Here is an 88,934-nt window from a genome sequence, read left to right as displayed (position 1 = left end):
TAACTAAAGTTAAGCAAAAACAGTATTTTTATCAAGGACTTGTGCAACAGGCACATTGGTCATATAGAAACTCCTTTTTAATGGTAGATTCTCGTTTCTGATTTTCAATGAAACTTGCTATTTGTTTCTCCTTTTGAGAGTAAAATAGATATAGGGTAAGTGCCAATAAAGGAAGATATAGGCCAACTAACATTTTTAAAACTCTTTTCCACATATAAGCTCGATTGGAGTTTATTATTAATAATACGCTACACTGTGGGGGAACAAGTTTTTAACTTACGCTAAAATAAGAGAAATTCTTACAAACTTGATTGATTCATTCAATTATTTTTTGGATATAAATTATTCAATTTCTAAGAAATAATAAAAATTAATTTTTATTATTAAACAATAGTAACCAACTGAAATTAAATGGTTTATGTGAGTTTTTAATGTATTGGTGTTACATTATTCTCAAGCTATAAAACAGCTTAATAAATTAGTAGATTATAATTAATCGAGATTTAGGTTTTTATAGAATATAGGCTTCTTTAAAAACAGCCATTTTGCTTTTACGCCTATTTCGGTAAACTCAAAACCTGCGGCAGTTGCCGATGCTATTTCAAAATTGTTAGTGGCTCCAGAATAGCAAGAATGGGTGCCGATATTACAAAAGAGTATGCGAGTAAAATAATTAACATGAGCCTTATAATTCAAACTACATTAGGAATGTCTTTTAAAGATTCACCGTGTGGTGCAAAAGTTATGGATTGCAAAATTGCTTCTCAAATTTTCAATAAAAAATTCGTTACTAGATGGTTGTTATTGCCATAGTTTATCTTTGTATTTGATTCATTCAGTTTTGAGCAATATTCTACAACTTATCTTAAGAAGTTTTAAGGAACTAAAACAGTTTCTTAAAAGTGGTAATTTCTCAAAATCTATATTAATTGTAATAGCAATCACCATTCCTTTAGCAATAGGTTTGTGGCTAAACCATATTGAAATTGGGTTAGCACTTTGTTTTGGCGCCTTTTGGAGTTCGCCTAGTGATGTTAATGGTAGTCAAAAACATAAAGTTTTCGGTATATTATTTTCTGCGGCATTGGTTATGGTGGTCAGTTTTATTGGTGGGTATTTACATTATGAAACATGGCTTTCTCTTTTTATTTTAGGAATAGCAAGTTTTGCCATTGCTTTTCTTTCTACCTATGGTTTTAGAGCATCCCTAATTAGTTTCTCAGGGCTATTAGCGCTAGTTTTAAGTTTTGCACACAACCCAATTGAATTAGAAATTTATCAATATGCACTTTTAATTGGTGTTGGAGGTCTCTGGTATTTGCTGTTATCTACATTGTGGTACCGATTAAACCCAAAAGGACAGACGGAAGAAACTCTTTTTGCGACTATAGGTTTTACTTCAGAATTAATTGAAATTCGCGGAAAATTAATCGACAAAAAACAAGATAGAAGTAAATTACAATCAGACCTTTTTGTAATGCAAAGCGAATTGACCGAACAGCATGAAACTTTACGTGAAATTTTGATTCAATCTCGTAAGACTTCTGGTAAATCAGATTATAAGGGTAAACGACTACTCGTGTTAGTTCAACTGGTTGAAATGTTAGAAACAGCCATAGCTAACCCTATAAACTATGATAATCTTGATGTGCTTTTCGAAAAACATCCAGAGTTTATTGACGTATATCAAGATCTGACTTTTGAAATGGCACGTCAACTAAAAATTATTTCAGAGATAGGGAACAAACCAAAGAAACTACCTAAGAATAATTCGTTGATTTTGCGTTTTGAAAATGTACAAAACAAACTTTCAGCACTTATGATGGCCAAAGATTATGAGGGTTATATCATGTTTCAGAATCTTTTGGATTATCAAGAAAAACAATTCGAAAAGCTTAAACGAATAAAATGGTTATTGGGTAATCCTATTATAAAATCAGAGGAGTTTATCGATAACGAGGTTTCAAGGCGGTTTGTGATATCTCAAGATTATAATTACCGATTGTTGGTGCGCAACCTAAGTTTACGTTCTAATATTTTTAGGCATTCATTGCGCCTAGCGGTAACCTTAATGATTGGCTTTGCTTTAGGTAATATATTTTCGTTTCAAAACCCATATTGGATTCTATTGACGATTATAGTTATTATGCGGCCTAATTATGGTCTTACTAAAACACGCTCGAAAGATAGAATTATTGGAACCCTGATTGGAGGTGCAATAGCCACCGGATTAGTTTATTTAATTCAAGATGCATACGTATATGGTGCTTTGGCATTATTTTCACTGGTAATTGCCTTGTCTATGGTTCAAAGAAATTACAAGGCGTCAGCGACATTCATCACCTTAAGTATTATTTTTATTTACGCCATTTTACAACCTGATGTTTTATTGGTAATTCAATATCGAGTATTAGATACAGTGATTGGGGCAGGGTTATCGTATTTGGGTATTTTATGGCTGTGGCCTAGTTGGGGTTTTCTTGAAATTAAAAAGGATATTGCAAAAAGTGTAGATGCGAATAGGCACTATTTAAGTCATATCAAAGATTTTTATAATCGAAAAGGCAAAGTTCCGACCAGTTATAAGCTTACTCGTAAAAATGCTTTTGTTGAAACATCTAACTTGAGTACGGCATTTCAACGAATGACACAAGAACCACATTCGAAACAAAAAAACCTTAATAAGATTTATGAGTTGGTTGAATTGAACCATAATTTTCTGTCGTCGTTGGCATCATTAAGTACGTATATACAACATCAGTCAACTACAGATGCTTCAGAGAAGTTTAATGCCGTTATTTCTAAGATAGATGAAAACCTGTCAAGGGTGTTACAATCATTAAATAGTGACAAGTCTATAGATGAAAAACTTGAGCTAGAAGATGTTACTTCTTTTGAAAATCAGTTACCTAAACTTGAATCTAAAAGTATGAATTTGAATGAACATGAAAATACTGAAATGAAGCGCCACCGGCAAGAGGAACAATTAGTACGAGAACAATTACGCTGGTTATTCTCGTTGAGTTCAAACATGCTTAAGGTTACTTCAAATTTAAAATAAATGTGTAATTTTTGAAGGTTTATATTTAGGTAAGGTTGTGTATTCTCATGCGATCGGTTTAAAAATAAAATTTACACATAACAAAAGTATAATCACCTTTAGATTATGCTAAAAACATCATTTGTTATTTAGAATATTTGTGGTAGTGTATTCTTACTTATATTAGAAAACTAGTTCTTCTGTAGTTAAGTTGTAATTCTTGTCTTGGTCATATAGCTTTAAATAAACAACTAATCCAACTTTACGTTCTGGTCCATGTGCTATAATTTTATCAAATTAAGCTTTTATTATTGTACCAGCGCTATAAAAACCTAAATCGCATAAAGGGCCATGTGGGCCTTGATTTATAAGACCATTTTTATATTTATTGATTTGATTTTTAGAACCAACTATTGAAATAATCATAATTCCAATAATATACTTTCGAGTGATTTTATTTCAATATTCTTTTAGCGTTAAGTTTTCAGTTCCTTAGTATTATTCTTACCTGTAAAAAAATAGCAAATTTGTATATTCACCGTTATACACTGCTTGCTTTTAGCTATTGGGGACATATGTGTTGAGTAGCAGTAGTAATGATTATAAATTGTAATCAGTGAATAGAAGATCATGACTTATGTCATATTTAAGTAATATATATAGCCTTAAATTTCATTTCGTTAAAAAAATACTTAAGATGAAAAATATTCTTTATGCCACAGATTGTTCAAAGCATGACACTCATACGCTTCAATATGCATTAATGTTGAGTGATGTTCTAAAAGCGAATCTTACGGTTTTACACATATTTAGTCTTCCTCCAATTGTGGTTAAGACCATACGCCCCAAGAAGTTTCTAAGTGAGCATGCGTACGATGAACAATTACTTGTTTTAAAGAATTACTGCTCTAATAACTTAAAAGATATAGAGACAGATGTGGTTATTAAATATGAAGTAAAAGAAGATGATTCAGTCACTGATGGAATTTTGTCAGAAGCAGCAATTCTTTCTCCAGATTTATTGATTCTTGGAATGAAAGACGAACATACATCACGTGGGTCTTTTACTGGTAGTATAGCGAAAGCACTTATCGAGAAAGCCGCCGCACCACTTTTTATAGTACCAAGTAAAAAAGCATTTCAAAATATTAAGACATTGGTTTATGCTACTGACTTTGAAGAGACCGATTTTTTGGCCATTAAAAAACTGGTGGATATTGCCAAGCCTTTTGATGCTGTTATAAAAGTCGTACATATTACCAACAAAGATGAATATGCAGTAAACGATAAGATGGCATGGTTTAAAGAGATGTTATTTGAAAAAACAAGTTACAGGAATATTACATTTGATATTAATGTTAATAATAACATATATGAAGGCTTACGAGGTTATATTAATGAAGTAGATGCCGATATGATTGCCCTATTAGAACGAGAACAAAATGGTTTTCTGAAAAAGCTGTTCCATAAAGATTTGATTAAGAAAATGGAATCTAAAATAGAAATACCAATGCTCAGTCTAAAAGCAACTGCACTTTAGAAATTACCTTACGATATTCTGTCAAGAAAGAGCTAAAAGAGAAATTAGATTAATCCTTAACATTCTAAAATGTTAAGGATTAATCAATAATCTGTATATTTTAATTCTGAATGATTTGATGGGTTCGCTTTGCGCAATGTGCGTGATGTTAAACATTAATAATACAATATTGGTCTGGCATGTATTTGGATTATTTTTTTAATTTTTCACTTTAGTTAATTGCCATTATTTTTAGATTCTCCTTTTTTGAAATATTAAATTCTTTAAAACCAAGATTTAAAAATGAAAGGCTATCGTCGATTATGTAAGTATTTATTTAAGATTTTTGATTGATTATTTAAAATAGTCATTTGCAAATTTTATATACTGTTGCCAGTCATAAGGAGTCATATTATGCTTTCCGATACGATTGTGAAAGCCCATTGTTGGACGGATGATTTGTTTGTTTACATCAGGTAGCTCTGAAGGTAAATTTGTTTCAATACCATATAAATTGAATACTGGCTGAGCTTCAACCAAAGAAAGATACTGACCTTTTGGATCGGCCCACAAATCTTCGGCTGCACTACCTACATAGACAGCGCGTGGTGCCATTAATGCTAAAAGCATATGTTGGTCAATTGGGAGCTTATCTTCATTATTACCATATTGTTGATAATTAGAGCAAAACCAGTAAGGGAAATTCTGATAAATTATATCTATGGTCTCTCCAAAATTTCTTCTAGAAATTGCAGCACCTGAATTTCCCGAGTCGTTTGAAATAGCAATTGCTACCCTCTTATCTTGGGCGGCACACCACAACGATGATTTTCCTCCTCGTGAATGTCCAACCACTATAATTTTTTTGGCATCCACAAATCTATATGTTTCAAAATAATCAATTGCTCGGCTTGCTCCCCAGCCCCAAGCTCCTAATGCACCCATCCCATTATTCATTTCTAATTGCTCGGGATAAAGTTTCAATACACCTTCGGTAAATTTCTCATTGTTATCAGGAGCTACGTCAATAACATCAAAGCCGGCAATACCATATCCTGCATTTATTACCACTTCTGCTGGCCAAAATCCATCTTTGTTTTCTCTGGTTACATCCATTGTCCGTATTCCTCTGTGGTTAATAACAAGAAAAGTGGGTACGGGCTTTTTAGTCTTATTTGGAGTAAACACAATTAAATTGATTGTAATTGATTTTTTATTTTTAATTACGGTGATTTCAACTTCTCTTAAAGTTGCTTTACCATCCATTGCTTTTTTATCTCTATTTTTCAATTTAAACTTGATCCTTTTGAAATCTTTTGGGACCTGGCCATATATATTGTCCTCAAAAAATTTAAGTATCTCTGGGCGTCGTACTTTTTCCCAATCTTCAATCGTGCTAATTTTTACACTGTCTTGAGATAGCAGAAGTTCTGGTAGTTTGTAGGGTTTAATTTTTGATTCATCGTAATTATAATCGATTTCTTCTTGTGCATTTACATGAATAATACAGAATATTATAACCCAAGAAGTAATTAAGGTCTTTAAAAACTGATGGTAAATTTTTAGTGTTATAACTTTCTCTAAATATGTCATTGTTGTGTTTATGGTAGTTAGGTAGGTCTGGAAGCTTTTCGATTCATTCTGCGTATTACTAGAGCTTTTGTTCTATAAGTATTTCTGTCTTTTTATTGCCAAATCAAAACGATTTAGCGAACGTGTTAAATAATTTCAAGCCATTAAATTTATTACGTTATGCATTATTTTTAATTGCCAATGTTATAAGTAGTTATTATTTAATATCGTTTTTTAATCGTTAAAGGGTATGCACTATAAAATATTCCTCATTATTTTGGCGAGTTTATTAAGTTAAAATATTTTAATTTGATAAAATAATTAAATAGTTTGTACTTTAACTTTGTATAGGATATACAACTATGTGGTTTCGGTATGTGCACCTTGTACTTATGAACAGAATATTGACTCACAAATTGATATTTTTGAAAATAGAATAGATATTTTAAGATGGTTTATTCCAATAAGTGCACAAGTGAATATAAAAAATTACTTAGGTAAGTATCCCTTTTCAATCCAATAAAAAATTAATTAATTAATAAAAACTATTATGGCAAAAAGTCAAGACTCAAAGAAGAATGTGAAAAAAGCACCTGTAAAAACGGCAAAGGAAAAAAAAGAAGAAAAGAGATTGAAAAAGTTAAAATAATAAAGAAGTTATCTTTTTAGGTATGAGCTACCTATTGAAACCAAAGTTTGTTAAAACCAGGCTAATATTTATCCGCTAGAGGTTATTACTTTGATAGTTACTTAGGTAAATAATGGTATTATATCTATGCTAGATGACCAGTCTCAACACTATAATAGGCTAATCTACCTCTCACATCATTATCATGGTTCTTTATCAGTAAATAATGCGATATATAATCTGTCTAAATTACTAAAGATATCTTTTAGTTGAGAGGTTGTTGAGTTCAGAAGTAAATGTTGCATTTTCAATTTCTGCTAAGGAAATTTTTCGATTGAGATATAGTACCTAAGGTTGTAATAGACATAGGCGGTATCAACATGTTTGTGTAAGGTTGGTTAGCCCGTTAAGCAGTTAGTTTTGTAACAGAAGATTGAGTCTTATAATAATCTGAAAGATTTTCTGAGTAACTATGGCTTACGTAATTAAGCATACAAATTGAAAGCTACTGTATTTTATTTTGTTTCTTTTTTTATGATTTTCATCTCAATAAGGCATGATGAATCTTTATATATATCAGATAGAATTATGATACAATACCCCTCTAAATCAATACTTAAATTGCCTTTGATTTCAGAACTATAAAAGCTGAAATCTTTTACAATATTTTTTACTTTGGCTTTTAAGGAATAATGAACATCATCAAAATAGCTCGCATTGCCATCTTCAGAAGGTGGTGCATTAGTTCCCCATTCGTGTTCATAATCTGTTATTTCTATTTCTACTGAATTGTCTTTATTACCTATTTTGGAATTTCCCTTATTTGAAAGGGCAAATGTTTTATCAAATTCCGCTTGTTCTATGATTAGATATCTGTTGCCGTTTTCTATCGCAAAAGTTAGAAAGTAATTCTTATATATTTTAGTATAATATTCTTTTGTTGACTTATCAATATAAAATTCTGCAATTGACTTACCATTATCATCAACTCTAAGATATAAGTCTCCAATAAGGTGAACTGCTGATTTCTCATCATAGACTTGAAATAGTGTACTTATATTTAAATCATCATATTTTATATTACTGACAGACCCTTCTTCTAATTGTATTTTTTTCATGATTTTTTGTGCATGAATAGTATGGGATATAAAAATTATTGTTACTAAAAGTGCTAATTTTCTCATTCTAGACGTATTGAAGCTAAGGTTCAGGCTATGATTATTACGGTAAGTAAATCTGAAGGATATCCTGTCTCTCACCAAGCGAAATCTTTTGATTTTTCCTTCTTTTTATTAAAGTAAAATTCCATCCCTGCAGCTATCGTTTTTGCCACTTTATAAATATACACAGACCTTGGTTTAAAATTAATAAGCCCGCTATAATTAAAAGCATTGTTTTCTTTTGTTATCCAGCAATAATTTTCACAGCGTTGTTATTCTTTTAAAGAATCCGTTCTCTTGAATTCAATACTTTTCATTTTTAGATATTCCCAAACCTCTGTTGTATTCCATGTATTAGATAAATCCTTAAAATCTTTTTGGGATAGGCAATATGTAAGAAACCCATCGATGCTCGTTTCGGAAATGTCTAAATTTTCTGAGATTGTTTTCTTTGAGAACTTAGCAATGATTTCTTTTTCCATTGCCATATTTTCATCACGCGAAAGCCTCTCTTCTAATGACTTTGTTCTTCCAGAAGCACGGTTCATGATTTTATGCGTGTTGATAACTACAGTTAAAGTGGCATAACCAAGAATCTCAACTATTTTCCCATAATCTTCAATAGTTTTGAGTCTTATATATTTTCCTCGATCAGCTTCTAAGAGTAGCCGTTCACTTTGAGTCATTTTTTCGAGATTTGCATTGGGCAAACCCAAAGAGGAAGAGGTGACATCTGGTTTAATAGCTAGTCTCTCAAGGTCAAGGTCTATATTTCCTGTTAGATTGTATGGGGTAACGGTAACTTCATTTAAATCTATAACGTTTTCAATGAGGTTTATAATAAGTAAATTTTCGTTGAAGATTCTGTCAGTTATAATAATTTCTTTTCTAAGGTATTGTACAGCGGTAAATCGAAGTGAATCCCTTAATTTAACTTCAATAGAGAAGAGCCCTAAAGAATCAGTAATGGTTGATTTTTTAGAATTGAGGTTAATAATTAATATATTGGAAACATCATTTTTTAAGCTTTTAACGCTGCCCTTTAGTAACGTTTTATTTTCTTGACTAAATCCTAGAATAGGGGCCAAGGCAATCAATAATAGTAAAAACCTTAAATATTTCTGCAATAGTTGTTTTTTGAATTATGATGAAATGTTTTTAATTTAAATAAGTGATAACGGCTAAGCAAAACCCCATACCTGTAGCTATCATGATTGTTACTTTATAAATATACATACACCTTTACTTAAAAACCAAAGGGTATTAATTATAGTCAATGTCATTAGTACTTTTCCGCCCGAGTTAGTTTTATAGAAAAATAGGTGCGTTTATCAACACAGCAGCTACGTTTGAGTAATGTACACCTGCACAAACTAGCTCAGACATCTGTCTTTTAATTTAAATCTGAATTGAAACCACCAGCTAAGTATTATGAATACAAATGCTCTTAAGGTTGCCTATTTCAAGCTCAAACTTATTTGTTATTGCTTTAAGTTCTATGAAAATTCCAACAAGTTTTAAAATGGTATTCAATATCAAAATTTAATCTATATTATGATAAACCAGATGAAAATTAGCCAAATGATATCGGTTTAAAAATTTGGCTACTTCCCAAAATTAACGAACATTCGTGTTAGCGGTTACCAAATTTGAACTATAATCAGAACAATAAAATACGCTTGTTAACTATTTTTTAGGATAGAAAAATAAAGTTGTTTTTACTGGTAATTCTATCAGGTCAGGAAAGTTATCCAACATTACGATAATTTTGAAATACTCGAAATAATCTGCTATTCCTACAATTATTGGTATGGGACATATATCTGTTATTGGGGAAATCAGTTTGTGTAGTAAATATGCCAAAAGCAAACAGTAAGTCAGTCCAAAAAGTAGCGGATAATTCATACCCACGGGTATCTGGGTAGTTAGATAAGTCTCACGACCAATTTCTTTGAACAAGTTGAATGCTAACACAATAAGTTTCATTGACGGTACGCCATATTCGAGATCCGTACAAACGTCTGAAGTTTGATTCTCAGTAAATATTTAATATAATTAGAAAAATCATTTTTGTTTTCCAATTTTATTACTCCACAATCCTAAGGCAACGGTATAAGCAACAGCAAATATACCGCCCAAATAAATATAGTCTTTTAGCATTGTATCTAATCCGTTTTTATATAAATACAAACCAATGGTAAAACACAAAACCGAAATTCCATAAGCAATATTTGCTTTTTTAGATATTCCAAAAGGACTAATAACCTTTACATTCCAAATGGCCATTGATAAGTGAAATAAACTGCCTAACAGGAAGACCCCAATCATAAAATCTATAAACATAGTTCAACTTTAAATTTACAGTAATTTAAATTTTTTTATTATTTGTACGTTTTCAATCAAGCTATTGTTCCTTAATTTTTGTTATTAATTGGAATGCGAGTAAATTTTATCGACGTTCTTATTTTGTGCTTTTACTTGTTTTGTTTTTCCAAAGATGACTGCCAATTGTCCATGATTTCTATACACACTTTACTGAATTTAAACTTCAATAATGGATGTAGTATTAGGTTGTGAAATTTTTTCATGTATTCAAATTCAAATATCATTGTAATTTCTGATCTTCTAATATCTATTTCATCAACTTTCCAAGTGCCTTTTAAATATTTGAAAGGATATGGATAATCTGGAGCTTTGGTGTCAATTAGAAAGGAATATTGTTTTTCATTCTCCCATATCGTGCAAGTTTCAGACCAACTGTCTTTACCGTGAGAACATGTTCGAACCATTCCTTTTCCTTCCCCTGAAATTATTTTTACATTATCAATGTTCGAGGCAACTTTATGGTAATTTTCGATATCCGAAATAGTGTCCCAAACTTCTTTTTTAGCAGCGTCAACCTCTCTTTTGAATGTCATAAATTTAATATTCGTACTATTTTTTGAATCTATTCTTGCTAAACCAATGGATTGATATATTATAAAAAATAGTATGGGAATTAAAAATAACCCAATAAGCAAGTAACCTGTGTCTGAAATATCAAAAGGTCTTGTTATAAGCACAAATATACTTGCGGATACAAATAATGTGTCTTGAACGATAATCCATAAGATGGATAAAGCTCTTTGTTTTTTTATTTCTAAAAACATAGTTAAAGAGAAAAAGGTAATTACTCCGCCAACTATTAAGAATGGTATATTATTATTTAATTCAAAAATGCTCATCAATTGTTTATGAAAAACTAAAGTTCCTACACCAGATATAAAGGTTGAAATGGCATTTAACTTTGTAGCTCTTTTAGATATACTCATACTGTTTTTTTAATTTCATCATTTAATTTCTCAAAAATAAAGTCATTAATATTTATTTTATTGATATTTTACGCCAAAATTTATTTTAGAGAAATGAAAATTTTAGCACCACATATTGCCAACCTATTTTTTTATGGGGCTTGTCAAGGTATTGATGAGTTGACTTTAAGACAACATTTGTTTGATGACCAATTAAATGTATGTGATTCAAATAATTGGGTTAGTGACAAAGAATATTTAGAGGTATTAGGTGTGCTTGTAAATAAAGTAAATAATCAATATTTCGGATTGTACTATGGCAGTTATCTAAATATAAAGGCATTAGGACTTATCGCAGAAATATCCTTAAATGCTTCAAGTTTAGAACAAGCAATTATACTACTGCAAAAATATCTTGATTCAACTTTTCCTTTTGTATCTCTTATTCTCGAACGAAATTCAGAACACTGTATATTACGTTTGAAATGTACTTTGGAAGATAAGTTATTAAAAAATCACATTTTAGATACTGTCTTTTATTTTATCTATCGAGAACTTAAATTGATGCTGGCTGACGAATATTATCCTACTCTCCAATTACCATATTCCAATGTTGATGAATACACCAAATTGTTAAACGCAACTATAATAAAAGGGAATTCACATTCGATAATATTAAGTAATAAAGTTTTAGATATAGAAATTAACAGAAAGCGAATAAACGAGATAGAATATTTACTCCCTAAATTTCTAATTATGCTTGATAAAAAAAAGGATGGTTACAAAAGTTTTTCTCTACAAGTAAGGAATATGATTTTGAATATGTGCTGTCCTGAATTGCCAGTATTTCAACAGCTTTCAAAACAATTTGCATTAAGCGATAGAACTATTCAAAGGAAACTTACAAAAGAAGGGCAATCATTTAGGGAAATTTCAGATGAAATTAAAAGAGAGCTTTCCAATTATTTAATAAAAGGAAAACGAATTAAAACCCAAGATATCGCATATATTCTAGGGTATTCAGAACCTAGCGCATACTTGCATGCAGTTAAAAGGTGGGATAGTGCATAATGTAATTTAGGTGGTTCTTGTATTGTGCAAAACGTTCTTGTTTATGATTAATTACGTGTTTTAAGCATTGTAGCTAGTAAATAAATTACAGATAGAAAGTCCGCGCCCCGATAGTTATCCGGATTCGTAAGTAGGCTATAACAAGCAATTAATTTCGCAAGGTGTTGTACCTTGTTATTCTTGTTTTATTTCCAATAACACTTTTTTTCCTTATTCATTTTCTGGATTTAATTCAATTGATTTCTCATACATTTCAATTGCTTCTGCTTTCTTATTTGATTTCAATAAAGCTTCGCCATAACTATCATATGCATTCCAACTATCTGGAAATAGCATTGTATTTAATTTAAAAACTTCTAAAGCCTTTTCTAATTCTTCATTTCTCATAAATGTATATCCCCATTCATTCAAATCATTTTCTGAATGCAAATTTTCCATTTCTGTCTTTTTGGCTTCAATAGATAATTCAATGGCATTATCTAACACCTTTTTTAACAGCACATTTTGTTGGTTTTCATCCAGTGTTTCTGAGTACGCTTTAATAATTGTATTAATGATTAGACCAGGATTATCTTTAAATATATAATGACCACTTCCGTCTGCAATAAGTTCAACTCGATTAGATTCGGCATCCACAAAATCTTTATGAACTTTATTTATTAGTGCCCAATACTCGTCAGGATAACCTCTATTAATTGGCGAAATAATATCTATTACAGGAACATTCGACGGAAAATCAATTGTACGTAATACTTTAACAGTTTCAGGATAGTTTTTTACAAGATAATAGATACCTAGTGTTTCAGGAGTTTTAGGAGGGGTTTCTTCATCAGCCATTATTTTCAATACGTCATCAGTATAAACTCCTACTAAATTTGCATCAATACGTACAACATATTTTACTTTGTCAGGATGACGTGATGCATAAAGCGTTGTGTAAAATCCGCCGTAAGAATGGGGCACTAGAATAATTTCATTGTTAAAACCTAGCTTTGAAAGTCCTGTCTCTAGTTCTTTAATACCATTTAATATTCCAAAATCCGATTCATTTTTTAGATTTGGATTTACTTCACTTTTTCCAAATCCAGACCGGTCATAAGTAATTAATGTTGTACCCGTAACTTTATGTATTTTTTCTAATATGTTGTCCCATATAGAACCATCATTACCTGCACCAGCATCAAAAAGAATTGGAATACCTTTTCCTTTCATTATTTTGAAATGCATTTTATAACCCCCAATATCTACAAGAGTATCTAGGGTTTGAGAATGCATTGAGAACGATAAAAAGAAAAGTATTAAAAATTTAAGATAGAAGTGTCTCATTTGGTATGTAGTTTATAGTTTAATTGTACATAGCGATTAGCTATATGCAATGTCGCAAAGGGCATTTTGTATAGGTATTATTCGGCATTGTTTTATTTATCTTTAAATGCGCTCATTATCTCCAAGGTAGATTTATGAGGTCTACCAGCAGCTTTTTCAAAATCAGAGGGAACATTATTTACACCAATTTTAATTCCATTGTAAATACCCGCAATAACGGTTCCTATGAAATCACCCAATGCTGCCTTTCTTTCCTTCTCGTAAGCTTCTACCGATACTGGGTTATATGTCAGATTGGTATTAAACACTTGATTGATAAATTCGGTTAATTCGGTCTGCGTTATTGGAGTGCCTACTAAATTGTATGTCTGCCCGTTATGTATGTCGTTCAATAACATTTTTGCATAAGCAAAACCTAATTCTTCTCTGCTGGTATAACCACATTTTCCATCACCTGCACAGTTTCTAATCTCACCTTCTTTTATATAAGTGTCTATATACTCAAGGTCAGGTTCAATGTAAATTCCATTTCTTCCAATTACCCAATTCAACCCTGATTCTTGCACATCTTTTTCAGTCTGACGATTGCTTCTTACGATTGGGCTAAATGCAGTTTCTTCTTCGTTACCAACAATGCTCGTGTAGACTATTTTCTTTACGCCATTCTGCTTGGCAGCTTCAATTACGTTTCTATGTTGTTGAATTCTATTTTCGGGACTATCCATTCCTGAAATCAATAGAACTGAATCAATTCCATTTAAAGCTGTATTAAAATCTTCGCGGCTATTATTATCTCCTTTTCTAACTTCAATACCTAAATGAGAAGCCTTTTCAGGGGTCCTTACAATCCCAATCACATTCTCTTTACCAATGATACTTTTTAATTCATTTACAATGGAAGAACCCAACTGTCCATTTGCTGCTGTAACTGCAATTTTCATATTCTGGTTTTAATGTTCGTTAAGGTAGATAGTTTACACCATATTTTGACTTAACCTTATTGATACTTGTTTATTTCTGATATTATTTCTATTTAAGAATCCTAAAAATACGTTTCTAAAAAACACCTTCCAAACGCCCTTTTCCATATCCTCAATAGCTACATATTTACCTTTGAGTGCTACAGTTAGATATAACCAATAATCGGTCTACCATTAGACAAATCCGTTTTAGTAAATTTTATTTATCTCTACTTGCTTGGACTAATTTTTTAAGATTTTCTTGAGCGATTATATTATCAGGTTTTAGTTCCAAAGATTTTTCATAATTCAGTTTTGCCTTTTCTAACTGTCCATATGTGCTTTCTGCGATAGCCAGAGAATAATATGCGTGATAGGAGTTTGGATAGTTTGTAACGTTTAATTCAAAATAAGAAATAGCTTTTTCTATCTCGTTAGTGCTCTCTAAAAAGTAATTACCTAAGATATCAATTACTCTTTCCTCGGGTCGCAGTTTCATTCCTAGAGTTTGTGAAATATTATTGAAATGCTTTTGAATTTCATTTGCAGAAGCTCCGAGCATACCATTCATTTTATAATTTTCAAATATGAATTGAAGACCTTTATAAATAGAAGGTAAAGGAATAGTACCGTGATCTTCATTTTCAAAGATTTCATATTTTACTTTGGAAGCAATATTTAGTTTGGATTTAATGGCTTTGTAAAATTTTTCTTGATTAACCCTCATCGCTGTGGTGTCTATAATTGAATTGGAATTATTGGCACCTGAGATGTACATTTTCTTGGTAGAATCTTCTTCTTGATTGAATTCTGAGGATTGAACAAATTTTGTTAGCAGTCCATCATCCCACCATAAACTTGGGTCGATTGCAATATAGCCATCAAATAATGAACCGTCTGAAATATAATCGGAGGCTACAATGAGACCACCAAGTGAGTGTCCTGTCAGGATTTTAAATGGCGCTGTACGGTAGTCTTTACGTATTTTTGGAAGTAATTCGTATTCAACGAAACTTAAAAATTTATTTGAGTTTCCACTAACTTTAAATGCATCTACAAAAACCCCCTCCGGATTAATTGTTGAATTTGTAGGGGTATAGTCTGAAATCCTATTCTCACTTTTAATGCCAACAATAATAAATTCAGGAATTAATTTGCTGTCCAATCGATTACTCATGAAATTTAATATGCCAGTAGCAAGTTCAAAGTGTTCTTGTGCGTCAAGAAGAAATAACAGAGGATAATTTTTAGGAGCGTAAATAGTATCATTGTAAGATTTTGGCAAATGAATTAAAATAGTTCTTTCCTGATTTAGAGTGTCAGAAAACATTGTAACTTCTTTGCCAATTACTATGTCCTTATTCTTTTGGCTAAATCCTGTATTTAAAACCAATAGAAAAAATAGAAATAGACCTATATTTTTAAAATTCAAGTTATCTTAAATTAAGTTTTGTATAATGTTTGCCGACGTGTTTGTGTATGGCAAGTAGGGCAGGAAAGAAAACTTTTCGTTTCGGACTACGCACGAAGCTAAAGCTAATTGCTTAGTTTTATTTTTTTCATTTTAAAACCAATTTTATTTCACATTTCCCTATTGGGTAATCTAAAAAGATTTGGCGGACTTTACAAATAGGTATAAATTTTAGTTGAAGTATCAAAACGCGTACTAATCATAGCTGTTGTTAGGCATTCGTCATTTTAATATTAATCCATTTTAAAACAACTAAAGTCAAAAATATTAAAAAAGATATATAGCACATGGGTATGCCGTTACTGGTTTTAGGGCAATCTGTAATACCAATTAATTGAGATATAGTGCCATAAGTTGCAATTGTTAAAGCGATGCCTGTTCCTGTAAAATATATTTTGTTACTTAAATTAAATATATGCGCTATTAGCGGAATAATTAAACATGCCATTATAATATAACAAGCAGGTATGCCTAAAATTTGTGGGCATACCTGTTGTAGTATGTACTCGTCATATACTAACCCGCCTGCTCCATAGATTCCAAAACTGAAAACAAGCGTAATGAGTAAATTAATTAACTTACTCAACATCTGTGATTGTTTCTTCTACTATAGTTTCAGGTACAAGAGTTGTTGTGTTAATTTTAAAATCTTCTAAATTTTGCGTTTCACCATTTATATATTTTACTTGGATGCTTTTAATTTGCTCTTTTCCTAAGCCAAAATGTACACCTGCTGTTTGATCAGAAACTAATCCTTCTCCTATGATATAATCCTCTGTAAGGGTCTGCCCTGAGTTGGTAGTTAATATAACTTTTGCTCCAATGTTCTTTGCATTTTCTGCAAATCGTAATTTAATATAATTGTTTTCACCACCATTATTCAGAAATATTTTTGTGGGTGACGCTATATTTACCCAAACTAAATCTAGATACCCATCTTGATTAAAATCACTGACTAGCGGTGTAATTCCAAAGTTTTTGTTTACAACACCACTCTTACTTTCTGTAGCTACAAAAGTATGGTCAGCTTTCTGCGTTAGAAAACGACCAGGTAATTTAAATAGTTTATGTGGCGGAAATTCTACGTAATTTTCAGCAACAATGAGTTCTTGCAGACCATCGTTATTCATATCAGCCATTGCTGCTCCCCAAGAAAATTCATAATCGCTTACCTCAATTTTTTTGGCTACATTTTCAAAAATAAAGTTTCCTTTATTTTCAAAGAATATCCAATCAGAATCAAATTCACTTTCATGTACACTACCTCTTGCTAAAAAATGAGGAGCTGTTGAGCCGGTATTAGAGAACATAAAATCAACATTGCCGTCATTATTATAATCCCCTACCGCAATTCCCATAGGATAGCCGTATTTGTCTGTTGTTGGGTTAGGTTTCATAGTAAAAGTGGTGTCACCATTATTCTTGTACGTTCTTACTTCACCAGTATCATGAGCAACAATCAAATCAAGCCAAGAATCATTATCAATATCTACAAAAATCCCCATAAAGGTATTGTGTTGGTATGTTAAGCCAGATTCTTGTGTAATGTCTTTAAACGTGTTGTCTCCATTATTCAATAATAATTGGCTTATTGGGCCATATGTTTTACTGAAGTTATTTTGGCCTACCATTTGTTTTTTACGGATATAGTTCGAGATAAAAATATCAATATTACCATCTTTGTTCACATCTCCTAATGCAAACCCAAGAGGAGAAGCATTATCTGCTAAAGGGTAGTCTACCTTTTTAGGGGTAAATTTTCCGTCATTGTTATAATATATTGTAATACCATCTTCACGAGAAACTATTAAGTCTGAGAAGCCATTATTGTCAAAATCAGCAGAAGCTGAGCCTAAGGTTGTAAGGTTTTCTTTTTCTTGAAGATTAACACTTTTTGAAATGGAAGTAAAAGAACCTTCTTTGAATTTGAAAAGTTCATCATGTTGATTATACCCACCTCCTAAAAACAATTCATCTACTCCGTCATTATCAATATCTATCAAAGCAGAAGCTATTACAGGAAGAGACTCTTCTCCATTATGTTGTTGCGTAAACTCAATAGAGGCTTCACTAAATGTGGGAATTAAATTATTATCAATCTCATTACTATAAGGGTTATTGCCGTCCATTCCAAAACGAAAGAGAACGATTAATACGATTAATAGAACTAGCGCTAAAACACTAAAAAAGATATACTTTAAAATTTTCATATTAATTGATTTGCTTTTTAAGTTGAAATAATAGAATACTGAAGAAAATAAAATGAGTTACGTTCATAGCTATAGGCGCAATATGAATACCTAAAGGCTTGAACCAGACTAAAGAAGAAATTATAATAATCAAGAGTATTATAGGGTTAAAGATAGCCAGCCATTTAGGCAAACCTTGTTTATTTTTCATAATCAGTAACACATATACCACAGATAAAAGAGCAATTATTACTCTTAAAGCCCAGACTAAAATCTGGTAATGATCTTCATAAGATTGAAGGTAAAAGGCATAGTTAGCTGTATCTTGACTTCGCTGTAATACTTCAGCTCCAAAATATCTAGAGGATATCCAAATACCACCAATAAAAAATGCTAAAACACCTAATATCATAAGCATGTTAGCTAAGGTTTCATTAGATTTTTTGAAAAACTCACGAACCCCGTAATAACCAGTAAAATACAATGGAGCTCCAAATACTGCAAAAAAATGCCCTATGCTAGCTCGCTTTAAAGGCACATGCTCTAACATACTTATTTCACCACTTGGACCTTCAGGTAGAAAGTGCAATAAATACTCGCCGATACCAACGAGTACAGAACCTAATAGACCAAGTAAGATTAGAATTCTAATATTTCTTTTGTTATTCATAATTAACTTAATAATGATGTCTAACGGTCTAATATATGCTTTGTTGCATGTTTAAACACCTAATTTTACAAATAGGAAAAAAATAGAAAATCTGATAGGATTTTTGTTAGTAGGCTAGAATTAATAATAAATTAAATACACTGTTGTGATGCGTTATTTTTTTCGTGCAAGCAATAAAAGAGAATCGTTGTCATCAAATTCTTTATATTCTTCGATTGATAAAATTTCAAAATATTTGTGATATGCTTCTGTAAGAGTTGATGCACTATGATAATTAACAAAAAGACCTTTGAAAATTTCAAAACCTTCACCTTTCCAAAAAGAATGACAAATTATTCCGTTTGAATTTAGAATTTTGTTTTGCCTTTTAACAGAATCAACCAATTCGTCATCATTTAAATGATGCAACACTTTGTTTGAATAAATTCCATCAAATTTCATATCAGTTTTTAAAGAAGTCGCATCTAGTTCAATGAACTTTCCATTAGGATTTTTACTTATCAAATGATTCAGAAATTCATTAGAATTATCAGAACCGGTTACATCATAAAACTTATGCAATATTTTCCAATCAGTTCCAGGTCCAGAACCAATTTCAAGTAGTGTTGATTTTGAAGGCAAAATCTGTTTAAGTTTTTCAATTAAAAGTTTTCCATTAACATCTTTTGCCAATTTAATGTATTCTTCAACCGATTCTTTTGTTTTATAATAGTCTCCTTTCATATGTGTGTTTCTAATGTATTACAACGGTGTTGGCAATAGTATTTAATTTTTTGTTTTCTCAATTGAACTGGCGTGGTCTTTAATAATATACCAGTTATTGTTTATTCTTTCTAAAGTATATGTGACAATTAGTCTATTAAAATATGGTTTTCCATTTCTTTCAGGTTCTTTATATAAAAATTCTGTTGTAGCCACACCAATTCTATCGCCAATATCAGTACTTAATATTTTTGTATTAACTGTCCAATTAGGTACGTCAAACCATTCTTGATGAAATTTCATAAATCCATCAACAGAATATACAATTTCAGAACCTGGTTGAATTAATTCCATATTTCCTTTTGGAGACATTGTAGATTTTAAAGTAATAAAATCTTTATTTTTTACAGCACTTAGATGTTTTAAGATTACGGAACTAAATAATTCTTCATTCTTTATTTTTGAAATTTCATATTGTTGATCATCTTTTTGTCTTATGTCACAAGAACTGAATCCTATTATTAACAGGCTTAGAAATATCAATTTATAATTTATATTATTTTTCATTTAAATAATTCTTAAAGTTTCATCATCGTTTCATCATCGTTTTATTGCGAAAGTTCTCGACTATGGCAAGTAGGGCAGGCAAGGAAACTTTTTGTTTCCGTCTGGTATGCGAGTCAGCGCTTTTTCTTTTGTAATTATATTTTCTTTTTTAATTGCCAAATCCAAAAGATTTGGCGGACTCAGTAAGCAAACCCAAGCTATTAAATTAATCATTATCCGTCCTATTAGCTATAGTCCTTGGCGGCTTTAGTTTTTGGCAAAATTCATTAAAGGTTTTATGTTTCCTTTGTCAGCTTCTTGTAATGCCGTAATGTAAACTTTTCTCGTTTCGTTTGCCTTTACCATATTTGATTGATGCCACGAAAATATCTCGTTCCCAAATATCGATTCCATAATTATATCGGCCATCATTCTTGAGTGTCTTCCGTTTCCATTTGGAAAGCAATGAATAGATACTATTCTATGTTTAAATCTAATTGCTATTTCTTCAGGTGAATAAGTTTTGTTATCTAACCAATATTTTGCATCATCTAATAAGTGCCGTAATTCTATACTAATTTGAATCCATGGAATACCAATCGTTTTTTCAGATTTTCTAAATTCACCTGCCCATTTCCATACATCACCATACATTTTTTTGTGTAAGTCTTTTATGAATTTTTCTGTTAGAATTTTTTCAGGTTTAAATTTTGAATGAATAGTCCATTCGACTGCTTTTTCAATGTTTAGTTGTTCAAATTCATCCAGTTCTCTTTGAGTAGTGATAGATTTTATTTTAATACCTTCCTTTTCTTCTGCGTCCAAAGGTGTTTGTCCATCATCATATTTTAATTCTAATCCCATAATGATTTCCTTAACTCTCTTTTTATTTCAATAGCAAGGTCTTTTATGGTTTTACTTATCTTATCATCTCCAATGCCTTGGTCCTCAAGTTTCATATTTTGATTGGTCCTCAATACAATCTTTTGAGCCAGTTTTTCGGCTTTTGTTTCTATTAAATAATCAATAGTCCCATTTTTTGGGACCAATGCATAAACTAATTTTAAGTCCATAGCATTAGCTACATCTTTTAAGGAATTGAGTGTTATCGTCCCATTAGCTTCACTGTCTTCAATTCTTTTTACACCTTGTCTTGTGATATTCAGTTTGCTGCCAAGTTGGGCCATTGTCATATTAAGTGTGGTCCGGATTGTATTTATCCATCCGCGTTCTGGGACCAGAACCATTCTAGTTTGGGAAAATGGTTGAAGCTTTTGGTCCAATTGTTCAATTAAAAGTGTTCTTTTGTTTCTCATTTTTGTAAAGTCTTAAGTTTACAAAATAAAAAATATGTAAACATTTACGTTTACAAATATATAAAAAAGTCAATATATATGTTTACAAAAATAAAAATAAGTAAACAGTTAAATTTACTTATTGTGGTTCTTCCAAAATTACAGCCAAAGTATTGCGTCTATGCTTTATTGTAGTGCATTTTTATTCTTTCCATTCATCAAAAATTTTGTCGGCCGCAATTAATTCCACCAGCTATAATTCACGAATGTTTCCTCAATCTTTAATGTATCGTTCTGTAGGTTTAATAATTCAAACGGATATTCCGCAATCATACTAAATTTCGGATTCTCTTTGTCATAAACAATAATTACCAATTTTTCTTTTGGATAGTTTTCTCCTTGTTTTCCTTGAAATGTAATTCCGTTAACTTGATATTCGTATCTTGAATAATCGTGCTTGTTTTTTCCAGATTCCCATTTCGTTACTATTTTTCCGTAAGTATATCCTGTGTTCTTTTTGAGTCCACTAAAAGTTGAATAATTCTAAGAGACCATTGTTCTTTAATTTCAGATTTGCCTGATTAAAAATATGATTTAAGTTTTTTATATGCGAAGTTATGCTTGCTCTTTAATCTATTAATAGTAGCTATCTCAATAGAATCCGATTATTAATTGTCTCTAACAAATCTCACACTTGTTATCAACCCATCTTCTACTTCATAAATTGATACATATTTTGTATCAATTCCATCTTCCGTCACGATCTCGTGATTTATAACATGGTCTCCATTATTCATTTGACTTATAATCACAACTTGAATGGATTTGTCAGAAAATTTGGGTTTAAAAATGGAGCTTATGTTATCTATTCCTGTTCCTAATAATTTCTCAGGATATGTGTAGATTTTAACCTCATCCCCATAGAGTTTTATAAATTCATCAAAGTCGTGACGATTATAAAAATCCATTCGCTTATTAACAACCTCTAAAGGTGTCAGACTCGAATCATGCTCCCTGTTCTGTTTAATGTCAGTTTTATCTGAATTACATCCGATTAAGAAGGTTAGAATAAAAATGGAAAGGATTAATTTTTTCATGTGCATTTCTGTTCGTTAAGGCTATGGCAAGTAGGGCAGGTGATAAGCACTTTCGTTTCGGTTTATTAATTAGCTAAATATAAATATTTTGCTTTTATCTTTTCATCTATAAATGTCAAATTTTATATTTAGCGGACTTTGTTAATAATCACAGACCTTTCAACTAAGCACAAAGGCCCTATGTTTTTTATACATTGTTACCTACTGGCTATTTCCATCACCTCTCCATCTTGGGGAATAAGAACTTTATTTGTCAAGTTATTTTTAATCAATATTTCTCTTAGTTTTTTTCGGGTTAATGGACAATGATTTATAGATTCCATATGATTAGCGATGACTTTTCCTGATGCATTTTTAACAAACTTTAAAATATCATTTATATCCATAATAAGTTTGTTGAATAAGTCAAATTGAGCAGTTCCACAAGCTAAAACACTAATGTCAGGTTTATAAGCTTTTAGAACTTTATCCACTGACTCTGTGTAAATTGTGTCTGAACTTAAATAAATAGATTTCTGTTTAGGTAATTTTATATAAAAGCCAATTACATTTCCCATTGGTCTAGCAACAAAACCATAACCGTGTTTTGCGGGGATTCCTTCAATTGTTCCTCCTAAAAAGTTCTGTGTTTCCCAATATTTTAAAGTCTGGATAATATTTAATCCTCTTTTTCTGAAAGCTTTTTCATCTTTACTGCTACAAGTAACAGGAATGTTTTTTTTTGTTAAAAATTGAATTCCAGCTTTATCAATATGGTCAGGATGTTGATGCGTAATTAAGCAATGAGTAACTTTATTTAATATAGATTCTAGATTCTTAGGTAAAGGAACGGTTGGGTTTTTTCTTGCTTTATGTCTGAATAAAGTGAAGGAAGGCATAATTCCAATATCTCCTAACATTGGGTCAATTAAAATGACATCTTTTTTTGTTTCCAGAATCATAGTCGCATTTCGTATATGATGAATATTTAACATTTTGTGTTTTTTATGTGTTATACAAAAGTCTAAGAAAGAAGAATCATTTTCATTGATTCAAATCAAGAAGTGCGTTTTCTAATGCGACTTAACGTTTCAGGGGTTATATTTAAATAAGAAGCAATATGATATTGAGGAATAGATTGAAGCCATTCAGGTTTGTAAATGAATAACTCTCTATATAATTCCTCTGGGGTTTTGGTAATGCGATTAAACTCCAACATTTCCTTTTGTTTTAATAGTTTTTGAAATGATGATTCAACAAAGGATTTTCCACATTGATATTTTTCTAATAAATCAAAAAAAGACTTTCGGTCAATGCCTAAAACTTCCACAACAGAAAGACATTCTTGATTTTTATTAGTAGTTGAATTTTGGCTAAAGGTTAATAAATCTGAAATGAACTGTGGCTTTACATAAAAATTAATATTGATTTCTTTTTCTTGATTTGAATAATACTCCCTTACTATTCCTCTGTTAAGAAATCTAAGTTGTTTTTCTTTCGATTGAGCTTGAATTAATAAACTTCCTTTTTTATGCTCTCTAACTTCAAATAAAGAGAATAGCTCCTCTAATCCATCTTGATTTAATGAATATTCAGATTTGAAAAACTTTGATATTTCGGTGAAGCTGTTCATTTTTTTGAGCTTGCAGGTAACACATATATATGTGCAATTTTTGTTATCTAAATGAAAGATACAATTAAACTGTTAAATGCGATGTATACGGGTAATTGGACAGAATTTGATAATTAGGTATTTCATATATAAAGCCGTTTGCAAACGGCTTTATATATTTTTTGACTACTTTTTTAAATGCTAAATCTTAGTTCCGTTTAGTTCAAAGGTGCTGAAGTTACTGAAACCGGAATTTCGTATACCTGTAAGTCAAAATAGGGTAGGGCAGCCAATAAATGGTCGAAGATATCGGCCATCACATATTCATAATTCTCCCAACGTTTATCTGAACTAAATGCATAAATCTCTAAGGGTATACCTTGTGGTGTCGGTGGTAGCTGACGAACCATTAAGGTCATTCGTTTATTAATTGCAGAATGGTTCTGAAGATAATCGTTTACATACTTTCTAAATAACCCAATATTGGTAAGGTTTCGACCGTTTATCGCTAATTCTTTATTGATTTCGTTACTTGTATTGAATGTATTTATCTGTTCGGTACGGGTGATTAGATAAGGTTGTATCAGTTGTATCTTTTGAAACGCTTCTATATCTGTTTCTGACAAAAAACGAATACTTTTTTGGCTTATTATGAGTGCTCTTTTAATACGTCGCCCACCAGAAACTTGCATTCCACGCCAGTTTTTAAAAGAATCTGAAATTAAAGAATACGTTGGTATTGTGGTTATGGTCTTATCAAAATTTTGAACTTTAACGGTAGCAAGGGTAATTTCGATAACATCGCCATCGGCACCGAATTTTTCAAAAGTTATCCAATCACCAATGCGAACCATATCATTGATACTGACTTGTATGCTGGCAACAAGGCCAAGTATAGAATCTTTAAAAATCAATAATATTACAGCAGAACCTGCGCCAAGGGCTGTAAAAAATTTCCAGATCTGTACATCGGTCATAATGGCGAAAATGGTAAAAATGCCAACAACCCAGGCAAAAATCATAAATACCTGAATGTAGCTGCCCATGGGCTTATCTCTAAACCTTTCCTTCGTTTTTAAGTAATCATTTATACTTGTAAAAATGCTTTTAACTAAATAAAGTGTTAATATTACGAAGAGTACATGAATACCTTTTAGAGCCATTCGGCTACCATAGTCAAAACCAACAAATGCAAACGGAATAAATTCAAATAAAATACTAAGAGGAATAATATGTGCTACATATCGCGGAACCCTATTCGCGACTAAAAAATTATCGAAATTAGTTTTTGATTTTCGTGCTAATCTTACCGATATTGACCGCAATACCTTCCAAATTATTAAATCTAGAAAATAGGCCAATAATAAAGCCCCTATCATTAAAATTGAAAGGTTAAGGTAAGAGGCTGAAGTTTCGGTTAATCCTGTTTCTAAGAGGTAATTATATAGTAATCTGTGAATATTATCGTCCATCATGTAAAGTCAATCTGTCTAGTCTTAAAAGTTTTATCTAAGCTAACGCAAGATACGATTCTTGTTTTAGTCGATGCGTTGACCTTGGGTTGTAAATGATAAACCTTGATTGCCATATGTTGAAATCATAATACCTTCAAATACCGGTTCTTTTGACTTGGGTTTTATCTTCCAATCAAAAATAAAACTTGCTCCTGTACTCTTGTCATGATACACTTCATCAATTACAATTTCTAGGGTTTCTAAAGGGGCAACAAATATGGGTTGGTTAAAATACGTATGCAGCGGTTTTGCATTGGTATCTAAATATTTAGCTTTAGTAATGTACATGGTATCTGTTAAACTAATGTTTCTAATACTGGCGGTAATCGTAAAATTATGAGCCTTATGTTCTGAAAGGCTGTAAAGTTGTGAGCTAACCGATAGATATGAAACACCTGATTCTAGGGAATCTAAAGTGCTCATAGCTACGGTTCTTTTTTCAAAATTATCGTGATGCTGATCATCAATATCATTTATTTCTTTACACGCTACTAGAATTAAAGGTAATAGAGGAATGATAAAATATTTTCTCATTAATTGGAATAATCTGAACTGGTTGGTTTTTGTGTTGAGCATTACTTACCGTGAAGTGCTAGTACGGGTACATTCGAATAATAGCCTAGTTTATTCAATGAAAATTTACCGAAACCAAATCTTTCCCATAGCGACGGTTTTTTATCGATGAAGCTAATCATATTCGAATTTCTGATTTCTACAAAACAACTTAAGGCAGTTGCCATTTTTACATTGTGTAGGGTATTGAAATTATGTTCTATTCCCTTAAGGTGTTTGCGTATGCGGACTTTATTCCGTTTTTGCTTAAAAGTTAATTTATCGGTATCGAACTGACTTAAAACCTGAATATTGGCATTGCTGATTTTTGCTATTTCAGTAAGGTATTTTATTTCTGAAGATTTAATTTTAGTATGAAAATTTGTGGATAAAACAATTTCTTGAGGATAATTAAAACTCACATTGGCAGGTACCACCAATACCGGGCATTTTCTAATGCTTTTAATAATTTCAAGGGTGTTTTTACCATACGATTCATCTTCTTTATTATGAATTCCTTTAGCGCCCATAACAATCATATCAAACTGCAATTTTTTGTTTAGTTTTTGAATAGCGTTCAATAATAAAGTCGATTCGGAAATAACATGAAACCGATGATTTAGATTGGTATTTATATTTGATAGTTTCGTTAAAATATCGCCCAAACCTTCTTTTGAACGACCTTCAGAAATTTTATTAAATGCTTGGTCGGGATCCAACAGTGTCATATTATCAAGACCATGAGATTCTTTAGAATAAGAGTTGAGAATATAAAAATTGCAATCCTGTTTTTCATACAATTTTATTGCATACTGTATAGCATTCCACGAAGCTTTTGAAAAATCTGTTGCCAATAGTATATTCTTGTCCATGATGCTTTATTTTAAGATTAACTTGTTTTATAAACTGTTCTCTATCCCTACTACTTTAGCTACTGAATTATCTTTGAGCTTTTAATAATATTTGTGTTAATATTCTGGTTTTTAAGGTTCTATAATTTTTGATATGTGCTAAATAGGTATTACGTTTTTTTTCATGATGATTCAGGTAATAGGTATCACAGTCGGTTGTGTCGCATTCAATGGCATTACCAATTGTGCCCTCATAGCGATATAATACGCCTAAGATTAATGCATTTTCTCTACGCACACCATGTAACTGTTGATATAAATTTGAGTTATTCAACATACGGTCTTCGATATCTAAAAAATATTCAAGTTCTTCATTTAGATACTCAAGTTCCTCGGTCCAATTATTAATTTCTGTTCTATCTTTTTTCATCATAATCTTTTTGTCAGATTCATGAGGATAAAATGGTGTTGATACATTCATAGTACCATGTTTAAATTTATATATTCATTTTCTTGTTCTACTTTTTCTATCGTCAGTTTTTGTTCTCCGGATGGAAACTCCCAAAGCAACGTGTCACCTTCACTGTAGCCCATAACGGCGGCTCCCATTGGTGTAAGAATAGATATTTTATCGTTTTTTATATCACTATCCATCGGCATCACCAATTTGAATTTTTTATGCCAACCGCCATCTGATACAATAGTAACAGTGGTGTTGAATCGAATTACATCATCATACATTTCTGATGCATCACAAATAATAGCAGACTCCATTTCGCCTACTAATTTCTGAACCGACTTACGTAGCGTATCATCTTTGTAGTACCCAGAAAGATTCATGAATCTCTTAAGTAATACATATTCTTTTTTCTCTATAACCAGATTCCCGTACTTCATCTTCTTATTATTTTGGGTGTAATTAGGGTGTCTAAGAAGTAAATTCATTATCATATCGAGCGCAGTCAATAACATTAGCTAGCTGATTTTCAAATAATTTCAACTACACTAAATGTGACAATGATTCAAAAAATATACTTCTTAGACTCCCAACTTATATATTGATTATTACTTTTATTTATGGAAAAATTCCTCGTTGAACATAGGCCTCTTCTAAACGTTCTATCGCAATGATAAAGGCAGCTGTTCGCATATCGACTTTTCTCTTTTTCGAAGTTTCAAGAACATTGGTAAATGATTCTCTCATTTTCTTTTCAAGTTTTTCCATCACTTCTTCAAGCGTCCATATTTCACCGTTACGGTTCTGTAACCACTCGAAATAACTACCGATAACACCACCTGAATTACAAAGAATATCGGGTATGATATCTACACCTTTCTTCAGTAGAATTTCTTCGGCATCAACATCAGTTGGTCCGTTTGCACCTTCAGCAATTAAATAGGCTCTTATTTTACTGGCATTCTTTGCGGTAATTTGATTACCTAATGCTGCTGGTATACATATATCACAGTCTAAAGCAAAAAAGGCTGAGTTATCAATAGTACGCGCATTTGCAAAGCCTAGAATACTACCTTTATTTACTTGAGTGTATTCAAGTAGCTTATCTACATCAAAACCTTCTTCATTTACAATAGTGCCATAAGCATCTTGTACCGCTGTTAAAATAGCGCCTTCGTTAACTAAGAAATAAGCTGCCCAATACCCTACATTACCAAAACCTTGTACTATAAATTTCTTGTCCTTTAATTCAACATTGTGGTTTTCTGCCCAAAATTTAATGGTTAGAAAAACTCCGTAACCTGTGGCTCTATCTCTACCTTTTGAGCCTCCAGCACCAATAGGTTTACCGGTAACTACGTGCATGTTGGTAGAACGTTCTGCAGGTGACTTAGTAGACATATACGTATCTAAAATCCACGCCATTGTCTGCGGATTGGTATTTACATCTGGAGCAGGAATATCAAGCTCAGGACCAATATTATCGCCTAAAGCGTACGTGAACCTCCTTGTAATACGTTCTAATTCTGAATTGGTGTATTTGGTAGGGTCTATTTGAATACCACCTTTAGCACCACCATAGGGTAAGCCAGCTAAAGAGGTTTTCCAAGTCATCCACATTGCTAAAGCCTTAGCAGCATCAATATCAACGGTCGGGTGATATCGAAGTCCGCCTTTATAAGGGCCTAATGCATTATTATGTTGAACACGATAACCCGTGAAAATTTCTACTTCACCGTTATCCATACGTACCGGAAAGTGTACGACAAATTCATTATTTGTAACCTCTAATATTTTTCTAATGTTGGTATTCAAATCAATGATGTCAGCGGCATTATCGAATTGGCGCATGACATTATCAAGCATACCTTGTTTTGGTACTTTTTTTTCTGATTCTAATTTTGCTATCATTATGTTTAGTTTAATACTAATTCACTGTTAAGTTCATCACTACTGGCCATTTCATTCGATATAACTACTATTGGTTCACTAGTAATATCTAAAAAATGGGAATATTCGCTACACGATACAATCGAGCTTTTATCAGTTGTTAATGAACAATAAGGGGCGTGCCTACAAGTTGAGCAGATGCTCCGCATATAATTTTTCATCTTGCTTAGATTATGATGTTTTTAAAATTGTACTTGAATACCCTTGTTATTCAAATACGGGTTGTTTCGTTGTAAATGGAATAAAAATCAAAGCCAACATGGCAATTCCTATTATAATTAAAAAGGCAAGCTCAAGTTTGGCTAAGAGCATATTCATATCTAAAGATTTATTAGATAGCTGGGTCATGTGTTTACTTTCTTTAAGTTGAATATTGGCGAGCTCATCTAGATTTTGCGCTATTTCTTGAAGCGTTTTTATAGAAAAGACACCAACACCACCCTTTAGATTATCGTGAGATGCTAAAATCATATGCTCCGATTTTTCAAGCTTTTCAAATTGTGTTGTTAGTTCATTGAGAAGTTTATATTCTTTAGTAGTCATTTTCGTCATTCCAAAATCAAGCAGTAATTTTTCTACTTTTTTATTTTCCGATGCCACAGCGGTAAAGTCGTCATCATTAATAAAGCGGAGTTCTTTTTTGTGAAAAATATTGTTGAGCTGATAAATGTAATCCTGAACTACTACTCTGTCTTTATGAACGGAATTTACCGAGGTTTGAATAGTAGAAAAATGTCTTTGGTATAATCTATTAGAGCCTAATACCAATAAAAATGCAATGGCTAAAATGAAGCCAGTATGTATTCTTTGTTGTGTTTTAAGCTTTTTAAACATGAGTTCTGCGTTTTGTTTAAACCTAGTAAAGACAGGTAATCATTATGATGGAAACCCACCTGACCTATAATTCTATTGTAAAAAATAAAATTTCTAATAGCCAAGTGGATTACATCAACCAACTAAAAAAAGAGTTATGGGGCCATTAATTCTCCTGATGAAATAGCCTCATGATAGTCTGCTTGAATAACGGTATGGCTTCCAAAAAAACGCCCACCATCTTTTCTCTTAAACTTTATTTGAGTGGTTCCATCTTTTTTTTCTTTTACTGAGGTAACTACAACAGTAGCGCCTTCGGCTCTTTTATAATTAGCTATACCACCTCTTTTTATTATGAAATTTTCACGAGGAAAATCGATGTGTTTATACTTGTTGGTTTCGGGTTTTCCGATTTCAAAAATATCACCAACGTCAACATTTATTTGTTTTGCCGTGTCATTTTGTGCGTTCAACATACTTACTGAAAATAAAAGGGCAATTGCATATTTGATCATACCTTAATTTTTTAATGATTAATAAGTTTTTAATTTTTTTGGTTTTCTTTTATTTATGGTTGGTGTGGTTGTAGCGGCGTTATCAACTTCTTTTGATTGCTTTACTTTTTCGATTATTAGAGATATGACATCGCCAGGTAGACCGTAGGTTATTTTGTCACCTTCGGCACGGCCAATAACTGAGGCACCCAAACTGCTCACTATTGAAATTTTGTTCTCTTGAATGTTAACTTCATTCGGTGCTACTAGTTGAAAAGTTTGGCGTATGCCAGATGTACCTGCTAGTTTAATGAAAGAGTATATTTTTATGATGTCAAAAGGGATGTCTTCCGTTTCAAAAAGCATTGCGGTCGACATATTTTGATGTAGAATCTCTAAAGTATTCTTGTGTGCATAATCTTCAATTGTAACATTCGTTTCTAGATAATCTTTAATCATCAAGAATTCATTTTTTTCTAAAACAAGACTACCATACTTCATCTTTTGCTATGTATTAAATTCAACTTGCTGTTTTAAATTTTAACACTTTTAAGATTCTATTATCGAGGCTCAAAAGAGATTTAAAATTGAGGGTAAAACAGATTTGTTTATTTGTACAGATATATGCAAATGGTGTGCCTATAGTATAGATAAAAGATGTTGTAAATCATAATAAACTGATTTACAGGTGTTTAAATATTAAATTTTAATTTTGGAGATGTATGGTGGTGGGGAGAAATTACCCGCATGAGGAAATAGTACCCAGTACTTATTTTAATTTTTCACGTAAAGTTTTACGGTCTATTTGCAGAATTTCGGCAGCTTTTGTCTTATTGCCTTGGGTATGATTTAGAACGCGTAGAATATATTCTTTCTCCATTTCACGAAGAGGAAGTAACTCACTATTCGGAAAATCTATTTGATATTTTAAAAAATCGGGCAGGTCTTTGACATCAACAATACCATCAGACATGATTACGGCACGCTGTATTATATTTTCGAGTTCTCTAATATTACCAGGCCAATTGTAACGTTCTAAAATTTGTAAAGCTTCCGGAGAAATTTGTAATAACCGATCTTTAAATTCAATACCATATTTACGAATAAATTTTTCTGTTAAAAGGGGAATATCCGATTTTCGTTCGCGAAGTGGAGGAACATTAATTTCTACAACAGTTAAACGATAGTACAGATCCTCTCTAAAAGTATTGTTCTTAATATCTTCGATTAAATCTGCGTTGGTAGCTGCGATAATTCGAATATCAACTTTTTCAACCTGTCTAGATCCTACTCTTGTAATCTCTTTTTCTTGTAAGGCTCTTAATAATTTTGTCTGTACGGCCAATGAGGCAGTGCCGATTTCATCTAAAAATAAAGTACCACCTTTAGCTGCCTGAAAGAATCCGTTTCTGTTTTCGTTAGCTCCTGTAAAAGCACCTTTTAAATACCCGAAGAGCTCAGCTTCTTGTAAATTTTCTGGTATGGCAGCGCAATTGACGGCAATGAATGGCTCACGAGAGAATTTGCCAGAATAATGAATTGCTCGTGCTACCAATTCTTTTCCGGTACCACTTTCTCCTTTTATAATAACCGTGGCTTTATTATCTTTTACTCTATCAATTATATTTGTGACCTTTCGAAAAGCCTCTGACTCGCCGACCATGTCAGAATAGATATTTGGCTTTGAATTTGCTGCTTTGGTTGGGGTCTTTTTTCTTGATTTATTTTGTGAGAGGGCTTTGTCGATAGCCTCTTTAAGTTCTAATTTGGTAAATGGTTTTGTAAGATAATCGGTTGCTCCAGATTTAATAACTTCGAGCGAATCATGCACTGAAGGATAACCGGTAACTACAAGTTTCGGTATTTCTGGATAATGTTCATTGGCGAATTTCAATAATTGTAAACCATCGATTTCGGGCATTTGAATATCGGTAATGAGTAAATCGATAAAGGTATCTTTAAGAATAAATAAAGCCTCTTTTACCGATACCGCCTTATAGGTATGATAATCCATCGACTGTAAATGCCTTTGTAGCAGCTCTAGTATATCGATATCATCATCAACAATAAGAATGTTCTCTTTACGTAAATCCATAATTACAATTTAGGAAAATCGACCGTAAATATAGTCCCTTTTGGTGTATTCGATTTATGAGATATTTTGCCTTTGTGACTGGTAATAATACCATGTACCACACTCAGTCCAAGTCCAGAACCTTCGCCTATAGGTTTGGTCGTGAAAAATGGTTCAAAAACTTTATCGACCAAATCAACATCAATGCCTTTGCCTTGATCCGCAATTTGAATAGAAATGGTATTAATGGTATCTAAAATACTTACATCTATGGTAGCACCTTCTGGCGAATAATAGATAGCATTCATTATTAAATTAAACATTACTTGGGTTAACTGAACAGTGTCTGCCTTGAGTTCCATTATTTCATTGTCGAACGACTTGTTCAACCGAAGCTTTTTACTTCTTAAAGAAGGTTCTAAAAGCTTTAGCACATTTGTAACTACTGGAATTAGTTTAACGGTCTTCATTTCTTGTGGCATCTCACAGGCAAAGAACATTAGCTTTTTTACAATTTCGCGACTGAAAATGGCGCTATCCATGATTTTTTCTAAATCGCGAACAGCATCTTTATCGGTCATTTTTTCTGTAAGTAATTCTGCAAAACCAAGTATATTGGCTAGAGGGGTATTTAATTCGTGTGCAATACCGGCGGTAATCTCGCCAAGAATATGTAAACGATCGGTACGCTCCATCTGTCTTCTTGTATTCGCTTCACTATCTCGAATTTGCTTACGTTCAATTAAGTTGCCGACATCTAAAGCAATATTATTCAGTAATGTTTTCTCTTCCTTTAAAAAGTCTTCCGCTGAATACTTTTCAGATGGATAAGCAACGATGACTTCACCTTCTATTTTATTAAAAACTTTAATGTTGGATACTAGGGTTACCATATCAGTATGATAATCATCTGTTGTAACCTCATATTCACCAACTTTTAAATGTACTTCAGCAACATTTTCGAACTGCCAAGCTCTTTTAAGGCAATATACTATGGCTTCTAATGAGGTCTGTAGTTGGTCATAATCTGAATTAACGATAATAGAAGTAACTTCATAAAGGCACGTAAGCTCTTTAACACGTTCTTTTAGTATTTCTTCAGTTGTTGTCATCCAAAAGCCATTTTAAAGTTGCTATATAAAGGTCTGCAATATTTGTGAAGAATAGAAATGTACTTTATTAAAACTAGGTTACTCTTTTATAAATAGAAGTTTAATTTATTTAAAAGAATCTATTTTGTTTAGTGTATAATGTCATCTTTATCCTGTTTGCTTTGTGCTTATCTCTACTTCGTTTCTTGGTATATTTACATCTATTAAAATAAATCGTTTGGGCTAATAGATGGCGAATTTTTAAATGATTTTTCTATTGAGCCACCCCTTAAATAATGTGACAAATTCATCGGTTTTTATATGAATCCGTTAAAAAAAATGCACGACTTAAAACATTTTTATATGATAATTAGGTGAATTTATATACGCAGGTCTACTTAAGAATTCATGTTAAATTTTAAACATTGCAATATGATAATCTTACCTCAAGGTCAAAATAACCTAGGCATATTGGATATTAACGCATTAGATGCTTTATTTGATTTAGGCTAAACTGCCACAAATGTATTCTTTAATAGATAGTGAAAATCTCAAGTTTAATTATTGAATTTTAAAGTAAAGATTACTGAGTAATGTGAAAAATATGACAATGGTCATATTAATGTAAATACGACCATTATACATTTGTTTAAACCTTATATGGACGTTTTTTTTCAAAATTAATAGACGAAGCATCCTGGCCCAATTATTTGGGTACGGGCTTAAATTGCTTTTTTTTGAGTTTTATCTTGCAAAGGCGTCTTTTCATTAACTTTAATATAGTCTTTACAGAAAGACTTTTAGCCTATATAAAATGATGGAATTTAAAGATAACGAACTCTACAAGGGTATTTTTGAATCTTCAGTCGAAGGTATTTTAGTGGTAAATCATGAGGGGCAAATTATCAAGGCCAATCCGTCGGTTGAAATGATGTTCGGCTATAGCTCAGGAGCACTTTTACATAAAAAAGTAGAAGACCTCATTCCAAATAAATATAAGAAATCTCATAGAAACCATAGAAAGGGTTTTAAAGAAGGTCCTGAAAGAAGGGCTATGGGAAAAGGAGGAGATTTATGGGGACTAAAGAAAGATGGGTTACAATTTCCTGTCGAGATAAGTCTAAGTCCCACAAAAATTAGACACGAAAATGTTGTCATCGCTTTTGTTATAGATATTACCGAACGATTAGTAGCTCAGAAAAAAGCCCTTGTTAATTCCAAGAAAATGGACGAGGCCCAAAGTCTGGCTCATGTGGGTAGTTGGGTGTGGAATCTGCAGACTAATGAAAGAAAGTGGTCTGACGAGTTTTATAGAATATGCGGTCTGCAACCTGGCGATGAGCGACTTACTAGCGAAACTGCCTCTAATTATATTCATATTGATGATCGCCAGAATACCCGAGATTCAGTGGATTATGCCATAAAAAATCATACTGACTATTCCAATAAAAAAAGAATAGTAAGAGCCGATGGAAGGGTGAGGTATATCATGGCTCACGGTAAAGCATCTTATGATACTAACGGCAAGCCTTTAGAATGGTTCGGTACCATACAAGACGTTACAGAACAAAAAGAAATTGAGCAGCAATTAGAGGAAAATTTGGACAAGAACAAGGCGTTATTAGGTGCGCTGCCAGATATGATGATGTTCATCTTGGACTATGATGGTCAATTTATTGAATGCTATGCCCCAGAACCAGAAAGATTATTTGCTCCGCCAGCTAGTTTAATAGGTGGATATATAAGCGAATTGTTACCGAAACATATTTACGAAGTAGTTCGTAAAGGAATGGATAAAACCATTGAGAGTGACGAGATTCAGTTTGTTGAGTATGACTTTGATGGCGAAAATGAAAGGCAGTTTTATGAAGGTCGTATTGTGCCCATGGGCAAAAATCGACTTTTGACCATTATTCGAGATATAACGGAGGAGAGGACAATAGAAAACATATTATATGTTCGTAACCGTGCTTTAGCAGCAGCCGCTAACGGAATTATTATCTGTGATGCCCAACAGCCCGATTTACCTATAATCTATGGTAACGAGGCCTTTACGAAGACAACAGGGTATGAGAGGGTAGAATTTTTGGGTAAGAATTGCCGTTTTTTACAAGGTGATGATAACAATCAAATTGAGATTGAATTAATGTCTGTTGCCATTGAAAAGGGAGAAGCGTGCCGCGTGGTATTGCGTAACTATAGAAAAGATGGTTCTTTATTCTGGAATGACATTAGTATTACACCTATATATAATAATAAAAAAGAAATGACCCATTTTGTTGGGGTTCAGAATGATGTTACGACTCACAAAATAGAAGAGTTTTTTAAAATAGGACAGTCTCATGTTATGGATATGATTATTCAACATGAACCTTTAAAGAGTATAGCCTACAAGATTATTGAAACTATAGAAACGGCAATTCCCAATTGTCAGGGCTCCATACTTTTGTTGGACGAGGAATCTGGAAAATTGGAGAAATTGGCGGCACCGAGTCTTTCAGAAACCTATACAAAGGCTATTGAAAGAATGTTTATCGGTCCTGAAAATGGATCTTGTGGCACAGCGGCATATTTTAAAGATGAAGTAATTGTTTCAGATACCCTTTGTGATCCTCTGTGGAAAGATTTTCAAGAATTAGCGATAAAAGATAATATTAAAGCCTGTTGGTCTTTTCCTATATTTTCATCTAATAAAGAATTACTAGGAACCTTTGCCATTTATTTACCCGTTTCTAGAAATCCTTTGGATACGGAAAAAGAAATTATTTATAATATAACGCAGGCCATAAGCGTGGCTATTGAACAACACAATATTGGTGTAGCGTTAAAAAATAGTAGGGAAGAACTATCGGCCTATGCCGAACTTTTGGAAAACAAAGTCACTTCTCGTACAGTAGAACTTAAAGAAATGGTTCAGAAGTTGGTAGAATCTAATTTAAGTCTTGAAGACCAAATTCTGATTACGAAGACAGCAGAAAATAGTGCGGTCACAAGTCAAGAATTGTTAACCACTATTTTTAAAAAATTTCCAAGGGGCTTTGTGGTCGTTGTTAATTCTGACATTGAAATCGTTTTTATTGAAGGCGAAGATTTAGAAGAATTGGGATTCAGAGACATGGCGGGCAAAGGTTTTAGAGTTAGTGAAGTAATAGGGGTGCAGAATGATATCTTGGAGAAAGTTATACATAATATTAGGAAAACTTTACAAGGAGAACACTGCTCTTTTGAAATAGAAGTTCAACAAAGATCGTATTTGGTTAATACCACGCCCTTGTATAATGAAAATCATAATATTACTCAAGCCTTAATAGTGCATAGTAATATCTCTGACCAAAAAAAGGTAGAAATTGAGATTCGGAATACCTTAGAAAAAGAAAAAGAACTTAATGAACTTAAATCTCGTTTTATTTCAATGGCTTCTCATGAATTTAGAACGCCATTAAGCGCTATTCTTTCTGCTACTAACCTTATTGAAAGGCAGAATGAAGCTGGTTTAGAAGAAAAAAGAATAAAATATATAAGTACAATTAAGGCGAGCGTAAAAAATCTTGTAGCTATTCTGAATGATTTTCTGTCATTGAGTAAGTTAGAAGAAGGGAAAACAATAGCTATGCCTACTTTATTTGACTTTGTTGAATTCTCCAACTCGTTGGTAGAAGAGATTGAAGGGGTTAAAAAACAAGGCCAGGTAATTGAAATATGCTATAGTCAACCTCGTATAGAGGTAGGGCTTGACTTAAAACTAGTAAGGCATATTGTACATAATTTGTTAGCGAACGCTATTAAATATTCCGATGAGAACACAAAAATAACCCTAAAAATAGATACTAAGAATACGAAACTCCTTTTTGAGGTTACGGATCAAGGCATTGGTATCCCTTCCGAGGATCAAGTCTATTTGTTTCAGCGTTTTTATAGAGCAAAAAATGCGACAAATTTTCAAGGTACCGGCTTAGGATTAAATATTGTAAGACATTATATCCTGTTAATGCAGGGTAATATTAGCTTTCAAAGCGAGCTTAACAAAGGCACAACTTTTATTGTAGAACTCCCCTTAAACCTATTCGAAAATGAAAAAAGTACTACTTATTGAAGACAATTTAGATGTACGCGAGATGACCGCGGAAATTCTGGAACTTGAGAATTACGAAGTAACCACTGCAGAAAACGGAAAAATTGGTATTGAAAAAGCAAAATCTTTTGTGCCAGATGTTATCCTCTGCGATATAATGATGCCAGAAGTAGATGGTTATGAAGTTTTTAGAGAATTAAGCGAAGACCACGTTACAGCAAGTATTCCGTTTATTTTCTTAACGGCTAAATCTGAAAAGTCCGATTTTCGTAAAGGAATGACTATGGGGGCAGATGATTATTTAACCAAGCCTTTTGAGGCAGAAGAATTATTTGATGCAATAGAGGCAAGGCTTAAAAAGAGTTCTTTTTTACGTAAAGAATTTTCAAGAAGCGTTCAAGGTATCAACGAATTTATTCAAGAAGCATCAAAATATCAAGAATTAAAAGACCTTTCAGAAGACCGTGAACTGAACCAATACAAAGCAAAAGATGAGATTTTTTTAGAAGGGAGTTTCGCTTATAGCCTATATTTTATTCATAGCGGAGAAGTTAAAACATACAAGCATAACGAAAATGGCAAAGAGTATGTGACCGGTATGTTCAAAGCCGGAGATTTTATAGGTCAACTTTGCATTTTGGGTAACTCCGGATTATATACGGAAACTGCTGTAGCTCTTGGCAATTGTGAAGTTTGCTGTATTCCTAAAAAAGATTTCACCCAACTTTTATTCAATAATAAAGAAGTATCGAACAAATTTATTGGTATGATCTCAAATAATGTACTTCACATGCAAGAGCAGTTGATGGGTATGGCTTTTGATTCGGTTCGTAAAAGAGCAGCCACTGCATTATTAGAATTATATGACAAAGGCCTTGTAAAAGATGATGATTTAGGAATTAGTATTTCAAGAGAAGATTTTGCAGGTTTAATAGGTACGGCTACTGAGACAGCTATACGTGTACTTTCTAGTTTTAAAGATAAAGGTTTGATTCAATTGGGTACATCACGTAGAATTATACTTTCAGATAAAAAACAATTACAACAGGTTGCAGATTTCGGATAGCATACTGAAGATGTTTTAATCTTGGTTTTACGTCGTAACCGATGAATTCAGTTCAATCCATTATTTAGTGAAACATCTATCACTATTTGTATAATGCCAAAGGGAGTAATATTGGTTATTTGTGATGGATTCAGATGATTTTTTGTGGTATTTAAATCAAATTTAAACTTGCATTTGCAATTTTTCATTGAGGTTTTAGAATACTTAATTCCTTGTTTATTTCAGAAAACGTGCTAAACTTCTTCGTGAATGCGTGTCAGAGTAATGTTTAGATAATTTTGTGAGAATGGTCTACAGCGTATACTTGTAAAAATATAACTGAAAAACCAAGTACACTGTATAATGTTCTTTCCATTAAAAATGTTCAATAGACCTTTCCGTTCTTAGATTAAGAACAAGTAAGACTCCCCCCAGCGATACTATAAACAAGGCAAGAAAAGCTATACCTCCAATATATATAGAATAGGATATAGTATTAACCGCTGTCAAAAGTACTTTAAAAATCTTATGATTCTTCTGCACTTTCAAGGTAAGACCTTATATCAATTTCTAAATCAATGCAGCCTTTCTTTAATGCTTTGAATGCATATTATATTATTTCTGCAGTTGAGCATTTTTCTTTTTTAAGTCTTCTAACTTTTGTTCTAATGAAGCCAGAATATCATCTGCTTTGTGATTCATATTTCTAACTGTCTCTTCTAGTTTATGTTCGAATTCTACTTTCTTTTCGTTGGCTATTTTATTCAATTCATTTTTGGAGAAAGATACATGTTCAGTTAGTTCATATTTAGCATCTAAAGCTCTGTCTTTGATTTTGTGTCTTGTTTTAACTCCTTTTTCAGGGGCATATAATATTCCAAAGCCTGCACCAATCGCTGCTCCTGTTAATAATGCCAGAAGTACATTTCCACTATCATTTGCCATGATTTATATTTTTTAATTAGTCTTAAATGTATAGTACAAAGCTAGCGCAGTTTTTTTTTCAACACCCTGACTTAGGTCAGGAACATTGAAAATATGTACTCGTACATTAGCTTAAGAGAATGACCCAGCTTATGACCATGATGTCTCTAAATTTTGATTAATATGAATGTCCCGAAAACAGAACATAAAAAAACTTTTCTAAAGCGCTATAATAAAATTTCAGAGTTAGAACATGCACTTATTACGGTTCGTCAGATGAATTTTAATAGAATAGCCATATCGGTAATCGGTAATCTTGGAGACGACAATATGAATGCCTCTAAAGAACCTGAGTTAAATGAGAATGAACTAAAACTTTTTTTTAGAAAATTATTGGGTGAAAATACTGATTTTGATACCTTTTATAATCCTGAATTGGGTCATTTGTTTGTGGCTGGTTCTTTGGTTGCTACATTTCTAAATCCTATAGGTAAAAGTACTATCGGGGTGCTTTCTGGTGGACCTTATGGAATATTGAGAGGCCTTGGAGTGAGTGAATCAGAAGCCGTAGTTAGTATTAAAAAACTAGGCAACGGTACCTATTTGTTTGTTGTAAGAGGAGATCAATTTGATATTGAAAAATTGGAAAATAAATTAAAAATTGATAAAACAAACTAGCGCTATTATAGCTAAGTTTTGTCGAAACTCATTAAGTAAAGATTTGCTTTGTGAAAATATAAATTCAAACTATTAATATTTTTTGAGACTGACCTACGTCATAGTATTCTATTTCATATATCTGCATTTTTATAGTGCATTTTAATTTAAAGTATATAACATGAACAGTCCTGAGTATTATAAAAGTAAAAATGAATTTAATGTATTCGTTGCGAGTACGTTTGCAGATTTAACACAGTACAAAAAAGATAATAACCCGGCATTGTTCAATAATTTATTATTGGAAGATTTATATCAGGTTAAACGCTATATCGCGAATAGGTTGGTAACTGCTTTGGCTAAAGGAAACCTTCCAAAAGGTAAATACAAGGTAGATGATTTTATTGACCAGCTTTTTATTGTTGTCTATGATAATTTTGAAAAGGTTGAGGATAAAGAAGATTTTCATCCTTGGTTATTTAAAAAAGCCGATGAACTTTTAGAGGATGCTATTGCAGATGAGGATTTTGATGATAATTTTTTAAAGAACATCGATGATTATTCTCGCCCGGAATGGGATGAGATGGAAGAAAAATTCAGTACAGATGGTGACGGTGATTTCGTTATGATCGATGAGCTAGATGATATATCATATCCAAAGAATGATTATGTGTTAAACCATGTTTTTATTGAAGACGACCAAAAAGAAATCATGGATAAGCTCGATAAAGATTTGGGTGAAGAGAACATTAAAAAACATACTGCTATGGTCTTGCATTATTTACCAATGCCTATGCGTACCGTTTTTGAATTGGCCACGGAGTATCAATTTTCGATAAGTCAAATTGCCATGATTCGTAACCAAAACAAAGAAGAGGTGAAAGAGCTTTTAGAGAATGCACGAAAGAGCATAGAAGCTAGCTTTTTTAATAGGTATGAGATAGAGAAATAAATTAATTCATGCAAGCACAGCAAAAGCTGAGTGACTTATAAAAACAATAAAAAATATTTAAATAATACTCTTATGAAAACAAAAACAGTGAATCCAAAAACAGAATTATTATTAGGTGCAGGTTTAGATGTTCTTCATTTTGAAAGTAAGGAATGGTTGAGCGATATCGCCTTTTATAAAGATGAAACTTTATTTTTTATCGATTTAATAGAAAAAAGAAAAACAAAAGATGCGGCTCAAACGGCCTATGGTAAAATACTTGAAGATCTAGATAGCGTACATTTCGAATTGTTCGATTCCCTAGCAAATGAAATTTCTGAACATGAAAGATTGTTATCTCGTTTAGAAATGGGTGAACGTGGTTTGTCTGATTCTGATTATAGAGATAAACATCGTCAACTTAAGGAAAGAATGGAAGGCTTTACGAGCAATTTTCGTCAGTTTAAAATGATGGTGTTCGGTTTTGAGAAAAGTCTCTAATTTTCTACTGAGGTGTACTAGAGCTATGGAGATTTAGTACCTCTAAGTGAATACAACGCTAACGATAAGCGCTACTAATCGGAACAAGTCGAGTCAAATATTGAGAAAATAAATTTTTTAAAAATTAATCTCGACTTTTTATTATCAACTCAATATTCAAAATGTTTAAAACTGGTTCTAATATGCAAATCTCTATTTATAAACTAGAAAACCAATCTGCTGAGAGCATCGATAATTTTATGGATTTCTATTATGGTCTGCGAATGCACTTTTTTGCAAGCGATTTACTGTATAATGGATTATCACCCAAACAAATTAGTGATGCTGTAGCAAAGGCAATGAGTGTCGCCAGGTCATCAAAAATGAATTTGAAGGAACATTTTAAACCAGTTTTTAGCAGTATAAACAATGATATTATTAGTGATTGTAAGCTATCTCGATTAGGTTATGGTCTGGTGTTAATGAATGCTGAAACAAAACTTTCTATCGTTGCTAAATGGCAGAGACGAATATTAGAAAAATATTTGAATACCATGTCTTAACTTAATTCTGAATAGGGTCAACAGTTAGAAGATCTACCTCGTAATGAAAAGGAATTCGAGTTTACCGATAATTATACCCAAAGTGCTGCAGCTGAGCCAGATGAGAATGAAGTGAGAAAAATACCGACTCAATTTTAACCTGGGAGTTTGCTATGCTTTCTAAAACTATAGATTTTTATAGAATGTCTATTGTATTGTAAGCAGGTAGTTTTTAATTCAAATTACATTTAATCTAACTTCTTAAAGCTAACCTTACATAATTAAAAACCCAAATAGAATTGATGCTATTTGGGTTTTTCAATGTCTTTAATTTATAAGTATATAAACTTATGTTACTTTAAATGTGATCGTAACATCCAAGCAGTTTTCTCATGCTGTTCCATTAGACCAGTTACATAATCACTGATGCCCTCAGCTTGCCATTTATCTGAAATCGGCTTTATTTCTTCTCGTAGAAAAATGATAATACTCTCGTGATCTTCTAATAATTCTGCGAATATACTTTGGCTGTCATTACCACCTTTTATTTTTTCGGTAAGATGTGTCAGTTCTGAATACTTTTCTAAGCTTGCAGGCACATAATGACCTATTGCGCGTATTTTTTCAGCTACGGTATCAACAACCTCTTGTTGTTCTTCATATAATGTTTCAAGATAAAGATGTACAGAATGAAAATCGGGGCCTTCAATGTTCCAATGAAAATTCAATGTTTTTGAATAGAGTACAAATTCATCTGCTAAAATTTTTGATAGCTGATCTGCGATAGCCTGTCTGTTTTCTGCTGAAATTCCTATGTTCGGTGTTTTCATTTTATGAGGTTTTACAATTAATAATTATTCAAAGGTATAGCGATTGAAAAACCATTTAACTGATTCAAATCATGTAGCTACTTTTTATAATAATTTTTTATAAGGAAGTGTAGTGATTAGTATAAAAAGAGGACCATTATGAATAGGGAAAATACGTTGATGCACTCATCTATTATAAATTGGCTTAATTCTTTTTGAAGTGGTATTTATAGTAGACATAAAAAATAGAAAAAGCTATAGTTGATCCCAGAAAAGCCATAGCCATATCTTTTTGGGAGTCCCAAACATCGCCTTGCGTACCTAAATAAGAAACACCCTGTTCTACAAAGAAAATATCGGCTACCAACCATTCAATAATTTCATATAGACCACTTACGGAGAGGCTTACCGTGATTGGTAAAAAGAAAGCAATACGCTGGGGATATCGTAGCCATTTTGAAAAGCATTCTTGCATTGGGTAATAGAGTAAAAGACCGAAGTTAAAATGCACTAATCTATCGTATTGGTTTCTTGGAAAGTGAAACATATCTTGTAACCAAAATCCGAAGGTGTTCCCTGCATAGGTATATTTTGAACCATACACATGCAGGCATAAAAAGATACAAATCACGAAATAACTAAAATTGCTGAATCTGTATCTTTTAAAAGTAAGAACTAAAAAAAGTAACGAAATTACCGTTAAGGTATTTTCAATACACCAATTGGCAATATCCGTGGTTCCAACGAAGGAATTTTGCCATACAATGATAAACAGAAGGCTAAAAAGACCAATTAACGTGAACTTTTTAGTGCTGCCAGCCATTTGTTTAAGCATTTTTGTTGGGTAACTATCATATTTAAAATAATAATGTTATACCCTTTTTTTATTAATCTTCAATTTCTTTCCCCATAGCGAATGGTTCCATGTCTTCTGAAATAATGTTTTCGGTAACATGATTGATGTAGTTGCTCATTGCTTTAAGGGATACACCAACAATAACATCCATAACCTGCTCTGGCGTAAAACCTGCATCATAAAAAACTTCTAAATCAGATGCTTCTAGATGCCCTCTGCTTACTGTAATTTTTTCAGTAAGCGTTACCAGCGCATTCAGCCTCTGATTAGATACGGGCAATTGTTTACGTACCTCATTGATGATTTTAGATGGTATTCCATTTTGTTTTGCTCCTCTCGTATGCGCCGCTATGCAGTATTGACATTGGTTTACCACACTTGAAGATAACAAAATTAAATTTTGCTCGCCCGTTGTGAATGAAGTTTTGGCGAAAAAAGATTTGCTTAGATTACTATACCCTTCCAACGCAGCAGGAGAACCTGCCATGTATTTGAATAAATTGGAAATAGCTCCGTTTTGTTCCTTCACTTTGGTGAGTATTTCCTTGGAAGCTTCAGGCGCCGTATCTATAGTATGTTTCGTGAATTGTTTCATGTTTTATTTTTTATGAAAAATCAAATCTTACAAGACCTCTTTCATATGTTTATAATTTGTTTTTACCATGTCTAAAACTTCATCCATTCTTCCGCTCAATATCATTTTGCTCATAGATAAAGCATATCCTTTCATTTGTTCAAATTCCATTTTTGGAGGCATAGCTAATGCTTGCGGGTTGGTAAATACACTTACTAAAACAGGGCCATCGTGTGCAAATGCTTCTTGCAAGGATTGTTTTACATCCTCAGGTTTTGAAACCGAAATTCCTCTGAATCCCATGGCCTGTGCAACCATTTCAAAATCAGGGTTCACCATATCGGTTTCATTATTTGGTAAGCCTTCTACTTGCATTTCCAATTGTACCATTCCTAAAGAGCGGTTGTTAAAAACTATCAGTTTTATTGGAAGGTTATATTGTTTGATGGTTGCCAAATCTCCCAATAGCATAGAAAGACCGCCATCGCCACAAAACGCAACAACTTGTCTTTCTGGATAGGCCAATTGTGCTCCAATAGCCATAGGCATGGCATTAGCCATTGAACCATGATTGAAAGAACCCAACATGATTCGCTTTCCGGTACCGTGAATGTATCTTGCGCCCCACACACAACACATACCTGTATCTACTGTAAAAATTGTATCATCATTAGCCATTTCATTGATGGTAGATGCCACAAATTCAGGGCTAATATGGTCTTCAAAGCCTGAATCTTTTACATAGACATTTAGGTTTTCTTTTACTTTTTCGTAAAATTCTAATTGAGCGTTTAAGAAGCTGTCGTCTTCTTTTTCTTTGATTAATGGTAACAGCGCCGCAATGGTATCTGTTATTTTTCCGGTCAATCCCATTTCTAATTTTGCCCGTCTTCCTAATCGTTCCGGTTTTTCATCAACCTGAATAATTTTGTTTGTTACCGGCATAAAATGCTCGTAAGGAAAATCAGTTCCTAATAATATGACCACATCCGATTCGTGCATGGCATGGAACGCGGATGGAACACCGAGTAATCCCGTCATTCCTACTTCGTAAGGATTGTTGTGCTGCATGCCCATTTTGCCACGGAATGAATATCCGATAGGTGCTTTTAGTAACCCTGCCAATTTAACAATATCATCATGAGCTTCTCTTGCTCCAATACCACAATAAATAGAAACCTTTGGATGCTTATTCACCAAGTCGGCTAATTTTTGCATCTCATTATCCGATGGTCGTAAAATAGTTTCGCTATGATAATTATACATAGACGTTGCACTTTCTTCAGCAGACATGGCAGATACATCACCAGGCAAACCAAATACGGCTACACCTTTTTTATGAACTGCATTTTGAATTGCCGCTTGCAACATGCGTGGTACTTGTTTGGGTGTAGTTGCCACTTCGTTGTACACGCTACAATCATCAAATAATTTATAGGTATTTGTAGCTTGAAAATAATCAACACCAAATTCTGGCGTATTAATAGTAGAGGCAATAGCGATAATTGGAACTCCGGAACGATTGGCATCGTACAAGCCATTTATTAAATGTACATGACCGGGGCCGCTGCTTCCTGCACAACAGGCCAAACCATCCAATTCTGCTTCAGCAGCTGCAGCATAAGCACCTACTTCTTCATGCCTAACGTGAATCCATTTAATTTTTCCGCTTCTTCTAACCGCATCATTCAGTTCGTTTAGACTATCACCAGTTACGGCATAAATCCTTTTTACATTATTATTAACCAGCATCTCTACGATTTGGTCTGCTACTTTTTTCGCCATGATCATTTTTTTGTTGAAAATGTTATGTTACACTCCCCTGAATTAATTCTAATAAATTTGAGGCATCACCATCAAATCTAGTTCCGTTTTTAAAAAAGATGGAGTTTTCGCTTCAATTCATAATGTATTAAAAATTAACTATTTTAACCTTATATATAATGATTAATATAGCGCTATTGTATTAGCCCAAAAACGCTTTCACAGCAGTAATAAGTTACTTCGATTACATGATTATTTTTGAAGACGATAGCATTGCCTTAAAAAGGCTAAACACTATTGGATGAGGTCTCCAATTCGTATTCGACAACCAAAACTTTTTGGGAATTAGTGCTTAAAGCCTTTTGCCCACTCCTTAAGCTTCTCTAACGGCTCATTAAAAAAAGAGTCGTGATGTTCTTCATCCTCTTCGCCTACAGGTAAAATATGTTCAAAATAGGTGTTCTTTAGTATTCGCTTTAAAACACTTTCTCCTGGGAATGGTTTGTAATCGTTTAAGGCCTTCGTAGCTTTTAATAGCTGACGAATATCGTATTGACCAGCAGCAATATCTGGCACCTGCTTGTTAAGGTTCAGTAATTTATAAACAGCTATTCTAGCAGTTCTTACCGAAGTTTCTACGGTAAATACAACATCGTTATGGGTCTCTACAAACTGTCCAACAAGTCCTAAGTTTTTGGAGCCATTCGGTACTATGTCAGGTCTGTCTCCTGCCGCTCGAGGCATAAACTGAGAGGTTATGTAAGGCATGAAGCTTGTTTTAACAATTGTGTTTGCAATAATAGAATCTATTTGATTTTCTAATCCAATATGAAAACATAATTCAGATAAAATTTCATTTCCTGTACTTTGCGGCATTGTTTTTTTATTATAATTACCGTCTTTATCCATATATAAAGCATATACCCAAATAACCAAAACATCTTCTGGTTGATCAGGGAAGTGTGGTTGACGATTAATGGTGAAACTCATTAGCCAGTTAGAATCGGTGATGGAAACTATTCCTCCAGTAGCTGCTTTTCCAGAATAAGGGTCGTTTACACAGTATTCCTTAATTTTTTCAGTTAAAGCCGAAGGGCGACAAGTTAATGTAGCAGATTCCCAAGAAGATTTTTCAATAGAGCTACAGAATTTTTCAGGTTTACCGAATTCAGTAGATTTTGCTGCTAAGTTTTTCCATAGTTGCCATCCTGAACTCTCACCACTTTTCTTATTATCAATGGCTTTAATGGCTGCATTGGTATTATCGCCATATTGGGTGTCTTCTGTCATGGAGGCAGTAGTCACAATTACAAAATCGTTTTCGGTTACCGGAATCGTTACTTCTTTATCCTTTTGTTGGGTAATTACGCCTTTAACAACTTTACCTTCTGTATTGATCTTAATATCTAAATCTTTAACCAAGGTATCAAACTGAATTGTAACGCCTTTAGATTTTAGATGTGCTGTTAAAGGTTTTACGAAAGTATCGTACTGATTGTATTTTGGAAATACCAAGCATGATAAATCTTTAAAGCCATCAATAAGATGTAAAAAGCGGTGCATATATGATTTGCACTCTAGTAAACTGTGCCAGTTTTCAAAAGCGAACATGGTACGGAAGAAAGTCCAAAAGTTGCTATTCAAAAATGAGTTACTGAAATAACTTTCAACGGTTATATCATCTAACTCATCCTTCTTTTTTAGTAAAAGCTTTACAATAGCTAATTGATCTAATTTGTCCAATCCAAATTTGCTAAAATCTTGTATTTCTCCATTATTGTGGATCAATCTAGCTTTTGAATAATTAGGGTCGTTATCATTCAGTAAACGAAATTCATCTAAAACACTATAAGGAGCAGGCATTTCTAAAGCAGGAATATCCTGATATATATCCCATAGGTTCTCGTAGGTCATTTCCATTTCTCTACCGCCTCTAACAAGATAGCCATCTTTAGCATTTCCAGAACCATCAAGAGAGCCACCTTCTACAGATCGTTTTTCAAGAAAAACAATGTTTTCACCTGGGATGTGACCATCTCGTATAAAGTAATATGCAGCAGATAGACCAGCGATACCACTTCCTACAATATAAACTTTACTGTCTTTAAAAGATTTAGAAGGAATACCTTTATTACGTTGGTAATTTCCTGTAAGATCAGCAAAAGGCATTGGTTGATCTTTAGAATTGCATACTACTTCCTTGCTTGCATCTGGTGCGTGTTCTACCTTTCCTGGGAATGGAGATGTGTTTAATACTTTATCGAATTTTGCTGTTATTTTTTTCATGTTTTTTATTTTTCTTAAAAAAATTAAACTGCTCATAAGTAGTTTAATTTGCTGTCCAGTAACTGTATTGTAGTATTATTTAAGGTCAAGATGAATCTTTGGTTCATCTTGAAACTCTTTAATTGATTTCTTAAGTAGTTTCCTTAAAGATTTATTAAAGGGTTTTGTCAATTTTCTTTAGGTTAATTCCTAAAAATATTCGGAAGCACCCCGTAGTTATTAATGCAAAAGCGGTCACGTAAACAATACTTAACCCTGCAAAAAGCGGATTTGCCAATAATAGAAAGGAAAATAAAAGGGTAATAATGCTCCAAAACAATAACATGCCCCAACCAAGTGTACCAGCAGATTTTAGCTGAAAGGAAAGGCCTATGGATAAAATGCTTTGAAACAATAACCAAAAGCCTATATAGAGCGGTAAAATAGCCATGGTCATCAAAGGATGGGTCAAGAGTAATATGCCTATGATTAAATCTAAAATACCTCCAGCCAGATACCAGCCCCAATCTTTCATTTCATCTTTATTGGAAATGGAAAAAGCAATTTGTGATATCCCAGAAATAAGAATGAATATGCTAAAAATAATACTTAAGGATATATAGCTTTCTAATGGCGTACGCATTACCCAGATTCCAACGAATATGTATAGAATCCCTATTAAAATTGATATCCACCAGTTTTTTATGACCCTTTGGGCCGAACCTAAAATTGTTGTTTTCATGACTTCTGTTTTATAATATTTATTTTATATTGTTTTTAAAAATATCTTTAAGAGCTGTACTTAATTCTTCCGTATCGTGTTTAAACTCGCGCTCGAAAGACTTTTCTACCTCTTCAGTATTTGCGTTGAACTCAATTAGGTTTTCTTTGTACCTTCTACTTCGTTCCGCTAACCTTTCTTTTATATTTTTGTTCTTTTGCTCTAATTTATCTAATTCAGCGTTCAATTTTTTATGCTCGTTTTTGGCTGATTTAGCAATCTTTTCCCGAATATTTTTGATTTGTGTTTCAGTGTTTGTGATAACGACTTCCGATTCATTTTCAAACTTTTTCCAATTCGTTTCAACAAGGGCCTTATTTTCCTTCGTTGCATCGTTTGCAGCTTCTTCAATATCCTGGCCTGCTTGGCTCATGTTTTCCTTTGCAGATTTTATATTTTTTTTAGATTTTTCGCCACAACCTGTTACTAACCCACCTGCAATAAGTATAAATAAGGTCAGATATATAATTTTGGTTTTCATTGTTCTTATTATTTTATTCTGAAATCGATGTTTCAGAGTAGAGTTTACTATTTGCTGATTTATTTTTTTACATAAATACCTCAAGGATAGTCTTGTGTATAATTAATGAAATGCTTTCATCACCGTTTCTATTTCCACTTTTAGAGTTTTATCGAATTTTGTGATTGGTGGAATTTCAAGATCGATGTCTAGCAATTCATACACTGCCATTTGCGCAGCGCGAACGGAATATTCAACGGTAAAAACACAATCATCTGGGATTTCAACAAACTGACTGATAAATGCCAAGTTTTTTGAATTTTTAGGAACTGGTAGCGGTCTATCGGTTTTTAAACGTGGCATAAACATACTTGTGATGTATGGCATTCTACAAGGAATACAGACTGCATTTGCAAACACAACATCATAATCAAACTTTAAGTGACCACATAGTTCTCTAAGAATTTCTTCTCCTGAACATTCTGTCATTGGTTTACCAACAAAATTTCCAACACGATCTGGATGCAACCCGTAAGTAAAAAATACTTGAACATTAGATGGTTGGTCTTTATAATGTGGCTGTTTATTTAGCGAAAAGCTCATAAACCAATTAGAATCTTTAAGTGTTACTTGACTACCTGTTCCTGCTTTGTTACCAGATAATTTCTCCATTTGATCAAAGAAAGTGGTGTCTTTTAATGTTACGGTAAAAGATTCCCAGAAAGATTCTGCTATGTTAGAATTAAACACTTCAGGTTTACCAAATGCTGGATATTTTTTAGCTAGTTTTTCCCATAATGTCCAACCTTGACTATCTTCTTTAGTCAAGAATTTTGGAGCACTTGTCATGGAGCCATAACTAGAAGCATCTGTCATTGAACCATTTTGATAGAATACTAGATCACCATCTTTGATTTCAATTGTTTCGATATTTCCTGAATTTTTATAGGTAAGGTTTTTTACTTCTACCTTTTCAGTTCCTGTGTTTTTATCCAGAGTATATGCGGTGTCTAAATCTGTTACAGTGCTACCTTTCATAAAATTAACACCGTGAGATTTTAGCCAAACTTCTAATGGAAGAATCATAGAATCGTACTGGTTATAAACTGTACGTTTAACACCTGTCATTGTTTCTACATTAGGAAACTCTTGCATAAAACGATGTAGATAGCGTTTAAATTCTACTGCACTATGCCAAGGGGAAAACGCAAAACTTGTGCGCCACATAAACCAGAAATTAGTTTCGAAAAATGAAGGTGAAAACCAATCGTAAATTGAACTATTTCCTAGTTTTTCTTCACTTGCTTCACTTAGTTTAAGAAGCTCTGTACGGTTCGCCATAGAAAAACCAAGTTTAGACGAATCTACAATTGCTCGATTTTTATCTATTAGTCGTGCTTTTGAATTTGATTTTACTTTTTCGTTAAATGCAATGGTCTCTTCAGTTACAGATGTGTTAGGGTCGGTAAGCGATGGAATAGATTTAAATAAACTCCAAGTACATTCATAAATGTTTAATGTAAACATACGAGAACCACGTAACGTATAGCCTTGCTCGGCATTTCCGCCGGCATCTAAACTACCACCTAGAATTGGCAAGCTTTCAAAAATTGTAATATTGCTGCCTAGCAGGCCACCATCACGAATTAGAAATGCTGCACCGGCTAGTGATCCTATGCCGCCGCCGATGAAGTATGCTTTTCTGTTCAAGTATGATTTACTGTCTTTATTTTTAATATTCATAATGAATTATTTTAGATTATTATATATAGTATTTCTTAGCTAGCTTGTAGATGTTGTCAACATAATTACCTCTTCATCAAAGCCTTCTATTCTGTCTAAGATTTAATCTGTTTTGGTCGAATTTTTACTTTTAATAAGATTTTAAAAGTTTCAATTTCACTTGTGCAAAACCCTACTAACAAAACTAATACTCAAAGTTATGGTATGGCGTGAGAGTAGAACCTGACCTAGGTCAGGAGCATGAAAAAACATTCAACTTTAGATGTAATTGATGGGGTGATTTGGGAAAACTAAAGGAGTATTCAATTAAGAATAAGAGCCATTAGAAATAATTATTTAGAGTACGGTTTTTTGGTGGTAATTATTAAACGTTGTTGGTAAGAATGTAGATAACGCCTACAAGAATGATGGATCCAAAACTATAGCCTACTAGTTTTCCTGTAGTTTTTGAGCCTTTAAATACGCTGACGCCTAACTTAACGAGCATATTACTTAAAATGGCAGCAATAATCACCAACGAAGCTACTTCTAGTTTTTCTGAATCCAATGAAAATTTTGCCATACTTATAGTAATAGCATCCGTATCTGCTAATCCTGAAATTAAGGCAGAATAATACAATCCACTTTCACCAAAAAATTTATTACTATAGAAAACGGCAAATAGAATTACGACATAAACAGCACCGAAACTAATAGCATTCAATATGTTAAGTGGGTTTCCTAACTTAATGTTGGTGTCTGGTTTTTTAGTATCTCTTTGAATCAGGACTAAGGATACTACGATACATATTATAGTCAAAAGACAAAAGGGTAGTGCCAAATAGGCTAAAAGGGCACTATTGAAGATATACACTAAAAGCGCAAGTCTAGGAAACATAATGGCTGAAGCAATAATTATGCCTGCGGCATATTTTTTGGAGAGCTCAGGAGATTCTTCGCTTCGCGAGGCATAACTCCATGTAACAGCTGTACTTGATATAAGACCACCAAGAATTGCTGTTAACATTATTCCCTTTTTTGAACCTACATATTTGACCAAAAAATAACCTATAAAATTCAAAAAGGATACGATTACGACTATTGATCCAATCTCGAACGGATTCAATAGCTCATTTGGACCATAGACCTTATTGGGTAAGAAAGGCAATATCAAAAGTGATATAATCGAGAACTTAATAAAGGCAAAAAGTTCTTCTGATGTGATATTGCTAATTACCGTGCGAAACCTCGTTTTTAATGAGAGCAAAGTCACAATAATTACTGCTGTAGCAACTGCATCTCTATAATATTCTGCGGATACCATTACGCCTAGAACAAAGGTGGCAATTAAGGCTAAGTTTGTGGTTAGGCCTTTACTATATTCTTCTTGTTTCTGATAAATATGATTAAATGCCAAAAAAAGAATAAAAGCAGCTAAACTCACTATTAGCAACCAAACCGAAAATTTATCGGTCAGATTTTCTAAAGTAAAACCAAGTATGGCAACAATAGGAAAAGTACGAATGCCGGCAAAACCTTGATCTTTTAACTTGTCATATTCTCTTTCCAAGCCAATAATCAAACCAATTCCCATACTTACGAGCACACCTAAAATATAGCTGTCCATAAATTCATTTATACCTTCAAACTTTATCATCTAGTTTTTACATTAGCGATTTGTGCAAATTAAAATTGATCGTTTCTGAATATGGATATTACGATATAAAAACCCAATATAGCCGATAGTAGAAACCCAATGGCTCCTAATAACGGAATGCCATTGATTAAAGGAGGCATTTGAGCCATAACTAAGATAGACGACCCAATGGAAAGAGCGGCTATAATTACAGCAAAGACTAAACGGTTTACAGATTTACTAGTTGCCGTTTGAAATTCTTTTAATCCTTTGTGCTCATGTATAACAACCAGTTTGCCATCTTTTATTTTTTTTAGGATAGTATTAATATCATCGGGTAGTGTATCTACAAGGTCATTAATATCTTGAAAGCGACTTAGATTCTTCTTGAACAGTCGTTTTAAACTAAATCTTCTACGGATAATTTTAGAAGTATAAGGTTTTAAATTATCTGTAATGTTGAATGCTGGGTCTAACTTTCTACCTACACCTTCTATGATAATAATACCCCTTATTAACATATATAGATAATGTGGTAAGATAATTCTATTCTCATACAGCACAGTTTTAAATTGATTAAGAATAGTACTTATTTTAATATTCTGAAGCGTAACATTACTGACTTCTGTAACCAATTCGTATAGATCCTGCTCTAGTTTTTTATAATCAGGTATATCTGTTTTTACAGCAATTTTTTCAAGCAGCATAATAATTTTCTTGACGTTTTGCCTCAAGAAATAGAGCAGAAGATCACCAAGGGCTTCTTTATCGTTTGGCATTACGGTGCCCATCATACCAAAATCTAAAAAGCAGATTTGTTCCGTATCAGGAAGCACAAAAATGTTTCCTGGATGTGGATCGGCATGAAAAAAACCATGATCAAGAATTTGTTCGAGATACAAATCAACCCCCACTTTGGCAACCGCAGCTGGGTCAATATTTGAAGCTTTAAGTTTATCTATTTCAGATACTTTGATGCCGTCTATAAATTCCATACAAATTATGCGATTGGTAGATAACTGGCGATAAACTAATGGGACATGAATCATCTCATTGCCTTCAAAGTTTTTAGCAAATCTTTCGGTATTATCCATCTCCCGCAAAAACTGTAGTTCTTCGCGAATACTTTGTTCAAAAGAGGCTACAATTCGTATTGGTTGAAAAGCTTGTGCTTGAGAACTGTATTTTTCTAGAGCCCCAGCAACTTGTTTCATAATTAACAAATCGCTCTCAATTACTTCTTCTATACCTGGGCGCTGAATTTTAAGAACCACTTCTTCTCCGCTTAACAATTTAGCTCTGTGAACTTGAGCTAAAGATGCTGCTGCAAGGGGCTCTAGATTGACTGATGAGAAATAATCAGTCAAGGTGATATTCAATTCTTCTTCAATGGTTTTCTGAACATTAAAGTTTTTTAAATTAGGAGCATGGTCTTGTAATTTTTCCAGTTCTTTAATGAGCTCAGGTGGAAGCATATCTTCTCGATTGCTGAAGATTTGGCCTAATTTTATGTAGCTAGGTCCTAGTTCTTCAAGCACCATACGAACACGCTCGTAGGTTGAAAAGGAAAGGTTTTTTTCGGTATTTGGATGGCCTTCTAAATAACTTTTTGGAATCGCTTTTGTAATACCGGAGTTTACCAAAACGTCCTCAAAACCATATTTGGCGAGGACGTTGAATAAGGTGGCATACCTTTTAAATTCTTTTTGTTTCGGTATTTTAAATGCGGCCATATTTAATGGGTTAGTTACATGTATTTCGATAGAAACTGGAAGAATTCTTTCTTTAGGTCAGCATAAATTTGTCGCTGGGTTTCCATTTTTTCACGAAGATCTGTATGAGTATTGACCATAGAAATATCCATTGACTCATGACCCTCATCACTATGATGAGAAATATTCATTTCATGTTTTTCAATCGTCTCTTGTAAGTCTGCTATAACATTGCCATGAAGGATAAATTCATTTTGGTAATGTTCAAGTTGCGCGAGTACATCTTTATCTGTCCAACGAGTTACCAGTTCGCTTAATCTATTTTTAAAAGATTTTAATTCATCATTCCAAAATGCGAGTTCAGAGTCCCATTGTTTATGTTCAAAATGTAGGTCTGAATTGTTAATCACTGTTTTTTTCATAATCTGTTTATAAAATTAGTTACTTAGAATTTCATTTGTAATTAATGATATACTCAAAGATGTGATTTTGATTGCATATTTGATATGACGAAAGTCATGCTTTGAAAGTATAATATACTACATTTAAAAAATATAGGTAGTTTGAAGTTATGCCTTGCTTTTGTGTATAATCGATAATTGTTCATCAATCTTTTCAGAGGTAGATTCAATTCTTTTCCCCAAAATAGCTTCTAAATCTTCTTTTTCAGCCACTTCGTGCTTTAGTAGATGTTGAGCTAAATTTTCAAGTTCGTCTCGGTGCTCAACCAATACAGTTTTAGCTTTCGTATAGGCCATGAGTATTAAAGCTTGGGCTTTTTCATCTATTAGCTGGCCCATAGATTCACTATATGGTTTGCCAAGTATACGATCATTTTGTCCTGAGGAGTCATAAAAGCTCATCGGACCTATTTTTTCGTCAAGTCCGTAGTAAGCTACCATGGCATAGGCTTGCTTTGTTACTTTTTCAAGATCATCTAAAGCTCCGGAAGATATTTCGTTAAAGATAATTTCTTCAGCTGCACGGCCGCCCAATGATGCGCACATTTGATCTATGAATTGTGTTTTGGTTACAATTTGTCTTTCTTCAGGTAAATACCATGCAGCACCCAAAGATTTTCCTCGTGGAATAATGGAGACTTTTACTAAAGAATCTACATTTTTTAAATACCAGCTTACTACGGCATGTCCTGCTTCATGGTGAGCAACGATTTCTTTTTCTTTTGGTGAGATAATTTTACTTTTCCGTTCCATTCCCCCCACGATACGGTCTCTTGCTTCCATAAAATCATGAGAATAAACCTCTTTCTCTTTTTTGCGAGCGGCAATTAGTGCAGCTTCATTACAAATATTGGCAATGTCGGCTCCTGAAAATCCAGGGCTTAATTTTGCTAAAGCTACTGGGTCTACATCTTTTGCAAGTTTTAGCGGGCGAAGGTGAACTTTGAATATTTCTTCGCGTTCCTCTCTTGTTGGGAGTTCAAGATAAATATGTCGGTCAAACCTACCAGGTCTCAATAACGCTTTATCAAGTACATCGGGTCGGTTGGTTGCTGCAAGTACCAAAACACCTGTATTGGGTCCAAATCCATCTAATTCTGTAAGTAATTGGTTCAACGTACTTTCACGCTCATCATTGGTCTGAAATGCGCCACCTTTGCCGCGTGAACGACCTATTGCATCAATTTCATCAATGAAAATAATACTTGGTGTTTTTTCTTTTGCTCTTTTAAATAGATCACGCACCCTAGATGCGCCAACTCCAACGAACATTTCAACAAATTCAGAGCCCGACATGGTAAAGAAAGGTACTTGTGCTTCACCAGCTACTGCTTTGGCTATTAATGTTTTTCCTGTGCCAGGAGGACCTACGAGCATAACTCCCTTAGGAATTTTAGCTCCTAATTTAGTGTATGTCTCGGGATTTTTAAGAAAATCAACGACCTCCATAACCTCGATTTTCGCCTCTTTTAACCCTGCTACATCATTAAAGGTTACGGAACTTTTGGTGCCTTTTTCTGCTAATTTAGCAGTAGATTTTCCAATGTTAAACATTGAGCTGCCCATGCCGCCGTTTTTTCCCATTCGCTTAAACATGAATAGCCAGAAAATAATAAGTACGACGATAGGTAAAATCTACGATATGGTTTCACTCCAATTGGTGCGATTTTGATATTGAATATCAATTTTATCTATAGATGAAAGGGTACTTTGTGCTTGTTGTAGTTTATTTTCAAAATTTTCGACCGAACCAATGGTCATTCGATATTTTGGAATTTCAACGGTACTGAACAAACTATTGCTTGTTTCTTTTGATGTCGTAATCCCAGCTGTATCTTTTTTAATATAGATTTCTGCAAACTCTCTATTAACAACAGTTATTTTTGAAATTTCACGTTTCGCTAAAAGGGAATCTTGAAGAAAAGACCAGCCGATTTCTTTTGACTCAGCAGCGGGACTAGGAAAAAATGTATACGCAATTATGAAACCAAAAAAAATCAAATAAATCCAGTTATTACCTAACCCACCTAAAGGTGATTTTTTCTTTTGTTCTTCTGGTTTACTTGTGCCTTTTTTTGGTTTCTGTTTCATATTACTGTAATACTATAAATTGATTTAATGCCTCTAACGCTTCACAACCGTACATCAGCGCAGGACCTCCCCCCATCATTACAGCAACACCTATAGTTTCTATAATTTCTTCTGAACTAGCACCCGATTCTATTGCATCATGTACGTGAAAGGCAATACAACCGTCGCAACGAACTGTAATGGCAATGCCTAGAGCAATAAGCTCTTTGGTTTTTGAAGAAAGTACACCATCTGCAGTACTTGCCTTGTGTAAGCTATTGAAACCGCTAATTGTTTCAGGTATTTTGTTGCCCAATTCTTTTATTAAATGAGTGAGGTCGTTATAATGTTTTGAATGGTCTTTTATCATGACTGAATGTTTTAATATTTAAACTGTTTTTGAAATAATATTTACCTGTGAGAATAAAATGAATTAAAAGCTATTTTAAATCGTCAAGGTTAAATATGATTTAAATCATTAGCCTCAGGAAATTTATAAATACTATTATAGGCTTTGGTTAGGGAAGTATTCAAAATCAATAGTAGGGTTACTGTAAATGCATTTTATTTTGAAATTTTATTATTATTTAATAACAGGAACTGACGTAAGTCATTTCAATTTCAGTAAGGTGCACATAACTTTGGGTGAACGTAAAAAATACTTAGAGATGAAAAATTTATTAATAATTACATTATTACTGTCAATCCCTTTTATAGGTATTTCACAGTCAGTAGAAGATATCAATAAACCTATAGTAGGAGAACTTGATCAAATAGAACCTTTTAGTGAAGGTTTAGCTGCAGTTAAAAAAGGAAACCAATGGGGTTTTATTGATGAAAATGGTCAGCTAGTTATTGAATTTAGAGGAGATGTGGTTTGGAACCAAACTCCAAATACCTCCAACTTTGGAGTGGAGGGTATTGGTTATCCTAAGTTTAAGGATGGACTATGTGCTGTGAAAATAGTTAAAGAAGATGGTATTGCCCGTTATGGATTTATGGACAAAAAGGGTAATGTGGTTGTAGCAACTGAATTTTTAAACGTAAGCCAGTTTAGTGATGGTCTTGCTGTGGGTATTTATGAAAGCAAAGAGCTACGAGGAAAAAATTCTTTTCAATTAAACATATATGATTACTCATTTACTGAGGTAGTAGTGAATAAAAGTGGTGAAATGCTATGGCCAATACAGGTGAGACAAAATATTGTAATGTCAAAAAGACTATACAAATTACCAGAATTACATGCTATGATGATTTCGGAGGATTTGTTAAAAGTAAAAGACAAAACTAATAAGTGGAAGATTGTTAAGCCTACACTTGAAAATTAAATTAATTGGTCGACTAGCTTTATTGTTTGGTGGAAATTTAAAAAACAACGAACTATAATTAGGTCATTTAATCTATAAGAATCAAAAAATAAATTTTAATTATATGGCTGCTAAAAGCTATTTATAAAGACACACGCTATGGATAAAATTTCAACAATATTGGTGCCGTTCGATTTTACGGATGCATCAAAAAGAGCATTAGAATATGCTATAGCTTTCGTAGGTAGGCTAGATCATATAAAAATTGTATTAGCTTATGTTTCAGGAAACTGTAATCTTCAACTGTTACCGGAAAATTTCGAAAAGTTAGAGAAAGAATATCATGGTCTTTTACAGCATAAACTAGAGTGGGAAATTCAAGATGGAACACTTATAAAGACCTTACTTGAAATTAGAAAAAAAGAAAAGGTAAATCTTATTATAATGGGTACGTCAGGGGCAGATGAAAAAGGAAGTAACCAACATACAAATACTGCAAATCTTGTTTCAAAAAGTAAATGTCCAGTGTTAGTGATTCCTCCTAATTATAAAGAGTATAATCTAGCCAAAATTGCTTTAGTTATTGGTAGGGAAGAGATTGATGATACCAAAAAGTTGGAAACACTTTTAATAATAGCTCGCAAGTGCAATGCAAAAGTACATATGTTAACTGTTGAGAATCAGCCAGGCCTATATGGTTATAGTAAAGAGGAAGAGAAAAATGAGAATGCCATTGAATATTACCTTGAGACATTTTATAAAGAGCGTGCATTTATTAAAAATGAAGATGTTATAGATGGTATAAATACTTATGCAATTAAAAATGATATAGATCTTGTGACCATTTTACCTAGAAATCATGCCGATCATAGTAAGTCTACAGAGAACGAGCTTACACAAATGTTAATCTTAAACTCTAAAGTGCCAGTACTTGTTTTAGAGTAGCCTTAAATAAATATTTTTTATAAATAATAGGGGACATGGAAAATTTCAGAAGTAGGCCTAAGGGTAATTTTATTGAGAATGGAAACTGGCAAGAACTATATGTTTTGACAGAACATTGGAAATCTGACCTTTTATTTTATAAAGATGACCTTAAATTCTTGCGCCATTTAGAGGATAAATATTTTTTATGGATAACGGCACAGGTTAATTTGGAGAATATACGAAGAGCAGGCGAAAATATTCTTAAAGATACAAGAGATTGTGATGATTTATTAAAGCGTGTTGATAAGCATTTGTCAGATCTATCAGTAATAATTGATAAGTCTGAAAATCAAGATCAAAAAGCATTTAGGGAAGAACATAAAGAACTAGAAGAAGACATTGCTCAATTTGTCGAGAATACTAGGAAAAATAGAAGACAACTCTTCAAAGTCATTGAATATGATGTTGAAGTCGATAAGTTATAATTTCAGGTAAGTATAATACAAGTATTGATGCTTATTAAAAGACAATAGGTCTTGAATTACTATGATTCAAGACCTATTGTCTTTTTTAATTCAAATAGCTTCGGCTTTAATCAATTAACATTGCAGCATAATAAGCTGCCCCTAATAAGGCTGTGTTATCATTGAGAATAACGTTTACAGGGACCATTTGTAAAAGCGAGTTCAAACGCCCAGACTGCATAAAGTTATCGGTAAATACATCACGGTTCATTCCTTTAATAATTTTTGGCATAATACCACCACCAATATAAATACCCCCGGTTGCCTTAAACTTCAAAGCAAGTTGTGCAGTTTCGATGGCTAAAAACCGAACAAATAAATCTAAAGTTTCTCTACAAACTATATCTGAACCTTCTAATGCAGTTTTGGTAATAACAGCAGCAGGATCTTCTTTGGCCATTTTAGCTTTAAAATCGTCGGTTTCTTTTTCGCCACTAACATTTCTTATTAGTTGATAAGTATCTCGTATCCCTTGTCCTGACAATAAACGTTCCCAACTTACATGGCCATATTTTTGCTGAAAGTATTTCCAGATTTCAAAGTCAAAATCGTTTCTAGGGCTAAAGTCACAATGACCTCCTTCTGTGGCAAACGGGTGATATGCTGAACCATCCCAATACATACCAGCTTCTCCCAAGCCTGTGCCAGGTGAAATAATTACGGCATTACCTTCAATTTTTGAACCATATTTTAAGGGGTCTAAATCTTTTTCATCAATTGCGGCCAAGCCATAGGCATTAGCTTGCATGTCATTTATCAAAAAAATGGATTTAAGATGAAGGGCTTTAATAAGTTCTTCTGTATCAATAACCCAAGGAAAATTAGTACCGTGAACTTTTCCTTTAGTAATGGGGCCAGCCACACCAAAACATATACTATCTATCTTGGTCATTTCTTCTATTTCAAAATCTTTTATGATTTCAAGTAAGGAGGTATAATCTTTTGTTTTGTAGGAGTTTTGTTTGACTAGTAAAAGGTGGCCATTCTTGAATTCGAAAAGCGCAAGATTTGTTTTAGTTCCTCCTACATCACCTGCGAGTACATGCCCATCTTTGTGACCTAATTTTTTTTTGGAACCCACTGCCAAAGGAATTAATGGCTCATGAGCTATAGGGAATGAAAGTCCTGCTGTCATTTTCATAATCTTTTCTTTTAAGCTATTGTAATTGAAGGGTCCAAATAAATATCTTGAATAAGGTTTAATAGTTTAATACCTTCTTTCATAGGTCTTTGGAAAGCCTTTCTACCTGTAATTAATCCCATGCCACCAGCTCTTTTGTTGATTACAGCAGTACGTGCTGCTGCAGAAAAATCATCATCTCCTGAAGCCCCACCTGAATTTATAAGTCCAGCTCTTCCCATATAGCAATTTGCGACTTGGTATCTGGTCAGATCAATAGGATGGTCGGTAGTAAGCTTGCTATAGACAAGATCACTAGTTTTTCCGAAATTTTCTAGGGCAAGAAAACCGCCATTATTACTAGGTTGTTTTTGTTTTATTATATCGGCTTCGATAGTTACCCCAAGGTGATTGGCTTGCCCGGTCAAATCGGCACTAACAGAATAGTCTTTATCCTTTTTAAATGCATCATTACGAAGGTAACACCAAAGAACTGTTGCCATGCCCAATTCATGTGCGCGTTTAAATGCTTTACTTGTCTCCCGTATTTGTCTATCAGATTCTGGAGAGCCAAAGTAAATGGTGGCTCCTACAGCTACCGCACCCATATTCCAAGCCTGTTCTACTTGTGCAAAATAGATTTGATCAAAAGTGTTTGGATACGATAGTAATTCATTATGGTTTAATTTCACCAAAAAAGGAATTTTATGAGCGTATTTTCTAGAAACTGACCCGAGTACCCCTAGTGTTGATGCAACGGCATTACACCCACCTTCGATGGCAAGTTTTACAATATTCTCAGGGTCAAAATATTCGGGGTTTGGTGCAAAACTTGCACCTGCTGAATGTTCTACTCCTTGATCTACGGGTAACAGCGAAAGATGGCCTGTGCCTGAAAGTCTTCCGTGGTTAAATAGTTGTTGTAGACTTCCTAAAACTCGGTTAGATCTATCAGATGAAGCCATAATCCGATCCGTAAAATCAGGACCTGGTAAGTGAATTTTATCTTTGGAAATGGTTCTACATTCATGATCTAGCAAATATGAAGTTTCTTCTTTTAAATATTTTTCAAGTTCCATTGCTTGTTTTTTATTTTGTTTCTAAAATGGACTTTTGTTTTTTTATCCAATCGTAAAGTTTGTCTGCATCTTCTTTAATACAGAGTTGCGTGCCATGGTGCATTGTGGCCGCTGTTCCGCATGCCACGCCGTAACTAACCATGTCACTTAATGATCTTCCCCATATAAGGCTCATGACCATACCGGCTACCATACTATCGCCTGCACCAATCGTGCTTTTTTGGTGTACTACAGGAGCAGGTACTTGCACTATTTCTTTTTTAGTAGCGAGTAAAGCACCTTTTGGCCCCAAAGAGACAACAAGAATTTCGCAATCATGATTCTCTAAAAATTGGGTTGCCAATGATTTCAAGTCTAATTCGGTTATGGAGTTAGTCTCACACAATACACCTAATTCTGCCAAGTTAGGTTTTAGCATATAAATTTTTGATTGAGCGGCTTTCATAAGTGCTTCACCTGAGGTATCAAGTATAAACAGGGCTTCTTTCTTTTCAGCTACTAGGCTTACTTTTACATAAAAATCGTCTGGTATATTGGGAGGTAATTTTCCACTAGCTACCAGATAATCTCCTTTTTGAAGTTGAAGTTCTAATTGTTTAAGTGCGTTTTGCCATTCTGCCTCTTTTACAACTGGCCCTGGCATTCCAAATCGGTATTGTTGATTTGTACTCGTATCAGTTACCGCAAGGTTTTCACGTGTCCATCCCTCAATTGGGGTTACAGATTGGTCTATATGTTGCTCATCTAAAAGTTGTTTTAAATACGTACCCGAAGGACCTCCGGCAAAGTAGCTGCAAAGTGATGAACCACCTAGTTTATGAACGGCTCTAGATACGTTTATTCCACCACCACCGGCATCAAATGTCGGTTCGGTACACCGTAATTTGGTGTCAGCGGCAATCCTATCTACAGTGGTACTCTTATCAACTGCTGGGTTTACGGTAAGTGTTATTATACGAGCCATTTCTAAAGTTTTTAGGTGTTTTCGGCCTATTTTAATTGGTAATGTTCTACAACGTTCAATTTGTCATCAAACTCATACAAATGTGGAATGCCTGTAGCTACTTCTACATTAGCAATGTCGTCAATTGAAATATGTTCTAAGTACTCTATAAGTGCTCGTAATGAATTTCCGTGTGCAGATATTAATACGGTCTTTCCTTTGGCAAGTTCTGGAGCAATAGCTTCAAAAAAGTAATTTACTACTCTTTTTGAAGTATCTTTTAATGATTCTGCCAAAGGTAACACAGAGGTTTCTATAGCTTTATAGTTAGAATCATATTCAGGATTTCGTTTATCATATATTGTTAGACTAGGGGGTGGGGTATCATAACCTCTTCGAACACTTAAAAAATATTCTTCTCCTACCTCTTTTAATACTTCATCTTTATTCTTTCCTTGCCAATCACCATAATGTCTTTCGTTCAACTTCCAGCTATACTTGCAGTCTACGTGCATCATCTCTGCGGTCTCTAATAAAATCCACGCTGTTCTAATGGCTCTTTTTAAATAAGAGGAAAAACAAATATCAATATCAATAAGATTTGATTTGATAAGTTCTCCGGCTTTTTTTGCCTCATCCATTCCTTCCGGTGCCAAATCAATATCCGTCCATCCTGTAAAAACATTTTTTACGTTCCATAGACTTTTACCATGCCTGACCAATATTAATTTCCCCATACTTGACTTATTTTATTTCGTTATCACAAGTATCTCCTTTTTCCATACATTCCAGATTGTTAAAGGTAATTTGTGAAATATTATTTAGGGCGGTATCTGTCAAAAATGCCTGGTGGCTACTGATCAATACATTTCTAAGTGTCATTAAACGCGCCATAGAATCATCTTGAAGGATATCTTCGGAATGGTCTTCAAAATAGAGTCCCTTTTCCTCCTCATAAACATCCATCCCGAAGTAACCTATTTGACCAGATTTAAGCGCATTTATAACATCTGTAGTTTTTACTAATCCACCGCGGCCAGCATTAATCAACATAACTCCTTTTTTCATTTCTGCAATTCTAGCCTCATCAATAAGATGATGTGTCTTTGCATTTAGAGGCGCATGTAAGGTGATGATATCAGATTGCTTACACAAAGTATCTAAATCGGTGTAAGTGGCTTCATATTTTTCTACCAACGATTTGTCTTCAACTATGTCATAAAGCAATAGTTTGCAACCGAACCCGTGTAAAATCTTAGCTACTACACGACCAATTTTACCTATGCCTATGATACCCACCGTTTTGCCATTCATATCAAAACCAACCAGACCGTTCAACGAAAAATTCATTTCCATAATCCGGTAATGGGTCCTGACCAATTTTCGGTTAAGAGCAAGCATGACACCTACTGTAAACTCGGCAATGGCATAGGGCGAATATTCGGGTACCCGCGCCATACGGATACCCAATTTTTTTGCATGCGCCACATCTATATTATTAAAACCGGCCGAACGCAAGGCTACATACTTTACGCCAAGTTCGTGTAACCTATCTAAGATTGGGGCAGATGCATTGTCTTCTGTAAAAATGCATATAGCATCACAGCCTTTGGCCAAGTCTACCGTATCCAAAGTCAGGTAAGTGTCTAACATTTTAAGGGTATGCTTGTCATTATTAGCACTTTGTAAATAATCTTTTTCCCAATTATGAACGTTGAATATTGCTATTTTCATTTTTAATTTCTAAAGTGTTATCAATTAAATTGAAGCTAACAAAATAGCAGTAGCCTTGGTCAATTTTAATATGATTTTGAACGTTTATGTATCGATTCTCTTATTAATTGCTGCTTTCTGCCATACCAAATGTGGCCTTATTTTTTTCGGCTTTATTAATGTTTTTAATACCTGAAATCAATGCATCAGGATTAAAGGATACGGAGTTGATGCCTTTCTCTACAAGAAATTGGGCAAACTCAGGATAATCACTTGGTGCCTGGCCACAAAGTCCAATTTTAGTGTTGGTCTTATGAGCGGATTCAATGACCATTGCAATCATTTTTTTAACTCCTATATCATTGATGTCAAAGATGTCACTCAACAATTCAGAATCTCTATCTACACCTAAGGTTAATTGTGTTAAATCGTTTGAGCCAATTGAAAATCCGTCAAAGAATTCAGCAAATTGTTCTGCTAGAATAATGTTATTAGGTATTTCGGTCATCATATAAAGTTGAAGTCCATTTTCACCTCGTTTCAAGCCGTTTTTTTCTAAAACTTCTATAATCTTAGCAGCTTCTTTTAGTGTACGGCAGAATGGAATCATAACTTTTACGTTGGTCAACCCCATAGTTTCCCGTACTCTTTTGATTGCTTTACATTCTAATGCAAAAGCTTCTTGGTATTTAGGATTGTAGTATCTAGAAGCGCCCCTAAAACCTAGCATTGGGTTTGATTCTACGGGTTCAAACTCGGTACCGCCTATTAAGCTGGCATATTCGTTGGTTTTAAAATCACTGGTACGAACGATAACGTCTTTTGGATAAAAGGCTGCGGCTATAGTACCAATACCTTCAGCAAGTTTGTGTACAAAATAATCTGACTTGTCAGGGTAGTGATGTGTTAATTTTTGAATTTTATCCTTAACCGCTTGATCTTTCAACGTATCAAAATGCTTCAAAGCCATAGGGTGAATTTGAATGGCATTGTTGATGACAAACTCCATTCTCATCAATCCAACGCCTTCAGAAGGGTAGAAAGAGAATTTAAATGCTTGATCTGGATCTGCCAGAATGAGCATAGGTTGCGTTTTTGGTTTTGCAAGGGTTGAAAGGTCCACTTCGGTTTCGTTCCATTCCAAAAGACCATCGTAAACAACACCTGTATCGCCATCTGCGCAAGAAATGGTGATTTCTTGTCCGTCTTTAATTACTTGTGTAGCGTTGTTGCTGCCTACTATTGCAGCTGCACCTACTTCACGGGCAACGATTGCCGCGTGACTAGTTCGGCCCCCTTGGTCGGTAATAATACCTGCTGCTTTTTTAAGAATAGGGTCCCAATCTGGACTTGTACGTTCAGTAACCAATATTTCACCTGCTTGCAGTTTGTCAGATTCTTCTGGGCTATGTAAAATACGTGCTTTACCAGATGCTATTTTGTTGCCCAAGCCCATTCCGTGGGTAATTTCCTTCCCTTTTTTTAATAGCTTATAGGTATTTATTTTTAGCTTATTTTTCTTGGCGTTCTGTACGGTTTCAGGTCTTGCTTGAACAATAAAGAGCTCATTCGTTTGTCCGTCTTTTGCCCATTCAATATCCATAGGGCGTTCGTAATGATCTTCAATAATCAATGACCATTGAGCCAGTTTTATAACCTCTGCATCTGTCAGTACAAATTGTTCTTGTTTCTCTTTGGGAGTATCAAGGTTAACTATACCGCTTCCTGATTTATCATAGACCATGGTTTTTTCTTTGCTCCCCAAACGTCTAGATACAATTGGCTGCTCAACACCATTTTTTAAGCTGGGTTTAAAGACAAAATAATCATCTGGATTAATGCTGCCCTGTACTATATTCTCTCCAAGACCATATATGCTAGAGACCATTACAACTTGATCGAAACCTGTATCAGGATCTAAGGTGAAGTTTACCCCAGAAGCTGCTAAATCTGAACGTACCATCATTTGTATACCAATGGAGAGTGCTACTTTGGTATGGTCAAAACCGTTGTCTTCCCTATATTTAATTGCACGATCTGTAAATAGCGATGCATAACATCTTTTACAAGCGTCAATAAGTTCATCTTTCCCTTTTACGTTCAAATAACTTTCTTGTTGGCCTGCAAAACTGGCGGTTGGTAAATCTTCTGCGGTAGCGCTACTTCGTACCGCTAATGAAATATCGCCTTTATATTTTTTGGATAGTGCGTCGTAACCCTCTCTAATGGAATCTTGAATATCTTCAGGTATTTCTGTTTCTAGAATAGTATTTCTAACAGCAGCTCCAATTTCCTTTAAATTTGAAAATTCTTTGGTATCCAATTTTGCCAAAAGGCTGAAAATCTCATCCTGTATATGCACTTCTTGTAAAAAATGCCAGTACGCTTCGGCCGTAGTTGCAAAGCCATCAGGAATCTGGACTCCCTTAGAGGTTAGATTTTGAAACATTTCTCCTAATGAAGCATTTTTTCCTCCTACAACTGGTACATCGTTAATATCAATTTCGTTAAAATGACGTATGTAATTTTTCATTGCTATATGTTTAAAAGGCCGTTCCCGACCAAGATATCAGATTACGAATCTCCGATGTTTCCTTGCCAACGGAAATGACCTAGGTCATAAAAGAAAAAAAATTACCATGACCTAGGTCATTCCCATTGGTACCCCAACGCAATACTTTTACTACTTCATTTACAAGAACAGTAGTATGGCAACGACCTTAAAATCTAATTACGGTAATTTAAATAAGGGTAAAGTGGTTGCCGTACGTGGAAGTGTGGTAGATATTTGGTTCGATAAGAATCTACCATCAATTAATACCTTAATACACACAGGGCCTGACAATGCCATTGCTATTGAAGTTTTATCACAATTAGATGACCATAGGATTAGAGGTATAGCCTTAACTCCAACTCAGGGATTGGCTAGGGGTATGATAGCCGAAACAGATGGAGGAGAGTTATCCGTTCCTATAGGCAAAGAGATAATGGGTCGCATGTTCGATGTCTTTGGGAATACTATTGATCATGGAGATGCGTTACCCGAAATGAAACGAAATAGTGTGCACCAATTGCCGCCACCGTTGTCAAAACGATCTACAAAATCTGAAATTTTTGAAACCGGAATAAAGGCTATTGATGTTATGATTCCTTTACAGCATGGTGGTAATGCAGGGTTGTTTGGTGGTGCGGGTGTTGGTAAAACCGTGTTGCTTACTGAGATGATTCATAATATGGTAGGATACCACCAAGGTGTAAGTATGTTTTGCGGTATTGGTGAACGTTGCCGCGAAGGGCATGAGTTATACCATGATATGAAAAAGGCAGATGTATTGAAAGATATGGTGATGATGTTTGGGCAAATGAATGAACCGCCCGGAGCACGTTTTAGGGTAGGGCATGCTGCTTTAACTATGGCCGAATATTTTAGGGACGAGGAGCACCGCGATGTGCTTTTGCTTATTGATAATGTGTTTCGTTTTATTCAAGCAGGAATGGAAGTTTCTGGTCTTATGGGGCAAATGCCATCAAGATTAGGTTATCAACCAACTTTAGGTACCGAACTTTCAAAATTAGAAGAGCGTATTGCCAATACAGATACAGGGGCAATTACCAGTATACAGGCAGTTTATGTTCCTGCAGATGATCTTACGGATCCTGCTGCGGTACATACATTTTCTCACCTCTCGGCATCAATAACTTTATCTAGAAAAAGAGCTGGTGAGGGACTTTTTCCAGCAATAGATCTATTGCAATCAAGTTCCAAAATGGCAACACCAGGGGTTATTGGCGAACGCCACTATCATCTTCTACAAAAAATAAAGCAAACATTGGCTCAATATGAAGAGCTAAAAGATATCATAGCTATGTTAGGTTTAGAACAGCTTTCTGTAGCGGATCGCGCTATTGTAAACCGAGCTAGACGCTTAGAACGATTTTTTACACAACCTTTCTTTACCACAGAACAGTTTAGCGGTCTTAAGGGGAAAGGAGTAAAACTAGAAGAAGCTCTTGACGGTTGCGAACGTATTCTTAAAGATGAATTTAAAGATTTACCGGAGAGTGCTTTCTATATGGTGGGTACTATTGATGAAGCCATAGAAAAATCTAAAAAAGAACCGAAGAAAAAGGAAAAGACAGCAGAAAATAAACCTGACAAAGAGAATGCAAGCACTACTGATAAAGTGGTGGCTAAAGTCTAAACTTAAAACTAAAAGTAATGGAACTACATATTTTACTTCCGTTTAAGATATTCTTAAAAATTTCTGGGGTGTTGCGTATTGTAGTAGATACCAATGCCGGTTCGTATGGGTTTTTGCCCCATAGGTTAGATTGTGTAGCTGCGCTGGTCCCTGGTATTTTGACTTATGAGACGAAGGAAGGTCAAGAATACTTTGTAGCCATGGACGAAGGTATACTAACAAAGAGGGACGGTTTTGTAGAAATATCTGTTCGCAATGCAATTGCAGGGGCAGATTTAGGAAAACTTAGAAGTGCGGTAGAAAGCCAGTTTATAGATTTAGATGAAGAAGAAAGAGATGTGAGAAAGGCTGTTGCCAAATTAGAAAGTGAATTTATTCACGGTATTAAAAAACTTCGTCAATCATGAGTAAAAACACCGATGATAAGATAAGGGAAAAAGGCTTTTTAGAAGAAGTTGATAATAAAGAAAAGCAAATGTTATCTGCCAGGAATGAAGAGAAAAGAAGCGAATGGAGAGGCTTTGGAACTTTTGGAATGGTGGGTTGGTCTGTTGCAGTACCAACCGTATTAGGTGCTGTTTTGGGGGTATGGTTAGATCGTAGATATCCGCAGACTTTTTCTTGGACACTAACCTTATTGCTAGCGGGTCTATTTGTTGGCTGTGCGCTTGCTTGGCAGTGGATAGACAAAGAAAATAAATCAATGCACGAACATAAAAATAAAAAAGATGAATGATTTACTTATGACTTTATTGGTACTGTTGGGCGGCTCTTGCTTAGGACTCATGTTTTTTGGAGGACTTTGGTTTACTTCAAAGAAAATGCTTGATTCAAAAAATCCTGCGCTTTGGTATATAGGGAGTTTGTTTATACGAGTAGGCACTACGCTATTGGGCTTTTATTATATGGGTCAACATAATTTAAAGTATATGTTGATTTGTCTTTTGGGCTTTATAATAGCTCGGTTTATTGTGATTCGTATGACCAAAACCAAAGAGATGAGACCAATAGAACTAGAAAAAGAGTATTAAGATGGAACTAAGTCCTGACGAAACGATTTTTTGGCAAAATGGCTTTATAACCATCAACCTTACATTGGTTACCACTTGGGTATTAATGTTTGTATTGGTACTTGTGTCCGTTTTGGTAACGAGAAAACTGCGAACAGATTTAAAGATCTCTAGGTGGCAGTGTATTTTAGAAATGCTCGTAACCGGTATGAACCAACAGATAAAAGAAGTTGGATTAAAGAAATCAGAAAAATTTCTTGGTTTTATAGGAACCTTGTTCATTTTTATTGCTTTTGCAAATTTGTGTATCATTTTTCCTGGTTATGAACCTCCTACAAGTTCATTATCTACAACAGCAGCTTTGGCGCTATGTGTTTTTCTGGCAACGCCTATTTTCGGCATTGCAGAAAATGGTGTTCTTCAATATTTAAAAACATTTATAGAGCCCACATTCATTATGCTACCTTTTAATATAATCAGTGAAATTTCGCGAACGTTGGCATTGGCAGTTCGTCTGTTTGGTAATATTATGAGTGGTGGGCTAATTGTAACTATTCTCTTAAGTATAGCACCATTGTTCTTTCCGGTGTTAATGACCGTATTGGGACTTATTACGGGAATTATACAGGCTTATATATTTAGCATTTTAGCAACGGTTTATATAGCTGCTGCAACAGAAGAAGCAGATAAGAAGCAGGTGAATCATAAAAATTTAGTGGTAGCAGATACTAAATAGGTAAAAAGGAAATCTCAATTCAAAATTTAAACTAAAACTGATATAAAAATAAAATTTAATACTATGGATAATACTACAATAATAGCAATGGTGTCAATCATTACTGCCGGGTTAACAACAGGAATTGGCTGTATGATTCCGGCTCTTGGTCAAGGTAAATCTATTTCAACTGCTTTAAGCTCTATGGCTCAACAACCAGACGCAAGCCAGACAGTTACGCGTACGCTGTTTGTTGGTCTGGCGATGTTGGAATCATTGGCAATTTATTGTTTTGTGATTTCAATGATTTTAATTTTTGCTAATCCTTTCTGGAACCATTTCATCGCATAATAATTTAAATATGAAAATAGACTGGTTTACTGTAATAGCACAGATCATCAATTTTTTGGTGTTAATGTGGTTATTGAAACGTTTTCTTTATCAACCCATTTTATCGGCTATAGATGAACGGGAAACGAATATAAAGAAGCAACTTTTGGATGCTGAATCTCAGAAAAAAGAGGCAGACCAAGCTAAAGATGAATTCATCCATAAAAACGAAATTTTCGATAAAAAAAAGGATGAATTAATGCAAAAGGCTGCGTCAGAAGCTAAAGAGGAAGGTGATACGCTAAAAGAAAATGCAAGAAAAGAAGCCAATGAGCTCAAGGATAAATTAGAAAAAGCGTTTACCGAGGATCAAGCTACCAAAAATGATAACGTAGCTAAAAGGTTAAAGGATGAAGTTCTTGACATTGCAAGAAAAACATTAAAAGACCTTTCATCTGTTAGTTTAGAGCAACAAACTGTTGAGGTTTTTATACAAAGAATAAATGAACTAAAGGCTGATGAGAAATCAAAATTCTCAGAAGCTTTAAAAGGAGGAAAACCCATATTGGTACAAAGTGCTTTTGCCTTATCTGCCAATCAACATAGTTCAATACAAAAAACGATAAGTGAGTTATTGAAAACTGAAAATGCGTTTGAATTTAAAATTAATCCGGAACTAATCAACGGTATTGAAATTTTAACCAATGGGTACAAATTATCTTGGAGTGTTACAGACTATTTAGGTTCGTTTGAAGAAGATGTTGAATTAGCAACCAAATAAAAATTGAAATGAAATGGGCGCAACAGACTACAAAAGTTTATTGAACGATACATTTGATGAGCTTGCCAAAAATAGAACGAATCATGAGTTTAAACTGGCGCCAAAAGAAGTGGGTCGTGTTACCAGTGTTTCATCTGGTGTGGTCAAAGTATCAGGTTTGCCCAATGTAGGGTATGAGGAGTTATTAAAATTTCCTGGTAATTTGTATGGCATCGCTTTCAGTATTGAAGAAGAGGAAATTGGTGTTATTCTTTTAGGTGAAGATTCAGATTTAAATGCGGGTGACCTCGTAGAACGCACCAATCGCGTAATGGATGTTCCCGTGGGTAAAGCGCTTCTTGGAAGGGTCATTGGTCCATTGGGTCAACCTATGGATGAAAAAGGAGCTATTTCTTATGAGAAAAGATATCCCATAGAAAGGAGTGCAACACCTATTATGGATCGTTCTGGGGTTAGCATTCCTTTGCAAACAGGCATTAAGGTTATAGATGCACTTATTCCAATAGGTCGTGGACAACGAGAACTAATTTTAGGCGATCGTCAAACTGGTAAAACTGCTATTGCGTTAGATACTATCGTAAATCAAAAAGATAAAGATGTTATCTGTATTTACTGTGCTATTGGGCAACGTGCTTCTGCGCTAGCTAAGGTAGTTGCAGATTTAAAAGAAAACGGGGCAATGGCATATACCATTGTTATGGTAACAGAAGGAAATAATTCACCAGGTTTGCAATACATTGCTCCATACGCGGCAACCAGTATAGCGGAGTATTTCATGGAAATGGGCAAAGACGTACTCATCGTATATGATGATTTAACAAACCATGCCAGGGCATATCGTGAGCTTTCCCTTTTATTGAAAAGACCACCAGGGCGTGAGGCATTTCCCGGAGATATTTTTTATATACATAGTAGATTACTGGAACGCTCTACTCATTTGAGTGAAGAACTTGGGGGCGGGTCATTAACCGCTCTTCCCATAATTGAAACGGAGGCACAGAACATTTCAGCTTATATTCCTACCAATTTAATATCTATTACCGATGGACAGATTTATCTGTCTCCCAAACAATTTGAACTTGGAATTTTACCTGCGGTTGAGGTGGGTAAATCGGTTTCTCGGGTTGGGGGAAAGGCACAATTACCAGCGTACAGAATTATTACGGGCGATTTAAAACTTGGGTTTTCACAATTTGAAGAATTGGAAACCTTTGCACGTTTTGGCTCTCATTTAGATGAAGAAACAAAAAATGTTATTGAACACGGTAAACGTATTCGCGAGATTCTTAAACAGAATGAACTACAACCGTTATCCGTAGCAGAACAGATAGGGGTACTTCTAACGTTGACCCAAGGTCTTTTTGATACTATTTCAATAGAAAATATGCGCGAAGCAGAAAAGGCGGTCATAAGAAGTATTGCCACGTTACCACAAGCTATTCAAAAAAGTCTGTATTCTGATAAAGGGTTAGATGATGCAGGCAGAGAAAGTATGTTGGCAGCTACAAAAGCTGCACTAAAGGAATTTCAAAAGGCAGGGTAACAACCAAAAATAATAGCTATGGATTCGCTAGAAAGCTTAACAAGACAAATTAACGGAGCCAAAGATCTAGACTCCATAGTGCGTACCATGAAGGCTATGGCTGCTGCTAATATTGGACAATATGAAAGAGCCATGGAATCGTTGGATGATTATTGGACTAATGTATCTTTAGGACTAGTTGCCTATTTAAAAGATTTTGGGTTAGATACCTCGGATACTAAAAAGAACGGCAACACCAAAAAAGGAGAAAAATCTATTTGCGCTATTGTTTTTGGATCAGATCAAGGTTTTGTTGGGCAGTTTAATGATTCCCTTTCGCAATATGTGCAAGATTCTTTAGCAACTCATGATGGTAAATTAGAAATCTGGACAGTTGGTGTCCGGGTACCTTTATTGTTAGCGGATATGGGGATGACAGTGACCAAAGAATTTGATCTTCCAAATTCTATTAATGCCATTACAGCGCTTATTGGATCAATTTTAGTTCAAGTAGAGGAAAACCAAGAAAACGGATCTATAGATGAGTACTACCTTTTTCATAATCATTTAGTGGACGAAGGCACATACGAACAAGAAAAATTAAGATTGTTTCCCCTAGATGTAAGATGGCGCAAAGAAAAAGCAAAATTAAAATGGCCTACCCAAAAACAACCCGAAGTTATAGGTGATAGCACTAAGCTTATACGTAGTTTAATAAGAGAGTATCTCTTTGTTACACTCTATAAAACGTGTACAGAATCATTAGCTAGTGAAAATTTAAGTAGGTTAAATGCTATGCAACGTGCAGAGAAAAATATTGAAGAATTGTTAGATGAGATAGGGCATACTTATCACAGATTAAGACAGAGCTCCATAGATGAAGAACTTTTTGATGTGGTCTCTGGTTTTACTGCTTTAAAGAAAGATATATATTAATCTCGTTTTATAAAATCAAAAAATAAAGGCTATCGTAACTCACGATAGCCTTTATTTTTTATTCATACTTTCTATTTTAAAAACGTATTTTAATTCTTCTTATTAAAAATCCAGAGTGAAACTGCTAAAGTAGCAAAGGTTAATCCAGATACTTTTAACAGGTCAGGTAAGATATCCTTTATGCCACTACCTTTAGTGATTACCAAGTGAATCATTCGGGAATAATAGGCTTGTGGATTTAATTCGGCCATTGCCTTACCCCATGAAGGCATATTGTCAATGGGAGTTATAAAATCTCCAAAAATCACAAATATCATGATGATGAAAAAGGTGAAGAACATAGCTTGTTGCTGGGTATTGGAAACAACAGAAATTAATACGCCTACTGCCAAAAGTAAGAACATTACAACACCCGATAAAAAGAAAACAAGCCATAAGCTTCCTACTACAGGTACATGAAATACAAGTCGACTTAATATTAAACCGATGCCTAGTAGCACAATATTGATGATCCAAACAGGAATAATTTTTCCCATAATAAAATGAGTCTTTCTCATTGGGGTCACATTCAATTGTTCCATCGTGCCAATTTCTTTTTCCTTTACAATATTCATTGCTGACAATAATATTGTAATCATAACTACCATGGCTACGCACATTGCAGGCACCATGATGTACTGACTAATAAGTGCTCTGTTATACCAGTAAGAATATGGAATACTAACTGTTGCTGCTTTATTTGTTAGGCTTTTTGTACCCCATTTTATTGCTACATCTTTATTTACCGTACCTATGATTTCACTTGAATAAGCATAGGTAAGACTGGCAGTAATAGCGTCAATGGCATTAGTAACTAACTGAACTTTACTGCTATGTTCTTTGATTAGTTTTTTCTCAAAATTTGGAGGAAAATGTACAATTAGATTAATGTTTTTGTACTCCATAACTTTAAAAGCTTCATCCATGGTTAGAGCAGCTCCTCTTATATCAAAGAAATCTGAACCCTCCATTTTAGAAATGATTTCTCTAGAGGTAGATGATAAATCTTCATCAACTACATAAACACTCGCATAATTAATGTCTCCACCAGCTGTACCTAATAAAAGAACCTGTATAAACGGTTGAGACAAAATAATTAGTACCAACAGAGGATTCCTGAAAATCTGGATAAATTCTTTAACTATGATGAATCTTATGATACGCATCTGTCTGTATTTTAAATATTAGTTATTATTGGAGTCTTGGTTTAAACCGTATTACACTCCAGAAATAAAACACCATTACCATTATTACCAGTATCGAAGTTTCAAACAAAAGACTATCTGCTTTAGCACCTTGAAGTAAGATGCCTTTGCTTATAATGTTAAACCAAGTTGCGGGCAATAATTTCCCTAACCATTGTAAAACCACAGGTAGACTGTCTGTGGGGAATGTCATTCCTGATAATACTTCTGTGGGTAACATTAATAAGGTCATGGTAATCATCATAGCAGTTAGCTGTGAATTTGCGAAAGTTGATATCAACAAACCCAAGGCAAGAGCTGTAAGAATGTAGAGAACAGTATTGAGTAACAAAAGACCTATACTCCCTGAAATGGGTACTTCAAACACATATTTTGCTGCCCAAATAATAGATAAGGCGCTAATGAAAGAGGTTATTAGATAGGGGATTATTTTAGCGAACATGATTAGAAACCTATTTATAGGTGTACTTAATAGTAATTCTAATGTTCCTAATTCCTTTTCTTTAGTAATTGATAACGAGGTCATTAATGCGCCAACCAGTAAAATAACGGTAGACATAATACCAGGTACGGTCATATATCTACCATTAAGATTCTTATTGTACATCATACGTACTGTAGGTATAATATAATAACCAGCTCCGCTCGGCGGATTTTTGCTTGCAATATGTTTATTGATAATGATTTTACCGTATGAGATAAGGCTAGGGGAGGTCAAAATCTTAGATCCATCAGCTATCAATTGTATTTGTGCATGACCTTCATGGTGTAGTTTATAACCAAAGTCTTTATCAAAAACAAAGGCCATACGTATACTGCCTTTTTTAAATTCTTCATCAATTTCTTCAGAAGTATCTAGATATTTTGCCAATTTGAAAAATTCAGAAGTGCTTATTAAATTGATCAATTCTTTAGAATCGTGGTCCTTGGCATGATCTACAATTGCAATATTTGCATCTTTGATTTCCATTGTCATAACAGAACCAAATAGTAGCACCAAGATTATGGGTATGCCCAATAGCATCGTTAAGGAACGCCAATCTCTTAAAATATGGAGAAACTCCTTACGAACAAGTCCTTTGAATATCTTGAAATTTTTCATTTTACTTTTTTATAACTTCAATGACTTAAGCCAGATCAGCTTGCAGTGATTGCATGTTCTTTTTCATAACCTCTTGCCAAATGGAGAAATACCTCTCCCATTGTTTCAAGTTTATATTCATCTTTTAAGTTTTGGGGCGTATCTACTTTTATCATTTTTCCGGCGACCATCATTGAAATTCTATTGCAATATTCGGCCTCATCCATATTATGGGTAGTTACTAAAACGGTTACACCACCTTCTGCAGTTTCATAGATCATTTCCCAAAACTGTCTTCTTATAGCTGGGTCAACCCCACTAGTTGGTTCATCTAAGAAGATTACATCGGGCTTATGCATCAAAGCAGTACAGAATGCCAATTTTTGTTTCCAACCCAATGGCAGAGAGCTTACCCGCTCTTTTTCAATGTGTTCCATTCCAAAATGGGTTAGTAATTCTTTGGTGCGATTTCTAATTTCTTTATTTGTAAGACCGTAGATTCCACCAAAAAAACGCATATTTTCTTTTGCTGTCAAATCATCATATAAAGAGAATTTTTGACTCATGTAGCCGATGTGGTTTTTAAGCTTTCTAGAATTTTTAAATATATCGTAGCCTGCTACTTGACCTTTACCACTGGTAGGTTCCAAAACTCCAATAAGCATACGCATAGCAGTAGTTTTACCAGCACCATTAGCTCCTAAAAAACCGAATATTTCACCTTTTTTTACATTGAATGTAATTTTATCGACTGCTACAAAATCATCGAATTTCTTAGTCAGATTTTCAACAATAATACTATATGCTGTTTCAGACTTGCTCATAGGTTTTATTTTTAGAGGTAAGTGACATATAGCAATCTTCAACGCTTGCTTTTATCTGCTTTATTTCTACATTGACTGTATCATTATTTTCTAAATAAGATTTTATTTCTGATGGATCAATTGTATCACGTTGGTCTGTATAATGTACCCAATCACCAAAAGGATAAACAGAATTTGCATGCTCATAAGCCTTTAGCTTTTTAATTATTTTAAAGGAATTTCCAGAACGTATGGCATACAAAGGCTTCTTAAAATCTGAGATGAGTCCGTCAGGACTATTTGTAGCCAATATTTTACCATGATCCATTAGTGATATACGATCGCAGAGAAGCGCCTCTTCCATATATGCTGTAGAAACCAAAATGGTGATATTATCTTTCTTTAGACTTTGAAGCATATCCCAAAGGTCTTGTCTAGAAACGGGGTCTACACCTCTTGTAGGCTCATCTAAAAACAATACTTTAGGCTTGTGAATCAAAGCACATGAAAGTGCTAATTTTTGTTTCATGCCGCCAGAGAGTTTACCAGCTCTTCGTTTTTTAAAAGGCTCGATCTGCTTATATATATCTTTAATGAGGTCGTAGTTCTCTTCTAATGTTGTTCCAAAAATGGAAGCATAAAAATTAAGATTCTCTTCAACCGTTAAATCTTGATACAGCGAAAATTTACCAGGCATATACCCAATTTGTCGGCGTATATTTTGGTACTGTTTTACAACATCCATCCCTTCTATTTCAGCAGTACCACTATTTGCCAATAGTAGCGTGCCTAGAATCTTGATAAGACTGGTTTTTCCAGCACCGTCAGGACCTATAAGTCCAAACAATTCACCTTTTTCAACTTTTAAAGAAACAGCGTCTAATGCTTTGACCTTACCATAATTCATTACAATATTTTCTGCTGAAATTGAAGTCATCATGTCTTAGTGTTTTTATTAGATTTATCTACTCTAGATCAATCATTTCTATTCAGAAGTATTCATGAAATTTATTTCTCCTGGCATACCTATTTTCAAGAAGCCATCGTTTTGTACAAGTACCTTAACTGCATATACCATATCAACCCTTTCATCTTTTGTCTGAACAATTTTTGGGGTAAACTCTGCCTCAGAAGCAACCCATTTTATAGTACCCTTTAAAGCTCGGTTTTTCTTTTTTGTGTCATCAATCAACACTTCTACTTCTTGCCCTATTTTTATGTGAGAAAGTTGGTCACCACTCACATAAACTTTGAGTGTAATTTCGTCAAGTCCTGCAATTTTATATAGGGGAGTTCCATAACCGGCCAACTCCATTTCTTCCGAATACTTTGTAAGGACTGTCCCAGAAACAGGGTTCATTATTAGACTTTTGTTTATTTGATCATTAATCAAATCTATTTGTCTTTCTATAGGCTCTATTTGGCTCAAGATTCCTCTATTACTGGTTTCTAACTTATTGCGGGCTGCTTCTATCTCGCGGTCCACCACCTCTATATTTCCAGTTATATTATCCAACTCTTTTTGGGTAGCTGCCTCATCCTTTAACATATGTTCTACTCTTCGTTTTTCACGTAGAATGTTGTTTTTCTGTTCTCTATAAATATTCAATTGACTTTGAACATCTAAGGTTTGGGCTGAGACAGAATTGATACTGGCAATGAGCTGTTTTTTTTTAAGGGATAGTTGCATGGTATCTATATACCCTACAATAGTACCCGCCAGTATTTGCTCTCCTTCCTTTACATTAAAAGAAAGTATTTTGCCTTGACCTTCTGAGCCAACAATTACTTCATCAGCTTCAAAATTGCCATATGCGTCCGATAATTTTTCACCGGAGCAGCCTATTAGGCCAAAGCATAGAATGACAACACTTATGTAATATTTCATTTGTATAGATTTAGTTGTTATAAATTTCCTTTAGTGGTCAGGTAATTAATTTCTGACTGTATTTTTTGAATACCATGTATTTGAAGATTCAATTGAGCCTCCGTTCTTTTATTAACCTCTATAATGTATTCTGTAGAAGTAATTACCCCGTTTTGAAACTGGGAATAACTTTTTTTAACGATATCTTCTTGTAGTTCTAATATCTTTTGGTCCTTTTCAATAAGTTGTTTGTACGTTTCAATATTAGATTTGTCACGGATAGATGCTATATTGATTTTCTTTTCAAAGTCTTCTTTTTTACTAGAAAGAATGTCTTTGTTGATTTCTAGCACTTTCTTTTTGCGGGATGTTTGTTTCCAATCCCAAAAATTCCATTTCAATCGTGCCCCAACAACATAATATTCTGTGGCATCTACTTCAAAATAATTTAAAGGATTAGGGCTCCCAATACCCAACTGGGCTATGCCAGATAGATTAGGTAAAACTTGAGCGTTTAATACTTTTTTTTGAGATTCAAGATTATCTTCCATCAAATCAAAATATTCCTGTTCTGGTCTATTTATATCCTTGATAAAATCTTGTTCAGCTATTAAGGGTAAAGTAAATTCAGTATTTGGAGGTATAGTTTCTCCAATCCAATCACTTAGCATATTAATCACTGCTTTACGACCTAATTGTACTTCTAAAATTTGTTGTTGAATACGTAAAATTTGCTGATTAAGAATATCGGCGTGACTCTTAAGCATAGCACCATTTTCTACTTGAGACATTATTTTTTCAAGTTGTTTTTGCAATTCATCAACAACAGTTCCCAATAATTTTTCATTCTCTTGATATACTATGGCATTGAAATAAAGTGTATTTATCATTCCCTTTATCTCAAACAAATCAACCTCCATTCCCTTTACGTTGGCGGCCATTTGTGCTTCCTGCATTTTTTTGGCGTTTTTCACATAACCTCCATCATAAATTTTTTGAGATACATCTAGTGTTAAGGTGTATTGATTTTTAGGAATTTCTGCGATATTTAAACCAGGAATATCTATTCCAATATCCATTACATCCGACAAGTAATTATATTCGCCGTTTAAACGCGATTGCGGAAGGTTTAAACTATTCAAACTTTTGATATTTAAACTTGCTTCGGATTTATATAATAATTCTTGTTTTTTAATAGGACTAAGAGATCGAGCTCTTTCTTGACAGTAGTCTAAATCTAAAGTTTGAGAATAGGCCGAACTTATTGGTAAGAGCATTATAACTAATAAAATTATGTAGTGATGTTTCATTTTATATTGACTTTTTGATACATACCGCTTTTTTAGAAAACAGCCTTAATTTTATACAAAACTAGATTGTTGTTATATTGGAATTCATGATTCAAATCATATATTAGAATATTGTTTGAAAAAAATTAGAATATCGAAGATTTGCTATACCTACAGTACAATAACAACCTATCACTTTTTCACTTTTATATCTTTTTTGAATATCTCTTTGTTACGCGCTATAAGATTTGTGCGGAATCATTCGTTGTGAAAATTAAAATCAGAGGAAAGGCATGTAATGTGCAGAGAAGAATTACTTGGTGATATTGGGTATACATATCGCCGTTTGAGACAAAGTTCAATAGATGAAGAACTTTTTGATATGGTCTCGTATTTTACGGCTTTAAAGAAAGTAAAATATTAGGAGTGGGTATATTATAAACTAAAAACTGTTTTAAAATGAGTCACGACGTTTAGTACCGTAACAAATTTTAAAACAGTTTTAGATATTTATCAGCATCAAGAATTAGTTCTCAATTTGATTGTTGATATTTTTTTTATGTCTCACGGCGCTTACCGGTAATCTCAAGAATATTAATTTTATAAACAATAGGATTCCCTCTAGTATATGATTTACTTGAAAACTCATTAATAAACTCAGGGTTTTTATGTTCTTTCCGTTTTATAATCGCTTTTATACCTTCTGAAAATTGATGTAATTTTTGCTTGGCAGTACTGCCATCAAGCTCCTCAAAAGTACCATGGATGAGAGCAGATTCCCAATTCACCATAGATTGTATTTGTTCCACAACAACTGAAACTGACGTGTTTTTTCGCATAGCATCTATTTTGTGTCCTTCTGCGGTATAGCTAATGATGCTATTGTCCTCTTCATCAAAAAAGTAGGTTATAGGTATTACATAAGGTTTTCCGCCTGCAATATAGGCCAAGTGTCCAGTGTAATTGTTTCTAAGAACATTGGTACTTTCACTAATGGATATGTCCGTCATAATTCTAATTTATTATAAAAATGCATGTTCTAAACTATTAAAAACACAAAATTCTTCCTAAGAAAAACTTCTTGGTTAAGATAAGACAATTATTTATTTCCAGCGATATTCTGAACGCCCTTTAAGCTCGTGTTCTATCTCTAACAAACGGTTGTATTTGGCAACGCGTTCACCTCTACATGCTGAACCTGCTTTTAAATGTCCACCATCCATAGCCACAGAAAAATCTGCTAAAAAAGAATCTTCAGTTTCTCCTGAGCGGTGAGAGAGAAAATACCGCCAACCTGCTTCACGACACATTCGCACCGCTTCTATAGTTTCTGTAACCGATCCAATCTGATTTAATTTAATAAGCGCTGAATTAGCAGTTTTCTCGCTAATTCCTCTACTAATATATTTTCTATTGGTAACAAAAATATCATCACCGACTACTTCTATTTTATCTCCAAATTTTTTAGTGAATTTTGAAAATCCGTCCCAATCACCTTCAGAAAGTGGGTCTTCCCATGAGATGATAGGATATTTTTTTAACCATTCGCCAGACAGGTTTATAAGATCATCAGTTGTCATTTTACCAGCACCGGACTTGGTAAGGTCGTACTTGTTATCCAAATTCGGAGAAAAAGAATTGGCCGCACTATCAATGGCAACGGATAAATCTATACCAGGTTGGTATCCTGTTTGTTCAATAGCTTGGATAATATATTCTATAGCAATTTCATTGCTTGCGCAATTGGGTGCGAATCCACCTTCATCACCAACACTTGTTGCAAGTCCTTTATCTTTCAATATTTTTTTGAGTACATGAAAAGTTTCTGCAACGTAGCGAAGCCCTTCCTTAAAATTTGGAGCTCCGTGCGGTACGAGCATAAATTCCTGAAAATCTACACTATTATCTGCATGTTCACCACCGTTAAGAATGTTCATGCAAGGCACGGGAATACGTAAGGTGTTTGGTCCTCCTAAATACCGATATAACGGAAGATTAGATGATACGGCCGCGGCTTTAGCGACTGCCATAGAAACACCTAAAATAGCATTGGCTCCAAGCCTAGATTTATTATCTGTACCATCTAACTCAATCATGGTGTAATCAATATCTTTTTGGTCAATCGCATGTTTTCCTATAAGGGTTTCAGCTATCTTTTTATTAACGTTTTCTACGGCTTTTTGTACGCCTTTACCATTATAACGTTTTTCGTCATCACGCAGCTCTAACGCCTCGTTTAGACCGGTTGATGCGCCTGAAGGTACAGATGCGGAAGTTTTGGTTCCATCTCCTAAGGTTACATATGCCTTTAGAGTAGGGTTTCCTCGAGAGTCTAATATCTCGAGAGCCGATATAGATGTTATTTTTGAATTCATTTTATTGAATTTATAGCATTACTTTATTCCTTTAACTTTAAAGAATATTCTCTTTTACTGACATACCTTAAAAACCTTTTGTTTGAGCAATAAATAATCAGTTTATAAAAATAGAATCTGAGGAGAATACTCCATGTAATAAATGAGGAGGAGCTTTTTTCTTGTCACTATTGTTTTACGGGTATGAAGGTATTGTAGTATTCAAAAGCAGGACATGATACAAATCAGGAATACAAGTATTTAAAGCGGAATGTTCTTAATATTCGTTACTCTTTTTGGTCTTTTTCTTTCTGCTTTTCTTGCTTTCTAAAATATCCACGGGTCAAGAAATTATGTTTTAATGCTTCCATGTTTTCGTTAAATTTTAGTACGCCTTCATCTACATTTTTCATTGAATTTTGAAGCTGATTAACCAAAGTGGTATCTGTAGATAGATAGTTAATGGCTCCATCACCATTGTTAATACGGCCAACAACAGCGTTGAGGTTTTTAGCTGTTTTTTCAATTTCTATTGAGGAGTTTTCAAGATGTGTGAGTACGTTTCGAATTTTGGTTCCGGAGAGTGAATCACCTAATAAAGCTCCTGCTACACTTTCTTTGGAGTTAAAATGTGAAACCAGTTCATTTAGTTTTCGCATGGTTTCTTGAGCGTCATTAGTAGTGTATTCCAGATTAATCAACGTTTGACTTAAATTATGGCCCATAATCGTATCATTTAGCAAGCGGCCCAATGTACCTTTACCATCATTTATAGAACGTGTAATAATTAAAAGTTGCTCTGTTAATACTGCAGCATTTTCGTTGGTTACGTTTAACGTATTCATCATATCTGATGTAGCTATGTTGCTGAAAGATTTAATTTCATCACCAGGTTTAACATAGGGGGCTTCGCCTATACCAGGAGCAATATTAATAATCATACTCCCTACCAAACCATCTGATCCTATATTGGCAACAGAATTATTTTTAATATGTTTCTGCATTTTATTTTCAATGAGCATACCTACTTGAATGGTGGTGTCATTGATCATTTCAATATCTTTTACCGTACCAATACTAATACCTGAATAACGAACATTGTTACCTTTTTGGAGACCACGTATGTTGTTAAAAGTAACGTTGATGGTAAAGGTGTTACCGAACATGTTCTGTTTGTTCCCAATCATATAAATGACAAATATTAACAATACCGATCCTATGAGAACAAATACCCCTAATCTGAATTTTTCCGATGCTGATTTTTCCATAATCTATTTTTTAAAAAAGGCCTCTACTTTTGGGTCGTTTGATTGTATCAAATCTGAGTATTTACCCTCGGCATAATTTATACCATCTACCAATAAAATCATCCGATCAGAAATGACTCGTGCACAATCCATATCATGTGTAATAATTAATGAAGATGTACCATATTTTACTTGTATATTCCGCATCAACTCAATAATTTCCTTTGATGTAATTGGGTCTAAACCGGTGGTAGGTTCATCATAGAGAATGATTTTAGGTTTTAGAATGAGTGTACGGGCCAAAGCAATTCTACGTTGCATTCCACCAGATAATTCTTCGGGCATGAGATCAATTGTATGTGCGAGACCAACACTTTCCAGAGCATCGGTTACAAGTGGGGTAGTATCCTTTAATTTACCAAATTTTTCTCTGTGACGCCGCATTGGGAATTCTAAATTTTCCCGTACAGTCATTGAATCATAAAGAGCACTCCCTTGAAATAAAAACCCGATATCAGATCTTAGTTCGTCCAAAGTTTCCCTATCTAAGTTTTTTATTTCTTTTCCCAAAACAGAAATATAACCACTATCCGGTTGAATTAAACCTACTAGACATTTTATCATGACGGATTTTCCTGAGCCGGACTTACCCATAACTACAAGATTTTCACCCTTGTACAACTTCATATGAAATCCGTTGAGCACTTTATTGTCGCCAAACGTTTTATAGAGATCTTTGATTTCTATAATGACTTCCTTTTGGTCAGTGGTCTGTTCCATTACCTGTATGTTTTTTTCATTTTTCATCATACATCAAAAAAAATGTTAGATATAAAAACCGCCACAAAGTCTATGAGGAATAAAAGTAGAGAGGTCATTACTACTGCCGTATTTGCTGCTATACCGACACCTGCTGTTCCTTTTTTACTGTAATACCCTTTAAAACAACCCACTAAGCCAATGGCAAAACCAAAGAAGAAGGTTTTAATAATAGCAGGTATTAAATCTGTATAAGAAAGGGCGTCAAAAATTGTATTGAAATAAAGTTGAAAGGAAACGTTTCCCTTTATGTTTTCAATTAAAGCCGAACCAAAAAGAGCTACAGCATCGCTTACAATCACGAGTAACGGAAGCATTAATATAGCTGCCATAACCCTAGTAACCACTAAATATTTAAAGGGGTTGGTACCAGACACCTCCATAGCATCAATCTGTTCGGTAACCCGCATCGATCCCAATTCTGCACCTATTCCTGAAGAGATACGTCCTGCACAAACCAAAGCCGTTATAACAGGACCTAACTCCCGTACTATGGAAATACCCACCATATTGGGCATCCAAGAAACAGCACCAAATTGAACCATTGTCGGCCGTGATTGTAAATCTAAAACCAACCCAATAATGAAACCAGTAACCAAAACCAAGGTTAGTGATCTATAACCAATCTGATAGCATTGCCGTAAGAATTCGTTGAATTCAAAAGGTGGCCGTAACGCCTCTTTAAAAAAGCGACCTGCAAAATAAGAGAGTTCTCCGATTTCGGTCAGCGATTGCTTTATCTTTTTTGGAGTCTTGAATTTCAATTCTATTTTTTGAATTTGTAGCAGTTAGCAACTACAAATCTAAAGGACTTATGACATAGATGGAATGACTTACGTCATATCAAAATAAATAAATGATTAATGTTTTTAACAACTGACTTGTGTCATTCTTGATGCAGGGTGCACTCTTTAATTTTGTAATACCATAATGAAATAGGAAACACTTTAAGTATAACCAATGAATAATAAAAAAATTACAAGCCTCATCAATAGGCTAGTAAATCTAGATGTTGGTAATTATAGGCTTTTGACAAATGCACTTTTTGTTGGGGTGGTTACAGGTTTTTTAAGTTCTCTTTTTAGGCTAATTCTTATTCGTTTAGCCACGCTTAGAACAACTTTTCATATAGGTTTTATTGATCAAGAATTACAAGATTGGGCTTGGCCTATACTTTTTACTTTTGTAGGTATTTGGTTTTCAATTTTTCTGGTGAAAAAATACGCACCTGAAACCGCAGGTAGTGGAATACAAGAAATTGAAGGTGCTCTAGATGGCTTAAGGCCTGTTAGGTGGCGAAAGGTTATACCTGTTAAATTTATTGCTTCAATATTCTCATTATGTAGTGGGTTATTATTAGGTCGTGAAGGGCCAACCGTTCAGATTGGTGCCAACGTGGGCAAGATGGCTGAAGATATTTTCAACCAACCTGCAGAAGAGGATAATCCATTAATCAGTGCTGGAGCGGCATCTGGGTTGGCAAGTGCTTTTAACGCTCCTTTTGCAGGTATCATTTTTGTTATTGAAGAGATGAACGGCCATTTTAAGTTTAATTTTTATTCGTTAGCAGCGCTTATGATCGGCGCCGGTTCTGCGGATATGGTAGTACGATTGTTGGTTGGGAGTGGACCTATACTTAAAACAACAATATTCACTTTCGAAGATTTATCGGGTATATGGTTGTTTGTATTGTTGGGAATCGTACTTAGCGTTGTCGGAATTATGTTTAATAAATTATTGATTGGATCTTTAGATTTATTTAAAAAACTGAAGGTAAGCTATGTCACCATTGCGCTGTGTTTGGCTTTTATCATTACTGCGGTAGGGTTGTATTCAGAAGATATGATTGGAGCAGGTTACAGTACCATTTCACACGTTTATAATAGTTCTTTTACGTTGAAATTTCTTCTAGCGTTATTTATTGTCCGTTTTATTCTTTCTGTTCTTAGTTACGGCTCAGGAGTACCAGGAGGTATTTTTACTCCTTTAATAACCTTAGGGGTAATTTTAGGGATGCTCTTTGGTGGTGTAGCGCAACATTTTTTCCCAGACCTTGTACCTGATCCAGCTATTTTTGGTGTTGCAGGTATGGCGGGCATCTTTGCCTCAACCATAAGGGCTCCACTTACGGGTTTGGCTCTATCGGTAGAAATGACGGCAAATTATGAGTTGATATTGCCATTGATTTTCACTGCGGTTACGGCTTCCGTCTGTACAACAATGCTAGGTAATGCACCAATATATTCCATATTACTTAAACGAATTTTGAATAAGGGAGAGATCACCCATTAGAAAGTGTGGACCAAAAATTTCTAAATAAAATCTTGTTTTTTAGGCTCTTATCAATCTTAAAAATAAATAGCTGTCTCGTTAAAAAAAGATTAAAACTGGGGTAACTGATCTAGGTCAGTCTTTTGACCTTTTGATCAAGATAATTTTAACCTATCAAAAGATGATAAGCATTTGAAGTTTAATTAATAATTAAATAAGAATCATATGAAAAATGGAGTAACAGTCGCTATATGCGATTCGCATCAGAAAGCCGAAAAAGTGGTCAAAGAACTACAAGAGTCAGGCTTCGACATGAAAAAACTTTCAATCGTTGGTAAAGATTATCACGAAGAAGACAAAGTTATCGGTTTTTATAACACTGGTGACAGAATGAAAAACTGGGGGTCGGCAGGTGCTTTCTGGGGAGGTATTTGGGGACTTGTTTTTGGCTCAGGCTTTTTTCTAATACCTGGTGTCGGACCGGTAATGTTAGCAGGCCCAATTGTAGCATCATTAATTGGTGGTCTTGAAGGTGCTGTTGTTGTAGGTGGATTGTCTGCACTAGGTGGTGCACTTTTTGGTATTGGAATACCAAAAAACAGTGTTCTACAATATGAGACCGCTATAAAGGCTGATAATTTTTTGGTTATTGCACATGGTACCGAAGAAGAGTTGGCGCGTGCAAAGAAAATTATGTCAGATTCATCTGCCTCAGAAGTGAATGTACATTCTGAAGAAACCGTGATGTCTTAAGCAATCGAATTAATTTTTTTTACTGAATATTATAATTTATAATTTAAACATGAAAACAGCAATTTTAAGTGCAGTACTTATCGGATTGGCGTTCCAATCAAATGCACAAGACATGCTCTTTAGAGCCAAATTACAGGTTAAAGAAGTACCTGAGTTAGTAGTAACAGCATTGGAAGAAGATTTTCCTAATTATTCGATTATTGAATATAATGCAATACCCGTAGAATATGTAGAGGGAGATGTTTACATAAACCCAAATATAGATTCTAATGCCGATTACGATACCTTTCAAATAGTCATGAAAGAAAAAGGGAAAGAATTGACAGCCACTTATGATAGAAATGGTGAACTTATTAAAATTACAGAGCATTTTAAAAATGTACCGCTACCTTATTCTGTAAGTAAGTCTATAGC

General features: G+C 33.9%; 86 protein-coding genes (1 of these 86 only partly in view). 24 read left to right on the top strand and 62 right to left on the bottom strand.

The annotated features are described in order from the left end of the window. Nucleotides 1–841: 841 nt before the first annotated feature. The gene (locus AAC084_RS14325) at nucleotides 842–3,061 is read left to right on the top strand and encodes an FUSC family membrane protein (RefSeq protein ID WP_339840902.1); all 2,220 of its coding nucleotides are present in this window, start codon (nucleotides 842–844) and stop codon (nucleotides 3,059–3,061) included. Nucleotides 3,062–3,737: 676 nt separating this feature from the next. Further along, nucleotides 3,738–4,580 carry a universal stress protein gene (locus AAC084_RS14320; protein ID WP_339840901.1) on the top strand — a complete coding sequence of 281 codons (843 nt, stop codon included), beginning with the start codon at nucleotides 3,738–3,740 and terminating at the stop codon, nucleotides 4,578–4,580. Nucleotides 4,581–4,913: 333 nt separating this feature from the next. On the opposite strand, the gene AAC084_RS14315 is transcribed toward AAC084_RS14320, so the two are convergent. From AAC084_RS14315 to AAC084_RS14290, 6 genes are all read right to left on the bottom strand, one after another. Then, complete coding sequence (locus AAC084_RS14315; RefSeq protein WP_339840900.1) at nucleotides 4,914–6,152, bottom strand: acetylxylan esterase; 1,239 nt, start codon at nucleotides 6,150–6,152, stop codon at nucleotides 4,914–4,916. 1,122 nt (nucleotides 6,153–7,274) lie between these two features. Next, nucleotides 7,275–7,877: a hypothetical protein gene (locus tag AAC084_RS14310; RefSeq protein ID WP_339840899.1), complete on the bottom strand. Its 603-nt coding sequence runs from the start codon at nucleotides 7,875–7,877 to the stop codon at nucleotides 7,275–7,277. Between the two features lie 314 nt (nucleotides 7,878–8,191). After that, a complete protein-coding gene (locus AAC084_RS14305; protein ID WP_339840898.1) occupies nucleotides 8,192–9,046 on the bottom strand; it encodes a hypothetical protein in 855 nt (284 codons plus the stop codon). Between the two features lie 559 nt (nucleotides 9,047–9,605). After that, nucleotides 9,606–9,905 (bottom strand): hypothetical protein, encoded by a 300-nt coding sequence (locus AAC084_RS14300; protein ID WP_339840897.1) that lies wholly within the window; start codon nucleotides 9,903–9,905, stop codon nucleotides 9,606–9,608. 78 nt (nucleotides 9,906–9,983) lie between these two features. After that, complete coding sequence (locus AAC084_RS14295; protein ID WP_339840896.1) at nucleotides 9,984–10,262, bottom strand: hypothetical protein; 279 nt, start codon at nucleotides 10,260–10,262, stop codon at nucleotides 9,984–9,986. Between the two features lie 131 nt (nucleotides 10,263–10,393). Further along, nucleotides 10,394–11,230 (bottom strand): SRPBCC family protein, encoded by an 837-nt coding sequence (locus tag AAC084_RS14290; protein WP_339840895.1) that lies wholly within the window; start codon nucleotides 11,228–11,230, stop codon nucleotides 10,394–10,396. Nucleotides 11,231–11,323: 93 nt separating this feature from the next. Between AAC084_RS14290 and AAC084_RS14285 the strand changes: the two genes are divergently transcribed. After that, complete coding sequence (locus AAC084_RS14285) at nucleotides 11,324–12,280, top strand: AraC family transcriptional regulator ligand-binding domain-containing protein (protein ID WP_339840894.1); 957 nt, start codon at nucleotides 11,324–11,326, stop codon at nucleotides 12,278–12,280. Between the two features lie 210 nt (nucleotides 12,281–12,490). Here AAC084_RS14285 and AAC084_RS14280 read toward each other — a convergent pair whose 3' ends face one another. The 24 genes from AAC084_RS14280 to AAC084_RS14165 all read right to left on the bottom strand — a co-directional run bounded on the left by AAC084_RS14280 (nucleotide 12,491) and on the right by AAC084_RS14165 (nucleotide 33,943). Then, nucleotides 12,491–13,606 (bottom strand): alpha/beta fold hydrolase, encoded by a 1,116-nt coding sequence (locus tag AAC084_RS14280; RefSeq protein ID WP_339840893.1) that lies wholly within the window; start codon nucleotides 13,604–13,606, stop codon nucleotides 12,491–12,493. A 92-nt stretch (nucleotides 13,607–13,698) separates the two neighbouring features. Continuing rightward, on the bottom strand, nucleotides 13,699–14,547 hold the full coding sequence (locus AAC084_RS14275; protein WP_339840892.1) for an SDR family oxidoreductase: 849 nt from the start codon (nucleotides 14,545–14,547) through the stop codon (nucleotides 13,699–13,701). 238 nt (nucleotides 14,548–14,785) lie between these two features. Further along, nucleotides 14,786–15,997 carry an alpha/beta hydrolase-fold protein gene (locus tag AAC084_RS14270; RefSeq protein ID WP_339840891.1) on the bottom strand — a complete coding sequence of 404 codons (1,212 nt, stop codon included), beginning with the start codon at nucleotides 15,995–15,997 and terminating at the stop codon, nucleotides 14,786–14,788. Nucleotides 15,998–16,247: 250 nt separating this feature from the next. Beyond that, a complete protein-coding gene (locus tag AAC084_RS14265; protein ID WP_339840890.1) occupies nucleotides 16,248–16,625 on the bottom strand; it encodes a hypothetical protein in 378 nt (125 codons plus the stop codon). Next, nucleotides 16,615–18,246 (bottom strand): CRTAC1 family protein, encoded by a 1,632-nt coding sequence (locus AAC084_RS14260; RefSeq protein ID WP_339840889.1) that lies wholly within the window; start codon nucleotides 18,244–18,246, stop codon nucleotides 16,615–16,617. Before AAC084_RS14260 ends, AAC084_RS14265 begins: the two co-directional genes overlap by 11 nt. 1 nt (nucleotide 18,247) lies before the next feature. After that, on the bottom strand, nucleotides 18,248–18,895 hold the full coding sequence (locus tag AAC084_RS14255) for a DUF6796 family protein (RefSeq protein WP_339840888.1): 648 nt from the start codon (nucleotides 18,893–18,895) through the stop codon (nucleotides 18,248–18,250). Nucleotides 18,896–19,048: 153 nt separating this feature from the next. Further along, nucleotides 19,049–19,618 (bottom strand): class I SAM-dependent methyltransferase, encoded by a 570-nt coding sequence (locus tag AAC084_RS14250; RefSeq protein WP_339840887.1) that lies wholly within the window; start codon nucleotides 19,616–19,618, stop codon nucleotides 19,049–19,051. A gap of 42 nt (nucleotides 19,619–19,660) precedes the next feature. After that, nucleotides 19,661–20,164, bottom strand: a complete 504-nt coding sequence (locus AAC084_RS14245; protein ID WP_339840886.1) for a nuclear transport factor 2 family protein — start codon at nucleotides 20,162–20,164, stop codon at nucleotides 19,661–19,663. Nucleotides 20,165–20,410: 246 nt separating this feature from the next. Next, nucleotides 20,411–21,007, bottom strand: a complete 597-nt coding sequence (locus AAC084_RS14240; protein WP_339840885.1) for a mobile mystery protein B — start codon at nucleotides 21,005–21,007, stop codon at nucleotides 20,411–20,413. Then, nucleotides 20,998–21,459, bottom strand: a complete 462-nt coding sequence (locus AAC084_RS14235) for a mobile mystery protein A (protein ID WP_339840884.1) — start codon at nucleotides 21,457–21,459, stop codon at nucleotides 20,998–21,000. The genes AAC084_RS14240 and AAC084_RS14235 overlap by 10 nt, the downstream gene beginning before the upstream one ends. 647 nt (nucleotides 21,460–22,106) lie before the next feature. Continuing rightward, complete coding sequence (locus AAC084_RS14230; protein WP_339840883.1) at nucleotides 22,107–22,535, bottom strand: nuclear transport factor 2 family protein; 429 nt, start codon at nucleotides 22,533–22,535, stop codon at nucleotides 22,107–22,109. Between the two features lie 197 nt (nucleotides 22,536–22,732). Then, a complete protein-coding gene (locus tag AAC084_RS14225) occupies nucleotides 22,733–23,509 on the bottom strand; it encodes an MBL fold metallo-hydrolase (RefSeq protein WP_339840882.1) in 777 nt (258 codons plus the stop codon). A 62-nt stretch (nucleotides 23,510–23,571) separates the two neighbouring features. Beyond that, complete coding sequence (locus tag AAC084_RS14220; RefSeq protein WP_339840881.1) at nucleotides 23,572–24,147, bottom strand: Crp/Fnr family transcriptional regulator; 576 nt, start codon at nucleotides 24,145–24,147, stop codon at nucleotides 23,572–23,574. Between the two features lie 197 nt (nucleotides 24,148–24,344). Beyond that, nucleotides 24,345–25,598 carry a mechanosensitive ion channel domain-containing protein gene (locus tag AAC084_RS14215; protein ID WP_339840904.1) on the bottom strand — a complete coding sequence of 418 codons (1,254 nt, stop codon included), beginning with the start codon at nucleotides 25,596–25,598 and terminating at the stop codon, nucleotides 24,345–24,347. A gap of 66 nt (nucleotides 25,599–25,664) precedes the next feature. Next, nucleotides 25,665–26,174 (bottom strand): DUF3124 domain-containing protein, encoded by a 510-nt coding sequence (locus AAC084_RS14210; RefSeq protein WP_339840880.1) that lies wholly within the window; start codon nucleotides 26,172–26,174, stop codon nucleotides 25,665–25,667. Nucleotides 26,175–26,215: 41 nt separating this feature from the next. Continuing rightward, on the bottom strand, nucleotides 26,216–27,064 hold the full coding sequence (locus AAC084_RS14205) for a universal stress protein (RefSeq protein WP_339840878.1): 849 nt from the start codon (nucleotides 27,062–27,064) through the stop codon (nucleotides 26,216–26,218). Nucleotides 27,065–27,131: 67 nt separating this feature from the next. Beyond that, nucleotides 27,132–27,524, bottom strand: coding sequence for a hypothetical protein (locus AAC084_RS14200; RefSeq protein ID WP_339840877.1), 393 nt, complete (start codon nucleotides 27,522–27,524; stop codon nucleotides 27,132–27,134). Then, nucleotides 27,521–27,940 (bottom strand): GreA/GreB family elongation factor, encoded by a 420-nt coding sequence (locus AAC084_RS14195; protein WP_339840876.1) that lies wholly within the window; start codon nucleotides 27,938–27,940, stop codon nucleotides 27,521–27,523. Before AAC084_RS14195 ends, AAC084_RS14200 begins: the two co-directional genes overlap by 4 nt. A gap of 178 nt (nucleotides 27,941–28,118) precedes the next feature. Further along, on the bottom strand, nucleotides 28,119–29,411 hold the full coding sequence (locus AAC084_RS14190; RefSeq protein WP_339840875.1) for a Glu/Leu/Phe/Val dehydrogenase: 1,293 nt from the start codon (nucleotides 29,409–29,411) through the stop codon (nucleotides 28,119–28,121). A gap of 246 nt (nucleotides 29,412–29,657) precedes the next feature. After that, nucleotides 29,658–30,284, bottom strand: a complete 627-nt coding sequence (locus AAC084_RS14185; RefSeq protein WP_339840874.1) for a hypothetical protein — start codon at nucleotides 30,282–30,284, stop codon at nucleotides 29,658–29,660. A 134-nt stretch (nucleotides 30,285–30,418) separates the two neighbouring features. Next, on the bottom strand, nucleotides 30,419–30,778 hold the full coding sequence (locus AAC084_RS14180) for a hypothetical protein (protein WP_339840873.1): 360 nt from the start codon (nucleotides 30,776–30,778) through the stop codon (nucleotides 30,419–30,421). 18 nt (nucleotides 30,779–30,796) lie between these two features. Further along, nucleotides 30,797–31,258, bottom strand: coding sequence for a GreA/GreB family elongation factor (locus tag AAC084_RS14175; RefSeq protein ID WP_339840872.1), 462 nt, complete (start codon nucleotides 31,256–31,258; stop codon nucleotides 30,797–30,799). 268 nt (nucleotides 31,259–31,526) lie between these two features. After that, nucleotides 31,527–32,852, bottom strand: a complete 1,326-nt coding sequence (locus AAC084_RS14170; RefSeq protein ID WP_339840871.1) for a sigma-54 dependent transcriptional regulator — start codon at nucleotides 32,850–32,852, stop codon at nucleotides 31,527–31,529. A gap of 2 nt (nucleotides 32,853–32,854) precedes the next feature. Continuing rightward, entirely contained in the window at nucleotides 32,855–33,943 is a 1,089-nt protein-coding gene (locus tag AAC084_RS14165) for a HAMP domain-containing sensor histidine kinase (RefSeq protein WP_339840870.1), read from the bottom strand. Between the two features lie 793 nt (nucleotides 33,944–34,736). Here AAC084_RS14165 and AAC084_RS14160 point away from each other — a divergent pair. Both AAC084_RS14160 and AAC084_RS14155 read left to right on the top strand, forming a co-directional pair. Beyond that, on the top strand, nucleotides 34,737–38,015 hold the full coding sequence (locus tag AAC084_RS14160) for a PAS domain S-box protein (RefSeq protein ID WP_339840869.1): 3,279 nt from the start codon (nucleotides 34,737–34,739) through the stop codon (nucleotides 38,013–38,015). Beyond that, nucleotides 37,993–39,060 carry a response regulator gene (locus AAC084_RS14155; RefSeq protein ID WP_339840868.1) on the top strand — a complete coding sequence of 356 codons (1,068 nt, stop codon included), beginning with the start codon at nucleotides 37,993–37,995 and terminating at the stop codon, nucleotides 39,058–39,060. The genes AAC084_RS14160 and AAC084_RS14155 overlap by 23 nt, the downstream gene beginning before the upstream one ends. A 594-nt stretch (nucleotides 39,061–39,654) precedes the next feature. Here the strand turns inward: AAC084_RS14155 and AAC084_RS14150 are convergent. Then, nucleotides 39,655–39,984, bottom strand: a complete 330-nt coding sequence (locus tag AAC084_RS14150; protein ID WP_339840867.1) for a YtxH domain-containing protein — start codon at nucleotides 39,982–39,984, stop codon at nucleotides 39,655–39,657. A 162-nt stretch (nucleotides 39,985–40,146) separates the two neighbouring features. On the opposite strand from AAC084_RS14150, the gene AAC084_RS14145 reads away from it, so the two are divergent. The 4 genes from AAC084_RS14145 to AAC084_RS14130 all read left to right on the top strand — a co-directional run bounded on the left by AAC084_RS14145 (nucleotide 40,147) and on the right by AAC084_RS14130 (nucleotide 42,594). Next, entirely contained in the window at nucleotides 40,147–40,641 is a 495-nt protein-coding gene (locus AAC084_RS14145; protein WP_339840866.1) for a hypothetical protein, read from the top strand. Nucleotides 40,642–40,801: 160 nt separating this feature from the next. Then, on the top strand, nucleotides 40,802–41,572 hold the full coding sequence (locus AAC084_RS14140) for a sigma-70 family RNA polymerase sigma factor (RefSeq protein ID WP_339840865.1): 771 nt from the start codon (nucleotides 40,802–40,804) through the stop codon (nucleotides 41,570–41,572). Between the two features lie 72 nt (nucleotides 41,573–41,644). Beyond that, nucleotides 41,645–42,052: a hypothetical protein gene (locus tag AAC084_RS14135; RefSeq protein ID WP_339840864.1), complete on the top strand. Its 408-nt coding sequence runs from the start codon at nucleotides 41,645–41,647 to the stop codon at nucleotides 42,050–42,052. 182 nt (nucleotides 42,053–42,234) lie between these two features. Continuing rightward, a complete protein-coding gene (locus AAC084_RS14130; protein WP_339840863.1) occupies nucleotides 42,235–42,594 on the top strand; it encodes a hypothetical protein in 360 nt (119 codons plus the stop codon). A 332-nt stretch (nucleotides 42,595–42,926) separates the two neighbouring features. On the opposite strand, the gene AAC084_RS14125 is transcribed toward AAC084_RS14130, so the two are convergent. From AAC084_RS14125 to AAC084_RS14060, 14 genes are all read right to left on the bottom strand, one after another. After that, the gene (locus tag AAC084_RS14125) at nucleotides 42,927–43,403 is read right to left on the bottom strand and encodes a DNA starvation/stationary phase protection protein (protein ID WP_339840862.1); all 477 of its coding nucleotides are present in this window, start codon (nucleotides 43,401–43,403) and stop codon (nucleotides 42,927–42,929) included. Nucleotides 43,404–43,587: 184 nt separating this feature from the next. After that, nucleotides 43,588–44,217 (bottom strand): DUF2238 domain-containing protein, encoded by a 630-nt coding sequence (locus tag AAC084_RS14120; RefSeq protein ID WP_339840861.1) that lies wholly within the window; start codon nucleotides 44,215–44,217, stop codon nucleotides 43,588–43,590. Nucleotides 44,218–44,269: 52 nt separating this feature from the next. Further along, on the bottom strand, nucleotides 44,270–44,833 hold the full coding sequence (locus AAC084_RS14115; protein ID WP_339840860.1) for a carboxymuconolactone decarboxylase family protein: 564 nt from the start codon (nucleotides 44,831–44,833) through the stop codon (nucleotides 44,270–44,272). Nucleotides 44,834–44,860: 27 nt separating this feature from the next. Continuing rightward, nucleotides 44,861–46,597 (bottom strand): thiamine pyrophosphate-dependent enzyme, encoded by a 1,737-nt coding sequence (locus AAC084_RS14110; RefSeq protein ID WP_339840859.1) that lies wholly within the window; start codon nucleotides 46,595–46,597, stop codon nucleotides 44,861–44,863. A gap of 324 nt (nucleotides 46,598–46,921) precedes the next feature. Continuing rightward, nucleotides 46,922–48,862: an oleate hydratase gene (locus AAC084_RS14105; RefSeq protein WP_339840858.1), complete on the bottom strand. Its 1,941-nt coding sequence runs from the start codon at nucleotides 48,860–48,862 to the stop codon at nucleotides 46,922–46,924. A gap of 154 nt (nucleotides 48,863–49,016) precedes the next feature. Then, nucleotides 49,017–49,583 carry a DUF308 domain-containing protein gene (locus tag AAC084_RS14100; RefSeq protein WP_339840856.1) on the bottom strand — a complete coding sequence of 189 codons (567 nt, stop codon included), beginning with the start codon at nucleotides 49,581–49,583 and terminating at the stop codon, nucleotides 49,017–49,019. A gap of 19 nt (nucleotides 49,584–49,602) precedes the next feature. After that, nucleotides 49,603–50,103 (bottom strand): hypothetical protein, encoded by a 501-nt coding sequence (locus AAC084_RS14095; protein ID WP_339840855.1) that lies wholly within the window; start codon nucleotides 50,101–50,103, stop codon nucleotides 49,603–49,605. A 102-nt stretch (nucleotides 50,104–50,205) separates the two neighbouring features. Then, entirely contained in the window at nucleotides 50,206–51,825 is a 1,620-nt protein-coding gene (locus AAC084_RS14090; RefSeq protein ID WP_339840854.1) for an oleate hydratase, read from the bottom strand. Between the two features lie 364 nt (nucleotides 51,826–52,189). After that, nucleotides 52,190–53,461 (bottom strand): MgtC/SapB family protein, encoded by a 1,272-nt coding sequence (locus AAC084_RS14085; protein WP_339840853.1) that lies wholly within the window; start codon nucleotides 53,459–53,461, stop codon nucleotides 52,190–52,192. Between the two features lie 29 nt (nucleotides 53,462–53,490). Next, nucleotides 53,491–55,173 carry an AarF/ABC1/UbiB kinase family protein gene (locus AAC084_RS14080; RefSeq protein WP_339840852.1) on the bottom strand — a complete coding sequence of 561 codons (1,683 nt, stop codon included), beginning with the start codon at nucleotides 55,171–55,173 and terminating at the stop codon, nucleotides 53,491–53,493. A gap of 14 nt (nucleotides 55,174–55,187) precedes the next feature. Further along, on the bottom strand, nucleotides 55,188–55,574 hold the full coding sequence (locus tag AAC084_RS14075) for a hypothetical protein (RefSeq protein ID WP_339840851.1): 387 nt from the start codon (nucleotides 55,572–55,574) through the stop codon (nucleotides 55,188–55,190). A gap of 147 nt (nucleotides 55,575–55,721) precedes the next feature. Beyond that, nucleotides 55,722–57,239: an ATP-dependent zinc metalloprotease FtsH gene (ftsH, locus tag AAC084_RS14070; protein ID WP_339840903.1), complete on the bottom strand. Its 1,518-nt coding sequence runs from the start codon at nucleotides 57,237–57,239 to the stop codon at nucleotides 55,722–55,724. Nucleotides 57,240–57,248: 9 nt separating this feature from the next. Further along, nucleotides 57,249–57,704, bottom strand: a complete 456-nt coding sequence (locus tag AAC084_RS14065) for an ATP-dependent metallopeptidase FtsH/Yme1/Tma family protein (RefSeq protein ID WP_339840849.1) — start codon at nucleotides 57,702–57,704, stop codon at nucleotides 57,249–57,251. Nucleotide 57,705: 1 nt separating this feature from the next. Next, nucleotides 57,706–58,053, bottom strand: coding sequence for a carboxymuconolactone decarboxylase family protein (locus AAC084_RS14060; protein ID WP_339840848.1), 348 nt, complete (start codon nucleotides 58,051–58,053; stop codon nucleotides 57,706–57,708). Nucleotides 58,054–58,351: 298 nt separating this feature from the next. On the opposite strand from AAC084_RS14060, the gene AAC084_RS14055 reads away from it, so the two are divergent. The 3 genes from AAC084_RS14055 (at nucleotide 58,352) to AAC084_RS14045 (ending at nucleotide 60,402) form a co-directional block, all read left to right on the top strand. Next, nucleotides 58,352–59,011, top strand: coding sequence for a WG repeat-containing protein (locus AAC084_RS14055; RefSeq protein ID WP_339840847.1), 660 nt, complete (start codon nucleotides 58,352–58,354; stop codon nucleotides 59,009–59,011). A gap of 138 nt (nucleotides 59,012–59,149) precedes the next feature. Next, nucleotides 59,150–59,935: a universal stress protein gene (locus AAC084_RS14050; protein ID WP_339840846.1), complete on the top strand. Its 786-nt coding sequence runs from the start codon at nucleotides 59,150–59,152 to the stop codon at nucleotides 59,933–59,935. A 35-nt stretch (nucleotides 59,936–59,970) separates the two neighbouring features. Then, nucleotides 59,971–60,402: a hypothetical protein gene (locus AAC084_RS14045; RefSeq protein ID WP_339840845.1), complete on the top strand. Its 432-nt coding sequence runs from the start codon at nucleotides 59,971–59,973 to the stop codon at nucleotides 60,400–60,402. 106 nt (nucleotides 60,403–60,508) lie between these two features. On the opposite strand, the gene glk is transcribed toward AAC084_RS14045, so the two are convergent. The 6 genes from glk to ppsA all read right to left on the bottom strand — a co-directional run bounded on the left by glk (nucleotide 60,509) and on the right by ppsA (nucleotide 67,829). Beyond that, a complete protein-coding gene (glk, locus tag AAC084_RS14040; RefSeq protein WP_339840843.1) occupies nucleotides 60,509–61,582 on the bottom strand; it encodes a glucokinase in 1,074 nt (357 codons plus the stop codon). 11 nt (nucleotides 61,583–61,593) lie between these two features. Continuing rightward, nucleotides 61,594–62,640 (bottom strand): class I fructose-bisphosphate aldolase, encoded by a 1,047-nt coding sequence (locus AAC084_RS14035; protein ID WP_339840842.1) that lies wholly within the window; start codon nucleotides 62,638–62,640, stop codon nucleotides 61,594–61,596. A 10-nt stretch (nucleotides 62,641–62,650) separates the two neighbouring features. Then, on the bottom strand, nucleotides 62,651–63,604 hold the full coding sequence (locus tag AAC084_RS14030; RefSeq protein ID WP_339840841.1) for a 1-phosphofructokinase family hexose kinase: 954 nt from the start codon (nucleotides 63,602–63,604) through the stop codon (nucleotides 62,651–62,653). Between the two features lie 26 nt (nucleotides 63,605–63,630). Next, on the bottom strand, nucleotides 63,631–64,320 hold the full coding sequence (locus tag AAC084_RS14025; protein ID WP_339840840.1) for a 2,3-bisphosphoglycerate-dependent phosphoglycerate mutase: 690 nt from the start codon (nucleotides 64,318–64,320) through the stop codon (nucleotides 63,631–63,633). A gap of 7 nt (nucleotides 64,321–64,327) precedes the next feature. Further along, nucleotides 64,328–65,317 carry a 2-hydroxyacid dehydrogenase gene (locus AAC084_RS14020; protein ID WP_339840838.1) on the bottom strand — a complete coding sequence of 330 codons (990 nt, stop codon included), beginning with the start codon at nucleotides 65,315–65,317 and terminating at the stop codon, nucleotides 64,328–64,330. A 103-nt stretch (nucleotides 65,318–65,420) separates the two neighbouring features. After that, on the bottom strand, nucleotides 65,421–67,829 hold the full coding sequence (gene ppsA / locus AAC084_RS14015; RefSeq protein WP_339840837.1) for a phosphoenolpyruvate synthase: 2,409 nt from the start codon (nucleotides 67,827–67,829) through the stop codon (nucleotides 65,421–65,423). 175 nt (nucleotides 67,830–68,004) lie between these two features. On the opposite strand from ppsA, the gene atpD reads away from it, so the two are divergent. From atpD to AAC084_RS13970, 9 genes are all read left to right on the top strand, one after another. Further along, nucleotides 68,005–69,498 (top strand): F0F1 ATP synthase subunit beta, encoded by a 1,494-nt coding sequence (gene atpD, locus AAC084_RS14010; protein WP_339840836.1) that lies wholly within the window; start codon nucleotides 68,005–68,007, stop codon nucleotides 69,496–69,498. Between the two features lie 17 nt (nucleotides 69,499–69,515). After that, the gene (locus AAC084_RS14005; RefSeq protein WP_339840835.1) at nucleotides 69,516–69,905 is read left to right on the top strand and encodes a F0F1 ATP synthase subunit epsilon; all 390 of its coding nucleotides are present in this window, start codon (nucleotides 69,516–69,518) and stop codon (nucleotides 69,903–69,905) included. Beyond that, nucleotides 69,902–70,234 carry an AtpZ/AtpI family protein gene (locus tag AAC084_RS14000; protein ID WP_339840834.1) on the top strand — a complete coding sequence of 111 codons (333 nt, stop codon included), beginning with the start codon at nucleotides 69,902–69,904 and terminating at the stop codon, nucleotides 70,232–70,234. The genes AAC084_RS14005 and AAC084_RS14000 overlap by 4 nt, the downstream gene beginning before the upstream one ends. Continuing rightward, complete coding sequence (locus tag AAC084_RS13995) at nucleotides 70,227–70,529, top strand: ATP synthase subunit I (RefSeq protein WP_339840833.1); 303 nt, start codon at nucleotides 70,227–70,229, stop codon at nucleotides 70,527–70,529. Before AAC084_RS14000 ends, AAC084_RS13995 begins: the two co-directional genes overlap by 8 nt. 1 nt (nucleotide 70,530) lies before the next feature. Next, nucleotides 70,531–71,244, top strand: coding sequence for a F0F1 ATP synthase subunit A (locus AAC084_RS13990; RefSeq protein ID WP_339840832.1), 714 nt, complete (start codon nucleotides 70,531–70,533; stop codon nucleotides 71,242–71,244). A 63-nt stretch (nucleotides 71,245–71,307) separates the two neighbouring features. Continuing rightward, complete coding sequence (locus AAC084_RS13985) at nucleotides 71,308–71,574, top strand: F0F1 ATP synthase subunit C (protein WP_165748493.1); 267 nt, start codon at nucleotides 71,308–71,310, stop codon at nucleotides 71,572–71,574. Between the two features lie 10 nt (nucleotides 71,575–71,584). Continuing rightward, nucleotides 71,585–72,334, top strand: coding sequence for a hypothetical protein (locus AAC084_RS13980; protein WP_339840831.1), 750 nt, complete (start codon nucleotides 71,585–71,587; stop codon nucleotides 72,332–72,334). Between the two features lie 13 nt (nucleotides 72,335–72,347). Further along, nucleotides 72,348–73,877, top strand: coding sequence for an alternate F1F0 ATPase, F1 subunit alpha (locus AAC084_RS13975; RefSeq protein ID WP_339840830.1), 1,530 nt, complete (start codon nucleotides 72,348–72,350; stop codon nucleotides 73,875–73,877). An 18-nt stretch (nucleotides 73,878–73,895) separates the two neighbouring features. Further along, nucleotides 73,896–74,792, top strand: a complete 897-nt coding sequence (locus AAC084_RS13970) for a F0F1 ATP synthase subunit gamma (protein WP_339840829.1) — start codon at nucleotides 73,896–73,898, stop codon at nucleotides 74,790–74,792. Between the two features lie 89 nt (nucleotides 74,793–74,881). On the opposite strand, the gene AAC084_RS13965 is transcribed toward AAC084_RS13970, so the two are convergent. From AAC084_RS13965 to AAC084_RS13915, 11 genes are all read right to left on the bottom strand, one after another. Beyond that, nucleotides 74,882–75,997 carry an ABC transporter permease gene (locus AAC084_RS13965; RefSeq protein WP_339840828.1) on the bottom strand — a complete coding sequence of 372 codons (1,116 nt, stop codon included), beginning with the start codon at nucleotides 75,995–75,997 and terminating at the stop codon, nucleotides 74,882–74,884. A gap of 25 nt (nucleotides 75,998–76,022) precedes the next feature. Next, nucleotides 76,023–77,138, bottom strand: coding sequence for an ABC transporter permease (locus tag AAC084_RS13960; protein WP_339840827.1), 1,116 nt, complete (start codon nucleotides 77,136–77,138; stop codon nucleotides 76,023–76,025). A 35-nt stretch (nucleotides 77,139–77,173) separates the two neighbouring features. Next, complete coding sequence (locus tag AAC084_RS13955; protein WP_339840826.1) at nucleotides 77,174–77,941, bottom strand: ABC transporter ATP-binding protein; 768 nt, start codon at nucleotides 77,939–77,941, stop codon at nucleotides 77,174–77,176. Further along, a complete protein-coding gene (locus AAC084_RS13950; RefSeq protein WP_339840824.1) occupies nucleotides 77,928–78,860 on the bottom strand; it encodes an ABC transporter ATP-binding protein in 933 nt (310 codons plus the stop codon). Before AAC084_RS13950 ends, AAC084_RS13955 begins: the two co-directional genes overlap by 14 nt. A 45-nt stretch (nucleotides 78,861–78,905) precedes the next feature. After that, nucleotides 78,906–79,808, bottom strand: a complete 903-nt coding sequence (locus tag AAC084_RS13945; RefSeq protein WP_339840823.1) for an HlyD family efflux transporter periplasmic adaptor subunit — start codon at nucleotides 79,806–79,808, stop codon at nucleotides 78,906–78,908. Nucleotides 79,809–79,825: 17 nt separating this feature from the next. Further along, nucleotides 79,826–81,097 carry a TolC family protein gene (locus tag AAC084_RS13940; RefSeq protein WP_339840822.1) on the bottom strand — a complete coding sequence of 424 codons (1,272 nt, stop codon included), beginning with the start codon at nucleotides 81,095–81,097 and terminating at the stop codon, nucleotides 79,826–79,828. Between the two features lie 536 nt (nucleotides 81,098–81,633). Beyond that, nucleotides 81,634–82,086 (bottom strand): pyridoxamine 5'-phosphate oxidase family protein, encoded by a 453-nt coding sequence (locus AAC084_RS13935; RefSeq protein ID WP_339840821.1) that lies wholly within the window; start codon nucleotides 82,084–82,086, stop codon nucleotides 81,634–81,636. Nucleotides 82,087–82,179: 93 nt separating this feature from the next. Then, nucleotides 82,180–83,451, bottom strand: coding sequence for a phosphopyruvate hydratase (eno, locus tag AAC084_RS13930; RefSeq protein ID WP_339840820.1), 1,272 nt, complete (start codon nucleotides 83,449–83,451; stop codon nucleotides 82,180–82,182). A gap of 266 nt (nucleotides 83,452–83,717) precedes the next feature. Next, a complete protein-coding gene (locus tag AAC084_RS13925) occupies nucleotides 83,718–84,698 on the bottom strand; it encodes an MlaD family protein (protein ID WP_339840819.1) in 981 nt (326 codons plus the stop codon). 3 nt (nucleotides 84,699–84,701) lie between these two features. Next, nucleotides 84,702–85,457, bottom strand: coding sequence for an ATP-binding cassette domain-containing protein (locus AAC084_RS13920; protein ID WP_339840818.1), 756 nt, complete (start codon nucleotides 85,455–85,457; stop codon nucleotides 84,702–84,704). Between the two features lie 26 nt (nucleotides 85,458–85,483). After that, a complete protein-coding gene (locus AAC084_RS13915; RefSeq protein ID WP_339840817.1) occupies nucleotides 85,484–86,260 on the bottom strand; it encodes an ABC transporter permease in 777 nt (258 codons plus the stop codon). A gap of 196 nt (nucleotides 86,261–86,456) precedes the next feature. Between AAC084_RS13915 and clcA the strand changes: the two genes are divergently transcribed. The 3 genes from clcA to AAC084_RS13900 all read left to right on the top strand — a co-directional run. Further along, the gene (clcA, locus tag AAC084_RS13910) at nucleotides 86,457–87,788 is read left to right on the top strand and encodes a H(+)/Cl(-) exchange transporter ClcA (protein ID WP_339840816.1); all 1,332 of its coding nucleotides are present in this window, start codon (nucleotides 86,457–86,459) and stop codon (nucleotides 87,786–87,788) included. A gap of 204 nt (nucleotides 87,789–87,992) precedes the next feature. Then, nucleotides 87,993–88,520 (top strand): general stress protein, encoded by a 528-nt coding sequence (locus AAC084_RS13905; protein ID WP_339840814.1) that lies wholly within the window; start codon nucleotides 87,993–87,995, stop codon nucleotides 88,518–88,520. 49 nt (nucleotides 88,521–88,569) lie between these two features. Further along, on the top strand, nucleotides 88,570–88,934 hold the 5' portion of the coding sequence (locus AAC084_RS13900) for a hypothetical protein (RefSeq protein WP_339840813.1). Its footprint extends 169 nt past the window's final position; 365 of the gene's 534 nt are visible here — the first part of the coding sequence; it begins with the start codon at nucleotides 88,570–88,572; its stop codon lies off the right edge, out of view.

The sequence above is a fragment of the uncultured Maribacter sp. genome, from assembly GCF_963977385.1.
Taxonomy (GTDB): Bacteria; Bacteroidota; Bacteroidia; order Flavobacteriales; family Flavobacteriaceae; genus Maribacter.
Note: the sequence above shows the minus strand (reverse complement) of the source record. Positions and strands in the feature narration are given on the sequence as shown.

What these genes read in the sequence shown, in the direction of transcription:
- AAC084_RS14320 (WP_339840901.1), top strand. Translation starts at nt 3,738, where the DNA reads ATGAAAAATATTCTTTATGCCACAGATTGTTCAAAGCATGACACTCAT.
- AAC084_RS14315 (WP_339840900.1), bottom strand. Translation starts at nt 6,152, where the DNA reads ATGACATATTTAGAGAAAGTTATAACACTAAAAATTTACCATCAGTTT.
- AAC084_RS14310 (WP_339840899.1), bottom strand. Translation starts at nt 7,877, where the DNA reads ATGAAAAAAATACAATTAGAAGAAGGGTCTGTCAGTAATATAAAATAT.
- AAC084_RS14300 (WP_339840897.1), bottom strand. Translation starts at nt 9,905, where the DNA reads ATGAAACTTATTGTGTTAGCATTCAACTTGTTCAAAGAAATTGGTCGT.
- AAC084_RS14295 (WP_339840896.1), bottom strand. Translation starts at nt 10,262, where the DNA reads ATGTTTATAGATTTTATGATTGGGGTCTTCCTGTTAGGCAGTTTATTT.
- AAC084_RS14290 (WP_339840895.1), bottom strand. Translation starts at nt 11,230, where the DNA reads ATGAGTATATCTAAAAGAGCTACAAAGTTAAATGCCATTTCAACCTTT.
- AAC084_RS14285 (WP_339840894.1), top strand. Translation starts at nt 11,324, where the DNA reads ATGAAAATTTTAGCACCACATATTGCCAACCTATTTTTTTATGGGGCT.
- AAC084_RS14280 (WP_339840893.1), bottom strand. Translation starts at nt 13,606, where the DNA reads ATGAGACACTTCTATCTTAAATTTTTAATACTTTTCTTTTTATCGTTC.
- AAC084_RS14275 (WP_339840892.1), bottom strand. Translation starts at nt 14,547, where the DNA reads ATGAAAATTGCAGTTACAGCAGCAAATGGACAGTTGGGTTCTTCCATT.
- AAC084_RS14265 (WP_339840890.1), bottom strand. Translation starts at nt 16,625, where the DNA reads ATGTTGAGTAAGTTAATTAATTTACTCATTACGCTTGTTTTCAGTTTT.
- AAC084_RS14260 (WP_339840889.1), bottom strand. Translation starts at nt 18,246, where the DNA reads ATGAAAATTTTAAAGTATATCTTTTTTAGTGTTTTAGCGCTAGTTCTA.
- AAC084_RS14255 (WP_339840888.1), bottom strand. Translation starts at nt 18,895, where the DNA reads ATGAATAACAAAAGAAATATTAGAATTCTAATCTTACTTGGTCTATTA.
- AAC084_RS14250 (WP_339840887.1), bottom strand. Translation starts at nt 19,618, where the DNA reads ATGAAAGGAGACTATTATAAAACAAAAGAATCGGTTGAAGAATACATT.
- AAC084_RS14245 (WP_339840886.1), bottom strand. Translation starts at nt 20,164, where the DNA reads ATGAAAAATAATATAAATTATAAATTGATATTTCTAAGCCTGTTAATA.
- AAC084_RS14240 (WP_339840885.1), bottom strand. Translation starts at nt 21,007, where the DNA reads ATGGGATTAGAATTAAAATATGATGATGGACAAACACCTTTGGACGCA.
- AAC084_RS14235 (WP_339840884.1), bottom strand. Translation starts at nt 21,459, where the DNA reads ATGAGAAACAAAAGAACACTTTTAATTGAACAATTGGACCAAAAGCTT.
- AAC084_RS14230 (WP_339840883.1), bottom strand. Translation starts at nt 22,535, where the DNA reads ATGAAAAAATTAATCCTTTCCATTTTTATTCTAACCTTCTTAATCGGA.
- AAC084_RS14225 (WP_339840882.1), bottom strand. Translation starts at nt 23,509, where the DNA reads ATGTTAAATATTCATCATATACGAAATGCGACTATGATTCTGGAAACA.
- AAC084_RS14220 (WP_339840881.1), bottom strand. Translation starts at nt 24,147, where the DNA reads ATGAACAGCTTCACCGAAATATCAAAGTTTTTCAAATCTGAATATTCA.
- AAC084_RS14215 (WP_339840904.1), bottom strand. Translation starts at nt 25,598, where the DNA reads ATGGACGATAATATTCACAGATTACTATATAATTACCTCTTAGAAACA.
- AAC084_RS14210 (WP_339840880.1), bottom strand. Translation starts at nt 26,174, where the DNA reads ATGAGAAAATATTTTATCATTCCTCTATTACCTTTAATTCTAGTAGCG.
- AAC084_RS14205 (WP_339840878.1), bottom strand. Translation starts at nt 27,064, where the DNA reads ATGGACAAGAATATACTATTGGCAACAGATTTTTCAAAAGCTTCGTGG.
- AAC084_RS14200 (WP_339840877.1), bottom strand. Translation starts at nt 27,524, where the DNA reads ATGAATGTATCAACACCATTTTATCCTCATGAATCTGACAAAAAGATT.
- AAC084_RS14195 (WP_339840876.1), bottom strand. Translation starts at nt 27,940, where the DNA reads ATGAAGTACGGGAATCTGGTTATAGAGAAAAAAGAATATGTATTACTT.
- AAC084_RS14190 (WP_339840875.1), bottom strand. Translation starts at nt 29,411, where the DNA reads ATGATAGCAAAATTAGAATCAGAAAAAAAAGTACCAAAACAAGGTATG.
- AAC084_RS14185 (WP_339840874.1), bottom strand. Translation starts at nt 30,284, where the DNA reads ATGTTTAAAAAGCTTAAAACACAACAAAGAATACATACTGGCTTCATT.
- AAC084_RS14180 (WP_339840873.1), bottom strand. Translation starts at nt 30,778, where the DNA reads ATGATCAAATATGCAATTGCCCTTTTATTTTCAGTAAGTATGTTGAAC.
- AAC084_RS14175 (WP_339840872.1), bottom strand. Translation starts at nt 31,258, where the DNA reads ATGAAGTATGGTAGTCTTGTTTTAGAAAAAAATGAATTCTTGATGATT.
- AAC084_RS14170 (WP_339840871.1), bottom strand. Translation starts at nt 32,852, where the DNA reads ATGGATTTACGTAAAGAGAACATTCTTATTGTTGATGATGATATCGAT.
- AAC084_RS14165 (WP_339840870.1), bottom strand. Translation starts at nt 33,943, where the DNA reads ATGACAACAACTGAAGAAATACTAAAAGAACGTGTTAAAGAGCTTACG.
- AAC084_RS14160 (WP_339840869.1), top strand. Translation starts at nt 34,737, where the DNA reads ATGATGGAATTTAAAGATAACGAACTCTACAAGGGTATTTTTGAATCT.
- AAC084_RS14155 (WP_339840868.1), top strand. Translation starts at nt 37,993, where the DNA reads ATGAAAAAAGTACTACTTATTGAAGACAATTTAGATGTACGCGAGATG.
- AAC084_RS14150 (WP_339840867.1), bottom strand. Translation starts at nt 39,984, where the DNA reads ATGGCAAATGATAGTGGAAATGTACTTCTGGCATTATTAACAGGAGCA.
- AAC084_RS14145 (WP_339840866.1), top strand. Translation starts at nt 40,147, where the DNA reads ATGAATGTCCCGAAAACAGAACATAAAAAAACTTTTCTAAAGCGCTAT.
- AAC084_RS14140 (WP_339840865.1), top strand. Translation starts at nt 40,802, where the DNA reads ATGAACAGTCCTGAGTATTATAAAAGTAAAAATGAATTTAATGTATTC.
- AAC084_RS14135 (WP_339840864.1), top strand. Translation starts at nt 41,645, where the DNA reads ATGAAAACAAAAACAGTGAATCCAAAAACAGAATTATTATTAGGTGCA.
- AAC084_RS14130 (WP_339840863.1), top strand. Translation starts at nt 42,235, where the DNA reads ATGCAAATCTCTATTTATAAACTAGAAAACCAATCTGCTGAGAGCATC.
- AAC084_RS14125 (WP_339840862.1), bottom strand. Translation starts at nt 43,403, where the DNA reads ATGAAAACACCGAACATAGGAATTTCAGCAGAAAACAGACAGGCTATC.
- AAC084_RS14120 (WP_339840861.1), bottom strand. Translation starts at nt 44,217, where the DNA reads ATGCTTAAACAAATGGCTGGCAGCACTAAAAAGTTCACGTTAATTGGT.
- AAC084_RS14115 (WP_339840860.1), bottom strand. Translation starts at nt 44,833, where the DNA reads ATGAAACAATTCACGAAACATACTATAGATACGGCGCCTGAAGCTTCC.
- AAC084_RS14110 (WP_339840859.1), bottom strand. Translation starts at nt 46,597, where the DNA reads ATGGCGAAAAAAGTAGCAGACCAAATCGTAGAGATGCTGGTTAATAAT.
- AAC084_RS14105 (WP_339840858.1), bottom strand. Translation starts at nt 48,862, where the DNA reads ATGAAAAAAATAACAGCAAAATTCGATAAAGTATTAAACACATCTCCA.
- AAC084_RS14100 (WP_339840856.1), bottom strand. Translation starts at nt 49,583, where the DNA reads ATGAAAACAACAATTTTAGGTTCGGCCCAAAGGGTCATAAAAAACTGG.
- AAC084_RS14095 (WP_339840855.1), bottom strand. Translation starts at nt 50,103, where the DNA reads ATGAAAACCAAAATTATATATCTGACCTTATTTATACTTATTGCAGGT.
- AAC084_RS14090 (WP_339840854.1), bottom strand. Translation starts at nt 51,825, where the DNA reads ATGAATATTAAAAATAAAGACAGTAAATCATACTTGAACAGAAAAGCA.
- AAC084_RS14085 (WP_339840853.1), bottom strand. Translation starts at nt 53,461, where the DNA reads ATGATAAAGTTTGAAGGTATAAATGAATTTATGGACAGCTATATTTTA.
- AAC084_RS14080 (WP_339840852.1), bottom strand. Translation starts at nt 55,173, where the DNA reads ATGGCCGCATTTAAAATACCGAAACAAAAAGAATTTAAAAGGTATGCC.
- AAC084_RS14075 (WP_339840851.1), bottom strand. Translation starts at nt 55,574, where the DNA reads ATGAAAAAAACAGTGATTAACAATTCAGACCTACATTTTGAACATAAA.
- AAC084_RS14065 (WP_339840849.1), bottom strand. Translation starts at nt 57,704, where the DNA reads ATGAAACAGAAACCAAAAAAAGGCACAAGTAAACCAGAAGAACAAAAG.
- AAC084_RS14060 (WP_339840848.1), bottom strand. Translation starts at nt 58,053, where the DNA reads ATGATAAAAGACCATTCAAAACATTATAACGACCTCACTCATTTAATA.
- AAC084_RS14055 (WP_339840847.1), top strand. Translation starts at nt 58,352, where the DNA reads ATGAAAAATTTATTAATAATTACATTATTACTGTCAATCCCTTTTATA.
- AAC084_RS14050 (WP_339840846.1), top strand. Translation starts at nt 59,150, where the DNA reads ATGGATAAAATTTCAACAATATTGGTGCCGTTCGATTTTACGGATGCA.
- AAC084_RS14045 (WP_339840845.1), top strand. Translation starts at nt 59,971, where the DNA reads ATGGAAAATTTCAGAAGTAGGCCTAAGGGTAATTTTATTGAGAATGGA.
- glk (WP_339840843.1), bottom strand. Translation starts at nt 61,582, where the DNA reads ATGAAAATGACAGCAGGACTTTCATTCCCTATAGCTCATGAGCCATTA.
- AAC084_RS14035 (WP_339840842.1), bottom strand. Translation starts at nt 62,640, where the DNA reads ATGGAACTTGAAAAATATTTAAAAGAAGAAACTTCATATTTGCTAGAT.
- AAC084_RS14030 (WP_339840841.1), bottom strand. Translation starts at nt 63,604, where the DNA reads ATGGCTCGTATAATAACACTTACCGTAAACCCAGCAGTTGATAAGAGT.
- AAC084_RS14025 (WP_339840840.1), bottom strand. Translation starts at nt 64,320, where the DNA reads ATGGGGAAATTAATATTGGTCAGGCATGGTAAAAGTCTATGGAACGTA.
- AAC084_RS14020 (WP_339840838.1), bottom strand. Translation starts at nt 65,317, where the DNA reads ATGAAAATAGCAATATTCAACGTTCATAATTGGGAAAAAGATTATTTA.
- ppsA (WP_339840837.1), bottom strand. Translation starts at nt 67,829, where the DNA reads ATGAAAAATTACATACGTCATTTTAACGAAATTGATATTAACGATGTA.
- atpD (WP_339840836.1), top strand. Translation starts at nt 68,005, where the DNA reads ATGGCAACGACCTTAAAATCTAATTACGGTAATTTAAATAAGGGTAAA.
- AAC084_RS14005 (WP_339840835.1), top strand. Translation starts at nt 69,516, where the DNA reads ATGGAACTACATATTTTACTTCCGTTTAAGATATTCTTAAAAATTTCT.
- AAC084_RS14000 (WP_339840834.1), top strand. Translation starts at nt 69,902, where the DNA reads ATGAGTAAAAACACCGATGATAAGATAAGGGAAAAAGGCTTTTTAGAA.
- AAC084_RS13995 (WP_339840833.1), top strand. Translation starts at nt 70,227, where the DNA reads ATGAATGATTTACTTATGACTTTATTGGTACTGTTGGGCGGCTCTTGC.
- AAC084_RS13990 (WP_339840832.1), top strand. Translation starts at nt 70,531, where the DNA reads ATGGAACTAAGTCCTGACGAAACGATTTTTTGGCAAAATGGCTTTATA.
- AAC084_RS13985 (WP_165748493.1), top strand. Translation starts at nt 71,308, where the DNA reads ATGGATAATACTACAATAATAGCAATGGTGTCAATCATTACTGCCGGG.
- AAC084_RS13980 (WP_339840831.1), top strand. Translation starts at nt 71,585, where the DNA reads ATGAAAATAGACTGGTTTACTGTAATAGCACAGATCATCAATTTTTTG.
- AAC084_RS13975 (WP_339840830.1), top strand. Translation starts at nt 72,348, where the DNA reads ATGGGCGCAACAGACTACAAAAGTTTATTGAACGATACATTTGATGAG.
- AAC084_RS13970 (WP_339840829.1), top strand. Translation starts at nt 73,896, where the DNA reads ATGGATTCGCTAGAAAGCTTAACAAGACAAATTAACGGAGCCAAAGAT.
- AAC084_RS13965 (WP_339840828.1), bottom strand. Translation starts at nt 75,997, where the DNA reads ATGCGTATCATAAGATTCATCATAGTTAAAGAATTTATCCAGATTTTC.
- AAC084_RS13960 (WP_339840827.1), bottom strand. Translation starts at nt 77,138, where the DNA reads ATGAAAAATTTCAAGATATTCAAAGGACTTGTTCGTAAGGAGTTTCTC.
- AAC084_RS13955 (WP_339840826.1), bottom strand. Translation starts at nt 77,941, where the DNA reads ATGAGCAAGTCTGAAACAGCATATAGTATTATTGTTGAAAATCTGACT.
- AAC084_RS13950 (WP_339840824.1), bottom strand. Translation starts at nt 78,860, where the DNA reads ATGATGACTTCAATTTCAGCAGAAAATATTGTAATGAATTATGGTAAG.
- AAC084_RS13945 (WP_339840823.1), bottom strand. Translation starts at nt 79,808, where the DNA reads ATGAAATATTACATAAGTGTTGTCATTCTATGCTTTGGCCTAATAGGC.
- AAC084_RS13940 (WP_339840822.1), bottom strand. Translation starts at nt 81,097, where the DNA reads ATGAAACATCACTACATAATTTTATTAGTTATAATGCTCTTACCAATA.
- AAC084_RS13935 (WP_339840821.1), bottom strand. Translation starts at nt 82,086, where the DNA reads ATGACGGACATATCCATTAGTGAAAGTACCAATGTTCTTAGAAACAAT.
- eno (WP_339840820.1), bottom strand. Translation starts at nt 83,451, where the DNA reads ATGAATTCAAAAATAACATCTATATCGGCTCTCGAGATATTAGACTCT.
- AAC084_RS13925 (WP_339840819.1), bottom strand. Translation starts at nt 84,698, where the DNA reads ATGGAAAAATCAGCATCGGAAAAATTCAGATTAGGGGTATTTGTTCTC.
- AAC084_RS13920 (WP_339840818.1), bottom strand. Translation starts at nt 85,457, where the DNA reads ATGGAACAGACCACTGACCAAAAGGAAGTCATTATAGAAATCAAAGAT.
- clcA (WP_339840816.1), top strand. Translation starts at nt 86,457, where the DNA reads ATGAATAATAAAAAAATTACAAGCCTCATCAATAGGCTAGTAAATCTA.
- AAC084_RS13905 (WP_339840814.1), top strand. Translation starts at nt 87,993, where the DNA reads ATGAAAAATGGAGTAACAGTCGCTATATGCGATTCGCATCAGAAAGCC.